This is a genomic window from Actinoplanes sp. NPDC051513 (assembly GCF_044454685.1).
Taxonomy (GTDB): Bacteria; Actinomycetota; Actinomycetes; order Mycobacteriales; family Micromonosporaceae; genus Actinoplanes.
The window spans coordinates 55364-165815 of the sequence record NZ_JBITDW010000013.1; the positions used below are offsets into that span (position 1 = coordinate 55364).

Consider the following 110452-nt stretch of genomic DNA (forward strand, 5'->3'; position numbering starts at 1 on the left):
GGCGTGGCGACCTGCACGCCGAGCCGGACCCGGGTGGTGGTCGCCGCGGCGGCGGCGAGCAGCGGCACGCAGCCGTACCAGGGCTGGTCGTGCAGCAGCGGCCAGGTGAGATGGTCGTACGTCCAGACGGTGTGCACCCCGGCCCGTTCGGCCTCGGCCACCTCGGCCAGGAACGTGCCGGTGGGATGGCGATCGGGCAGGACGAGTACGGACAGTCTCATGCGACGGACTCCACGACGGCGGCGGCGACCACGAGATCCTCCCAGCCCATCCCCACGGTTTTGATCAGCCGCGGCCGGGTGGGGACGTCGCCCCGGACCAGATCGGCGAAGGTCGTCAAGTGGCCGGCGATAGCCGGGTCGGCCGCGATGGCCTGCACGATGTCGCCCGCCTCGCGCAGGGCGGCCGAGCGTGACTCCACGAGCGCGCCGCAGCGGCGCACGGTCTCGGCGTCCACCTCGCGGGCGTCCGGCTCGTGCGAACCGACCGCGACCACCACCGCGTCCGGCCCGAGCAGGTGGCCGGGGAACAGCGGCTCGCGGGCCGTAGTGCAACAGGCCACCAGGTCGGCCTCGGCCACGGCGCCGGCGTCGGCCGGGCTCGCCCGCAGCCCGTCGCGGCCGAGCCGGTCCACGAAGTTTGCCGTGCGGGCCGGGTCGCGCCCGACCACCCGCACGGTCTCGATCGGCCGGACCGCGCACAGCGCCCGGACGTGGCCGAGGGCCTGCGGGCCGGTGCCGAAGACGACCAGACGGCTGGCGCCGGGCGGGGCGACCAGGTCGACCCCGAGGGCCGAGACCGCCGGCGTCCGCAGCGCGGTGAGCGCCGCGCCGTCCAGGATCGCGCGGGGCGCCAGCGACGGCGCGTCGAACAACACGTACATCCCGTGGATGCGGGGCAGGCCGCGAGCCGGGTTGCCGGGCGCGACGCCGACCAGCTTGACCCCGGCCAGGTCGCCGGCGCCGGACGGCATGACGAGGATCTCGCCGCCGCCGAGCCGGAACGACACGCGGGCCGGCTCGGCCTCGGGATCCAGGCCGGCGACCAGGGCGGCGCGGAGCGCGGCGATCGCCCGCGGGAAGCCGAGCGAGGCCACCTGTTCCGCATCCAGCACGGGTAGTACCATGTCACATACCACTAGGGGAGGCAATCCGGAATGACGATCGGTCCCGTACGCGCTGCCGGCAGTTTCCGCCAGATCGTGGAGGACGCGGTGTCGGCCGCCATCGTCTCCGGCGAGTTCTCCCCGGGCACCATGCTGACGGCGCCGACGCTCGCCGTCCGCTTCGACGTCTCGCCCACGCCGGTGCGCGAGGCCCTGCTCAACCTCGAGAAGCGCGGCCTCGTCGAGATCGCCCGCAACAAGGGCTTCCGGGTCACCGAGGTGAGCGAACAGGACCTGGCCGAGATCGTGCAGATCCGCCAGTGGCTCGAGGCGCCGGCCGTGCGCACGCTGGCCGGCGCGATCGGCAAGACCGCGCTGGCCGAGCTGCGCGCCGAGGCCGAGGCGATCGGGTCCGGGGCCGCCGCCGCCGACCTGCGGGCGTACCTGTCGGCCGACACCACCTTCCACCTGCACCTGCTCAGTCTGACCGGCAACGACCGGCTGGTCACGCTGGTGGGCGACCTGCGCCAGCAGACCCGCCTGGTCGGCCTGGCCGGCATGCTCGGCACCGCCGAGCTGGCCGCGTCCTCCGCGGAGCACCTCACCCTGCTCGACCTGCTCGCGGCCGGCGACGGCGTCGCCGCCGAGGAGCTGATGCGCCGCCACATCGGCCACGTCACCGGCTGGTGGAGCGGCCGGGCCGAGCGGTGAGAGTCGCCGTGGTCGGCGCCGGCGTCATCGGCGCCGCCGTCGCCCGCGAGCTGGCCCGGGCGGGCGCGTCGGTGACGGTGCTCGACCGGGCGGCCTCGGCCGGCGGCACGTCGGCCTCCGGCGAGGGCAACCTGCTGGTCTCCGACAAGGGCCCGGGTCCCGAGCTGGAGCTCGCGCAGCGCTCGCTGGCCCTCTGGGCCGAGCTGCGCGAGTCGCTTCCGCAGCAGCTCGGGCCGCGCTTTCCCGCCATTGAGTACGAACCCAAGGGCGGCCTGGTCGTGGCGACCACCGAGGCCGGCGCCGCGGGCCTGCACGCGTTCGCCGAGCGCCAGCGGTCGGCGGGGGTCGTGGCGACCCCGGTGGACGGCCGGCGCCTGGAGCCCGATCTCACCCCCGCCCACACCGCGGCCATGTTCTATCCGCAGGACGCCCAGGTGCAGCCCGCGATCGCCACCGAGGCGCTTCTCGCCTCCGCCCGGCTCGCCGGCGCGGAGGTCCGCCAGGGTGTCGAGGTGCTCGGCCCGCTGCGCCGCGGCGACCGGCTGACCGGGGTGCGCACCAGCGACGGCGACATCGGGGCCGACCACGTCGTGGTCGCCGCCGGCCCCTGGTCGGCCGCGGTCGCCGAGCGGCTCGGGGTCGCGCTGCCGGTGCGGCCACGCCGCGGCACCCTGCTGGTCACGACCCGGATGCGCCAGCGGATCCGGCACAAGGTGTACGACGCGGACTACGTCGGCGCGGTCGGCTCGGACGACGCCGCGCTGCAGACCTCGAGCGTGGTGGAGTCGACCGCGGCGGGCACCGTGCTGATCGGGTCGTCGCGCGAGCGGCGCGGCTTCGACGAGCGGATCGAGGCCCGGGTGCTCGCCGCGATCGCGGCCAAGGCGCTGCTGCTGTTCCCGTTCCTCGCCGACGTCGCGGTGATGCGGGCGTACGGCGGGTTCCGCCCGTTCGTCCCCGACCACCTGCCGGTGATCGGGCCGGATCCGCGCCTGCCCGGCCTGTGGCACGCCACCGGCCACGAGGGCGCCGGCATCGTGCTGTCCACCGCCACCGGTGAGCTGATCGCCGACCTGCTCACCGGGCGGTCGCCCCGCGTGCCGGCCGGCGCCTTTGCTGTCGACCGCTTTAGTAATGTGTGACATACTACTGATGTGAACCCCGCTGACGACCCGGTACGGCCCGGCCCGGCCACCGCCATCGAGCTCGTCGTCGACGGGCGGGCGATCCCCGGCCTGGCCGGGCAGACGATCGCCGGCGTGCTGCTCGGCGCCGGCCGCCGCACCTGGCGCTCCTCCCGCGGTGGCCGGCCGCGCGGGGTGTTCTGCGGCATCGGCGTCTGCCACGACTGCCTGGTCACCGTCAACGACGTCGCCGACGTGCGGGCCTGCCAGCGGCGCGCCACCGACGGCGACGTGATCACCACGACGGACGAGCCACGATGATCGAGACCCCCGACGTCCTCGTGATCGGCGCCGGTCCGGCCGGGCTCGCCGCCGCAGCCGCCGCCCGCCGCGCGGGATCGCAGGTCGTCCTGCTCGACGCCGCCACCGACGCCGGCGGGCAGTACTGGCGGCACCTCCCGGCCGAGCGCCCCGCCGCCCGGGAGCGCATCCTGCACCACGGCTGGTCGCGCTTCAGCGAGCTGCGAGCCCAGGACCTTCTCGGCAACGCCCAGGTCTGGCTGGTCGAGCGCCACGACGACCGGCCGCCCATCGTCCACGCCCTGATCGGCCCCGCCGACGGCACCGCGCGCCGGCATCGGGTGTTCGCTCCGCGCGCCCTCGTGCTCGCCACCGGGGCGTACGACATCACGCTGCCCTTCCCCGGCTGGGACCTGCCCGGAGTCTTCACCGCCGGCGCCGCCCAGGCGCTCGCGAAGGCCGAGCGCGTCGCGGTCGGCCGGCGGGTGGTCGTGGCGGGCGCCGGCCCGTTCCTGCTGCCGGTCGCCGCGAGCCTGGTCCGCACCGGCACCCGGGTGCTCGGCGTGCTGGAGGCCGGCGGCTGGCCGCGGCTCGCCCGGGCCTGGACGGCGAGGCCGGCCGAGCTGCTCGGCACCCGCCGCAAGGCCGGCGAGCTCGCCGGGTACGCCCGCGACCTGATCCGCCACCGCATCCCCTACCGAGCCGCCACCGGTGTGATCGCGGCGCACGGCGACGGCCGGGTCGAGGCGGTGACCGTCGCCCGCCTCGACCCCGACTGGGCGCCCGTCCCCGGCACCGAGCGGCGGATCGTGGCCGATGCCGTCTGCGTCAGCCACGGCTTCGTCCCGCGCGCCGAGCTCGCCGTCGCGGCCGGCTGCCGCCTCACCCCGGACGGCGGCGTGCACACCGACGCGGACGGGCGCACCAGCGTGCCGGGCGTCTTCGCGGCCGGCGAGATCACCGGCATCGGCGGCGCCGACCTGGCCCTCGCCGAGGGTTCGGTGGCCGGCACGGTGGCGGCCGGCGGCACGCCCACCGAGGCACAGCGCCGGGCCCGTCGCGCGTTCCGGAACTTCGCCGGCCGGCTCGAGGCGGCCCACGGCATCCGTCCCGGCTGGACCGGCTGGCTCACCGACGACACACTCGTCTGCCGCTGCGAGGACGTGACCGCGGGCGACCTGCGGGCCGCCGCCGAGGCCACCGGGTCGCGCGGCCTGCGCTCGCTCAAACTCAGCACCCGCGCCGGCCTCGGCGCCTGTCAGGGCCGCGTCTGCGGCCGCACCGTCGAGGCACTGCTCAACCGCCACACCGGCGGCCTGCTCGACCCCGGCCGTACCGCGAACCGCCCCGTCGCGGCGTTCGTACGAATCGGCGAGCTGGCCTCACACCACGAGGAGAACGCGTGACCACCGATCTGCGCGGCGTCATCGTCGCCACCGCCCTGCCCTACCGTGAGGACCCGTCGGCGCCGGCCGGGCTCGCGGTCGACTACGACCGGTACGCCGAGCACTGCGACTGGCTGATCAGCAACGGCTGCCACGGGGTCGGGCCGAACGGCTCGCTCGGCGAGTACTCCTCGCTGACCGACGAGGAACGCCGCCGCGTGGTCCAGGTGGCGGTCGAAGCGGTCGGTGGCCGCGGCCTGGTCGTGGCCGGGGTGCACGGCCCCGGCTGGCACCAGGGCCGCCGCTGGGCGGAGCTGGCCGCCGAGGACGGCGCGAACGGCGTGCTGGCCCTGCCACCGACCATGTACCGGGCCAGCGACAGTCAGGTGATCGAGCACTACACCCGGATCGCCGAGGCCGGGCTGCCCATGATGATCTACAACAACCCGTACGACACCAAGGTCGACCTGGTCCCCTCGCTGGTGGCCGAGATCGCCCGGATCCCGCAGGTCGTGGCGGTCAAGGAGTTCAGCGGCGACGTACGGCGGCTGTTCGAGATCCGGGAGAAGTGCGACATCGACGTGATCGCCGGCGCCGACGACGTGCTGTTCGAGCTGATGGTGGACGGCGCGGTCGGCTGGTTCGCCGGCTTCCCCAACGTCTTCCCCGCCGAGTCGGTGCGCATCTACGACCTCATGCTCGCCGGTCAGGTCACCGAGGCCCGCGCCCTGTACGAGCGGCTGGTCGCGCTGTTCCGCTGGGACTCGCGCACCGAGTTCGTCCAGGCGATCAAGCTGAGCATGGACCTGGTCGGCCGCTACGGCGGTCCCTGCCGCCCGCCGCGCGGCGCCCTCGCCCCCGAGCACCGCGCACAGATCGAGGCCGAGACCAAACGGGCCGTCGAGGCCGTGGCGGACCTGGCGGCGTGACGTGCGCGCCTCCCGGATGTTCACCGCGGTCGACTCGCACACCGAGGGCATGCCGACCCGGGTCGTGACCGGCGGCGTCGGCACGATCCCCGGCGCCACCATGAACGAACGGCGCCTGCACTTCATCAAGCACCTCGACGGCATCCGCCAGCTGCTGATGAACGAGCCGCGCGGGCACTCGGCGATGAGCGGGGCGATCCTGCAGCCGCCCACCCGCCCGAACGCCGACTTCGGCGTGGTCTACATCGAGGTGTCGGGCTGCCTTCCGATGTGCGGCCACGGCACGATCGGGGTGGCCACCGTCCTGGTCGAGACCGGCATGGTGCCGGTCACCGAGCCGGTCACCACCATCCGGCTGGACACCCCGGCCGGTCTGGTGATCGCGACCGTCCAGGTGCGCGACGGGCACGCCGAGGCGGTCACGCTCGAGAACGTGCCGGCCTACTGCGACCGGCTGGACGCCCGGCTCGACGTGCCCGGTCTCGGCAGCGTCCCGTACAGCCTCGCCTTCGGCGGCAACTTCTACGCCATGGTCGACCTCGACGCGGTCGGGCTGCCGTTCGACCGGGCCCGGCAGCGCGACATCCTGGACGTAGGCCTCGCGATCATGCGGGCGATCAACGAGCAGGATCCGCCGAAGCATCCGGAGATCGACGGCGTCGACCATTGTCACCACGTCGAGTTCATCGCGCCGGGCTCGACAGCGCGGCATTCCCGGCACGCCATGGCGATTCATCCCGGCTGGTTCGACCGGTCGCCGTGCGGCACCGGCACCTCGGCCCGGATGGCCGAGCTCTGGGCCCGCGGGGAGCTGGCGCTGGGCGACGACTTCGTCAACGAGTCGTTCATCGGTAGCCGCTTCACCGGGCGGTTGATCCGCGAGACCACCGTCGGCGCCGCGCCCGCCGTCGTCCCCACGATCACCGGCCGAGCCTGGATCACCGGCATCGGGCAGTACCTGCTCGACCCCACCGACCCGTACCCGACCGGTTTCGCCTTCTGATTCGAGGTTTCCACTCATGACCGAGACGATTCTCGCCGCGGCGGCCTCCGATTTCGCCGCCACCCCACCGCGCGAGCGGGCTCGGGCCCTGGTGGCGATGGCCGACGCCCTCACCGCCGCGACGGAAGAGCTGGTGCCGCTGGCCGAGGCCGAGACCGGCCTCGCCGAAGGGCGGCTCCGCGGCGAGATCAAGCGGACCACGGTGCAACTCCGGCTCTTCGCCGACGTCGCGGCCGCGGGTGAGTTTCTCGACGTACGCATCGACGACGCCGACCCGGACTTCGTGCTCGGCCCGCGGCCCGACCTGCGCCGCTACCGGGTGCCGCTCGGCCCGGTGCTGAACTTCGCGGCCAGCAACTTCCCGTTCGCCTTCTCGGTGGCCGGCGGGGACACCGCGTCGGCGCTGGCGGCCGGTTGCCCGGTGGTGGTCAAGGCCCATCCCGGCCACCCCCGGCTGTCCGAGCGCACCGCCGCCATCGCGCGGGCGGCGATCGCCTCGACCGGGCTGCCCGCAGACGCGCTCGGCCTGATTCACGGCCAGGCGGAGGGTGTGGCGGCGCTGCGCGACGACCGGATCGCCGCGGCCGCGTTCACCGGCTCCCTGGCCGGCGGCCGGGCACTGGCCCGGATCGCCGCGGAGCGTCCGCGGCCCATCCCGTTCTACGGCGAGCTAGGCAGCCTCAATCCCGTCGTGGTCACGGCCGGCGCGCTGGCCGAACGGGCCGAACAGATCGCGGCCGGCTTCGCCGCCAGCGTCACCGCCTCGGCGGGCCAGCTCTGCACCAAGCCCGGTCTGCTGTTCACACCTGGCACGTTCGCCGGCCGGGCCGCCGGCGCCTTCAGCGATGCCGGAACCCATCGGCTGCTGCACCCCGGCATCGCCGACGGATACGCCCGGCGCCGCGCCGAGGTGCTCGGCACCCCCGGCGTCGAGGTCGTCGTGGCGGGTGAGGTCACCGGGCTCACCGCCTCCCCCACGCTGGTCGAGACCGACCTGGAGACCCTCGCCCGGCATCGCGGCACCCTGCTCGAGGAGGCGTTCGGACCACTGTCCATCGTGGTCCGCTACACCCCCGGCGAACCGCTCGCCGAGCACCTCGCCGACCTGATCGAGGGTTCCCTCGCCGCCGGACTGCACATCGGCGCCGGTGAGGACACCCCGTGGCTGCGCGACGTGATCACAACCCTGAACGACCGCACCGGCCGCCTGCTGTTCAACGGCTGGCCCACCGGCGTCGCGGTTACTCCCGCGATGCAGCACGGCGGCCCGTGGCCCGCGACCACGAATCCGACCACCACCTCGGTCGGCACCGCGGCGATCGACCGCTTCCTGCGGCCGGTCACCTACCAGGACTGTCCCGCGACCCTGCTCCCGGCGCCGCTGCGCGACAACAACCCATGGCAGGTGCCGCAGCGCCGCAGCCCAGCCGGCGAGTCCGCTCGCTGGGGCGACCGTGGGTAATCGGGCGACCTTGGTGGATCCCGGACCCAGCGAGGTGATTTGCCGGAGCTACGGCAGCGCCCGACCGGTTGGGGCCGTCAGGGCGAATGCCGCGTCGCCGCGGGAGTGCTGACCGGATGCACGACCTAGATCCCCGGGCCGCCGATGTCGTGCTCAGTTCGGCTGTACCCTGTCGAGCGATCGGCCGCTCGGGTCGAGGCGTGCGGGCAGACCGGAGAGCTCGAACAGGCTCGGGTCGTGGAAGGAGACGATCCGGGACACGCCGGTGGGGGTGAGAGTGAGCACCTGCAGACTGTGCGGATGATGCAGGCCGTCGGCGCCGGGTGTGTAGGTGGCCAGCGCCGGCTGGCCATTGGCCGTCGCCGGCACCATGCGGATGGCGCCGGCGCGACCGAACACGTTGGCGCCGAGGAAGCGGACCACGGCGTCGCGCCCGGCGAACCAGGTCAAATGCGGCGGCATCTCCATGGTGATGTCCTCGCGCAGCACTCGTAGCAGGGCGACGGTGTCGGCGTTCTGGAAGGCCTGCGCGTACCGGTCGAGCAGCCGCCGATCGCCCGGGTCGGACGGTTCGGTCAGCATGTCCTCACTGAGGCCGGTGCGGGCCAGCTGAGCGCGGGCCCGGGCCAGGGCGCTGTTGACCGCCTCGGTGGTGGTGTCGAGCAGGTCGGCGACCTCAGCGGCGTGCCAGGCGAGCACATCACGCAGGATCAGCACGGCCCGCTGCCGGGCCGGCAGGTACTGCAGGGCGGCCACCAGGGCCAGCCGGACACTGCCGCGAATGGCAACGATCGCGGCCGGATCCGCGTCCCACAGCGCCGCGTCCGGTAGCGGCTGGACCCAGGAAAGGTCCGGGCCGGCGACCGTCAGCGGCACATCGGGGTCGGCGGACGGCCCGAGCCCGGACGGCAGAACCCGGCGGCTGCGGTGTTCGAGCGCGGTCAGGCAGGCGCTGGTGGCGATGCGGTACAGCCAGACCCGCAGCGACGAGCGCCCCTCGAAGCCGTCGAAGGCACGCCAGGCCCGCAGGTAGGTCTCCTGGACGATGTCCTGGGCGTCGTGCACCGATCCGAGCATGCGATAGCAGTGCGCCAGCAGTTCCCGCCGGAACGGCTCGGTGAGCCGGGAGAACTCCTCGTCGCCGAGCCCTGCGCCCGCACCGCCGACCAACTCCCGTCCTGCCTGCGTCATCTCGTCACTCCGCCCGTCCGCGGTTTTGCGTCTTGATAAAGACCTGCGGCAGATCGGGAAGTAATCGGTCCGCAGCCCTGATGTGGCCAAGGCCACGCCGGCGTCGACGGCCGACCAGTCCGCTGCCGCTGCCGAGTCTTCATTCGTGCCCGGCGGGCTACTCGCCGCCTCCCACCTCGGATGAAACGGACCCGACCGGCGGACGCCCACAAGGCCGGCTCCGCTGCACACCAACTACCCGATGGGAAAGACGTGAACAAGAAACCGACGCCGGCGGCAACGACGCCGGCCCAGCGGTGGGTGCTCGGCCTCAGCGCCCTGGCTTCGTTTGTGGTGGTGCTTGACATGCTCGTGGTGGCGACCGCGCTCTCCGCGATTCAGCACGACCTCGGCGCATCCCTCGAGGACCTCGAGTGGACCGTGAACGCCTACACCCTCAGCTTCGCGGTTCTGCTGATGACCGGGTCCGCGCTGGGCGACCGCTACGGGCGGCGGCGCCTGTTCGCGATCGGGCTGGGTCTGTTCGCCGCGGCCTCCGCCGCCTGTGCGCTGTCCACCGACGTCGGCGCGCTGATCGCGGCCCGCGCCGTGCAGGGCGCGGGCGCCGCCTTGATCATGCCGGTAGCGCTCGGCCTGCTCAACGGCGCCTTCCCGCCCGAGCGCCGCGGCTGGGCCACGGGCATCTACGGCAGCGTCACCGGGCTCGCCGCCATCGTCGGCCCGATCCTGGGCGGTGTCGTGACCGAGCACCTGACGTGGCAGTGGATCTTCTGGCTGAACGTCCCGATCACGCTGATCGCGATACCGCTGGTGCTCGGGCGCATCGCCGAGGCTCACGGCCCGGGCGGCATCCTGGACCTGCCGGGCCTGGTCCTGGCGGCGGGTGCGGCACTGGGCGTCAGCTGGGCCCTGGTGCGCGGCAACACGGCCGGATGGAGCAGCGGCGAGACGCTCTGCACGCTGGCCGGCGGGCTCGTGCTCGGCGTGTTGTTCGTGGTGCGGGAGCTGCGCGCCCGGGCCCCGATGCTGCCGATGCGGCTGTTCCGATCACCGGCCTTCTCGGCCGGCAACGCGGCTGTTTTCTTCCTCAACGGCTCCCTGACCAGCGCAATCTTCTTCACCGCCCAGTTCCACCAGGTCGCGCTCGGCCATGGACCGGTGGCGGCCGGCTTACGGCTGCTGCCCTGGGGCATCGCGCCGTTCCTCATCGCGCCCCGGGCCGGTGCGCTGTCCGACCGGATCGGCGAGCGAACGCTGATCGTCATCGGCACGCTCCTGCTCGCGATCGGCATGGGATGGATCGCGCTGATCTCCGATCCGGGCTCCGGCTACGTCACGACGGCGCTGGCCATGGCCGTCGGCGGCATCGGGTTCTCACTGGCCCTTCCGGCCGTCACCAAGTCCGTCGTGAGCCGGGTGGCACCACAGGACATCGGCCGGGCGTCGGGAACCTTCAGCACCAGCCGCCAGCTCGGCGGCGCGTTCGGGATCGCCCTCACCGGCGCCGCCTTCGCCGCGGCCGGCGGCTACGCCAGCGCCCGCCAGTTCAGCGACGGCTACGTCGTGGCCATGAGCATCTCCGCGGCGCTCGCCTTCGCCGCCACCACGGCCGGCATCGTGCTGCCGCGACACCGCCCCGCACCAGCAGCCACCGGCGGACGCCTCGCGCCTGTCGCCTCCAAAACGGATTGAGATGGCGCGTACGGCTGGATATTTTGGCACCCGCCACGGGTCGCCGTTTCATAATCGGAGCACAACGTCCCGAACTTGCCGCGGCTGAGCTGTCCAATTCCCGCAGCGTGTTTCGTCGTCTCGGTGACGACCGTCTTGCGGCAGCGAGCCCCGAGGAGAAGCGATGCCGGAATACATGCTCTTGCTGTACGCCCCGGAAGCCGAGGAACAGCAGGACAGGTGGGCGGACATGCCGCTGTGGCTGGAGCTGACCGAGAGCCTCCGGACGTCCGGGCTGCTGGTCGCGAACGCCCCGCTGCATTCGGCGGCCAGCGCGACCACCGTTCGGGTCCGCGGCGGCGAGACCCAGCTCACCGATGGTCCGTTCGCGACCACCAAAGAGATCCTCGCGGGCTACTACGTGCTCAACTGCGCCGACCTCGACGAGGCCTTGCGCCACGCCGCGCGGATGCCGACGGCGCGCCTCGGCTCGGTCGAAGTCCGGCCGATCATGAGCGCGGGCGAGATGCCGATCCCCGGCCCGGATTCCACTCCCGCGGATGTGAACGGCCGGCCGGCAGGCGAGAGCCGCGGATGATCGACCTTGCCGCCGCGGCGGCCGCAAGGGTGTTCCGGGACGAGCGGGCCGCCGTCCTGGCCACGCTGATCAGGTATGTCGGCGACTTCCAGATCGCCGAGGACGCTGTCCAGGACGCGTTCGAGGCCGCGCTCGCCGCCTGGCCGCGCGACGGGATCCCGGACAATCCAGCGGCGTGGATCACGGTCACGGCCCGGCGGCGCGCGATCGATCGGCTACGCCGCGACCAGTCGATCGCCGACCGCGCCGAACGGCTGGCGGCGATGCAGCGCTTGAACGGGCCGGAGGACCTGCCGATGGACGAAGCGAGCCCGATCGGCGACGACCGGCTGCGGTTGATCTTCACCTGTTGCCATCCGGCGCTGGACCTGCCGGCCCGGGTCGCGCTGACGCTGCGTGCGCTCGGCGGCTTGACGACCGGCGAGATCGCCCACGCGTTCCTCGTTGCCGAGCCGACGATGGGCAAACGCATCGTTCGCGCCAAGCGCAAGATCGCCGATGCCCACATCCCCTATCGGGTGCCCACCGCCGAGGACTTGCCGGAGCGGGTTCGCGGCGTGCTCCAGGTCGTCTATCTGATCTTCAATGAGGGCTACTCCGCCAGTGCGGGCGACCTGCTGGTGCGGGCGGAGCTGTGCGACGAGGCCATCCGGCTCGGACGCCTCGTCTGCGAGTTGCTGCCCGACGACCCCGAAGCCTGGGGGCTACTGGCATTGATGCTCCTGCACGACGCGCGTCGCCCCGCCCGGGTCGATGCGAACGGCGGTTTCGTCGCGTTGCCGGTTCAGAACCGATCCGACTGGGACCACAGCCGGATCCGCGACGGACTCAGCACACTGCAGCGTGCGTTGCGGTACGGACGTCCCGACCAGTACCAGATCCAGGCGGCGATCGCGGCACTGCACATCCGCGCCGCCGACGGTGACGCGGCGGCCTGGACGCAGATCGCCGAGCTGTACGGGGCGCTCGGCCGGCTTGACCCTTCACCTGTCGTCGAGCTCAATCAGGCGACCGCCGTCGGTTTCGCCTACGGAGTTGATGCCGGTCTGACAATGCTCGAGCCATTGCTCACCGATCCGGCGCTCCAGCACTACCAGCCGTTGCACGCGGCGCACGCCGAACTGCTCCGGCGCGCCGGGAACGTTCCCGCCGCGGTCCGCGCCTACGAGCGAGCGATCGCGCTTTCCGCGAACGGCGTGGAGCGCGCCGAACTGGAGCGACGGCTCAATGCGCTGGCGGCATGCTGAACGCCCCGAGGACGATGCCGGAACTGGCGTTCATCAGGGTCGACGGCGTTGCGGGCGGTTGTCCCGGCCACCCGCAACGCCCTCACCGTCCGGCCGCAGCTGTCAGGCGAGGCCGATTCTCGGCCGGGCCCACTGCGCTAGCCTCCGGATCGCGTCGTCGGACTCGGGCGAATATCCGGCCGCCATCTGGAAGGTGTGCAGTTGCCCGGAGAATTCGTCAAGCCGGACATCCACGCCGGCCTTGCGGGCCTTCTGCTCGAATTCGCGGCTCTCACCGAGAAGTGTTTCGTGCCCGCCCACCTGGATGTACGTCGGCGGCAGGCCGCTGAGGTCCGCGTACAGCGGGCTGGCCAACGCCTCCGTCGGGCTGGCGCCCGCCAGGTACGCCGAAGCAAGGAACGACACCACCTCCCGGTAGAAGAACGCCTCGGTCTCCCGATTCGACTCGAAGGTCTCGTTGCTGACGGTCATGTCGACCCACGGCGAGATCAGCATCAACGCCGCGGGAAGAGGCAGGCCCAGCTCGCGGGCCCGCACCATCGTCGAGACCGCCAGCCCGGCTCCGATCGAGTCACCGACGACCGCGATGTGCCCGGCCTCGACGCCCTGATCGAGCAGCCACCGGTAGGCGGCCGTCGTGTCGTCCAGCGGCACGGGATAGGGCTCTTCGTGGTACTCCACGAGCAATGCGCGGGCGCCTACCGCCTTGGCCAGATGGGCGAACAGCTTCCGATGCGTGTAGATCGAGCCGCTGACCCCACCACCGCCATGCACGCTGAAGATCACCCGATCCGCCGCGGCCTGCTTCGGCACCGCCCACAGTGCGGGCAGACCGCCCACCTCGATCTCCAGGTAGTCGACCCCGCCCGGCTCCGCGGTCAGGCCGGGCCAGTACCGCTCGACCCGCTCGCTGATCTCCGCAGGGGTCTGATTCGGGTTCCCCATTGCCGCTTGCGTCATGCTGCGCCAGTGGTCCCGGACCATCTCCGACCGTTCACTCGCCATGATTCTCTGCCCTTCCACCTGCGATGGTCGCGTCCGATGCCGCCGCCTGATCCGACGACGACTCTCATGAACACGACGGTGGTCCGGTGCCGGTTTGGACAGGCGACCGGCAGCGACATGGAAGCGCCGGCCATCGGCTTGCGCGGCCGGAGCCGATTGGCGGACGGGCCGGCAGCTGTGCTGCCGGCCCTTCCCCATGTCGGCGTCACCGCTTCGACGCCGGTCCATCGACGATTCCGGGTCATCGGGCCGGCGATCGCCGTTTGCGGTTACGCGTTGTAGGTGTCGTGCAGGGCGAACTGGGTGACGTGTGACTGCCGGCCCATCGGCGTCAGGTCGAGATAGCTGTAGGTGTTGACCAGCGGGTCAAGGCCGCGCTCGTACGTGGAATAGGTGTGGTAGACGTCGTCTCCGTCGCGCAGGAAGACGCTCAGCCCCTGCCACTCGCCGCTGGCGTACCACGGTGTGCCCTTCGCGAGAAGGGTTTCCTTGTCCTTGTAGTTGTATTCGACCGGCGCCACCGATTCGTCGTTGGTGACATGGAAGTCGTAGTTGAAGTCGTTGCCGAAGGAGGAGTACCACGGAATGGTCCACCCCATCCGGCTCCGGAACGGCGTCAGCTTGGTGATCGGCGCCCGCGATACCAGCGCGACGGTGGTGTTGTTCGCGTGCAGGTGCTCGGGGTGGCTGATGTTGTCCACCAGCAGCGAGCAGCTGTTGTGGCCCTCGTCGTCGTCCGGGCCGAACATGAAGTGGTAGATGATGAGCTGGTCACGGCCCTCGAACAGATCGAGCAGGCTGAGTTCTCCCTCCGGGCCCTCAAACGTGTAGCCCTTGTCGATCTTGACGACCGGCAGCTCACGACGTCGCGCGCCCACCCCGTCCTGCGCGAGCAGAGCCTCCTTCTCGGCTTTGAGAAGCTCCTTGCGAGCAGTGACCCATTCCTCTCGGGACACGACCTTCGGCAAATCCATTGTCATTCCTTCTGGTCGGTTCTTCTTAGCTATAGAGACTCCGCGGGCGCACGTTTTTCATCGCACGGGCGGAGGGAGGTCTTCGACGTCACAGTCAGGCCATGGCCAGGAACATGGCGGCCATGCCGATGCTCATGACGCCATGGCTCGCGGCCTCGACCGCAGGCCGACGCTTTCCAAGCTCGTGGTGGTTCGATTTCCGGACGGCCCGCAAAGCCACGGACAACCAGGGCCACGCCGCGACGACGAAGTAAACGGTGAGCACCGCCGCGGTGAGCCCGTCAGCCGGGCTCACCGCCGGGGCGGGCCGCGCCGAAGCCGGGTGTCCGCCCATGGTGTGCGGGTCGGTCATCACGGCGATCGACCAGGTGACCGCGCCGGCCATGGCCGCATGGTGAAAGTCGTGCCACCGCGAGCCATGCGATTGCGTACGGTCGAGTGGCCCATGGACGGCCCGGACGAAGAACCAGCCGGCGGCCAGCGTGAACGCGGCCTCCTGCGGCCAGACCGGCAGCTTCGAGCCCCACGACCAGGACGCAAGGATCATGGCGGCGCAGCCCACGACGTGGATGACGCGCGACAGCCGGTCAACGACGGTCGCCGGGGAAGCTGTGCCCGCCTTCACCATCAAAAACGTCAGGCCCGCGGCCCCGAAGATGACCGTCAGCGTCCACTTGACGAATATCGAGTCGATCAAGGGGGCTCCCCGGGTCGATGAAGTGCGGTTGGCCGCCCGCGCCCACGGGACCACCGGCGGGGACGGGGCGGCGACCAAGAAAGGCGACGAGCTGGTCGCTGCCGCTGGCCGGCGGTGAGATCGGCACCTCGGGTCCGAACAACGGCTGCCGGGTCGCATCGGTGACGACCAGCTGCAAGAGGCTCAGCAGTCCGAGGGCGAGCGGTTCCGGTATCGATCTCGCCACGCCACAGGTCACGGAGATGTCCCAGCCGTGCACCGCGATCTCCGCCGCCGCGGTGATGAATACCCAGCCGCTTGCCAGGAACTGATCACCCACCGCCATCCGGCGACCGGCTCCGCCGGCCTTGACACAGCTCTGCAGCAGCAGCCGGGAATGCGATCGGAATGTCGCGGCCGGCGACGCGGCCGGCGCGTTCCCGAGGCCTGGGTTCTCGTGGTCGGGCGCAACGGTTCGGTGCAGTTCGTCGATCGATTGGTTGAGGTGCAGCAGCAGGGCCCCCAGATCCCAGGCTTCGCACGGAGTCCGCAGCGACTCGCTGCCGGGCACGACGTCGTCGACGCACGCGGAGGCATAACCGATGGCGTATCCAAGCAGCCGAACCGGGCCATTCGTCGTCGTCACGGCCTACCTCGGCGTCCCGGCACCGATCCGGTACAGCCACAATCGCGTCGACGAGCGCCCTTCGAAGTCGTCGTACGAGCGCCACGCCCGCACGTATGTCTCCTGCACCAGATCCTCGGCGTCGTGGAACGAGCCCATCATGCGGTAGCAATGGGCCAGCAACTCCTGGCGGAACGGATACGTGAGGCGGACGAACTCCTCGTCCTCCACGATATGCATGACGCACCGCCGCTTTCCGCACCACACGTGCTTCTTCTCGTCAGCAGACAACAGGCCGAAGGCCGGAAATGCTCGACCGCGCCCGGCTAGGGCGCCGGATGCAGGCCGGCGGCGTTCAGGACAGATCAATCGGTGTAGTAGTCACTCTGATAAGACTCGACCGGGGCCCGAAAATCATCGGCACTCCCGCAAGTCTTTCCGCCAGATTGTCGCTCGGGGAGCAGCATCCGCAGGTCCGGCCGCCGCTGATCCCGCACCACGTTCGTGCCGCGCGCGACCCTTGGTCAGCGCCGCAGCAAGCGAGTCGCCGCCACAAACCCGTTCGCCGCCTACGATCGCCGATCAGCTACGCAGGGAGCCGGTGCTGGCGGTCGGCTGCCGACCGCGGCACGAACCCGCGCCGCTTCGCCGGTCAGGCCGGGACGATGATTCCGCGGCCGACCGCGCCGCCGATCAGGTCGCTCACCGCGTCGTCGATCCGATCCAGCGGATAGTGCGTTCCGACGAGTTGGTCGATGGGTAGGCGCCCGGCCTGGTACAGCGACAGCAACTTCGGCACGTCCAGCTGGGGATTGGACGATCCGTAGAGACTGCCGACCACCCGGCGCTCCCGCTGCACCAGCGGATTCAACGGCAGGCTCAGCTCCTGACCGGCCGTGCCGAGCCCGATGGCCACCAGCGTGCCGCCGGGTCGCAGCGCGTCGAAGCCCTGCCGCAGGGTGGCCGGTCGCCCGATCGCCTCGACGGCGTAGTCGAATCCGTCGGCTTCGATGTCGGTCAGCGCTGCGGCCACGTCCTCGGACCCGGCGTGTACCACGTGCGTCGCGCCGAGCCGGGTGGCGGCCTCCAGCCGCTCGGTGACCATGTCGACCACGACGATCGGGTACGCCCCGGCCAGCGCCGCCCCCATCACGACGGACAGGCCGACTCCTCCCGCGCCGAAGACCACCAGGCACTGGCCGGCACAAGATCCGATCGCGTTGAGTACGGCGCCGACGCCGGTGATGACCGCACAGCCGGTGATCGCGGCGATGCCGGCGGGCACGCCCGGCGGGATGGGCACCACGGCCCGTTCCGAGACGATCGCGTATTCGGCGAAGCAGGAGACGCCCATCAAGTGGTGCACGGGCGTCCCGTCGGGCCGGCGCAGGCGGGTGGTCCCGTCCTGCAGGCCGCCGGACGCGGCGTGGATGGCGCCGGATTGGCACAACGCCGGTCGTCCGGTGAGGCAGTACCGGCAACGCCCGCAGCGAGGCCGCCACATCAGGCCGACCATGTCCCCCGGCCGTACGGCGGAGACCTCCGCCCCGACCGCCACGACCTCGCCCGCGCCTTCGTGGCCCGGCACCAACGGCATCCGGCTGGGCAGGTCGCCGGTCAGGTAGTGGTAGTCGCTGTGGCATACCCCGGCCGCGTCGATCCGCACCAGCACCTCGTCCCGGGCCGGGTCGGCCAGGTCCAGCTCCTCGATGGCGAGCCCGCCGCCCGTTCGTTCCAGCACCGCGGCCCGGATGCGCCTCGTCATTCGGCTGCGCCGTGGCACCGGAATCGTCCGGCCGCAGGGCCTCGGGAGCGCCCGAAATCGGTGCCATTGACCTGCAAGATCACCATCCGGCTCACCCGTTCAGAAAGTTTCGCGGTACTTGCGAAAGTGTCGCGGTGAGCGGCAGCATACGAGCGTCGGCAATTCGGGGTCAAGAGCGCGCCAAAGTGCGCAGACAGGCCAGTTTCCGCAACGAAAGCAGGGCCTTCCCGGCCCGAAACTTTTCTGAGTGCCATGGAGAGTGGACATGACGGCCGAGTTCGCCACGTACCCGTCGCTGCGCGGCCGGGTCGCGTTCGTCAGCGGTGGCGCGTCGGGGCTGGGCGAGGAGTTCGTGCGGCACCTCGCCGGTCAAGGCGCACGAGTGGCATTCGTGGACATCGACGAGGACCGCGGCGCTGCCCTGCAGCGGGAGCTTGGCGAGGACAGCCTGTTCCGGGCATGCGACGTCCGGGACATTCCCGCTCTGCAGTCCGCGCTGGCCGCGGCGGCCGACCGCTTCGGCCCGGTCCGGGTACTGGTGAACAACGCCGCCGACGACCGGCGGTACCGGGTCGACGAGTTCGATGTCGCGCTGTGGGACGACCGGATGGCGGTCAACCTCCGGCATCACTTTTTCGCCGCCCAGGCAGTGGCGCCCGGCATGCGCGACGCCGGCGGCGGGTCGATCATCAACCTGGGCTCGATCAGCGCGCACATCGACCTGCTCGAAATCCCGGCGTACATCACGGCGAAGGCGGGCATCGAAGGCCTGACCCACACCCTGGCCCGCGAGTTCGGCCCGTGGCAGATCCGGGTCAACTGCATCCTCCCCGGCTGGATCATGACCGAGAAGCAGCTGACCCACTGGGTGACGCCGGAGGCGGAGGCGTCGATCGTGCGCAACCAGTGTCTGCCGGGCAAGCTGTACCCGGACGACGTGGCTCGGATGATGCTGTGGCTGGCGGCCGACGACTCCCGGTCGTGCACGGCGCAGCAGTGGATCGTGGACGGTGGGTGGATGTGAGGACGGCGCGGCAGGTGACCGATGTGGTCACCCATCATGGCGAGGGCCCGTTCTGGGACGGGGCGGCCGGTCGGCTCCTGGTGGTCGACATGCTGGCCGGGGCGGTGGTCGCGGTCGTGCCGGGCGGCGACGTCCACCGGTACGAACTGGGCGGCGTGGCGGCGGCCGTCCGGGCCCGGGAAGCCGGCGGTTACGTGCTGGCCACCGAACGCGCTTTCCAGCGATACACGGCCGACTTCACGCCCGACGGCCCGCCGATTGCGGCGTTCGACGACCCAGAGATCCGGATGAACGACGGCGGCTGCGACCCGCAGGGCCGGTTCTACTGCGGCACGATGGCGTACGCGATGACGCCCGGCGCCGGTGTGCTCTACCGGCTCGACCCCGACCTGACCGTCCATCAGGTGCTGACCGGCGTCACCATCTCCAACGGCATCCAGTGGCCGGCCGACGGCCACCACGTGTGCTACAACGACACCCCGACCGGCCGGGTCGACCGGTACTCCTTCGACCCGGACACGGGTACCTTCGGTGCCCGCGAGACCCTGGCGGCCATCGACCCCGCGCAGGGCCAGCCGGACGGGATGGCCCTGGACGCCGAGGGCGGCCTCTGGGTGGCTCTGTGGGGCAGCGGCGCGATACACCGGTACGCGAGCGACGGCACGCTGACCGAGCGGATCGACGTGCCGGCCCGGCAGACCACCGCCTGCGCCTTCGACGACGGCACCACGCTCTTCATCACCACGTCACGGGACGGCCTGGGCAACGCGGCGGAATCGGGGGCCGGTGCGGTGTTCGCCATCGATGTCGGGGTCGAGGGAGCCCGCCAGTACGCCTTCGCCGGCTGAGCCCGACGGGCGCACGGGTCCAGCCATGTCGGAGGCGGTGCCGTGAGCATCGCTGTCATCGGGTCGGCATCGGCAAGGATCTGCGTACATCGGCTCGAAACGGTCGGGCTGCGTTGCCGCCTTGCCGGAGGCCGACCGGTCGTGACGCGCTTTCACGTGGTGGGGACGGTTTCGATAAGCCCGGTGGCTGTTGCCTGGAGTAGCTGTCGGAGCCGGGGGTGAAAGTCGAGAGCGACGTGACCCCATCTCGGCACCTGCTCGTAGAGCGCGGCAAGCGTCGGTGTGGGGTGCGATACCTGCCAGAAGCTGGCGGCGAACGCGAGAGCGGCGGCCACCAGGGCCTGGATCTGCTCGATTGTCATGCTGCTCGCGCTGTCCAGCGCGCTCACGATCTCGTCGTAGGCGGCGAACGAGTTGATCTTGTACTGGATCGTCGACTCGGCCGAGCTGCGGGATGCCCTCAGCGGCGAGAAGTTCGACGTCGTCGTCGACCCGGTGGGTGGCGAGGTTCGCACGCAGAGCCTGGACCTGCTGGCAGTCGGCGGGCGCCTTCTGGCGGTGGGAAACGCCGGCGGCGACTGGACTCACCAGATCGGCAGCAACCAGCTCTGGCTGGGAAGCATCACCGTGTCCGGCTTCAACGCAGGCGCCTACCTGCCCGCGCACCCGCAACTGGCTCGCCCGGCGCTCGAAGCAGCGCTGAAAGCGGTTGCCGCAGGGCTGGGCGACACCGAGGTCGACGTGCTCCCGTTCGCCGAGGCCGCCATCGCGCACGAGCGGATGGAGAACCGCACCCTCAACGGTCGCATCGTCCTCACCCCGGCCTGAGGGGCGCTGATCCGGGAGAACCCGTTCCCCCGGATCAGCGCGTCGCCTTCCTCTTGGGCGTGGGACTCACGGTGGCTTGGTTTCTGAGTCTCAGTGAGTCCCACCATCGGGTGCGCTAGGCCGTGACGTAGCCGTTGAATACGTGGACCCCGTCGAAGGCGCCGCTCGAGTTCGCCCGGTTCGTGCTGAAGTACAGCTTGCCGTCGCTGAGTCCGACGCCTTCGATTTCGAACGTCGAGTATGCCGAGGACGTGATGCGGAACGAGAGGTCAGTGGCCGCGGGCGCGGTCCCGGTCGTGGTCGGCGACACGTTCCGGTAGACAAGCACGATGCTGCGGTTGTCCTTGGTCAGCGGGTAGTAGAGGACCTTCGTGGCCTCGTCGTAGAAGAAGCCCTGGTTGGCGAAGGTGCCCAGGTCGGGCACCGTTGCGCCATTGACGAGGGCACCGTCGACCTGCAGGTCGAACGCCTTGGTCAGGTCGATGGTCCCGGAGGAGGCGCGGAGCGGGAGGCTGCCGTTGTAGACCGTCGTGCCACTCTTGAACATGAACGTGATCGCGGTGCTGGTGACCGAGACTCGATCGATCCCGGATGGCGTAGCCGCGGCCCCGTTGAGACGCACCTGGTACGACCCGGCGTTGTAGTAGGTGGTGCCGTCGTAGCGCAGCCTCACGAGCTGCGCGCCGCTCGCCTCCATCGTGACGACGAACATGTGGTGCTGCCCATCGATGTCGACGATCGTCATGTCGTTCCCGTGCCCGAGCCAGGTGTTGGTCGATGTGTTGTCGGTACCGTTCTTCATCACCACTCGCTCACCGGTGGTCTTGTTGACACGGTAGATGGCCGCGATGTCGTCGTAACCGGTGTGGTTCTTGATCGAGTAGAGGTAGGTGGTTCCGGCGGCGAAGCCCTGTACGCCGGTGCAGCAGCTTGTATCGGGCGTGCTGGCTATGTCGGTGTACGTGTTGTAGTAAGCAGCTTGAGCCGCGGCGGCCGGACCACCGATGATCATCGCGACCGCCAAGCCACATGCCACCGCGGCGCGCGACATTCTTACCTTGAGCAATGGGATCCCCTTCGTTGATCAGATGTAACCAATCACCTTGGTGGCGGGTGGCCAGGATTGATCTTGCGCTCCTTGGCGCGTTCATACCAGCATGTGAATGAATCGATGGCGTGCTCGGCCATGGTGTCGGGAGTCCGCGAGCCGCATAACGCCCGCCGCCCGTCGCGCTCGACGACCTTGCTGCGGATCCGCAAGTGATCGCGTTCCTCACATGGCCGACGGCGCGCGAGGCCTGATGTCGGTCATGGGAAACTTCGGCGAGACTGACTGGACCTCGGCAGCGGTGCGCTGGACGGCTCTGCAAACGGGCCTGAAGAGGCATTCAGCAGTCATGGAGGAGGACGTCTGATGAGCCGAGTGACGTCGAAGGACGGCACGTCAATCGCGTACGAGCGGCAGGGACAAGGACAAGCGGTCATCCTGGTGGGTGGCGGCATTACCGACCGTTCGGAGAACGCGCCACTGGCCGCCGAGTTGGCGGCGCATTTCACGGTGTACAACTACGATCGGCGGGGCCGAGGACTCAGCGGCGATGCGCCACGGTACGCCGTACAGCGCGAGATAGAGGATATTGAGGCGCTGCTCATCGCCGCCGGCGGGTCCGCGCACCTGTATGGCGTGTCGTCGGGTGGTGCGCTGCTGTTGGAGGCCGCGGCGGCCGGTCTGCCCGGGATCAACAGGCTCGCGGTGTACGAGGTGCCGTACGACATGGCTGACGATTGGCCGCACCTATGGCGGGACTACGTCCGACAACTCGAGACCGCGCTCGCCGAGAACCGGCGCGGCGATGCGTTCGAACTATTCATGCGGTTGGCGGGCTCCTCTGACGAGGACATCACGGGGGCGCGGAACTCGCCGATGTGGCCCGGCCTGGAGGCGATCGCACACACGCTTGCCTACGACGCGGCCTGCCTGGGAAACGGCCAGCCCCCCGTTGCCCGCTTTGCAAACATCACGCAGCCGACCTTGGTGGCCACGGGCGGCAACCGGATGCCGGGTTCGGCCAGATGGATTCGTGCGCTCGATCCGGCCGCGGACGCGATCGTCGCGAGCATCCCCAACGCCCGCCGCCAGATCATCGTCGGCCAGTCACATGTGGCCGAACCGAAGGTGATATCAGACGTCCTCAAAGACTTCTTCCACCGCTGACGTCGACCGCCGGCCGGCCACCGCCAACCGGCATCGCGCGCTTGGCGGGCCCGTCGACTTCTTCATCAAACCGCAGAAGCCCAGCCACTCGCAATTCCGCGGCGACCTCGACTGCAATCGCGGCTACGAGTGGTGGACCATGGAAGAGGCGAAGCGCCGCAACCCCGCCATCAAGCTGATCGCCGACGCGCAGTCCGGCCTGTGTCTGGACGCGAACGGCGCCGGAACCGCCAACGGCACCGCGGTCATCGTCTGGACCTGCAACGGCGGGAACAACCAGAAGTGGACGCGAAACTGATCGACGGGCGGCTCTGATCGCGGCGGGCGCCGGCCGGCGCCCGCCGCGATCTCGAACTATCCGCCCTGGCTAGAGCAGCTCCTCCGCCGCGTCCTTCAACGAGGTCAGGACGCGGCGGGTTTGCGGTGTGTCCGGAAGCAACGCGAGGAGCAGCGGAGTGGTCGAGAAAGTCGACTGGTGGACCATGAGGCGAAGAACCCATTCCATGCCCGCCGCCAACTCGGCGAGGGGATCGGTCGCGCCGCCGCCGCGTACCCAGTTCCCGAGCGCTGATCGGTGGATTGCGTCGATGAGGGCCGCGAGCGCCGTCGACTGGAAAGGCGGCGCGTCGGGTGGGAGGTGATCGCGCAGGAACGAACGTATCAGCGCCACGTACCGCTCGTGCTCGACGACCTCCCGCTTCCGCAGCTCGGGCACGACGCGCGTCAGTTTGTATCGCCGGAGGACGAGCTCGGGACGGCTGAGGAAGTCGCGCAGTGACTCCTCCGTGGCCGCGATGACGGCATCTACCGGATCTGTGCCGGGAGCGGCTTCGACGAGACACCGCTCGACCAGCCCGAGGCGTTCGGTGTGGTCCGGGAATACGAGCTCGTCTTTGCTCTCGAAGTGCCGGAAAACAGTGCGGCGGGAGACGCTGGATGCCTCCGCCACGGCTTCGACGGTGACGTTTGCGTACCCTTCCTTCAAGAACAAGGCCATCGCCGTTTCCGATATCCGGTACTTGGTCTCGAGTGCTTTTCGCGAAATCACCGGCAGGTGCCCTCTCCTGACGTGGTGTTGCGCGAACGTCAGTCACCGCGCATCGTGAGTTGCCGAAACTGTAACCCTGAGCCGCGCTTGCCGCGGCTCACCGCCTCGGCGGGCCGGCGCCGGCCGGCCTGCGACGTGGTGACCTGCGGCGCAGCTGCCGGGCCAGCCATTGATGGCGGACGGTGCCCCAGATGCCACGGCGGAACAGCAGCACGACGAGGACGAAGACGGAGCCGGTGACCAAGTCGATGCCGTGGAAGTCGGACGAGGCGAGGTAGTCGGCGAGCGTCACGGTGAGGAACGCGCCCAGGATTCCTCCCCACAGCGTGCCGATGCCGCCCAGCACCGTCATCAGCACGACGTCGCCCGAGGTGCTCCAGTGCACCTTCGAAGGTCATCTCGAAGGCGTTCAGGGCGGTTTCCAGCGGATCGCACACCGGCGTCGTCCGGTGCCGGTGGGGTCCAGGATCATGATCGCCAGGTAGACGCATCTGAGCGCGGCGGTCTCGTTGGGGAAGTGGCCGCGGGCGCCCCCGTGGACGAGTACAGCCGTCGTCTGCCCCGCCACGACCAGCAGGCCCCAGCGTCCCCATCGGCCACACCCGATACGCCCGGCCCAGGGGTAACCACTGGCCCCCGCTGCCGGCTCAACGCCCTTGAAGGCACGGGTCTCGCGTGCGGCCGTCCGGGACGTCCACGGTGATGAATGCGCCGCGGCGGGACGCGGGGGTTCCGGCCGAGTTCTTACCGATCGGTGACGTGCCGACCAAACACTGATCGACCTCCCACGATGCGGCCGTACCCGAACGCGACGGCCGGCGAACGACGGGCCGGTTCTTGCAATCGAGGAGACTACGAGATGAGAACGCGTTATGAAAGGCGACCGTCGCGCAGCGCGAAGACCACAAGATTGGTCCTGGTGGCGGTGGTGCTCGCGGCGACCGGCGCGCTGACAGCCACCTTCGTTTCCAGCGGCGGAAAGGGCACCGCGGACGCGGCCACCGAACTGTCGGTCTTCGTCCCGATCGAGCAGGTCGAACCGAACGTAGCGCGCCCCCGGACCGGACCGAACGCCTCGACCGGCCGGTTCACCGTCGATTGCGGAACCAACGCCAACGGCAAGTTCAGCCCGGACAACCCGGTCGCCCAACCCGGCATCAAGAACGGCGCCGAACACGTGCACGACTTCGTCGGCAACCTCGCCATCACCGCGAACTCCTCCGACGCCGACCTCGACTCCTCCGGAACCACCTGCCGCAACGGCGACAAGTCCGCCTACTTCTGGCCGGTCGTACGGATCGACCGGTCCGTGCGCGCCGGCAGCACCGACGTCCAGCAGGCGCTGGCGGCCACCTCAGGAACCGTGGTCTGCCCCTCGATGCGGGACCGCCTTCCCGCCGTACCTTCGCGGGTGAAGATCGCCGTCGACCGGCGGCTGGCCGACCTGGACCGGCTCGAGGTCACCGCTGACCGGCGCATCCTCGCCACCCGCGGCGTGAACGCCCAGCTCAACAACGACGTGCTGCAATGGCTGCGCACCCGCCGATCGGCCGTGCTGAACGACCTCAGCGACACGATCCGCGCTGCCGGCGGGCAACGCCCGGCCCGCCTGCTCTCGTTGACCGACTGCGACATCAGCTACGACGGCATCCACGCGAACCTGCACTCCGGACACACCACCGCCGCGAACTCGGCCACCCCGCAGGTGCGCTGCCCATCCGTACGGGATCAGCTGCCCGGCGTACCACAACAGGCCCTCGCCGAGGTCGACCGCAACCTCGCCGAGCTCGACCGGCAGATCTCCGAGGCGAACGAACGCCTGGTCAGCAGCCGCGGCCAACGCGGCGCGAACTTCGCCGAGAACGCCATCCTCGGCCCGCTGACGGCAAAACGCACCGCCGTGCTCGATCGGATCGCCACCGCCATCGGCCGCAACAGCACCCGCCCCCAAGGCCTCGACGCGCTCGCCGCGTGCACCCTCGACCAGGACAACGGTCAACAAGACGGAAACCAGCAGAACGGCACCGGGCAGAACACCGGCCAGCCGTCAGCGGCACCAACCAGCAGCGCAAGCCCGCTACCGGACCCGCAGGGCCCGAACCTGGAACTGCCCAACAACACCGGCAAGATCCTGCGACCGGCCTCGGTTCTCATCGAGTACCGCGGCAACCCGGTCAGCAAGGTCGTTCCCATGCCCAAGTTCCTGCGTGAGCTGACCGGTGACGCCAAACCCACCAGCCGCGGCCCGGCCAACGCCCGCGCCACCTGGACCTGCTCCGGATTCACCGACCGTCTCTCCGACAAGTACCCCATCTGCCCAGCCGGCCGGCAGGTCCAGCGCGTGCAGGACTTCCCCGGCTGCTGGGACGGCAAGAACACCGACAGCACCAACCATCGCAGCCACGTCGCCTTCGCCGACAAGAACACCGGCGTCTGCCCGCAAGGCTTCCTCGCCATCCCTCAACTGCGCATCACCATCTCCTACAACATCCCGCGAGACGTGCAGATCAAGGGCCAGTACGCCCTCGACTCCTTCCCCGAGGAAAACCACAACCCCTTCTCCGACCACAACGACTTCGTCAACGTCAACTCCGCCCAGACCATGCAACGCGTCGCCACCTGCCTCAACAAAGGCAAGAACTGCCGATAACCAACCCACCCCACTCCCACGCACGTGATCCCGTCGGGGCGGAACCCGGCAACTCGGACCGCCCCGACGGTGCGATCCTCGTCCGCCCCGACGGCCATGTCGCCTGGCGCGGCGGCCAGCTGCTGCCCCGGTGAACGGGGCGAAGGAGCACCTATATGAGAGGAACACTCTTGAAATGATGGTGACACTCTCGCAGCATGGACCACGTGAACCTTTTGGTAACTGGAGCGACGGGCCACGTCGGTGGCGCGCTGGTAGGCCAGCTGGCGGAGGCCGGGCTCACGGCTCGGGCGCTCGTACGCCGGGACGCCGCCCTACCGGCCGGCATCGAGCCGGTGCGCGGTGACCTGAACGATCCGGCATCCGTTGTGCAGGCCGTGCAAGGAGTAGATCGGGTCTTCTTGGTCTGGCCCATGGGCGACCCCGCCGCAGCCCGCGACGCGGTAGCCGCTATGGCCGGATGTCGCATCGTCTATCTGTCATCGCACGGCGCGTCAGAGGACGAGGACAGGTCTCCGATCCTGCGGATGCACGGCACTCTTGAGAGGCTGATCCGTGAACTCGCCGGCGGGTGGACCCTGCTGAGAGCCGGCGGGTTCGCCGCCAACACGCTGGGCTGGGCCGACCAGATCCGGGAGCACCGCACTGTCCGCTGGCCGTACGGCGAGGCCCGGCGGTCCCTGGTCCACGAGGCCGACTTGGCCGCGGTAGCTTTCCGGGCGCTCACCACGGACGGGCTGCTTGGGGCGACCCCACACTTGACCGGTCCGCAGGTGCTCAGTCAGATCGAGCAGGTCGAGACCATCGGCGACGTGCTGGAAGATCCGGTCACCTGGGTGGAGCTCGATCGTGACCGGGCCCGTGAACAGATGCTCGAGTGGGGCTGGCTGGACGGCGCTGTCGATGGCGCCCTGGACGCGTGGGCCCGGATGGTGACCGACCCCGAGGTCGTCTCCCCCGACGTGGAACGACTGCTGGGCAGCCCGGCCAGACCGTACGCCCAGTGGGTGCGCGACCACGTTGACGCGTTTCGCTGAGGATGTCCGCTGTCACGGTCGACGCCCGGACGGATTGGGCGCTGGTCAGCGTTTCGGTTCGAGGCGCGGAGGTTGCCAGGCTTGCACTCGGGCGGCGACGCGCGTGGTGACGGCGTCGGGCCGCTCGTAGACGACGACATCGGCGCCCAGGCGCGCGAAGGCATCTGCCGTGGCGAGGCCTGCGATTCCGGCCCCACGATGCAGACCTTCACGACTCCGCCTCGTTTCGACCGGAGTCGGGTGTGCGGATGTCCTGCTCCCGGCGGTGACGTAGCGCGATGTTGGGTACGCGAACGAATCCCGCGGCCTGCCGGACCGCGATCCCGACCAGGGCTAACGCGGCCGGGATGTGCACGACAAGCATGTCCCGGCCGGCGTGACCGGTGGCGATGACGACGATGACGAGGGCAAGGAGGAAGACCCGTGTCGCAAGCGCAGCGGGCGGGTCAGGGTGTCGCCGCCGCAGCACCAGCGCGGCCACGAGACTGGCCAGGGGCGGCAGTACGAGTGCGTTGCCGAGCGCTTCGTGCCAGGCGAGCCATTGGTGATCACCGCTCATGAAGGCGCCTGCGAAAAGTCCCTGAGCGAGAACGCCGACGGCGAGCGTGAGACCCAAGATCGCGGTGAGGCGCGAAGCAGCGATGGTGCGTGGGGCAGCAGCGATGCGCGCTGCGGATGTGGTGACCATTCGGCGTCTTCCTCCCGGGGTTGGATTGGTGGTGGCGGGTCGGCATCGTCAGGGCGGGTCGCGTGGGCTTTGCGGCGGGCGCGCTGCCGGGTTGACACGGTGAAGGCGGGGAATCCATGCCGGCACCGCGCGCACATACCGCTCATAGTTGGCTCCGAATCTGCGGGCCAGTCGCGGTTGCTCGTAGAAACGCACGGCCGTCGCTGCGACGCACCACGACACCACGGCGTAGACGACCATGCCCGCCGAACCAAACACCAGAGCCTGGCCGGTGAGGACGACGAGGAAGCCGACGTAGATGGGGTTGCGGACGTACCGGTAGAGGCCGCTCACCACGAGGCGGGGTGGCGACGCCACCGGGACGGGAGTCCCGCCGGCTCTGACGAACTCGACGAACGCGTGCACGATCGGAGCCAGGCCCAGGCAGATCAGACCGGCGCCGGCGGTCTGGGCAATCCCCCAGTACGGCAGCGGACGCTGGACCCGCCAGTAGCCGAGAAGGTACGGCAGCAGACAGCCGAAGGTGCCTCCGACTCCCACGCCCCAAGCGAATGCGATGCCCGCGGCCACTGATCTGCGCACGTCAGACTCCCGAACTCCCCTTCATAATTCTGAGAGTAACACTATCAGTTCAAGAGTGTTACTCTCAGAATTATGGTAGTTGAGCCCACGACAGACTCGCCGGAGGGCAAGGGTCGGCAGGCCCGAACCCGGCTGGCTCGCAATGCGGTTGTCGAGGCGGCCCGCACGTTATTCGTCGAGCGCGGCTACGCAGCCACCACGATGGAGGCGATCAGCGATCGATCCGATGTCCCCGCCGCCACCGTGTACCGGCTGTTCTCTTCCAAGCTCGGCATCCTGCGAGCGCTGATCGACGTCTCGGTCGCCGGCGGCGAGGGCGCGGCGCCGCTTGCGGACCAGCCCACCGCCCAAGCGCTGCTGGCCGATCCCGACCCAGTCAGACAACTGAAGGGCTTCGCCGCCGTCTGCCGCGAGGTGAACACGAGAACCGAGCCGCTGTACCGAATCCTCGTCAGCGCCGCCGGCTCAGACCCGGATGCGAACGCTTTGCTGGCCGAGCGGACCCGCCGCCGCAGTGCGGGACAAGACCTGATCGCACGAGCACTCGCCCGCGCCGGCGCCCTGAAACCGGAGTTGCGCGAGCGAGACGCGGCCGACATCATCCATGCCCTCTTGTCCCCAGAGGTGTATCAACTACTCGTCATCGACCGCCGCTGGCGGCCACAGCGGTACGAACAATGGCTGGCACAGATCCTGATCGACCAACTCCTGCCTCGATGATCAGGGTGAGTCCTCGGCGACCGCGCAAAGGCAGAACGGGTGGCCGACCGGGTCCGCATACACCCGGAAGTCCGGTCCTTCGTGCGGCGGGCGTGTAGCGCCGATCGCGCGTACGCCTTGGAATGCCGGAGGGTCTGCGCTTGATGACAGCGGCGCGGGGTCAATGATCTCGAGCGGCGCCTGCCCGGGGCGAGCTACTTCGTGTTCTTGGCTCGTCGCTCGCGTTGTTGCCAGGTCGCGCGGAGCATGGCCTTGTACATCTGCCGGGGTGCGGGCGAGTCGGGCAGCGGCTGGGCGGCCTGGGCGGCGCAGGCCTGGATCAGGTAGCCGACGAGCCGGCGCCAGGTGTCGGGGGCGGCGTCGCCGGTGGCGGTGAGCACGCCGGCGTTGGCCATGAGGAACATCGGCAGGTCCTCGGTGCTGAAGTCGGCGCGCAGCTTCCCGGCGGCTTTGGCCCGCTCGACGAGGAGCTTCAGGTCGGCGAACGCCTGGTCGCGGTCGGCCTCGAAGCGGCATCCGCCAAGGGAGCTGGGAAAGCTGAGCTCCCCGCAGGGAACCGTCGCATCGCTGTTCAGCCCAGTCCGGCCGTGACTAGGACCTTGGCTGGCGCTGCGGCCGGCCCCGGGACGACCACCGCGTCCAACGCCGCCGACGGGGCCGCGGCCGCGGTGACCGACGCGAGCCCGACCACGCCACGAGTGGTGAGCGCCGACGCGGCGAGGACGAGCAACGCTCCCGTGGTCCCGTATCGGAAACCCTCACCCAGCAGCACGATGCCGACCACCGTGGCGACCACCGGATTGGCGACACTGACCATCGCCAGCGGCGCCGCGAGTCCTCCGCCCCGGTACGAGAGCTGACTCAGCAGCAACCCGCCGACCGCCAACAGGGCGATCGCGGCCAGCGCCGGCACGGAGGCCGCACCGATCCCACCGGCGGAGATGCCGGCCGTCTCGGTCTTGATCATCACCGACACCACCCCGAACGCCGCTCCGGAGGCACCCGCGAGCAGCAAACTGCGGACCAGCGGGGACGAGGCCACCCGGGCCGCGCAGGCGAGCATGGCCACACCGGCGACCGTGATCGTCGTCAGCCACCATTCCTTGACGCCGGTGAGGACGGTGGGCCCGTCCGGCGTCGCGGTCAGTACGAGGATCCCGGCGAGCCCGGCGACGGTCAGCCCGGCATCGCGCCAGGCGCCGGCGGTGGCCCGGCTACGGGTGCGGGCGGCGGCGATCGGCAGCGCGAACAGCAGGGTGAGGGTGCCGAGCGCCTGCACCACGCCGACCGTGCCGTAGCCCAGCGCGATCACGTGCAGGCCCGCGCCGGCGCCGGTGAGCAGCAGCGTCATCAGCCAGTGTGGAGCGCTGCGGTGACCGGCGGCAGCGAGCTGTTCCTGCACGACGGCGGCGCCCGCGTAGCCGACCGCGGACAGTACGGAGAGCAGGACAGCGAACTCGATGCCGCTGGTCACGGCCGGATCCGGGTCGGTGCGTGGCTGGGTCTCATGCCTCTCAGCGTGCCGGAGAACTCCTCGATATACGTCCTACCAGCGAAGACACCGGTAGGTACTGCGTGAGTGGTACGGCCTGGCCGGACGACTACGTCGAAGCCGGGTCAGCGGGCTGGTGGCATGTCGCCGGGCCGGACCAGGCCGCTCTGGTACGCGATGACCACGAGCTGCGCCCGATCGCGTACGCCCAACTTCGTCATTGCCCGGTTGACGTGGGTCTTGGCGGTCAGGGGCGACACGTACAGCCGTTCGGCGATGTCGTCGTTCGACAGCCCGGCCGCCACCAGCGCCAAGGTCTCGCGCTCTCGATCGGTCAGCCCGCTGAGCTGGTCCGGCGACGGCAACGGCATCGGCTCGGGCAGGTCGAGGAACCGGGTGATCAGGCTCTGGGTGGCTTTCGGGGACAGCAGCGCCTCCCCGCCGGCGACGACCCGGATGGCGTCCAGCAGGTCGGCGCGGTTGACACTCTTGCTGAGGAAACCGCTTGCCCCCGCCCGCAGCGCCCGCAGCACGTTCTCATCGAGCTCGAAGGTGGTGAGGATCAGGATGCGTACGCCGGCCAGATCCTCGTCCGCGGTGATAAGCCGGGTGGCCTCGATGCCGTCCATGTCCGGCATCCGGATGTCCATCAGGACGATGTCGGCACGGGCGCTCCGGGCGAGCGCGACCGCCTCCCGGCCGTCGGCGGCCTCCCCGATGACTTCCATGTCGGGCGCGGAGTCGATGAGCACCCGGAACCCGGCCCGGATCAGGGTCTGGTCGTCGGCGAGCAGCACCCGGATCTGCTTGGTCACGTCGGTTCCCCATCGTTGATCGGTGCGGGCAGGAAGGCGTGCACCGCGAATCGGCCGCTCGCGTCGGGACCGGCGTCCAGTTTCCCGCCCACCGACGCGGCCCGCTCTCGCATTCCGGTCAAACCGTGCCCGGTGCGCGGGCCGGTCGAGGACCCGGCCCGGTTCTCGACGGTGATCAACAGCCCCTTCGCGGTGTAGGTCAACCGGACCTGGGCGTTCGGGTCGCGGCCGTGCTTGCGTGCGTTGGTCAGCGACTCCTGCACGATCCGGTAGGCGGCGAGGTCGACCGCCGAGGGCAGCCGTCTGGCCTCGCCGTCCTGCTGATGCGCGACCCGTAGACCGGCGGTCGCAACCGAGTCGAGCAGCCCGCCGAGCCGCTCCAGGCCGGGCGTCGGCTCGGTGGACGCCTCCGGGTCGTCGGCACGGCGCAGGACGGTCAGGACGGTGGAGAGCTCTTCGATCCCGGTCCGGGCGGCCTGCTGCACGTGGGACAGGGCTTCCTCGGCGAGATCCGGCTGCTGCCGCACGGCATGCACCGCCACCTCGGCCTGCACGTTGATCAGGGCGAGGTGGTGGGCAACGATGTCGTGCAGTTCGCGGGCGATGCGCAGCCGCTCCTCCGCCACCCGTCGCCGGGCCTCCTCGTCGCGGCTCCGCTCGGCGCGCGCGGCCCGGTCCTCGATCGCCGCGACGTACGCCCGCCGGCTCCGGACGGCGTCGCCGATGGCCACGGCCATGCCGATCCAGGCCAGATCCTCCAATGCCTCGGAGGAATCCCACAACTGTCCCGCGAACACCACCGCCGCGGCATAGACGATCAGCGCGGCGGCCGCACCCGCGATCCAGGCGGTCGTCCGCCTCCGGCGGGAGGCAACGGTGTACGCGCAGACTACCGACACCGTGGTCAGCACGTATATCTCCCCGCTGCTGGCCACCGCCCACGCCGCCACCGCGGTGACGACCGCCAGGACCGACACCGGCCAGCGACGACGCAACGTGATCAACAACGCCGCCAAGGCGGCGACCAGCACGTCCAGCACCGTCAGGCTACGACCCGGGATGCTCCGGGGTCCCTCCAGCACCGACAGCAGGGACAACACGCCGATGAGTACTCCCAGCAGCGCGTCTGCCATCTGTGGGTGGCGCGCCGCGGCAGCCGAGGCGCGCAGCAGCCGGGTGTTCGACAGGGCCATGCCGGTCACCGTATGCGACAGCGGCCTGCCTCGCGTCGTCCACGCGGAGTACGGCGCCGCGCGTCCCGGCTACCACCGCGGTGGTAGCCGACGGTGATCACAGCCGGAGGACGCGGACGGCACCCCGGGCAGACCATCGTGACGACATGGTCGATCAACGCGAAAGGCTGACGAAACGCCGTTACGTACGGCTATCCGGTTCCCTCGGACGCGCGGCGGATCGCTGCTACCACCCTGCTGCACGTGCCGCTGCATCGCTTCGGGCAGCCGGCAGGCTGGCTGTCGGCCCGGCGGCGAGCCGACGGTCGTGGCGATGTGCGGTGGGTGCTGCACTCCAGCGACGCTCAGTGGACTCCGAAGGAAGTGACACAGGCCATCATGCAGGCCCGTGTCCACGCCGGACTGTAGATCCAGCCGGTGTCGCGACGGTTGCCTACCACGGCCGTGGTACTCCGCATTGTCGATAGCTGTAGGACGCGGAGCGCGCCCCCGCCGGGCGATCGTTAGGCCGCCAGCCCCGATCGGGTCGAGGCGACAGTTCACCCCCGAGCCTTTCACCTTCCTTCCAGAGGATTTCTTCATGGGCACCATCGACGGGCTGCCCGCCCACGGTCTACGACGTCTACCTCATCGGCGACTCGGGCGCGCGGGCGTCCTGGACCGGCGACTACAGCCCCACGGTCATCCCGAGAGACGCCGACTGAGCTCTTTCCCACCAACTCGTTCAGGAGCGACACATGTCCACTCTTCGCACGTCCCCGTCACGCTTCCGATCCACCGCTGCCTGGTCCCTGCAGGGGCTGCTGGCCGTGGCGTTCCTGTACTTCGGCATCACGAAGTACACCGGCGGCGCGGAGGTCGTCGCGTCCTACGAGGACATCGGCGCCGGCCAGTGGCTGCGCTACTTCACCGGGACGACCGAGATCCTCGGCGGCCTCGCACTGCTCTACCTGCCGCTGGCCGGGCTCGCCGCGGCGGCCCTCGCGGCGCAGATGGTCGGCGCGACCGTCACCCAGCTCGTCTTCGTCGACGACGGCAATCCGGTCATCCCGATCGTCTTCGGGCTCCTGGCCCTAGTGATCGCGTGGCTCCGCCGCGACCGTTCGATCGAAACGCTCCGTCGGTTCCACCTTCTTCCCGTGACCCGCTGAACGACCCGTCAGGAGACTGATTTCGATGGCGCGTTATCTGTACGGCTTGGGCACCTTCGCGTTCCGGAGGCGTCGTTTCGTCCTCCTCGGTTGGCTGGTGGCCCTTGGCCTCACCCTCGGTGGTTCGATCCTGTGGTCGGGCACACCCACCAACGGGCTCGAGGTGCCAGGCACCGAAGCCCAGCGGGCCATCGACACCCTGCAGCGGGAGTTCCCCGCGTCCGACGCCGGAGGGGCGTCGGCGCAGGTCGTCGTGGCTGCCGCCGAGGGCAGGACGCTCGCCGATCCGGCTACCGCCGCGGCGGTCACCGCCCTCGTCGGCCGGCTCGGCACGGCGCCGCAAGTCACGGGCGTCACTCCGCTCGACGAACGTTCCACCAGCCCCAACGGCCGGATCGGCATCATCGACGTCGCCTACAGCGCCCGGGGCGATGACCTCACCCCGGCGGCACAGGAAGGCCTGACCGCGGCACTCGAGGCCGCGCGCGACGCCGGGCTGACCGCCGAAGCCGGCGGCAACGCGGTCGACGGCGCGCCCGCCCTGGGCAACGCCGAGATCATCGGGGTGGCCGTCGCAGCGCTGGTCCTGCTGCTGACATTCGGCTCGTTGGTGGCCGCGGGCCTTCCGTTGCTGACCGCGATTCTGGGTGTGGTCATCGGCTTCTCCGGCATCGGGCTGGCCTCGGCCGTGGTGGACATGCCCTCGGCGGTCAGCACCTTGGCCTTGATGCTCGGACTCGCCGTCGGCATCGACTACGCCCTGTTCATCACCTCCCGCTACCGTGCCGAACTCGCCCGGGGCCACGGGCAGCAGGAGGCCGCCGGCCGGGCCGTCGCCACCGCCGGCTCCGCCGTCGTCTTCGCCGGGCTCACCGTGATCATCGCCCTGGTCGGGCTGATGGTCGTCAACGTCCCGTTCCTCACCGTGATGGGCCTCGGATCGGCCGGCGTCGTCGCGATCGCCGTTCTGATCGCCCTGACCCTGCTGCCCGCGATGTTCGGGTTCGCCGGACGCGGGATCGTGGGCCGGCGCGCCCGGCGGGCGCCCTCCACCCCGGCGATCGCCAAGACCGTGGGTCAACGCTGGGTCACGCTTGTCCTGCGCCGCCCGCTGATCGCCGTGGTCGCCGGCGTCGCGCTGCTGGGAATCGCCGCCGTACCTGCCCTCGATCTACGCCTGGGGCTCCCCGACGACGGGACCGCCGCGGCGGACTCCTCGCCCCGCAAGGCCTACGACCTGGTCGCCGAAGGCTTCGGGCCGGGCTACAACGGCCAGCTCACCGTCGTCGTGGACGGCCCGGACGTCAACGCCGTCAACAAGACAGTGGCCGCCGTGCCCGGAGTTGCGTCGGTAACCCCGCCCCGCACCTCCGAGACCGGCACCGTGTCGATCTTCCAGGTGGTCCCCACGACCGGCCCCACCGACCCGGCCACCACCGACACCGTCGAGGCCATCCGGACGGCGACGTCCGGCATACCCGGCGGCGACGTGTCGGTCACCGGCCTGACCGCGGTCAACATCGACGCCTCCCAGAAGATCAGCGACTCGCTGCTGCCCTACCTCGCGCTGATCGTCGGGCTGGCGTTCCTACTGCTGCTGGTGGTCTTCCGGTCCGTGCTGGTGCCGATCAAGGCCACGCTGGGCTTCCTGCTCACCATCGGGGCGACGTTCGGTGTCATGGTCGCGGTGTTCCAATGGGGCTGGCTCAACGGCCCGCTCGGGGTGCCGGCGACCGGGCCGATCGTGAGCATGATGCCGATCTTCATCATCGGCATCGCGTTCGGCCTCGCCATGGACTACGAAGTGTTCCTCGTGACCCGCATGCGCGAGGAATACGTCGCCGGCGCCGAACCGCGCCGCGCGATCGTCGAGGGCTTCTCCAACAGCGCCCGGGTGGTGGCGGCCGCAGCCGTCATCATGATCAGCATCTTCTCCGGTTTCATGCTGTCGCCGGACCTGCAGATCAAGATGCCCGGGCTCGGCCTGGCCACCGCGGTCCTGCTCGACGCCTTCCTCGTCCGGATGACCATCGTGCCCGCGGCCCTCGCCCTGCTGGGACGCTCCGCGTGGTGGCTACCCACTTGGCTCAACCGCACCGTGCCCAACCTCGACATCGAAGGCAGCGCCCTGCACCTGCCCGCTCCCGCCGGCCACGAACCCAGCCCCGCCGTCGAACTCGCCCGATGACCGCCGTCTCCCCGACCACCCACCCTTAAATGGAAACCCATCGCAGCCCCACCCACCGAGAGCTTGACGGCCCCAGGTGGGCGGGCTCGGGGAGTTCGCGCTTGACGCACACGCGATCCGCTGCGCGCAGGGAACGCCGACGGGGTTCGGCAGGCTCTTGAGGATCAGGTGATGTCGCGCCGGATCGGCGTACCGATCGGGTTGGCCCTTGCGGCGCTCGGCGTGTGGCTCATCCGCCACGACCGGGCGGTCCGGCAGTTCCGGGTGCCGGGCCATCGCGTGACCGGTCAGATGTGCATAGACCCCGGTCCAGGCGCGCGGCTTCCCCCGTTCGGCCCAGGATGTCGGCCGATCATTCCCAACGGTGTTTGTCGGCCAGACCATCGGCGGCGGTCCCGGTTCGATGCGGCGGAACGGGCGTAGGGTGTCGATGTCGCTCTGGACCCCGGTGGCGGGATATCGCTGACGGAGAGGTTCATCGATGCGGCCCATCGGCATTGCCGTGTCCCGGCTCCAGACCGCCACGCCCGGCCTGCGCGTGCTCGATTTCGGTCTCCGTCGATCGCCCGCGGCACGCGTCCTCGCGCCGATACCGCACTCGCGTCTCCGCCAGCCGCCGGACGACGACCAGAAAACCGTCCCCCCGGGTCCGCCAGTGGCCCGGCTTAATTCTTCCCCCCGCGACGACAAGCCTAGGAGGCGACGACAAGCCTAGGAGGCACGGGGCCGCAAACCCTGACCTGGCCGATCGCCTCCGGCAACTGGGCCGTGTTCATCATGAACACCGACTCCTCGGCGGGTATCCAGGCCGACGTCACCGCCCGGCGCGCGCTGATCAGCAGGTCACCACAACCTCGTCAGGAGTACCCCCATGCGACATCCTCTGCCGAAGCGCCTTCTCTTCAGTGGACTGCTGGCCACGGCCGTCACCGTAGGGTTCGCCCCCGCCGCACCCGTCGGTGCTGCGGGGGAGGCCGCCACCGCTCCGCTACCGAAGTTCAGTGTGAACTGGGCCTCCTGCCCGAATGCCCCCACCAAGCAGTGCGGCACCATGCAGGTCCCGGTGGACTGGGCCAAGCCCGGCGGCGAGCAGACCACCGTGGCCGTGGCGCGGCGCCCGGCCGACGACCCGGCCCACCGCATCGGCACCCTGTTCTTCAACCCGGGCGGTCCGGGTGACGGCGAGGCGCACTATGTCGTGGAGAGCGACGACTGGTACTTCTCGCCGGCCCTGCGGGCGCGCTTCGACATCGTCGGGCTGGATCCCCGTACCACTGGTGGCAGCATCCACGTGAAATGCGGTGACGTGCCGGCGATCACGCCGACCGACACGGTCTTCCCACGCTCCGAGCGGGAATTCCAGGCCATGGTCCGGCACAACCGGGAGGTCGGGCTCGGCTGCCTGCGGAACACCGGAGCGCTGCTGGCGCACACCGACACGGTCAGCGTGGCCCGCGATCACGAGGCGCTGCGCGTCGCGCTCGGCGTCGATCAGGTGACCTGGCTGGGCATCTCCTACGGCACCCAGCTCGCGGCCAACTACGCCGAGCTGTTCCCGCGGCGGACCCGTGCCATGGTCCTGGACGCCGCGCTCGAGCACGGCCAGCCCGAGGTGCAACAAGTCGCCGACGAGATGATGGCCGCCGAGGACTCGTTCGACCGGTTCGCTCGGTGGTGCGACACCGCGCCGACCTGCAAGCTGCGCGGACAGGACGTCGGCGCGGTCTTCGACCGGCTGGTGGCCGGCGCGGACCGCAAGCCCATCCCCGTCGAGGGCGCGCTGCGGCCGGTGACCGGCGAGGACATCCGGATGGCCACGGTCGGCCGGCTGCGCTTCAAGGATGCGGAAGTCTTCGGACCCGGCGCGTCGTGGGCAGGCTTCTCCGAAGCCCTCGCCCGTGCCATCGACGGGGACGCCTCGGAGTTCATCGTGGCGCCCGGCGGCGTGGTCCTGGACGGCTTCTTCGACCGGTTCGCGATCGGCTGCATGGAGTACGTGCCGCAGGTCACCACGTACGCCCAGATGCGCCAGCGCATCCAGATGGGCCGCCAGCTCGCCCCGCACCTGCAGGGCGCATCGGAGACGTGGCAGGTCAACCGGTGCATCGGCTGGCCGGTCCCGGTGGCGAACCCGCCGCGGCTGCTGGACGTGCGGGGCGTACCAGCCCTGTTCGTGCACGCCGCCCACGACGCCTCGGACCCCTACCGGTGGGCGCACAGCCTCGCCGCGCAGGTCCATGGCAGCGTCCTGCTCACCCGCACCGGGGACGGGCACACGTCCTACCACACCTCCGAGTGCGCCCGAACCGCCACCGACCAGTACCTGATCCGCCCGCAGGCACCGCCGGACCGAATCTGTGAAGGCTGACAGCGACAACATCTCTTGCAAGGGCGTCCGGCGGGCGCTGGACCAGCTGCCCGCCGAACTGCGCGACCCCTATGGTCCTCAACCGGCTGCCCGGCGCACAGCGAGCGTGGAGACGGCGCGGATGGCGTCGGACACGACCGCGGCGTACTCCGGCTTGGACACGAGGGTGTAGTGGTCCGCTCCGGCGACGGTGCGGTGCGAGCTGGTGGACGACAGGGACGTGAGCTCGTCCTGGAGCCGGGTGAGGATCTCGGCGTACCGGTCCTGCTCGGTCACGCTGAGCACCACGAGGGGTCGGTCGCCCAGGCCGCTCGTGGCGTTCACCTGGGCGCGTGACGTCCGCGCCCAGGCGAGCAGTCCGTCCGCGCCGGCCGACCATCCTTGCGGCCGGGCCAGGTACGCGCGCATTTCGGCGTACTCGCGGGCAGGCAGGCCGGCGATGAACGGCCGCTCGGCGCGGAACAGGCGCAGCAGGCCGAAGCGGGCGGCCAGGGCCGCCATCCGGTTGCCCAGCGCGACGGTCCGTCCGTCCCGGGACGCGGGGATGCGAGCCCACTGGTCGGGGTGCGACGAGTCCACCAGAACCATGCCGGCGACCTCGGCCGGGTACCGGTCGGCGAACATGCGGGTCACGAGCCCGCCGTACGAGTGGCCGGCCAGCACGAACGGCGGGCCGATGCCCGTGACTTCGAGGGCGGCATGCAGGTCGGCGGCGCTCGCCGCGGCGTCGAACGTGCCGCCGGGGTCGCTCCACCCGAGGCCGGCCCGGTCGTAGGAGACCACCCGGCGATCCTCGGCGAGCTCCCGCCGCACCCAGGCCCAGTTGGCCGACATCGATGCCATGCCGGCTTCGAGGATCACCGTGGGTGCCAGGCTGGGTTCGCCCGACACGACCAGATGAAGGCGGCGACCGCCCACGTCGACCAGGTCGCCAGGCGGCGGAAACCGGCGGCGGTCGCGCCGGCCGGCGATCGCCTGCCAGGACGCCCCCGCCCCGGCCAACGTCAGCATTCCCATCAGGACGGCGCCGGTTGCCTGGTACGGCTTCATGGGTCGGCTTCTCCCTGCGTCAGCGACGGGGCGCGGCGTCGAGCAGCGCCCGGAGACGTTCGGTGTCCTGGGCGCTCCAGCCCGGCGGCGGCAGCAACGCCGCCCAGCCGTCGGCGACGCCCGAGCCGTACACGTGTCCGTGGCCGGTGGGCACGTTGTTGGCGAACGTGATGTCCACGACGGTCTGCCAGAACGTGATGCCCGGATACCAGTGCATGTCCGGCGATACGTCCGGGCCGCGCGGGTGGTCGAGCCAATCGGGTGGCTGGATCAGGAGTTCCGGGCCCCACCAGACGATCGGGTCGGAGGAGTTCTGCAGGTACAGCACCTTTGGAGGCCGGCCGACCGACGTACGCAGCTCGGCCGGGCGCTGACTGAAGCGGACCGTGTCGTCGTTCTGGTAGACGGGACTCCACACCGGGCTGCCCCGGTCGCGCCCGTCCACCAGCGGACGCCAGATCGGGTTCACGAACGGCGGCCCGACCAGCAGTGCACCGTCCGCGCCGTCGGCCATGCTCCGCAGGCTCTGGAACGACTTCTCCGTTCCGTACGAGCCGAGGCTCTCGCCGAACAGCACGAGCTTGGGGCGGGACGCGGCCGGCAGCGCCGCCCACCTGGCGTGCACGGCGGCGATGAGCAGCGACGCCGTTTCGGTGACTTTGGACTGGTCGACCATGAGCGACAGCCAGCTCGGCAGGTAGGAGTACTGCATGGACACCATTGCGGTGTCGCCGGCGTACATGTACTCCAGCGCGCTCGTGACGTTCCCGTCCACCCAGCCGGTCCCGGTCGCGGTGATCACGGCCACCACCGCGCGGTCGAACGCCCCGGCCCGGTCCATCTCGCGAACCGCGAGGCGTACTCGTTCGCCGACCGTCGCCGCCGAGTCGAGTCCGACGTACACCCGGATCGGATCGGCGGCCGCCCGGCCGGCGAACCGGCCGAGATCAGTCCGGCTGGGTGCCGTCGCGGCGAATTCACGGCCCTGCCGGCCCAGCGAGTGCCACGGCACCAACGAGGCGGGGCTGCCGGACAGCTTTCCCGAGGCCGGCGCGACGATGCCGGGGCTGGTGCTCCCGTTGGTCAGCGATGCCGCCTCGTTGGCGACGGCGACCGCGTTGCTCACCAGGAAGTCCTGGGTGAACCCGACGACCAGGTAGACGACGACCACGAGCCCGGCGGCGTAGGCGACCGGCTTGGGTACGAACCGGCCCAGGAACCGTGCCAGGCGGCGGGTGGCCAGCCGCAGCAGCCGGGCGATCAGCAGGATCAGCGCGAAGGTCAGCACGCTGACACCGACGATCCGGACGATGTCGTACGTCTCCATCCGCTCCATGCCCAGGCGTACGCGCAGCTCCTGTTGCCAGCCGGTGCCCAGGGCCAGGAACAGTAGGCCGAGCGGCGGGGTCACCACGATGAGCGCTGTCCAGGCGACCCGGGTCAGCTTCCGCGGCGGCTGCCAGAATCGCCCGGCGAGCGCGCCCAGCGTCGCGCCGGCGGCATAGCCCATGGCCGCGGTGAGCCCGCTCACGACACCCTGCATCAGCCAGGGACGCGGCAGCAGCGACGGCGTGAGCGACAGGCAGTAGAACACGACCGCCACGGCGAAGCCGGCCAGGCCCGGCGCCCGCCGGACCAGGCGGGTCCGCCGGAACGCCGCCCGCGGCCGGGCCGCGGCCGGATACAGCGGTTCGCCAGGCGCTCGGTCGATCGGCAAGCCCTGGCCGACCCGTGTCAACGACTCGAGGACGTCGGTCGCCGCGGATCCGAACCGTGTTCGCCCGTTCATGCCGACCTCGTTTCGAGCTGGGCGTCCGCCGGGACGATGCCGAGAAAGTAGATCGTCCCGTCGGGACCGGCCGCCGGCCATGGATCGCCGGCGGATCGGCCGGGTTGACGGTGATCGCCGGCTCGATCTCGTCGCCCGCGATGTGGGTGCCGTCCAGCGCGGCTCCGGGACGGCCGGCGGCGAACGGGCTGTGCCCGGACACGACGCGGGGCTGCACAGCCTTGATGCGCCGGCCCGGCGGCCAACAGACCGATTCGTCGGACCCGGAACAATGTGGAGATCATTGCTGCCTCCCATCGCCGCCGAGCAGATAGCTCGGGCGGGTCGGCAGGGTCCGGGCCGAACACTGACGCCACGCTAACCCTGCAGGCTGTCCGCATTCAAGCGGTTCCACGCGCCGCAACTGCCAGGCAAGCCGACGTGTCGTGCAGGCTAGCGAGGCGGTTTCTCGTCGGCCCAGCGATCCAAGGTCCGGGCTGCAGCGCGGCCCAGCTCGGGGTCGCCGGCCAGGCGGCGGAGCAGGTCGGCATGGCGGTCGGCGGGGCCGGCCTCCACGACCGCGGCCAGCGCGTTGTGCCGTACGTTCAGGTCGTCGTCATGCAGCAGGGTGACGGTCAGCGCCTCGAAGACCGGCGGGTCGTCCAGATAAGGCCCGAGGGACATGGCGGCGTACTGGCGGACAAGCTCGTCGTCCTCCCGCAGCGCCGCGGCGATGGCTCGCCCCGCGTCGCGCCGGGCGTCCAGCGTCGGAGGTGGCCACAACCGCAGGATCTTCATGCACTCGATGCGGGCGAGATCGTACTCGTCGGGGTCGGCGGTCACCGCGGTGAGGAACGCGATCACTTGCGGATCCGCAACATGCTCGTCGAGCGCGGCGACCGCCTCGACCTTGACGTCATCGTCGGACGTCGACCGAAACCGCTCGATGAGACGATTCTCCAGCACCCCAGACCTTCCGCTCACCGGACCCTGCGATCGACGATGATAGGCGGCGCCCGGAACAACTGCGCCTTCACCCGATTCGACAACAGCGCGCCGCCCAACTTCCGGCCTGCCGGGGATGCTGCCCGCCTCCGCCAGAGCCTGCCGGGCACGCTTCGCCCGGTGCTGCCGGGTGTAACACGCCGTCGGTGGGACGCGCTCTTCTCCTGCGGCGTTATCGGCGAAGCGGAAGGACAGCGGCATGTCGGATCACGTGTTGGGCGGGCGGTACCGGCTCCAGCGCCGGCTGGGTCACGGTGCCACCGCCACCGTGTGGCAGGCATGCGACACCCGCCTCGACCGGGGCGCGGCGGTGAAGATCCTGGACGGGACGGCCCGGGCCGACCCCGCGGCCCTGGAGCGACTGCGACGCGAGGCTCGGTCGGTGGCTCGGCTGACACACGACCACATCGTCGGGGTGTACGACGTCGACATCGCCGACGACGCCGCGTACCTGGTCATGGAGTTGGTGGACGGCCAAAGCCTGAGGGAGGTGATCGCGATGCAGCGACGCCTGCCGGTGGCGCAGGCGGTGTCCATCGGCGTTCAGATCTGTGACGCGCTGGGCGCGGCGCACGCGGCCGGCGTCGTTCATCGCGACATCAAGCCATCGAACATCCTCGTCGACGCGTCGGGCTTGGTGAAGGTCTGCGACTTCGGCGTCGCGCTGCTCGACCGGGCCGCCGGCGACGCAGCGCTGACCGGCGCCGGCTCCGTCGTGGGGACCTGCCAGTACATGGCGCCCGAGCAGGCGGCCGGTGACCCGATCGACGGCCGCGCCGACCTGTACGCGGTGGGCTGCGTGCTGTACGCGATGCTGACCGGCGCCCCGCCGTTCAATGCGGACCATCCGATCGACGTACTGGAACTGCACCTGAGCGAACCGCCGGTGCCGTTGCGTGCTCACCGCGCCGACGTACCGGCCGATCTGCAGCGGCTGATGGACGAGATGCTGGCCAAGCACGCCATCGACCGGCCCGTGACGGCCTGGTCCGTCCGGGACCGGTTGCGGGCGATCGGCGAGTCGGCGAGTCCAGTGCCCGCCGCAGCCGCGCTCACCATGACGCTCCCGACGGCGGTGGGCCGGCCAGAGGGGAATAATCCCCGGACGACGGTGCTCCCCACGCCACACGCTCGGCGGCGGCGCCGGTCGGCGCCGGACCGGGCGACCCTGCTGGCGGCCGCCGCGATCGCCACCGTCATGCTGGCGACGGCCCTGGTGGTGACCCTGTCGGCCGTTGGTGAGCGGCCCGACCGACCCGCCGGCAAGCCCGCGCCGGCGGCGTCGAAGGACACCGCGACCGCCGAAGCGGCCTCACCAGAGCCCTCGTCAGCCCTGGCTGCCAAAACGTCGCCCGCGCCGCAGGCATCCACCGCCACCTCGGCACCCGTACGCGCCAGGCCGATCGACCAGCTCGCCGGCCTTGCCACGCTGCTCCAGCGGGAGGCCGACACGGGCCGGTTACGGCCCAAGGTCGCCAAGGCGCTGCTGCGCCAGCTCGAAGGCGCCGCCCGGGCCTTGAATGCCGGTCAGACCGCCGAAGCGGCCGGGCGATTCGACGACTTCCGCGAGCGGGTGAGCGAGCTTGACGAGCAGGGCCAGCTCGCCGACGTTGCGTTGCCGGACCTCGACGGGATCGCGGCTTCTCTTCGTGCGGGGTGAAGGATCATATGATCGACCATGGACATATCGGGGCGGGCACTGGTCGGCCCGGTGGCCGGTACCGGCCCTGGGCGTTCGGGACCCGCTTCGTGTTACACCTGATCGGGGTACAGACCGGCCATTTTTGTCAATCTCTTCGGACGATCGTCGGGCAGGCCAAGCTCTATGGATCATGTGACGTCCCCTCGTCGTCACTTTCGGAGCATCAGCCATGCGGACTTTCGCATTCCTGCGCGCCGCGGCCGCCGCAGCGGCCGGCGTCGCCACGTCTTTCACCTTCGCCGCCGCGGCAAATGCCTCGGAAGGATCAATTAGCATCAATCCGGGCAACGTTCCGGCAACCGCCGCGCACTACGAGCACGATTGCGACCCGAAACTCGGCGGCGGCCCGTATCCCGGCAAGGACGTCTGGGTCTTCAACCTGCCCGGCAACAAGGACCATTCGGGCAGCTTCACGTCCATCGACGCCGTGTTCGACATCGACGGCGACGGCAAGAGCGACACCACCGTGGTGGTTGACGCGGGCGCCGCGGACGGTGACGACATCGTCGAGATAGGGCACAGCAAGGCGTACGCCATCACGGACGCCGGTTGGACCCTGCTCGGCGCCAGCGCGACCGTCACCGGTGGCGCCGAGTTCTTCGTGCTGACCCACACCTGCGCCGCCAAGCCCACCACGACCCCGACCGAGGGCACCCCGACCGAGGGCACACCCACCGAGGGCGCCCCGACCAAGGGAACGCCGGCCACCACATCAGCCGGGCCCACCGCGACCAGCGAGGGCGCCGGCGGCAACGGCAACGGCGGCGCGGCCTCCGGCGGCTTGCCCATTACCGGCGCCAACGCCGGCGGAGCGGCCGCGCTCGGCCTGGCCCTCATCGGCGGCGGCACCGCCCTCGTGCTGCGGCGCCGGCGCCGCTTCGTCGCCTGACCGTCAGCCTGGTTTCCTGACCGTCGGCCATAACGCATTAATCGCCCGCCAGAAGCTGAGGGGCAGCCGGAGACCCGGCTGCCCCTCAGTGGTTCATCATTCGCCGCGCCGCAGGCCGGCAGCGCGTCCTCGGATTCGCCGCCAAGTCAGAAAAGTATCTTCCCGTGATTCGATGCCCAGCAAGGTCCGTCGAATGACCTTGCGCGGCGGAGACCCCGCCGCGCCGGTCGACGAAAGGTGCACCGATGCGCGCAAGATCAACCATGCGGCTGGCTGTCCTGACCGCCGCCGCGGCCACGGTCGCGGCCACCACCACCGCCTCCGGGACGGTCGCCACAGTGTCGGCCGCCTCCGCCGCCGTCTCGGCGTGTGCCGGCAGTGGGGCGCGGGTGGCCGAGGGCGCCACTGCCCAGGAGCCGGCGCTCTACCCCGACAACGAGGCGAACGCCTACGGCGTGATCAAGGATTCACCCCGGCTGCCCAACGGCAGCGTCACCGTGCCGACGGTCTTCCACATGATCTCGGATCACCCGCTCAGCGCGGCGCAGACGAGCCGGTTCACCACCATGATCACGGCACAGATGACGGTTCTCAACGATTCGTACGCGGGCCGCACCGCGCCGGACGCCTCGGACACGCCGTTCCGGTTCTCGCTGGTCAACACCACCTGGACGGTGAACAGCAACTGGTACACGGTCGTGCCCGGCAAGAACGAGCGCGACATGAAGAAGGCCCTCTACACCGGCGACGCCCGCACCTTGAACGTGTACGCGGCGAACATCGGCGGCGGGCTGCTCGGCTGGGCCTACTTCCCGAAGGGCTACAACCACGGCCGCGACTACATCGACGGCGTCGTGATGCTCGACGAGTCGATGCCCGGCGGCACGGCCGGCAAGTACTCCCTGGGCGACACCCTGACCCACGAGGTCGGGCACTGGCTGATGCTCGAGCACACGTTCGCGCACGGCTGCTCGGCGGCCGGCGACTACGTCGCCGACACGCCGAAGGAGGCCATCCCCCAGTTCGACTGCCCCGTGGGTGCGGACACCTGCGCCGCGCCCGGCCTCGACCCGATCCACAACTTCATGGACTACTCCCAGGACTCCTGCATGAACATGCTCACCGCGGGCCAGGCGGATCGCATGAGCGACGCCTGGGTGGCGTTCCGCGCCGGAGGCGTCTGACCGCTGTGTACCAAAGGCGAGGGGTTGACCGGCGCCGCCGGTCAACCCCTCGAAGTAGATCGGCGGTTCTTCTCGGCGGTGCCGGCCTCCCCGACCCGGCACGCGGGCTGGTCGCCCGCGAGGACCGGCGCTGGATCTGCACCCGAATTAGATGAACCTCTCAGGGCGTGCCTCCGCGCCGCGGAACAACCGCGCCGCGGAACAACCGCGCCGCGCAGAAAAGAGCGGCGAACCCCCGCCGCGCGTTACCGGCCACCGGCCGGGTGAGGGCGGGGCCAGACCGGCATCCGTACGCGCAGCGACACGCGATCTACAGCACACCTGTCGGCCGGTGGTGAAGCCGGACCGGTCGGGGCAGCCACGAACCGGGCCACCCCGCCCGCTCCGGTTGCCCGTCGCGCGGTCGGCACCGGGCGGACTAACGTACGTGGCCATGATCCCGGCCGCTCGCTTCGCACCCGCCGTCGCACCGCCGGCGGAAGACCCGGACGTTCCCGTCACCCGGGTCGCCGTCGTCGGTACCGGCGCCTGGTGGGGGCTTCAGCACGCTCAGACGTTCGCGGCCCGGCCGGACACCCGCCTCGTCGCGGTGGTCGGTCGCGACCCCGGGCGGACCGCCGCCCGGGCCACCCCGCTCGGGGCCACGCCCTACGTCGACCTCGACGAGATGCTCGCCGCAGAGTCACCCGACCTGGTCTCGGTCTGCCTGCCCAACGAGGGGCATTTCGCTCCAACGCTACGGCTGATCCGGGCCGGCGTCCCGCTGCTGGTCGAGAAGCCACTGACCTTCTCTACGAGCGAGGGACGGCAGCTGATCGCCGAGGCGCGCAGCCGTGACCTGTTCCTGGCGATCAACTTCAATCACCGGTACGCGCGGCCGGTCCGGATGGCCGCGGCCGCGATCGCGGGTGGCGACCTGGGCGATCTGGTGTTCGCGAGTTGGCGCTTCGGCGGCGAACGGGGCACCAGCGCCCACCCGTACGCGAATCTGATCGAGACTCAGTGCCACGGCTTCGACATGCTGGAACACCTTTGCGGGCCGATCGACTCGGTCGCCGCCCAGGTGACCGACGACCGGGCCACACTCGCGGTCGCGCTGCATTTCGCCGCGGGGGCGGTCGGCACGCTCCTGGGCAGCTACGACTCGTCATACACCTATCCCGGCACGCATTTGCTGGAAGTGAACGGCACGGCCGGTCGGCTGCTGGTCGAGGACACTGTGCGCCGGTACGTGTTCAACCGGGCCGGCGACGAGACTGCTCAGGTGTGGCAGGCGGGCTACTTCAACGACACCGACCGCGACTTCCACGCCACCTTCGACCGTTATCTCGACGACCTGCTTCCGGCTCTGCGCATGGGTGCCGCTCCGCCGGTGCCGGCCACGGCGGGGCTGCGCGCGTTGCAGTTGGCCGAGGCGGTGATCCGCTCCGCCGAGACCGGGCGGCGGGAAGCCGTGGACCACGATGAACCAGTGGTCACCGAGTCATAGGAGGTCGCGCCGTCGGTTCGGGCGAGCCGACCATGGCCCGAGTTTGGCGCCACGCCGTCCTGTCGATCTTCAGCGCCGCGCGTGACGGTCGCGGTCGGGCTGGGCGCGGCCGTCCAGCACGGCGGCGACCGCTCGGGCGAGCGGGTCGTCCCCGACTCCGCTCTCGCCGCCACCGCCGCGTCGAACTCGGCATCCGCGGCGCGATCGCCGTCGACCGGCAGATGCAGACCAACCTGCCCGGACACTGCGGCGCTGAGGTCGCCAAACGCGTCGACACCTAACCTGTTCGATCAGCTACGGCGCTACCGTCGACGACATTGCCGACCTCGTCTCTCCTCCACCCCGCCCTTGCCGGAAATCACGATCATGTCAACGTCGCGGAAGAACCAGCAGCGTGATGGAGTTGGCCGGATACGTCGCGTCGATCGTGCACCGGTCCACCGCGAGGTCTCCGCCACGGACGATCGAGGTGAGATCACCCGGGCTGTAGGTGAACCGCTGGGCCGTGCCGTTGCTGTTGAAGCCTTCGATCGACAGCGGCGATGTCAGGTCACCGCCCGTCTTGTTGATGATCATGAGGGTCAGTGCCTTGTCGGAGGAGCGTTGCGTGGCGTAGATCGCCAGCTGGCCCTGATCGCTGCTGGCGGACGACACGCTCACGTCGCCGAAGCGGCTCCCTGCGCCGTCGTAATTGCGGTACATCCGGAACGAGTAGGCGCCCGGTTGCGTCGGCTGGGGTTCGCCCCAGATGGTGGCGAGATCGAGACCCTCGCGCCCGAAGATTCCGAGGACGTCGGCCTGCGCCAATGCTCCGTTGATGTCGTCCAGCGCACCCCAGTTGTATTCCGTGATCGCAACCTTGGTGCCGGGGTAGTACTGCGCGACCCACGCCTTCATCGTGCGGATGAACTGCAGCGGCGGCGCGTTCACCCCGCTCGGGCCGATCCATGACTCATCGACGTACGTGGGATCCCACAGCGAACGGGTGGATCGCAGCCGCAGCGCATTGGCCTCCGGATCCTTGCCGCCGCTGATCTGCGGGTAGTAGTGCTGGTCGAAGTAGTTGAGGAAGCGCCTGCCACTGTGGGCGTCGCTGAAGTCCTTCATGTTCTTCAGGTACCACTGCGAGAGGTTGAGCCCGCCGTGCGCGGCCGCGTCGGCACCCGGCGCACACCCGTCCAACCCGGATGCCAGCCACTCGCAGTAGCCCCAGCCCGACGGGCCGAGAACGGCCGCGCTCGGATCGGCCGCCTTGATGGCCGCGGCCGTCGCCGTACCCTTGCTGCCCAACTCGTCGTAGGTCACTGCCTCGGGATGCACGTCGCGGTGCGTGGAGCTCCACAGCACCGGCTCGTTGTCGAGCTCGTAGATCCGCACACCACCCTGCGCCGCCGTGCCGAACTGGCTCACCAGATGCGACACCATCTCACCGTCGAACGACGCGCCGGCCTGGACCGAGGTGTCGGTCGGATCGGCCCCGGTGAGGTTCGCGCCGTCGAGCTTGCCGTTGCCGCAGTTGGCGTCCCACGGGTCGAACCCGTCCTGCGCCGGGAAGCGGGTCGCCGGGAAACCGCAGTTGAACGGGTGCGACGAGGGCGAGTCCTTGGCCACCCATCCGATCATCGGCACGGCGACGATCTGCTTGGTGCCGCGGTCCCGGTTGGTCTTGACGAACGACTCCACCGTGTTGTCCGGCCCGGCGACGATGTTCTCGAAGTACCAGTCGCTGCCGGTGTTGTAGGTGTGGTTCGTGAAGTTGTAGCGGCTGCTCGCGTTGCCACCCCAGCGCGCCACCGGCATGCCGATCTCCGCGGCGAGCGCCGGGTCGGCTCCGTTCAGGCCGTAGATGTCCGGACTGATCGAATGCCGGGCGGCGGAGGCGTTCACCGACAGCGTGAGCCCGGCGGCCGCTGCGGCCGGGCCCGACACGGCCTCGGCGGCCGAGGTGGCCGCCACGAGTGACACCACTGCACCGATGACCGTGACCGATCGAGGCTTGCGCCGCCGTTGAGGACCCATCACGTCTCCCGCAGTCGATCAATAAATAGATGCTGGTCTATTGGAAGGGTGACTGCTCGCCGCCCGGTAGTCAAGCGGCGGGGCCCGCCTGGGCAGAACCGGTTCATCTGCGCTGCGTCCGGGGCGCCCAAAGTCGGGAGGACAAGGACCGTGCCTTGTTTGACGGGTGTCCCGGCGGCCGTTTGCCCGCCAGACGGTTGACGCAATCGGAGATCGCCTGAACCGGTTCAGAACCTGAGCATCGGGTCAATACCCTGTAGCCGATCATCTGATTTACCTCTCGCCGTCACGGTCGTCGCCAGGTTCGCCTCGGCACCTAGATGACGGGAGACCGCAGTGGTGGGCGAGTTCAGCCTCGAGTTTGATGACCGGTTCCGCGTCGCCGTGCGGCACCAGCGTGGGGCAGTCGATGCGCTCGACGTCCGCGAGGGCGGTCCGGTATGCAGACGGTGACCAGCGAGGCGCCGGTCAGGCGCCGACGTGGATGCCGGGGCGGCGATCCGGATCGGGTTCGTGTTTGCGGATGATCTCCCGGACCACCGGGGCGGTGTCGCCGCGCCCGAGCAGGAAGTAGCGGACCATGTGCACGAGCGGGCTGCCTTCCGCCCAGGCGAAGTAGCAGTGTGGCCGCACTCCGGTGGCGTCGCGCAGGGTCAACAGGATAGCGGCGATGGCGTTGGGCGCGGCCGGAGCGTCGGCGCGCAGCATCCGGTGACCGTCGATCTCGACGCCGTGCACGGTGAGCGTGTCGCTGAACTCGGACGGGTCGATGACGTCGATCTCCAGGAACAAGATGTCCGCGGCGCCGGGAACGGGATTGTCGCCGCGCTGTTCGCGTTCTTTGAGCCGGTACTCGGTGGCGTCCCCAGCCTGCCGCCGATTCGCGATGATGTTGATCTGCCCGTCGTGGGCAAGGGTTTCGGTGATGAACCGGCGGGTGTTGTCGTCGAAGACGATCCGGTCGGTGCGCAGCTCGGTGGTCCGGGTGACCCGCGAGATCAGCGAGACGGTGATGATGCCCGCGATGAACAACGCCGAGATCGTGAGCCCATCCGGCTTGTCGATGACGTTTTCCACCAAGGCGTAACCCAGGACCAAGGTCAGCAGCGCGAAGCCGATGCCGGCCGGCCGATGGCGGGCGCGTACGGCGGACACCGTCACCGCGAACGCGCCGGAGACCATCATGGCCAGGATGCCGGTCGCGTACGCGCCGGCTTGGGCATCGACGTCAGCGCCGAACGCGATGGTGATGGCGATGCTGATCGCGGTGTAGACGAGCACCACCGGCCGCACCGCGCGGCCCCACTCGGGCGCCATGCCGTACCCGGGCAGATAACGGGGCACGATGTTGACCAGCCCGGCCATCGCGGAGGCGCCGGCGAACCACAGGATCAGCACGGTGCTGATGTCGTAGACACTGCCGAACACCTCCCCGAGCTGCTCGTGGGCAAGCCACGCCAGCGCCCGGCCGTTGGCCTCACCGCCCTCGCCGAACTGATCCGCCGGAATCAGCAACGTCGTGACCACGCTGCTGGCCAGCAGGTAGACGCTCATGATCACCGCGGCGGCGGTGAGCAGCTTGCGCGTGTTGCGGATCCGCGACCGCAGCCGCTGCTCGGCGTCCGCCCCGTCGGACGCGACCAGGGGCATCATGCTCACCCCCGTCTCGAACCCGGACAGACCGAGCACCAGCAACGGGAACGCCAGCACCGCGGGGACGACGAGGTCACCGAACCCTCCGCCGCCGGCCGTCAACGCGGAGGTCCAGTCCGACCACGCCGACGGCGAGCCGGCGATCTCGGCCAAGCCGGCGACGATGATGACGGCGTTGAGCCCCAGGAACACCGCCACCAGCGGGATCGCGACGACGACCGCCTCGCTGAACCCCAGCAGGAACACCCCGCCGAGTATCAGCAGCAGCACCACGGTGATCGCTACCTCGTGGCCGTCCAGGAAGCCGGGAGCGTGCGGGTTCTCCACCACATGCAAGGTCGCGTCGGCCGCCGACAAGGTGATCGTGATGATCCACGACGTGGCGACGAAGCCCAGCAGCACCAGCACGAAGATCTTGCCGCGCCAGAAGGGCAGCAGCCGCTCCAGCATCGCCACCGAACCGGCGCCGTGCGGGCTCTCCCGCGCCACCCGCCGGTACATGGGCAGCATGCCGAACAACGTCAACGCCACGATTAGCAACGTGGCCAACGGCGACACGGCACCGGCAGCCGCCGCCGCGATCGCTGGCACGTAAGCCAGGCTCGAGAAGTAGTCCACCCCGGTCAGGCACATCACTTGCCACCACGGGTGCTGCTCGGCATGCGCCTCCCCGGCGGCCGGCCCGACCGGCTGAACCCGATGCCTGAGCAACCACCGCGCCAGGCCGTTGGCCGCCGGCGACGGCCCGGCCGACTTCTCGACCACCGCCGGCACCGCCGACTCGTCACCCGCCTGCGGGGTCGTGCTCCGGCTACCCGCATCCTCTGTCACAGCCGAGAACGCTACGACATCCCAGGATCCACACCGCCACGGCGGCCCCGGTTCGGCGAGGCGGAACATGCATGACCGCCGCCATGTCACGGTTGATACAGCATTGAGCTGGCCCGGGTCATATGCGTCTGGCCGGCGGAAAGCCCGTTCGCGGCTGCCGCAGCGGGAGGAATCGACTGCACCGCGGGCTTGACCCTGACGCTGCGTCAACCCTCCATGCTTGCCGTCATGACCAACCCACCAGCAACAGATCAGGCGCCAGGCCCGGCGATCCACGTGCGGGGCCTGGAGAAGTCGTACAAGGAGCTGCACGTGCTGCGCGGCGTAGACCTCGACATAGCGCGGGGCAGCATCTTCGCCCTGCTCGGCTCGAACGGCGCGGGCAAGACCACCGTGGTGCGGATCCTGTCCACACTGCTCAAGGCCGACGCCGGGACGGCCCAGGTCAACGGCTTCGACGTCGCGACCCAGGCCGCCGACGTGCGCGAGTCGATCAGCCTCACCGGGCAGTTCGCGGCGGTCGACGAGATCCTCAGCGGGCGGGAGAACCTCGTCCTGGTCGCCCGGCTGAGGCACCTCAAGCGCCCGGGCACGATCGCGGACGATCTGTTGAAACGCTTCTCGCTGACCGAGGCGGGCGCCCGCCGGGCCGCGACGTACTCCGGCGGCATGCGCCGCCGCCTGGACATCGCGATGAGCCTGATCGGGAACCCGCCGGTCATCTTCCTCGACGAGCCGACGACCGGGCTGGACCCGGAGGCCCGCATCGAGGTCTGGCAGGCCGTCAAGGAACTCGCCCAGGGCGGCACGACTGTGCTGCTCACCACGCAGTACCTGGACGAGGCCGAACATCTGGCCGACCGGATCGCAATCCTGAACCAGGGCCGGATCATCGTCGACGGCACCCTCGCCGAGCTCAAGCAGCTGCTGCCACCGGCCAAGGTCGAGTACGTCGAGAAGCAGCCCTCCCTGGAAGACGTCTTCTTCGCGGTCGTCGGCGACACCGCCCCGGACAAGAACTGAGGAACGACGATGACCACCTACTTCTTCGCCGACACCGCCGTCCTCACCGGCCGGACCGTGCGCCACGTAACCCGCAGCCTGGACACCATCATCACGACCGCGATCACGCCGATCGCCATGTTGCTGCTGTTCGTATACGTGTTCGGCGGCGCGATCGACACCGGCTCGGTCAAGTACGTCAACTACCTGCTTCCCGGCATCTTGCTCATCACCATCGCCTCCGGCATCTCCTACACCGCGTTCCGGCTGTTCACTGACATCAAGGGCGGGATCTTCGAGCGGTTCCAGTCCATGCCGATCGCCCGGTCGGGTGTGCTGTGGGCGCATGTCCTTACGTCGCTGGTCGCCAACCTGATCTCGCTCGTGCTGGTCTTCCTGGTCGCGCTGCTCATCGGCTTCCGCACCGGGGCGGGCCTGCTGGCGTGGCTCGCGGTCGCCGGCATTCTGATCCTGTTCACGCTCGCGCTGACCTGGCTCGCCGTGATCCCCGGCCTCACTGCGTCGTCCGTGGAGGGCGCGAGCGCGTTCGCCTACCCGCTCATCTTCCTGCCGTTCATCAGCTCGGCTTTCGTGCCCACCGAAACCATGCCCGGCCCGGTGCGCGCTTTCGCCGAATACCAACCGGTGACCTCGATCGTCAACACGATCCGGGACCTGTTCGCCGGGCAGCCGGTGGGCACCGACGTCTGGATCGCCCTCGCCTGGTGCGTCGGCATTCTCGTGGTCGCCTACATTTTCGCCAACCTGGCCTACCGTCGCCGGATCTCCTGAGCAACTGGAGGAGGATCGGAGCATGCTGACGATCGGTCAACTGGCGGCCTATGCCGGTGTCACCGTACGGACGGTGCGGCATTATCACCAGATCGGCCTGCTGCCCGAGCCGCAACGGGACGCGTCGGGCTACCGGCGGTACGGCGCGAGCGCCGTCGTGTCGCTCATCAAGGTCCGCACCCTGGCCAACGCCGGCGTCCCGCTGTCCGAGATCGGCCCGATGCTCGAGGCCGACGTATCGGCCTTCACCCAGGCGATCGATCGGATCGACACCCACCTGCGCGACGAGATCGCCCGGCTGGAGACCAGCCGCAAGCAGATCGCGCAGCTCAACGCCGGCGACAGCCTGGTGCTCCCGCCGGAGGTGGCCGAGTACCTCGACCGCCTCCGGGAGATCGGGGCGTCGGAACGGATGGTGCAGGGCGAGCGGGACGGGTGGATCATCATCGCGGCCCGCTGGCCCGACCGCATCCACGAGTTCATGCCCGCGAAGTTCGCGCAGCTCGACAATCCGCTGCTCGTCCGGCTCTACCGGCTTCTGTCGGAGCTTCTCGACAGCGACACGGTCGACGAATCACGCCTGGAGGAGGCCGCCGACATCATGGTCGGCCTGGCCGAGCAGGCCTACGCCGCCGGCGAGACCGGCATGGGCGATCTGGAGCAGGACGACCTGCCGTTCGACCTGCTCGACGGGCTGGCCGACGAGGCCGACCCCCGGGCGGAGCAGCTGCGGGAACTGATGCGCAAGCGTGGCTGGTCCGGATGGAATCGGATGGAACGGCTGACGGAGCCGCCCGGCTGACATTCCCGGGCGCCTTCGGCTACGGCATCGCCCGCGCCTACGCCGGGCACACCGACAAACCGGCCTGTGATGGCAGCGCTGGGCTCAGCACCGCGACGATGGCTCAGGAGTGGTGCTCGTGGTTGTGACGCAGGGCTTCCTCGAGTTGGTCTTCGAGGATGATGATGCGGCAGGCCGACGCCATATCGGTGCCCTGGTCACACATCTCGCGCGCCCGGGCGGCGAGTCGGATCTGGTAGCGGGAGTAGCGGCGGTGCCCGCCCCCGGAACGGAACGGGTCGATCAGCTTCGCTTCACCGAGCCGGCGCAGGAAATCCGGCGAGCAGCCGATGATCTCTGCGGCCCGGCCCATCGTGTAGGCGGGGTAGTCGTCGTCGTCGAGCATGTCGTCGGGTTGGGCCATGCACTCCTCCAGAACGAGGGCCCCGGCACTGTGTAAGCGCCGGGGCCCAAGGGATACGGACTGATACACCATCTACCGACAGGAACGTCGGATTGTCGTTTCCACACCAGCCCTGAGAACGGGATTCGGGTGTGAGGACCGCATAAGCGTGACCGGAGACCACCTCTCGTTCGATGGAAACTGCGGTGTCCGCGCCAACCCATGAACCGGGGCCGGCAGCGGGCGATCCAACGGTGTAAGACCCTCCCTTTCCTCTGACTTCCTCTTCCATCGTGCTGTCCACCGGTGCCGGAACCCCACGCGACTTCATGGCCCCGAACACGTACGGCGAACCCCTTCCTACCTGTGGCGAAGCCCTGGAACCGAACTTCGGCCCCGCCACCTGAAACACCCGGGACCCATACGACCAAACCCGGGAACTGCTGAACTTCACTGTCACCTGCACTTGCCAGGCACATCCAACGGCGATGTGCCTGAGCCGGGTCGTTGTCGGTCCGGCTCCTTCACCTCAGTAGGCGGTGCTCGTCTGCGTCTTTAGTGTTTCTTTGCTCTCGACCGGAAGAACGTTAGCCGCCTGCGGCGAGAATGTCTAGCAACTCAGACATAGATTTTCTGGGCGACGATCCCTGATAACGAAGGACGCCCGGATCTACGCTCGGCCAGCCGTATCCCCCGAGCCGGTCACTTTCGCCGCGCCCGGCAACGCCGAACAGGGCTGAAATCAACCGCCCTGTGGTTGACCCGGGCGTACGCCATCACCACGCCGGCATGCGTGTCGCGTGGGTGAGCCGAATCAACAGCACATCACGGTGCGGCTGCCTTCGCCGTCCGGGACTGCCCGAGGCCGTCCCGGAGGGCGAGGGCAGCCTGGACGAGGGCAGCGTGGGTCAGCGTCTGCGGATAGTTGCCGAGGTGAGCGCCGGTCGCCGGGTCCATTTCCTCGGCGTACAGGCCGAGCGGACCGGCGTGGTCGAGCAGCGTCTGGAACAGCCGCAGCGCCTCCGGCCGGCGTCCGGTGCGGGCGAGGGCTTGGACGAGCCAGAAGGAGCAGGGCAGGAAGGCGCCTTCGGTGCCGGGCAGGCCGTCGCGTCCCGGTGGGTAGCGGTACAGCAGCGGCCCGCCGGCGGACAGCTCGTCGCGGATGGCGTCGATCGTGCCGCGCACCCGGGGCGAGTCGAGGTCGTCGATGCCCAGCAGCGGCAGGACGAGCAGCGCCGCATCGAGCTCGGTGGAGTCGTAGCTGCGAACGTAGGCCGCCCTGGCCGGATCGACGCCGCGGGCCCGGACCTCGGCGGCGATGGCCTCCCGTGCGTGCTGCCACCGCCGGCGCTGCCGCGCGGACAGCCGGTGGGTGTCGGCGATGCGCAGCGCCCGGTCCAGGGCGAGCCAGCCCATCAGCTTGGAATGCACGTGGTGCACGGCGTCGCCGCGGATCTCCCAGATGCCGGCGTCGGGTTCCGGCCAGCGGCGGGCAACCAGGTCGGCGAACCCGCGTACCGCCCGCCAGGTCTCGGAGTACAGGCGATGTCCCGCCCGTTCGAGCACCCAGGCGGCGTCGATCACCCAGCCGTAGCCGTCGAGTTGGTGCTGGTCGGCCGCTCCGTTACCGGTGCGCACGGGCACGCTGCCGGCGTAGCCGGCCCATCCGGGCAGCTCCCGCTCGCCCGGTGCGTGCCGGCCGTGCAGGGTGAGCAGCGCCGGCAGGCGGGGCCGCTGCAGTCGGCTGGCATGCAGCAGCCAGGCGAGGAAACCGCGGGCCTCGTCGAGTTTTCCGGCGCCGAGGAACGCGGCGACACCGATGCTGGCGTCGCGTGGCCAGACATAGCGGTAGTCCCAGTTCCGTACGCCGCCGGGATCCTCGGGCAGCGACGTGGTCGGTGCGGCGACGGGCGCCCCGGACGGCGAATAGGTGAGCAACCGCAGGGTCAGCAGGCTGCGCACGACGGGCTCGCGGAAGGGCAGCGCCGGGTCGATCTCGGCGGTCCAGGCGCGCCAGCGGGCCTCGTCGCCGGCGAGGAGATCCCAGGCCGCCGCCGGGTCCACGTGGACGAGGGGTTCGCGGTGGGCCACGGACATCACGAGGGTGAGCGGGCGACCCGGCTCGACGGTAACGGTGGTGTTCCGGCCCGGTTCGATGGCGAGGCCGGGTGCACAGGTCAAGGACACCGCGAGTGACCCCCAGGCGCAGACGAGGGCCGTTCGGTCGTGCCGGACCCGGGGCGGGCGGTGCCGTATGCCGAGGCGCGGGTCGAACTTCACGATGGCCTCGACCGGCACGTTCTCGGCGGACAGGCGCCGCACCAGCAGCGTGGCGGGTAGCAGTTGCCCGGCGACCTCGGCCACCATCGCCTCGGTGAGGGTGAGGCGGCCGCCGCCGACCGCCCAGGTCGTCTCCAGCGTGGCGGTGTGCCTCCGGTAGTCCCGCGCGACGAGCGGGGCGGAGCCGGCCGGACCGATCCGGAACGTTCCGGCCGGCGGGCCGCCGACCAGCCGGCCGAACAACGGCTCACCGTCGAAGTGGGGCACGCACAGCCAGTCGATCCCGCCGTCCGCGGCGACCAGCGCGGCGGTGCGGGTGTCGCCCAGCAACCCATAGCTGCCGATCGGACGGTGGGAGCGGGAGGTCATCAGCGCGCCTGCAGGAGGAGGCCGAGGACGACGCCATAGATCACGTGGGCGACGACCGCGACGGCGGGAGTTTGGACGCCGTAGTTGAGGGCGAACAGGCCGGGCGGCTCCAGCACAGCCGTGCTGGCCGGTCCGGCCCGGTGCGAGGCCATCCGCGGATGAACGCCCGGCAACAGCGGCAAGAGCACGCCGAGGGCAACGACGACGTGGAGGGCGCCCAGCAAGCCCCCGAGCCACCACGCGGGGTGCAGCAGGGCGAACGTCGCGGCATAGCCGAGGGCGAAGACCTGACCGGCGGCGAGATGGAGAAAGAACCCGGCGATCCGCGCACGGTCCGGGTCGGCGGTGACGAGCGTGCCCAGCACCAGGGGAAGGTCGAGACGGGTCAGCCCGGCCATCTGGGCAGCGATCAACACCGCGGTCAGTGCAGCCGTGGCGAGCAGCCCGAACAGCGCCCATCCGGCCCAGTCCATCTCAGCGGCGGTCGAGGTGGTCGGCCTTGGCCGCCAGCGCGGCGCGCACCTGCTGGTGCGAGGCGTGGAAGCCGGCGACACCCTGGTCCTCCAGGGTCTGTCCGACGTCGTCCATGTCGACGCCGGCCTTGGCGAGCCGGCGCATCAGCTCGGCGGCCTCGTCCACGGCGGTGTCGATGGTGCGGGTCGGCGTGCCGTGGTCGTTGAACGCGGCGATGGTGGCTTCGGGCAGGGTGTTGACCGTGTCCGGGCCGATCAGCTCGTCGACGTAGCGGGTGTCGGGGTAGGCCGGGTTCTTGGTGGAGGTGGAGGCCCACAGCGGCCGTTGCGGGTGTGCCCCGAGCGCGGCCAGGCGCTGCCACCGCTCGCCGGCGAAGCGTTCCCGGAACAGCCGGTAGGCGAGCTTGGCCTGGGCGATCGCCGCCCGGCCGAGCAGCTCCGGCTCCGCGAGCCGCCGGTCGACCTCGGTGTCGACCCGGCTGACGAAGAACGAGGCGACGCTGTGCACGCGCGACGGGTCGCCGCCGCGCTCGGCGAAGGCTTCGAGGCCGGACAGGTACGCCTCGACGATCTGCTCGTAGCGGGTCAGGGAGAAGATCAGCGTGATGTTGATGCTGCGGCCCTCGGCGATCATCGCCTGGATCGCGGGGACGCCCTCGGCGGTGGCCGGGATCTTCACGAACAGGTTGGGCGCCGCGATCCGTTCGTGCAGCGCGCGGGCGGCCACCAGCGTGGCCGCGGTGTCGTGGGCCAGCTCGGCGGCCACCTCCACGGAGACGAACCCGTCGGTCCCGCCGCTGGCGTCGAACACCGGCCGCAGCACGGCCAGCGCGCCGGTGGTGTCGTCGACGACCAGCTGCCAGTACGCGTCCTCGAGCGGCACCCCGGCCGCGATCAGGGCGGCGAACTGCTCGTCGTAGTCGGCCGATCCCAGGATGGCCCTGGCGAAGATGGTCGGGTTGGCCGTCACCCCGCGGATCCCGTCGGCGACCATCCGTTCCAGGGTGCCGTCGCGCAGGTAGCCGCGGGTGAGGTTGTCGAGCCACGGGCTCTGGCCGTACTCGGTGTAGAGGCGTTCCAGGGCGGTCATGGGCTTACCTTCCGACTCGGACAAACGCGTGCCCCCAAATTCTAAAAACATGATTTCCGTACGTTAGAAAGCTAGGCTCGCATTCCCTCTAAAGTCAAGATGTTTGTGTTTTACACTTGGTCAGGCCCTTCTCCTGCTACTCGACCGTGGCGCCGTTCCGGCCCTCGATGATCCGGCCTGGCGTGCCGTGTCCGACATGATCGCCCGTGCCGGGCAACCGATAGCGTGGGCGGATGGGTGTTGATCCAGTGGCGCACAACCGCGTGGCCTGGGACCGGCAGGTCGACCTGGGCAACGAGTGGTCGCGGCCGATCTCCGCGGAAACGGTCGCCAGCGCGCGGGCCGGTGACTGGTCGGTCGTGCTCATCGGCTACCAACCCGTGGACCGCTCCTGGTTCCCCGCCGACCTGGCCGGCGCGGACGTGCTGTGCCTGGCCTCCGGCGGCGGCCAGCAGGGGCCGACGCTCGCCGCGGCCGGGGCCCGGGTCACCGTGCTGGACAACTCACCGCGCCAGCTCGAGCAGGACGAGCTGGTCGCCCACCGGGACAACCTGCCGCTACGGACGATGCTCGGCGACATGCGCGACCTGTCCGCGTTCGCCGACTCCTCGTTCGACCTCGTCTTCAACCCGGTCTCGAACCTGTTCATCCCCGACCTCGCCCCGGTCTGGCGGGAGTCCTTCCGAGTGCTGCGCCCGGGCGGGGCACTGCTGTGCGGCTTCCTCAACCCGGACGTCTACCTGTTCGACCACGAGGCGCTGGACCAGCGCGGCGAGCTGGTGGTCCGGCACAAACTGCCGTACAGCGACGTCACACACGTACCGGCCGAGGAACGCGAGCGGCTCTTCGGCGCGGACGCGCCGCTGGAGTACAGCCACAGCATGGCCGAGCAACTCGGCGGCCAGCTCGCCGCCGGCTTCGTCATCACCGGGTTCGAACAGGCACCCCACCACTCGGACGCCACCGCGGCCTGGCTGCCCGGCTACTTCGCGACCCGCGCCGTCAAACCATGATGGAACTCGACGGCAGGAACGTGACGCCCGACGAGCCGGCACCTCTCGTACCAGGTTCGCCAGGATGAACTCCTTCGCATATTGAGAGATGGGCCGTCGCGTTGTGTCCTACGGCGGCCCGCGGCAGTCGGCGCCGCCGTGGGGTGCAGGTCGGTATCGGCGGGCGCGCCGGGCCAGGCCTGTTCCACGGCGTCGGCGGGACCGGCGCCGGTGGGTATCTCCTCGGCCGATTCGCCTCGTCGTTAGTCAGCTGAGTCAGCTGTTCCGCCAGGTCGGCGCCGGTCCGCAACAACACCGCGGTGGCTGCGCATGCGCCGCTCAATGCGGCCGGAACGTGCCGGGGTTGTTTCGCACCCCTGGGCCCCCCGGGCAAAGGGGATCTCGTCGTTCTTTGTAAGCAGGAGTTCGCCGAGGGGGTGGCGCATGCCGGTCACCGATGGGTTCGAGCCGCTCGAGGATCTTGACCAGGTCGCGGGCGAGTACACGCAGGCCTACGCGGACGCCGATGATCCGACGCGAGCGCGGCTGCGTGACGACTTCTTCACCGTGGCGCTGCCGCTCGCCCGGCGGCTGGCGCGCCGCTACCGAGGCTGCGGTGAGATAGCCGTCGATCACCTCGTGGACGGCGGGCCTGGTCCTGCGACCGCCATCGCCTTCGGCATTTGCTGGTTGTTATGTGGCGGCGTCGCGGTCGTCGGGGTGCGGGTGCGGGCTGCCGAGGTCGAGCGTGGCGGTGATGGTGGTTCCGGCGGGTCCGTTGATGACGTGCAGGTCGTCGGCGAGTTGCCGGCAGATCCACATGCCGCGTCCACCGGCGGCCATCGGGCCGGGGGGTTTGGAGCCGACCGTGGGGTCGGCGAGCCCGGGGCCGTGGTCGCTGACTTCAAGGTGCAGCCGGGTGTGGTGACGCCACAGCCGCAGCCGCCCGCTGCCGCCGCCGTGGCGGATCGCGTTGGTGGCCAGTTCGCTGGCGACGATGAGCAGGCGTTCGGCCTGCACCGGCGGCGCGCCGAGGCTGCTGGCGTGGGCGACCACGGCCGCGCGTAACGAATAGAGATCACCCGCGGTGAAGGGCTGATCCACGACGACGACCTCCGGCCCGGTCGCCCGCCCGCGGGCGTTGACGGGTGGGTCAGGACTGGTCATGAGACTCGCTGTACCCGAAGCTGCGGGGTGTTACCCGACCCGACAAGATCGAGAACGGTCGCCACGAGCCGTTGACAGGTCACGGTCATCCGCCGCGACGCGGGCAGCTTCAGCGCTGTCTGCACGATCGCCCCGGCGCACGTGCCGTCGATGTAGCTCAGCCCGGTGAGGTTGACGTGCATGCGGCGGTCCAGGCGCATTGATTCGGCCAGGGCCTGTTCCAGTACGTCCAGATGGCGGTAGTCCAATTCTCCGGCGATCTTGACGCCGGGTGGGCTGTACTGCCGGCAGATACGCAGCAGCGGATGTTCGTAGTAGACCTGCGCCGCCACCGCCTTGGGGTGCGCCTTCGCGGCGAACGCCAGGGTGACCGCATCGAAACGATCCCGGTCGTACTGGCAGATCAGGCACAGCCGGCCGCCGGCGAACAGATCAGCCACCTCGGTTTCGAAAGCGACCAGCCCCTCGGCGTCGGCCAGCGGCCGGGTCGCCCAGCACATGTCCGCGGTCACCCGCAGCCCCGGATAGCCCTGCCTGGCAGCCCGGTCCACCTCCGCGGCCAGCACGTCGATCATCCCAGCGCCGCCAAGGCCCAGGCCGGTCAGCGCCTCCCCGGCCGCCGAAACGCTCAACTGCCCCCTGCGCAGCGCCGCGCCCGGGCGCACCGACCGGCCGGCCAGTTCCGCAACGAGCCGGTCCGGAGCGACCGCGTCGGTCCAGCACAGCACCTTCTCCCTGCGGCGCAACCCGTCCCGCACGAACGCAGCCACCAGATCAAGCCGCTCCTCAGCATCGGAGAAGGTCAGACAGGCGTGGTCACCCACACCCAGCCCATCCACGGTCGCCGTGTCCGCCATCCCGGCCCACCTTGTTCCCTCGTCCGAAAGTGACCTCACGGCAGTGCAATTCGCGCCGCCGCTGCGGGCGCCCATGCCCACCATCGCTGGACCGTCGACAACCCGTCCCGGGCCGAGACCGGCCAACTCGTCGGCCAATCCAACCACCACCACCGGCGCACGCTCGGTTGGGTGTTCGCCGGCTCGCGTCACACGGCTTTCGCCGTAGTGTGCCGGATCGTCGCGGCCAGGGGCACCTTCGACCGCCCGTCCATGGCATGTGTGGGCCAGGGACGCATTTGGCCGCCGTGGTCGACCTCCACCTCGAGTCCGGAGAGACGGTCACGCGCTCAGGGTCTTCGCAGCGCCGAATCTGTACTTTGGTGACTCCCGCGGTCTTCGGCGGCCCGCACCGCGGGTCTGTGGAAACGCTCGCGGGCAAGTCCGCTGCGGCGTTGACCGTGAGTCTGCGTCAGGTGCGCGAGGCGGCGGAGCGACTGAACCCAGCTCACACGTTAAACGCGAAGCTGAGAGAACGTCCTACCCGCGCTGCGCCTCCGCGAAGGCCCGGACCGGATTCGACCAGGCGTCCGGGTCCCGCCAGCAGAAGGTGTGCGGTCCGGGGACCTCGACGCGGCCGCCCTCGGTGGCGAGCGCCGCCAGGCGCCCGGCCCATCCGGGTGTGCTGAGGGCGTCGTCGTGGGCGCGGATGACGAGGACGGGCACGCGCAGCGCGGTGACCGCGTCGGACAGGCGGTAGCGCCGGTGGACACGAAGGACGTGCACGAGCCGCCGCAGGCCGGCCCGCTTGCGTTCGCGACGATTGACCCGTTCCAGGCCGGCCGGCTCGCGGGTCAGGTCGAGCAGCCACCGGTGCAGCACCCGGGCGAGTCCGGGATAGGCGGGATCGAACACCGGCGAGGCCAGCACCACCCCGGCGAGGTCGTCGTCGGGCCGTTTCAGCGCCGTGGCGGCGGCGACCTGGGTGCCGCTGGAATGGCCGGCGAGGATCGCCCGGTGCAACCGCCGGTGTTCGAGCCAGTCGGTGACCGCATCGGCGAACTCCTCCACGGTCAGCTCGTGTGGGGGGTCGCCGCTGCCGCCACAGCCGGGCAGGTCGATCAGGTGGACCCGGGTCCAGGTGGCCATCGCAGTGAGGCTGGGCAGCAGGTAGTCGCAGGCGGTCATCCCGTGCACCAGCACGACTTCCGGCACGCCCGCCCGCACGGCGCCGAGGCTACGGCTGCGGATCCGGCCCAGCAGCCCGTCGTGGTAGCTCGTGACGACACCGCTCGCGTCGATGCTCATGCACGCGCGCATACCCGAATTCCCCGGCCCTCATACCGGGCGAAACGCCTTCGCCGGGCCGGTCAGGCTGGTTCGGTGTGGTCGTCGGTCGCCATCGCCTCGGGGCCGCGGCCCGGGGCCTCGCGGTTGGCGCGCAGTGCGTTGATGCCGGCGTTGCTGCTGCCGTTGGCAGGGGTGGTCGATGTCGGCGGTTCGTCGGTGATGAAGCTGCCGCTCTCCCCGGTTCCGGTGACGTGCTGATCGGTACCGGCGCCGGCGGTGGTGGCCGTGACGTCCTCGTCTCTGCTGCTCATGGGGCGTCTCCTTCCATCGTTCGAGCACGGCTATACCCCGTCGGAGCCCGAGTCACTCGGACCGGGCCGCCCGGCGGCGCCGACCTCGTCCGCAGCGGCGAGGACTTCCTGCTCGCGGATGGCGAGCACGGCGGGATGCACGTCGGGGCCGGGCTGGTCGCCGGGCTCGCTGCGGGTGCCGTGCCAGATCGGGCGATGGTACGGGCGGTCCGGCGGTCCCCAGCGGACCGGCGACATCGGGCCGAACAGGATCACCGACGGTGTAACGGACGCTGCCGTGACCCCGCCCGCCTCCCGCGTCACCGGTTGACCGGCTCCGCCCGTACGCCCGGGTATCGACCGTCGTGCTCGCCAAGGAAGGTGTCAAGGTCTGCGAGCAGCATCGGTGCGGGGACCGGGTGGCGCGGCGTGAACCGGCGAAGCGCGGCCGGGAAGTCGAAGAAGGTGCGGAAGTCGCGCGGGTACCGCCCCGGCGACACGCCCGCGAAGCTCCCGTCGACCCGGGCCCGGTCGAGCAGCGCCCGCCACTGCCCGGCGCCGGCCATGCCGACCGACTCCACGCCATGGCAGAACAGGGCGAGCCGGATGTGGTCGTACGGCTCGGCGGTGTCCAGGTACCGGTGCAGCGCCGACAGGGCCGGCTCCACCGGGAACACCGTCCAGTAGGGCACGGCCGAAGCGCGCAGCGTCCACCACGGGTCGAGCAGCATGAAGGAGTCGACGAACAGCCTGTCCGTGGGCCGGCCGAGCCGCTGGAACCACCACCGGTGCAAGTCGGCGACGAGCGGGCTGATGTCCTCCGGGCCGTCGAAGACGATTCGGCGTACGCGGAAGCCGTGCCGCTCGGCGAACCGGCTGATGTCGTCCCGCAGCGCCGGTTCGAAGCCCCACTCCGCCTCGGGGGCTTCGCCGTCGGGCGGCGGCGCACTCCACCCGGTCCGGCCCGTCCGGTATCGGCGCAGGTAGTCGGCGACCCGGTCGCTGCCGGTGCGGTACTCATCGGGCGGCATGCCGCCGATCGCGCCGAACTGGAACAGGTGCCGGTCGCCCAGGTGGGTGACCGGCCAGCGCTGGCGGCACTCGGCCACGACGATCTCGCCGCCGGGCGCGAGGTGGTCGGTCAGGAATCTCTCGTACGACGGTCCGAGGGTGCGCCGTTTCACCCGGAAGTACGCCATGCGGCGCAGGGTCAGCCGGTCCTGGTTGGGATCGTGCATGTGGTGCAGGACGAGGTCGGGGTTGCGGTCGAGCAGGGCCCGGGCGGTGCCGGCGAAGGCGTGTGCCGCCCGTTGCGGCTCGTCGGGCGACATCCCCCGCTGCCGTACGGGTAGCAGCAGTGTCTGTGGCAACCAGGGCACGCCGAGCGCCGCGCACAGGTGTACCAGCGCGCCACCGGAGGAGCCGATCACGACTGCTGGGTAGCGGCGCTTCGGGTAGGCCGCCACGATGCCCGCAGCGATCGCGTCCAGGTCCAGCCGGCCGATGTCGGACTCCGTGCGGCCCTCGGCGCCGCTGAAGAGGCTGTAGAGATGCTCCTGGAGTGGCGCGGGCAGTCGCGCGGCGGCGCGGCGACCGGCCGCAGCGCCCGGAACGCCGGCTTGCCCAGCGGCGGCGTGTCCCTGCCCTGCAGAAACCGGGCGAGGGCGACGACCATCGCCGACGCGGAGTCGAAGCCCGCAACCTCAGAAGGCAGTCTCATACCACCGTGATGCCCAGCGCCGGACCGGCCGAACCCGGCTGCGTCGACCCCGGTGGCCTGGATGTGCCCGCGCGGATCGGGTGATAGCCGCACGGTTCACTCCAGTCCTCACTAGTCCGTCGGATTGCCCACCGGCCGGCAGCGAAACCATAAGAGGAGTAGGTCGTCGCCCTCGCGGGATGCCAGCTGCCGTTCGCCACCTGCCGTTCGCCGCGACTCGTGGAGGAGCCATGGCCGACAAGGGAACCACCCTTGTGCACCGGCAGGTGCAGCCCGGTCAGGGCGAGTTCCGCGGTCTGCCGGGCGCGGCCAGCCGCGCCAATGTCTCCACGGATCACCGACCACCCACCGAGAGCGTCGCCCAGACCACCTTGCCCTCGATCGAGGGCAGCCACCCCCAATGGCTGGCGATCGCGTCGACCAGCATCAGGCCCCGGCCTCGGGGCGCGGTCGGCGCCGGGGGCGGCCGGAGCCGCGGCGGCTCCGGGGAGCCGTCGCCCACCGCGAGGTGCAGTTGGTGCGCCCGGTGGCTGATCCGCAGCGTCATCAGGGTGCCGGCGTGCTCGACGCCGTTGGTGACCAGCTCGTCGGCGACCAGGCTGGCCGGGCCGACCAGGTCGGGCAGGTCCCACATGGCGCAGGCCTCGGTGACCAAGTCCCGGGCGTGCCGGGCGGCGCCGGATGCCGGGAGCAGCTGATCCGTGAGCGACGGTGACACCCGGTTCCCCTCTCGCTCAGCAAGCCCGCAGCATGCCCGCGCGGTGCGCAACCAAACGGCCGATCACGTGCGGGGTGGTCCCGGTCGGCGGTGCACCCCGGCGACTCGGTCGGCGGCGACCTCGCGGAGTTGCGCGAGGTCGCGACCGACCTGGCGCACCGAGCCCAGCGCCCGCGCCGAGAGGTTTACCGGGCGATCACCGGGGCAGTCGGCCCGGCATGGCGGAGGAACGGGCGGCCGTGCACGGACCGGAGCGCCGAAGCGCCCGAGGACCTGATCCGGGAGACCGCGATGACGGAGAACCTATCCCCGCACGACGGAAGCCCACCCGCCGGCATCTCGCCGATCCGTCCGGACGACGGGTTTATCGATCGCCGACCCCGGTATGCCCTGGGAATGAGACGTTCCACATTGCTGATACTCGCCGCCGGCGGTGTCGCCGGCCTTGCCGCGTCCCGGGCCCTCACCCACCGTTCCCGGCCGGCGGCACACCCCGGTCACGCCGTGACGGTGGCGCGGCCGGTCGACTACGTGACGGCCCACCTGCCGGCCGAGTTGACCGATCTCGCCGACGCGATCGACCTCGAGCTGCGCGCGGCTCCCGGCGACCGGGGCACCGAGATCCACGTACGCCGCCGCAGCGACGCCGTCTCCGACGGCGACATCCGGCGTGCCCTGCGGACCGGGCGTTCGCTGCTGGAGGCCGGCGACGTGCTGCGGCCCGCCGTGGCCACGACGACACCGACGATGCTGAACAAGGGCCTGCGCGCGGTCACCGGGCACGGCCGGGAGAGGGGGCTGCTGTGAGGGCATTGCGCTGGGAGGGCATCAACAAGCTCGCCGTCGGCGACGTGCCGGACCCGGAGATCCGCAACGGCGGCGACGTCGTCGTCCGGGTCACCCGGACCGTCACCTGCGGTTCCGACCTGCACCTGATCGGCGGCTATATCCCGTTCATGCAGAAGGGCGACGTGCTCGGGCACGAGTTCGTCGGCGAGGTCGTCGAGGTGGGGCCGGACGTCCAACGGCACCGGGTCGGCGACCGGGTCGTCGTCTCCTCGTTCATCGCGTGCGGCAAGTGCCGGTTCTGCGCCGAGCAGCTGTACTCGCTGTGCGACAACGGCAACACCAACCCGGCGATCACCGAGACGCTGTGGGGCCAGTCCCCGGGTGGCTGTTTCGGCTACTCGCACGCCATGGGCGGCAACGCGGGCAGCCACGCCGAGTACATCCGGGTGCCGTTCGCCGACGTGGGCGCGTTCACCATCCCGGACGAGGTCCCCGAAGAGCGAGCCCTGTTCGCCTCCGACTCCGCCTCCACCGGGTGGATGGGCGCGGATCTCGGCGGGGTGCGGCCGGGCGACGTGGTCGCGGTCTGGGGCGCGGGCGCGGTCGGGCAGATGGCGGCGCGCGCCGCGGTGCTGCTCGGCGCCGACCGGGTCATCGTGATCGACCGGTACGACTACCGCCTGGACCAGGCGCAGAAGCACGCCGGCGCGGAGACGCTGAACTACGAGCGCGACGATGTGGCCGGCGAGTTGCGGGAGCGCAGCGGCGGGCGCGGCCCGGACGTCTGCATCGAGGCGGTCGGCATGGAGGCGCACACGCCGGGGCCGCAGTTCGCGTACGACCAGCTCAAGCAGCAGCTGCGGCTGCAGACCGACCGCCCGGCCGCGGTCCGCGACGCGATCCACGCCTGCCGCAAGGGCGGCTCGGTCTTCGTGCTCGGCGTCTATGCGGGCTTCGTGGACAAGTTTCCGCTGGGTGCGTTGATGAACAAGGGCCTCACCGTGCGTGGGGCGCAGATGCACGGCCAGCGCTACATCCCGATGTTGCTGGAGCGGATGGCCCGCGGCGAGCTCGAGACCGAGCACCTGGCGACGCACGTGATGCCGCTGGAGCGGGCGCCGGAGGGTTACCGCATCTTCAAGGAGAAGGCGGACAACTGCATGCGAGCGGTGTTCCTGCCGAACTGATCCCCGTGGGGCCCGGCCTGACGCCGGGCCCCACGCCGGTCAGTCGAGGACATCCTTGATCTTGTTGACCACGTTGGCGACGCCCTGGCCGTGCGCGCCGGCCCCGGTGCCGGGCTTGCCCTTGCCCATCGCGCCGTTGTAGGTCACGAAGAGGTTGGGGTCCGGCGCCGGGCCCAGCGGCTTGTCGTCGGTCAGCGGCTGCGCGTCCGGCACGTACTCGATCTTCTCGCCCAGCAGCGACGTGCCCGTGGCCCACCGGCCTTCGCCCGCCGTGCTCTCCGGGTCGAAGCCGTAGAACGTGCGCCGGGCGAAGTCCTTCTCCACGTCGCCGTTCGAGTTCTCGATCGGGCTGTCGGTGAAGCCGTCCTCGATCAGCGACTCGATGCCCAGCAGCCACTGCTGCTGGTGGTAGGTGTCCCGGGCCAGGTTGAACTGGAGCATGTCCTTGACGCCGTGGTCGTCGGTCATGTTGTAGATGCGGCTGGTCTGCAACCGGCTCTGCGCCTCGGCGGCCACGTTCGACCGGAAGTCCGCGAGCAGATTGCCGCTGGCCACGATGTACCCCGCGTTCCACGGCACGCCCTGGCTGTTGGTCGGCATCGGACCGCCACCGGTGACGATGGAGTGCTGCGGGTTCTGGCCGCCCAGCACCGCCGCGAGCAGCGGGTTCGCCGCCGCGGCCTTCTCGGTGGCCTCGGCGGGGCCGCCCTCGAGCAGCCGGGCCAGCATGGTTGTGAGCATCTCGACGTGACCGATCTCCTCGGTCGCGATGTCCATGATCATGTCCTTGTATTTGCCCGGCACCCGGCACGACCAGCCCTGCCACAGGTACTGCATCATCACGGTCATCTCGCCGAACTGGCCGCCGATGAGCTCCTGCAGCTTCGCCGCGAAGAACGCGTCCGGCTTCTCCGGCTTGGCCTGGAACTGCAGATAGTCGGTGTGCTTGAACATCGAGTCTCTCTCCCGTCTCGTTGTTTACGGCACCGACCGGCTACCCGGCGGGGATGACCCGCACGGGACCCGTCATGGCCTCGCAGGGCCAAGCCCGCGGGCATCCGTCCGGCATGGTCGTCCTGGATGTCGCCATTCCCCTTCGCCGTCACGTGGCACGCGTGGCACCGTGGTTCGGGCCGGCCTTCGTCGCCGCCATCGCCTACGTGGACCCGGGGAACTTCGCCACCAACTTCACCGGCGGCGCGACGCTCGGCTACACGCTGGTCTGGGTTGTCGTCGCGGCCAACGTGATGGCGATGCTGATCCAGTCGCTCTCGGCGAAACTGGGCCTGGTCACCGGCCGCGACCTGGCCGAGCTGTGCCGGGACAACCTGCCCCGACCGGTGTCCCGGCTGCTGTGGGCGCAGGCCGAACTGGTGGCGATGGCCACCGACCTCGCCGAGATCATCGGCGGCGCGCTCGCCCTGAACCTGCTCGTCGGCGTGCCGCTGCCGGCGGGCGGACTGATCACCTGCGTGGTGGCGTTCGCCCTGCTGCGGCTGCACCAGCGCGGCGTGCGCCGGTTCGAAGCGGCGATCGCCGGCCTGCTCGGCGTGATCCTGCTCGGCTTCGTGTACGACACCCTGCGCGCCGGGACGGACGCCGCCGCGGTGGCGGGCGGGCTGGCGCCGTCGTTCGGCGGCCCGGACGGCGTGGTGCTCGCCACCGGCATCCTCGGCGCGACGGTCATGCCGCACGTGATCTACTTGCATTCGGCGCTGGCCACCTCGCGCGCCCCGGCCGCCGCGGATCCGGCCGTACGACGGAGGGCGGTGCGCTGGCAGCGCGCCGACACCCTGCTCGCGCTCGGCGTCGCGGGCCTGATCAACTTGGTGATGCTGACGATCGCGGCCCGGCTGTTCTTCGGCACGGACACGGCGGACACGGAGAGCCTCGCCGGCATCCACGCCGGCATGGCCGCCGTCCTCGATCACCCGGCCGCGCTGGCCTTCGCCGTCGCGCTGCTCGCCTCCGGGTTCGCCTCGTCCAGCGTCGGCACGTTCGCCGGGCAGGTGGTCATGCAGGGCTTCATCGGCCGGTCCATCCCGCTCACGCTGCGCCGCCTGCTCACCATGGCGCCCGCGATGGCGGTGCTGGTCGCGGGTGCCGACCCCACGGCGGCCCTGGTCTGGTCGCAGGTCCTGCTCTCCTTCGGGGTGCCCTTCGCGCTCGCGCCGCTCGTCTGGCTGACCGCTCGGCGGCAGATCATGGGCGAGCACCGCAACCACCCGGCCACCACCGGCGTCGCGGCCGCGGTCGCCGTGCTGATCATCGCGCTCAACGCACTCCTGGTCGCGCGATCCGTTTGACCCCCGCGCGACGCGCCACTTGACCCAGTGCGCGCCGGGCGACGTCGGCTGTTTGACCCGGCGCGCGCGGGGCACGCGGGCTGCCGTGCTGTCTCAGAGCAGACCCGCCCGCCCGGCCAGCGCCGCCGCCTCCGTCCGGCTGGAGACACGCAGCCGGCGCAGCAGCACGGCCGTCTGCCGTTTCACCGTGCGTTCCGAGACGTGCAGCCGGGAGGCGATCTCCATCGTGGAGCCGCCTCCAGCGATCAGCCGCAGCAGGTTGCGCTCCCCATCGTCCAGGCGCACCACGGGCCGCGGGCCCGCTCCGTCGGCCAGAGTGGCGAGGGCGGCGAGCACCGCGTCCGGCAGCACGACCCACCCGTCCACGGCGGCCAGCAGCGGCTGGAGCAGGTCGGCCGGCTCACTGCTCTTGGGCAGGAAACCGGTGGCGCCCGCGCGCAGGGCGTCCAGCGCCCCGGCCGGGTCGGGGTCGCCCGACATGGCCAGCACCCGAACCCGCCGGTCCGCCTGCCGGGCCGCGGCCACCGCCCGCAGGCCACCCGGCGGCGGCATGTGCAGGTCCACCAGGGCCATGTCCGGAACAGACCGGCGGACCAGGCCGGCCGCCGAGGCGGCGTCGCCGGTGCTCGCCACCACGGTGATCCGGCCGCCGCTGATCTCCGGCAGCAACAGCTCCAGACCGCGGACGAACAAGGGATGATCATCAATGACAGCGATCCGGATATTCGTACGCATCACGCTCGCATGCCCCGCGGGAGCCCGGTCATGCGACTGATCCGGCGGGCGCACGAGCCCGCGCCGGCGCTGCTCCTGCTCCGCAGCGTCTGCCACGAGCTGCGCCCGCCGATCGCCACCCTGTCCTCGCTCGTACGGGCCATGGAAACGCAGCCCTGCCCGGAGCGCCGGGCGGAGATGGCGCGGCTCGCCACCGACTACGCCGCTCACGCCCTCGGGGTGCTCGAGGAGGCCTCGGCGGCTGCGGCCGGCCGCGCGGGCGGGTCGGCCGGCGATGTGCCGCTGCGGCACGTGCTGACCGCCGTGGCGGCGACCGTGCCGGCCGACCGGCTGTCGGTGGCCGCTACCCCGGCCGCGGCCCGCTGGCCGGTGCACCGCCGGCACACCCAGCAGATCCTGATCAACCTGGTCGGCAACGCGGCCCGGCATTCCTCCGGCGCCATTTGCGTCAGCGCCCGGATCCGCGCGGGCCGGCTGCTGATCACGGTGGCCGACGAGGGCAGCCCGAATCCCCGGCTGAGGCGCGCGCTGCGCCGGCCGACCGCCCCGGAGAGCGACGACGGGCTCGGCCTGTGGCTCGTCCGCAGCCTCGCCGCCGGCCAGGGCGGTCGGGTCCGCGCCCGCCGCGGCCGACCCAGCGGCGTGGTATTGGAGGTCGCCCTCCCCCGCTACCGGCCCTGACCCCTGGGGTCCTCCGCGTGGCCCCGCGGGGCCATGCGGAGGGGAACTCTCCGGACCATGACCATTGTTCTGGTGGGCCGGACGCTCATAATCGCCGGCTGGCTGCTGGGCGTGTGGTGGCACGGCATCGGCGAACCGGCCGGCGTCGCAGTCGCGATCGCCCTGCCGCTGGTCTGGATGGCCTCGCTCGCGCGTGACCGGCACGCCGCGGGAGCGGCTCACCGGAAGGTTAACAGCGGATGAACGGGGTATCCGCCCGGCGATCTACCAGCCGAAGCCCACCAGGACCGAGATGGCCCTGCTCGCTTAGGCCCGGTCCTCCCGATAGCTGGCGCCGGTGTCGGACTCGCTGGTGAGGGGCTTGGCGCCGCCCTCGGGCGGGCCCGCCTCGCTCTGCGCGCCGGCGGCGAGCTCGGGGAACTTGGCGTCGAAGGCAGGCCGCTCGGAGCGGATGCGCGGCATGCGGTCGAAGTTGCGCAACGGCGGCGGGCAGCTGGTGGCCCACTCGAGCGAGTTGCCGTGCCCCCACGGGTCGGCGACGGTGACGACCGGCCCGATCCGGTAGGACTTCCAGACGTTGTAGAGGAACGGCAGGGTGGACGCGCCGAGCACGAACGAGCCGATCGTCGAGATCGTGTTGAGCGTGGTGAAGCCGTCGGTGGGCAGGTAGTCGGCGTAGCGGCGGGCCATGCCCGCGGCGCCGAGCCAGTGCTGCACCAGGAACGTCGTGTGGAAGCCGAGGAACGTCAGCCAGAAGTGGACCTTGCCGAGGCGGTCGTCGAGCATCCGTCCGGTCATCTTGGGGAACCAGAAGTAGATGCCGGCGAACACGGCGAACACGATCGTGCCGAACAGGACGTAGTGGAAGTGCGCGACCACGAAGTAGCTGTCGTGCACGTGGAAGTCGATCGGCGGGCTGGCCAGCAGCACCCCGGTCAGGCCGCCGAGCAGGAACGTCACCAGGAAGCCGATCGAGAACATCATCGGCGACTCCAAAGTGATCTTCCCGCGCCACATGGTGCCGATCCAGTTGAAGAACTTCATGCCGGTCGGGACGGCGATCAGGTAGCTGAGGAAGCTGAAGAACGGCAGCAGCACCTGGCCCGTGGCGAACATGTGGTGCGCCCACACGCTGAACGACAGCATCGCGATCAGCAGCGTCGCGGCGACCAGGCCCTTGTAGCCGAAGATGGGCTTGCGGCTGAAGACCGGGATGACCTCGGTGATGATGCCGAAGAACGGCAGCGCCACGACGTACACCTCGGGGTGCCCGAAGAACCAGAACAGGTGCTGCCACAGCAACGGGCCGCCGGTCTGCGGGTCGAAGACGTGCGCGCCGAGGATCCGGTCGGCCGCCAGTGCCATCAGCGCGGCCGCCAGGAACGGGAAGATCGCCAGCACCAGGATCATCGTGACCAGGATGTTCCAGGTGAAGATCGGCATCCGGAACATGGTCATGCCCGGCGCGCGCAGCGTGACGATCGTGGTGACCATGTTGACCGCGCCGAGGATGGTGCCCAGGCCCGAGATGGCCAGCCCGACGACCCACATGTTGCCGCCGACGCCGGGCGAGTGCTCCCCGTCGCTGAGCGGCGTGTAGGCGGTCCAGCCGAAGTCGGCAGCCCCGCCGGGGACCAGGAACCCACCCACGGCGATCGTCCCGCCGAACAGGTACAGCCAGTACGCGAACGCGTTGAGCCGGGGGAACGCCACGTCCGGGGCGCCGATCTGCAGCGGGATGATGTAGTTGGCGAACGCGAACAGGATCGGCGTGGCGAACAGCAGCAACATGATCGTGCCGTGCATGGTGAACAGCTGGTTGTACTGCTCCGGCGACAGGAACTGCATCCCGGGCCGGGCCAGCTCGCCGCGCATGAGCAGCGCCATCAGCCCGCCCACCATGAAGAACGCGAACGAGGTGGTCAGGTACATCAGGCCGATCTGCTTCGCGTCCGTGGTGCGCAGCAGCCGGGCGAGCGCCGAGCCCCGCACCTGGCGGCGCAGCGGCCACTTCCGGGCCTGGACCGGGCGCGGGGTCACGGTCGTCATGGTGCGTGCTTTCCACGCTTCCGGACCCTCAAACGTGATAGCCATGGATGTTTCCCGCCCACGGAAACGGGGACGCGCCCAGGAACCGTTCGGAGATGCCGTGGCGTGCCGCGCGGTCTCCCGGCCGAAGGCCGGAAACAACGGCGGCGGGGAGTACACGCGGTGCAGCCGGCCGGCGCTCGCGTCGCCGACGATGCCGAGCGCAGCGCCGGCCGAGGCGGGCCGCACCACCTGGCCGGGCTCGGTCGGCGCCGGGGTGAAGACGGAGGTGTACTCGATCGACGAGCGGAATGTGCCGCACGCGCCATCGGGCAACGTCGCGCGGCCGCCCAGCAGCCGGACCTCGCCGAGCAGCCCGGCGCCCTCCACCCGCGCCCGCAGCTCGATCCGATCGTCGAAGCAGCGCAGCAGCATCGAGCGGGCGGTCCAGGCGGCGGACCGTCCACGTGCCCGGGCCCTCGCTGATCCTCACGCGCTCCGCCACGACCGCGCGTACGTGTCGACGACCTCGGCCAGGCGTTCCAGACGCAGTTCGCCACGTCGCCCGGCTCGCGCACCCCGCCGGCATAGGCGCCGACCGGATGATGTGTCCGGCGATCACCACCGGCGTTCCGGCGCGGAGCCCGAAGGCCGGGTCGCGCACCCGGCCGGCGATCTCACCGGGGGCCACGACGGCCGGGAGCTGTTCGGGACGCGCCGACCTGGAACGGCTGATCCGCAGCCCCGGCATTTGCCTTCGACGGCGAGCTCGAGATCACCGGGCCGGGCACGCACCCGGACACCGTGCCGATACCGTTGGACCGCGGCATGGACCGGGACGGGCCACCCTGACGCGGTCGCCGGGCTGGTCGCGGACGCCCGGTCAGCCCGGCGGCTCCGGGAGGCTGCCGGTCTCCAGCAGGTACTGCGCCGCGTCGGCCACCTTGCGACGCTGGCTGCGGGCCGCGGCTCGCAGCTCGTTGAAGGCCTGCTCGGCGTCCACGCCGCGCCGGGCCATCAGGTAGCCGACCGCGCGTTCGATGACGATGCGGTAGTCGAGGGCGTACTGGAGCTGTCCGGCGAGCTCGCCGGCCCGGTGCGCGGCCACGGCGGCGGCCAGTGTCGACCCGACCAGGTCGGCGTAGCGCTCGAGGGCCGCCACCTCGGCGTCGTCCCAGTCGTGCGGCCGGTCGACGAAGGTGTCCAGGCTGCCCACCGGCACCCCGCCGAGGCGCACCGGCACGCCCAGCACGGCGACGACGCCGTGCTGGAGGAACGGGTCGCGGATGAGTGGCCAGCGCTCGTCGGTGTGCAGGTCGTGGGCGCGGATCACCCGGTTGTGCACGAAGGCCGTCACGCACGGCCCCTGGCCGGTCCGGCTCTGCACCTGTTCCATGATCTTGCTGGACGTGTTGCTGGCGGTGACGTAGCGCAGGTTCTGCAGCTCGTCGACGATCATCAGGCCGCAGCCGGTCACCTGGAACAGGTCGACGGCCGCGCGGACCACCTCGCCGACCGCACCCGCGATGTCCCCGACGCCAATCTTCTCCAGCCGGCGCAGGCTGCCCGCGAGGACCTCCGGATCGATGTTCGCCATCGCCATTTCACCCCTGTTCGTCCCTCAGCCGCGAGACGGGCGTCCCCGGGCGGCGGCCCTGAGGCGGAGCAACACCGCGATCCCGCCCCGGTCCGCCTCGGTCGCGCGGATGCTGTCCGCCGTCCAGGTCCGCGGCCGGGTGCCGAGAGTGTTCAGGGTACCGGCCACCGACTCGCCGACCCACCCGGGAACGGACCGCACGGCCCGTGGTGATCGAGTGGCATCCGGCCCGACTGGGCAGGTTCGGCGCCGCGAAACGAAATTGGCGCCGGGGTGTTTGGCGGGCCCCGTTCCGGTAATCAAGGGTCCCGGCCGAAGCCCTCCGCCCTGTGTCCGCGGATCTGGATTGGAGGACCGATCATGCCCGCGAACACGACGCCCACCGCTGCGCCCCGGGACGACCTGGACGAGATCGCCGAGCGCTACGCCGCCGAGCGCGCCGGGTGTGACCGTACCCGCGCCCGCCGCCTGCGGGACGAGACAATCGAGGCGATGCTGCCGATGGCCGACCGCCTGGCTCGCCGATACCGCTTCAGCCGCGAGCCGGTCGACGACGTGCGCCAGGTGGCCCGCCTCGGCCTGGTCAAGGCGGTCGAGCGCTACCAGCCGGAGCGGGGCTCGTTCACCGCGTACGCGGTCAGCATCATCCTTGGCGAGATGAAGCGACACTTCCGCGACCACGGCTGGAGCGTGCACGTGCCGCGGCGACTCCAGGAGCTGGCGCTGGTGGTGAACCGCGCCCGGCAGGACCTGGTGAACGAGCTGCACCGATGGCCGACGGACGACGAGCTGGCGGAGCGGTGCGACCTCGATCCCGCGGACGTTCGCGCCGCCCGCGCCTGCGGCGCCGGACACCGCGCGCTCTCGCTCAACCAGCCGGTCGGGGACGGCACCGACGAGTTGGGCAACCTGTTCGGGGCCGCGGACCGGGAGATGGACCTCGTCAGCGACCGGCTGACCCTGGCCGGGCTGCTCGACCGCCTGCCGGCCCGGGAGCTCCGGATCCTCACGCTGCGGTTCTACGGCGAACGCACGCAGGCGGAGATCGCCGAGGAGCTGGGCATCTCGCAGATGCACGTGTCGCGCCTGCTGAGCCGTACGCTCGTCTGGCTACGCGAGGCGATGCTGAGCGACACCCTCCCGCCCTGGCGCGGCGCGACCGAAGAGGAGTCCGAGTCGCTGACCGTCGTCGCCCGGCCCGATCCCGACGGCCGGCTGCATGTGCGCGTGTTCGGCGAGGTCGACCGGGACAACGCGGACCGGCTGCGGACGGCTCTGCTCGCCACGGTGGCTCGCGCGCGGCCGGGTGCGCCGGTCGTCCTCGACCTCACCCGGATGCCGATGCTCGACGCCGCCGGCGTCGCGGCCCTGCTGGCGGTGCGCGAGGCCGCCCGGGCCCGCGGCATCCGGGTGACGGCAGCCGGGCTGCAGCCGTTCGTCCGGCGGGTCGCCGAGATCGCCGGCCTGCGGGAGTTGCTGACACCCTAGGGCGGGGTACCCCCAACCATGTCGGTCACGGTGAAAGAGCGCGGAAAGACGTTCCTCGGGCAGCCGCGGGCGCTCGCCAACCTGTTCGGGGTCGAGCTGTGGGAGCGGTTCTCGTTCTACGGCATGCAGGGCATCCTGCTCATCAACCTGTACTACGAGGCCTCCCGCGGCGGCCTCGGCATCGACCAGGACACCGCGACCAGCATCGTCGGCGCCTACGGCGGCTCCGTCTACCTCGCCACGGTCATCGGCGCCTGGTTCGCCGACCGCCGCGGCCAGTGGCACGACGCAATCAGCGGGGCGCTTCCGCTCCAGCCGCGAAGACGCGGTTTCACGGCCGGCGAATTCCCGGACACCGGTTCGAATGACGGTTAGGTGTCGCGTACGTGGGCATGCGAGCCGGCATGACTACACCGATGAACGAGTTCGCCGTCGTCACGGGCGCCTCCAGCGGAATCGGTTTCGAGCTGGCCCGGCAGTTCGCCGAGCACGGATACGACCTGCTCATCGCCGCCGAGGACGACGCCATCGAGCAGGCCGCCGCTGACCTGCGGCGCGACGGGAGAACTGCAGTGGTCCCGGTACAGGCGGACCTCGCCACCTATGAGGGGGTCGAGCGGGTGTACGCGGCGATCCTGGAGACCGGACGCGACGTCGACGCGATCGCGCTGAACGCCGGCCGTGGCATCGGCGGGGACTTCACCCGCGACACGGATCTCGGCGAGGAGCTGAACGTGATCGCCGTGAACGTCAACTCGACCGTTCACCTGGCCAAGCGGGTGCTGCCGGACATGGTCGCCCGCGGCGGCGGCCACGTGCTGTTCACCTCGTCGATCGCCTCCACCATGCCCGGCACCTACCAGGCCGTCTACAACGCCTCGAAGTCGTTCGTCCAGTCGTTCGCCGAGGCCGTACGGGCCGAGTTGAACGACACCGGCGTCTCCGTCACCTCATTGATGCCGGGGCCGACCGACACCAACTTCTTCCATCGCGCCGAGATGGACGACACCCGGGTCGGCGCGAGCGACAAGGACGACCCGGCCCAAGTCGCCCGGCAGGGCTTCGAGGCGCTGATGAAGGAGAAGGAAAAGGTCATCGCCGGCTCATCGAAGACGAAGGTGCAGGGCGTGGCAGCGAAAATGCTGCCTGACAAGGCCAAGGCCGAGATGCACCGCCGCATGGCCGAACCGGGCTCGGCGAATTAGCGAGTTCCGACCGGTCCCGGACGGACTCGACACCGGGTGTCAAGGTCCTGCCCGTACGTCTCGCAGTAATCGGGAGCCAGTGTCGAAAACGCCGTCGGTGTAAGCCGCACTCGAGGTTCTCGGGGTCGCCGCCGCGTCCGACGCCGCGGCTTTCTGAGCGTCACCACACGCCCTCTCCCGCGCACGACGCACGGCGATCTCGTCGAGATCCTCCCAGCCCGGTACGGACAGTGCGGGCATCCGCGTGAGCCCGGGTTGATCCGTTCCGAAAGTCACGCGTCCCCCCGCCTGCGCCGCGAACGTCCGTTTGTCTGCCCGCACCGGGGGCATGCACACGGTCCCCTGGTCGAAAGGACAGTCTCATGGTTACAAGATCGACCGCCAGCGATGCCGCGACCGTCAGGTCCCCCGTACGCACCGCGGCGCTCGTCGTCTCGATCGTCTTTCTGCTCGTCGGCGTGCTGGGCTTCATCCCAGGCGTCACCACCAACTACGACAGCATGACCTTTGCCGGCCACCACTCCGACGCTCAGTTGCTCGGCGTCTTCCAGGTGTCGGTGCTGCACAACATCGTGCATCTGCTCTTCGGCCTGGCCGGGTTGGCCATAGCCCGCACCGTTTCCGGTGCCCGCACCTATCTGATCGGCGGCGGCGCGGTCTATCTCATCCTCTGGCTGTACGGCCTGGTCGTGGGCCAGGCCAGTGCCGCGAACTTCGTTCCCCTCAACAGCGCGGACGACTGGCTGCACCTCGGGCTCGGCATCGGCATGATCGCCATCGGCCTGATCACCGGCCGTTTCGGGAAAGGAGCAAAATCATGACTAATCCGCAGCAGCCGGAGCTTCGTGCTCGATGCGCCAGCGCAGTTTCGCGAGTCGTACGAGGCTGCGGTAGGGGGTGTCCTCCCCCTCGACCAGCATCCTGACGGTGACGGCCGGCGCTCCGGCGCCGGTCGCCGCCCACTACCCCGATCCCGGCAACTCATACCTACCGGTCAGTCCGGCGCGCCGAGCACGGCGGCGACGCCGTCCACGAACCACCGCTCGAACCGCTCGACCGGCCACCCGCGCTCGCGGACCAGCCAGTCGTAGTTGCGGATGTCCTGCGCGAGCCACAGCACGTCGGCGGCCCGCTCCTGACTCACCAGGACCTCGCCGGTGGCCGCGAGATCGGCGGCGAACATCCCCATGCCGCGGCGCCGGTCCTCGAGGTTCTTGCGCCAGATCGCCGCGGCGTCGGCGTCGGCGGTCGCCGCACCGGCCAGCGCCAGCATCACGTGCACCTGCCGGGCATGGGTCTCGGCGAGATGCCGGGCATAGCGCGTGAGCTTCGCCCGCAGGCCGGTCAGCGCACGGATGTCGGCAACGAACGACCGCTGCGCCATCGCCACCCGCTCGTCGTCGCCGACCAGGGTGACATCGACGAGATCGGAGAGGAGCTGGCGCTTGTTGCCGAACACCGCGTACACGGTCTGCACGGCAACGCCGGCCTCGGCGGCGACGGCGGTCAGCGGCGTCGCGGCGTAGCCCGGGTCCACGAACAGTTTGGCGGCCGCGTCGAGGATCGCTCGCCGGGTCTGCCGAGCCTGTTCCTGACGGCGGGGCGAGACGTAACGCCGGTTGACAGTCACGCGTGCAGAGTAGTCCACTATTCGATAGAGCTTAACTCTATCGACGAGACATCAGGGGACAGCTATGCCGTACGGCGTCGTGCAAGACATGCCCGGAATCAGCGAGCAGGAATACCGGCAGGTGGAGAAGCACCTCGGCCCGGACCGGCCGCCGGGCCTGCTGGCCCACGTGGCCGGCCCGTCCGACGAGGGCTGGCGGATCATCAACATCTGGGCCGACGAAGCCGCGTTCCGCAGGTTCCAGTCAGAGCGCCTGGTCCGGGCCGCCGGGCTGGCCGCCCAGGAGGAGGGCTTCGATCCGGCGAAGGCCGCCGCCTTCCGGTCGGCGAGCGTCGACGGCGCCGAGATGCCGTTCTGATGGCCGACACCGCCACGCTGCGCGCCCGCAACGCCGACTTCTGGGCCCGGACAGCGCCGGGGTGGGTCAAGCACGCCGACTGGCACGACGAGATCGGCCGGCCGCTGGGCGCCGTGGCACTCGATTGGCTGGGACCCCAGCCCGGTGAACGGGTGCTGGATGTCGGCTGCGGGTGTGGCGGCACGACCGCCGAGATCGCGCGGGCCGTCGCTCCGCTGGGCAGCGCGGTCGGTCTCGACCTCGCCGAGGCGATGGTGGCGACGGCGCGGGACCGGTTCACCGCGCCGGGTGGCGCGGGACCGCGGTTCGTCGCCGGTGACGTCGAGACGCTCGATGCCGTGCCCGGGGCGCCGTTCGACGCCGTCTTCTCCCGGATGACGTTGATGCTGCTCGCCGATCCGGTTGCCGGCCTGACCACGGTGCGGCGGTCCATGCGTACCGGCGCCCGGCTGGCCGCGACGGTGTTCCGCGACGGGCGGGTGAACCCGTGGCTGCCGGCGGCGATGCTGGGTGCGGCGGCACACCTGGGACCGTTGCCACCGCTGCCGATCGGCGACGAGCCGGGGCCCTTCGCATTCGCCGACGCGACCCGGGTGACCCGCTTTCTCACCGCCGCCGGCTTCACCGACATCGACATCCACCCGTATGACGTCACGCTCGACGCCCCGGACGACCCGGAAGCGGTCACCGAATGGCTCATCGAGATCGGCCCCGCCGGCGCGGCCTACCGGGACGCCGAACCCACCACCCAGGGGTGTGCCCGGGCCGGGGCGGCACGCCTACTCGAACGGTTCCGCACGGCCGGCACCGGCTACCGGCTGCCGACCGGCCTTTGGTTGATCACCGCTCGCTCAGACAGGACCAGTAGACAATGACCTCTCACCGGCGCCTCGCAGCGTTCCTCACACTGATCATCAGCACCGCCGTGCTGTCCGGCTGTACTGCAGCCGACACCGACCCGCCGTCCACCGATGCGCCCACGCCGGGCGCATCGGTGGACGGAGCAACCCGGGCGAGCGGCAAGCCGCCCGCGGCGATGAGCGGCTCCTATTCGGCGAAGGACGTCTGCACCTACCTGAAAGGTGAGATCCCGGCGCTGAAGGCGATCGGCAGCCCGGTCGGGCGCCACGCCAACCTGGCCGGCAAGCTGGCCACCTTCTTCGAGTCCCATGGCAAGCCGGAGAACGGCGCCGTACTGGACACGGCGACCAAGGCGGAATGCCCGGCCGTGCGTACCGAGGTGCTCACCTTGATCGGCGTGGACAGCTTCAGCTCGTTCTAGCTGTGATGTCCGGGGACGTTGGTCGAGGGTTGTGATCACTCGATCTTGAGGATGCCCTGCACATCGATTCCGATGAGGCGTGGCCGGTGACATCGGCGCGACCACGGTCGATCAGTATCGAGTGCCCCGCCCGTCCACGTCGCAGACGGTCCGGCGGCACATTCTGCCGCGCTCGTGCCGTCCGGTCGGAGAGCGGATGATGTTGTGCAGTTCCACCGAATCACCCACGAGACGGTGGCGGCCGGCCCGGGGCCACCTGGACCCGTGTGGCGGGGGCGTTGACGGGAGTTACCGCGATTCCCGGTGGACGGCGATGTCGTCGAGACGCCGGAGCGCCTCGGCGTTGCGGGGTCGCAGGAGCAGTGACTGGACCGCGTCCGGCAGTAGCCGGCCGATGCCGGAGGTCAAGGTTTCGGCCATGTGGATCCTGGTCGATGTGGCGGACACCGGTTCCAGCCAGATCCGGATCATGGCGGCGCCCAGAGGCCACATCTGCGCGTCCAGTTCGAGGGTCTTGCCGGTCTCGACCGCCCGCACCACGGTCTGGTCGTTGATGTGCAGCGGCCACAGCCCCACTCGGTGATGGACGCGGGTGCCGACCGCTGGCCAGCCGGCGTCGACGTCACGGATGTGTGCCGCCCCCACGACCCAGCTCGCGTAGCTCCACCCGTCGGCCAGGACGGCGAAGACACGTTCCGGCGTGGTGCTGACCGTACGACAGGTTTCGATCACCCCGTGCCCCCCTTGCGTTCCAGCCCATGTTCCCCGCGGCCACCGGCGCAAACCTGGCCGGTGGATGGCGTATTCAACGAGCCGATCTGGGTACGCCTCCAGTCGGCGGTGAATACTGTCGACGGCGGAGGGCGGTACGCGGTGCGGACGGTTGACGCGGTGATCATCGGTGCGGGGCACAACGGTTTGGTGGCCGCCAACCTCCTGGCCGACGCGGGGTGGACGGTATTGGTCCTGGAGGCCACGGAGACGGCCGGCGGCGCTGTGCAGACCGCCGACCTGACCACTCCGGGCTTTCGCTACGACATGTGTAGTGCCTTCTATCCGCTCGGTGCCGCTTCGCCGGTGCTCCGGGCACTCGACCTTGAATCGTTCGGGCTGGTCTGGCGCCACGCGCCCGCCGTCCTCGCCCACGTGCTCCCCGACGATCGATGTGCGCTGCTTTGCCGGGACGCGGCTGAGACCGCCGAGTCGCTGGCCACGTTCGATGCGCGCGACGGGCAGGCCTGGATGGATGAGGCGACCCGGTGGCGGCGGGTCGGCGATCCGTTGCTCGACTCCATGCTGCTTCCGTTCCCGCCGGTGCGTGCGGGCGCCAGGCTGCTGCGCGCTTTTGGCGCGGCCGAGGCGCTGCGGTTCGCGCGGTTGTCTGTGCAGCCGGTAGGTGACTACGGGCGGGAGCGGTTCCGCGGCGCTGGTGCGCAACTACTGTTCGCCGGCAGCGCCCTGCACACCAATCTCGGAACCGAACAGGCCGGCAGTGCGATCTTCGGGTGGCTGCTGGCCATGCTCGGGCAGAGCGTCGGATTTCCGGTACCGGTCGGGGGCGCCGGTCAGATCATCGAGGCGCTGTTGCGCCGGCTCCAGTCCCGCGGCGGGACCGTCGAATACGGTCGAACGGTCACCCGGGTGCTGCACGCTCGAGCCACCGCGGTGGGTGTGCAGGATGTCCACGGCGAACGGGTTCGCGCCCGCCGCGCGGTCCTCGCCGACGTGCCCGCGCCCACCCTCTACGAGGACCTCGTCGGGCTGTCGTCCCTGCCCGCGACGATGGTCACGGATGTACGCCGGTTCCAGTGGGACCACGCTACCATCAAGATCGATTGGGCACTGTCGGGCCCGATTCCCTGGACCGCAGCGGATGCCCGCCGGGCCGGTACGGTCCATCTCGGTGCCGATATGGACGGGCTCAGCGAGTACAGCAACGACCTGGTCCGAGGCCGGATACCCGACCACCCGTTCATGTTGCTCGGTCAGATGACCACGAGCGACCCAAGTCGCTCCCCGGCCGGAACGGAGTCCGTCTGGGCGTACACCCACGTTCCGCAACGACTCGCCGCGGATACCGGCCGGATGCGGGAGCAGGCCGAACGGATGGAAGAAGCCATCGAGCGCCGCGCGCCGGGATTCCGCTCCTCGATCCTGGAACGCCATGTCCAACTGCCCGGTGACCTGCACCGCCACAATCCCAGCCTGTTCGGGGGGGCCGTCAACGGTGGTACCGCCGCGCTGCACCAGCAGTTGTTCTTCCGGCCGGTCCCGGGACTGGCGCGGGCGGACACGCCGATCGACCGGCTATATCTGGCCAGTTCGTCCGCCCATCCGGGTGGGGGTGTGCATGGCGCTCCGGGAGCCAACGCGGCCCGCGCCGCCCTGGCCCGTAACGGTGTCGCCGGACCGGCGTACGCCGCGGTCATCGGAGCCCTCCATCGCCGGCTCTACCAGTGAAGACTGTCCGGACCGAGGTCAACGTCCCACATGCCCGCCGAGTGGGCGCAGGCGGGGACTGGCGGTACCGAGACCGCGGGCAAGGGCGCGTCGCGTCGCGACAACCCTCAGTCGCGCGTCGTGCCGAGGATGCCAGCCCAGCTCGGTACGGGCCCGGGTGCAATCAAGCAGCGGAGTGTCGACAAGCAGGTCCACCCACGAGGGGTCCAGTGGCTGGAGCCGCATCCGCCATGTCGCGCCGACCAGCACCCGGAGGGCCTCGCGGGACACCGGCAGATGACGCCCGCCGAGGAGCCTCGCCAGGATGGCTGGGGTCAGAATCGGCTCGTCGGCCACATTGAACGCGCCCGCGGCGCGAGCGAGCACGGCCCGGCCCACCAGATCCGCGACGTCCTCGGCAGCGACCACCTGTGTCACCGCTTGCGGCGGCAACGGCAACACCGGTGCCCGGCCTCGCAAGATCCGGGCGAGCGGTGCGGACCTGCCCAGGGCCAGGCGGGCCAGTTCCCCGGCCGCGGCGGGCTGCAGGACGGCGGGTGGCCTGATTCGCACCACGCGAAGGCCTGGGTGTTCCGCCTCGGCACGGTCGAGCAGGTCTTCCACCGCGACCTTGTCCTGGCTGTACGCGGAGCCCGGGATGCCGCGACGTTGCCACGTCTCGGGCGCTGCTGTGTCGGTGACCCGCGGCGAGTACACGGCCGCGGAGGACAGCTGCACCAATTGCGGCACTTCGGTCCGTAGGGCGGCGGCCACCACCTGCTCGGAGCCGACCCGGTTGGTGCGCGCCTGCGTCCCGCGGTCATGGTCGGCGACGATGTGCCAGGCGAGATGGACGACCGCGTCAGCACCGCCGAACACCTCGGCCAGTTCACCGCCCGCTTCCGGAGAGGCCACATCGAGCTCACGCCACGTAGCCCGGTCATAGGGCTCGCCCACACCGACTGGCGGCATCCGGCGCGCAATGCCGATGGTCTCACGGACCTCGGCCCGCGCCGCGAGCCACCGCAACAGCGCGGTCCCGATATTGCCACTGGCGCCCGTCACCACCACCCGCACCTACCTGACATGCCCCGGGTTGCCCGCGCCTACACCGTTGCGACCCGGCAGCTTGTGTTCGAGCCCAGGACTGCCGTCGGGACGACACGAGGGCGGACAACGAACGGGCGCGGCACGGCACGGCACCGCAGGCGGCGCGGCACCGGCGCCGGTCGTTGTGAGCGAGGCGTCGCCGCAGACGGTGTCAGCGCACGACCGGCGGCATTGACGCCACGACGCCACGACATCAGTTCACCCAGCCCGACCGCGCCGCCGTGCGGACCCCGATGCAGCGCCGCACGGCGTACTCGCGCATCAGTTGTGTCGCGCGGCCGACCGAATCGTCGGGGGCAACGCAGATCGGCGGGCCGCTGGCGATCTCGGTCACCGTGGTGCGGGCCGGGTCTTGCCGTCGCCGGCGCAACGGGACCGGGTCTTTCGCGGTACGGGTGATCTTCTGCAGCCGTTGGCCTTCGGCCATCGACAAAGCACGCACGAATACTTCTGGGCGTCGGCCCACCCGGCACCACCTCCCACACAACAGCGGAAGGGACAGCCTGCCCGAAACACACTCAGAACCGACGGATTACACGGCCAACGTTCAAAGACGAGGCACTAGACTCGGTGCCGGTCAGCGTCGCCAACTGGGAAGTCCTGAGTTTGGTCCATTGGAGCACACGATGAGCGAACAGCTCGAGGATATTTATCGCGACTATATCGCAGCGTTGAATGGCCGACGTTTCGACGACCTCGATCGCTTTGTACATGATCGACTTACTTACAACGGCGCGGAGTGGACGCGCGATCAGTACCAGGCGCTACTCGCTGACGATCTGCAGAAGATCCCTGACCTACACTATGAAATTCGGCTACTCGTCGTTCGCTCAGACCATGTCGCCTGCCGCCTGTGGTTCGATTGCACACCACAGCAGGAGTTCCTCGGCATAGATGCGGGCGGTCGCAGGGTTTCGTTCGCCGAGCACGTGTTTTACCACTTTCGCGCGAACCGGATCGAAAACGTGTGGTCTTTGATAGACACCGACGGCATAAGGCAGCAGTTATCGACGCCGGAGAAACAATGAAGGCGGGAATCCTCCTCAAATCCGGGTCGACGTGCTGATTTGCCTCGAGGTGCGCGCTACACGGCGTGAGGCCAACGATCCTGCGCCGTGCTAGCGCGTTCTACGTAACGCTGCGTGCGCCGGCATTTCGGTGCAGCCACAGCTGCCGCACGCGTTGCCGCTAAGCTGCCCGAATGACATCGCCGGTCAACCGGGGAGAGCTGACGGTTCTTCAGTCCTTGTTTCCCCGCTCGATCTGGCCAGATCTTCCCCGGTCGGCTCGATCGTCGCCCCGCTGAGCTGGCGTCTACGGCGCCGTTCATCGCCCAGATCGACGACGAACTCGTCCAGGTTCCCTACCGCATCTACCACCCAGAACCCGCCGCCAGCGCGGTCGCGAACATGTCGCCGACGCAACGGGCGATCCTGGCCTGCCTCTACACCCGGCACCACGACGGCCACGCCCGGCGGCTACCAATTCAGGTCGAGTTTGCCTGATCGGTAGCTTCGTAGGGCATGTTTTGCTGTTACCGCCTCCAGCCCACTCCGCCGTTCCAGCCCTTCGAGAACGGCAATTGCTTCCGTTTCCTGCCATGCGAGGCTGTGGGTGCCGCGCGAGGCGGGTGACCACGACCCGACGACCGCCTACTCGGCGGTGGCGCCGTCGATGGCTTCGCGCCGTAGATCCGCATGGCCCACGGCGCGGGCGTACTCCTCGATCACATGCTTGAGGACGGAAACCGCACATCAGTATCGCCGAACTCCGGGTTCGGCACGACGCGCGCGAGGTCCTCGGTGACCTTCGTGAACGCCTCTCTCGACTCTGCGCACGCCGCCAGGCAATCCGCCGTCCGCGAGCGTCCGCTGAAGCCAGTAACGCTCGCCCCCGCAGATGGCGCATGAGTCATATGACGGGCTTGCCGGGACCGCGCCCGCGCCGGGGTTCGGCGCACCGGTGCTGCCGGTGCTGGGTAACGCGGTCGAGGCTGAGGCTCGAAATCTCCGTATGGCTCCACGATGAGGCCGCAGGGCGATCCGGGCCAGCATGGACGCACAGCACCGACATTCGGAGAGGCAGGCATGAACGGCGCACAGGCCATCAATGAGCACCGCTGGAGATCACGGCCGACTGTGGTCCCTGTTCATCGGCGTCCGCAGACGACGCAGCACGGACACTGACGGGTGAGCGTTTGTGCTGTGTTCGGCATCCTCGCCGGGACGATCTCCTGCGTGGACGCCTTGCCCTACGTCCGCGGCATCCTGCGGGGCAGCACCCGTCCGCACCGCGGCACCTGGTGCATTTGGAGCATCCTCGGCGTGACCGCGTTCGCGTCCCAAGCGGCCGACGGTGCCGGCTGGAGCCTGCTGATGCTCGGCATCCAGGCCGTCAGTATCACGGTCATACTCGCGCTGTCGATAACACGCGGGGTGGGCGGTCTGGATCTGGGAAACTTCGCCCTGCTGGTCGTCGCGGCGCTCGGCCTCGCCGGCTGGCTCGCGTTGTCGACGCCGGTGCTCGCCACCGTGTGTGTGGTCGTGGCAGACCTGGCCGGTGCCCTGCTGATGCTGCCCAAGATGTGGCGTGACCCGGATTCGGAGACCGCGTCGAGCTTCCTGCTTGCCGGGATCGCGGGCGGGCTGGGCGCGGCCTCGGTCGGATCCCTGCAACCCGACCTGTTGCTGTATCCGGTGTACTTCGGCGTGGTCAACGCCGCCATCGCCGTGATCATCGTACAGCGGCGCAAACACGCCGATCGGCGACGTCCGCGCCGGCATAGCTCCGAGCGCTACGAGGGCGTCGACCACGCAGACGCGTGCTCAGGTCATGTGTACAAGGGGCTCGCGCAGCTACCGGGCCGCTGAAAGGGTTTTGGCCCTGGTTCTTGTCGCGGCGATTCGAGGAGGGTCCGCGCCCCCGGTGCAGGAGCGCATCCGCCACGACGACCCGCAGGCCTTCCCGCTCGACGGCGGACAGGTGTCAGAGGAGCCCACCCCCGAGACCATCATTCCGAGGGGGCGCCGAGGTGCACCTCAAGCCGGAAAGCCGGTTGTTGTGACCGTCGTTGGGTCTGGCGCGCGCACTCTTGGGCAGGAGTTCGCCCGAACGCTAGCCTCACAGGGTGCGGCTCGTGGCGCCCAACTCCGCCTGGACCTCGTCCTTCATGCAGCAACGCAACCAGCTCGCTGCCCTGCTGCCCGACGGCCGCATTGAACACATCGGCAGCACTGCGAAGCGGGCATCGTTGCCAAGCCCGTAGTCGATCTCATTGTCGGGCGGGAGTTGCCCCTGATCTTGGACACTTGAACCTTGGACCTTGAAGGTCCTGTGAGATCAGGAGTCCTGGAACACCATGGGCCGCGGCCCGCTCGGCAGCGCCAACCACGGCAAGGAGCACGAGCCCGAGTGCTAGGTCCGGCATGATGACTCCACCGGTTAGATCGAGCGCACGCCATTTTCGTTCAGGCAAACACGTGTCGGCAGGACTGGACGCAGCCAGCGCATGGCGATCCAGGCGATCCAGGCGATGCGGCCGCCATGGACCCGCACCGCGGCGCTTGATCAGGTACCGACGCCCAGCAGCGTACGAACCGGATCACTGGTTAGTCATCCACCGACGTGACCGCACTCCCCCAGACGCCCTACGAGAACGGCGGACATCCCACGCTCAGCGTCGGCGGTCAACACCCCGTCCGGGCGCGGAACGGAACACGGTGGCCGCCGGACGCCGCAGTGCTTCCTGATCGACAACAACCGGCGCCCCGAGCTCGGCCAGCCCTGGTTCGTGCACGCGCCGGTGTATCCCATCAGCCTTCTCCCACAGCTGCTGCAGCGTGATCTGGCTGCGTTCACCGGTCAGCTCCACCTCGATGCGGCAAAACCGGTCACACGGGTACTCGACCACGAACGTCGCCTGCGGTCCGCCGGTCACCTTGCATCCCCCACGCCGCCCAGAGGGCACACAGCGCCACGGTCAAGAAGATTCCGCATACCGCGATCGTAGTAGCCGCCCGGATCCCCCGCGCCGTACCAGCGGCACCCGCCCCTCCGTGATTCCACGCCCCACTGCCCACGCACGCGGGCACGAGCGCCTCGGCGCCGCCCCGGACCGCGGTGTCAAAGCTGTGACGACTAACCAATCAGCAGGTCAGCCCCGATCGACAACCGACCAGCCGGGGAGCGGTTTTGGGTTGCATCCTGCGGTCGAGATTACCCTGCACCTTGCACACGTTTGTGCAGCTTACGGTCGAGTCCGGCTGCCCTTGGGTCGTCACCAACCTGGCAGTGCCGTTCGACAACAACGCCGCCGAGCCGACCAGCCGTACCTACCGATTCCTTCCACGGCTCACCACACGACGTCAGCCGAGGACGGTCGCGGCGAGGGCACGTGCGGCGAGGGCTGGATGCCTGCCGTCCTGGGTGGCACCCATCACCAGCGCTCCCTCGATGAGCAGGTGCAGCTGCTCGGCCGCGCGCTCCGGGTCTCGGTGGCCCATCGCCTCGAGCTCTCGCACGAGAAGCGCACGGAGGCTGAGACGGAACGCCTCGGTCTCTGCATGTGCCGGGTGGGCGGGATCGGCAAAGGCGAGGTCGGTCGCGAAGTACCGGCAGCCACGGAACTCTGCGTTCGCGACGAGCTCGTCCAGCCGATCGAAGAGCCCGAGGAGCCTGGCTCGGGGCTCGGTGCCACCGGCCAGCGCCTCCTCGTACCACGCGAGGTCCTCCTCGGCGGCTCGACGAAGCACCGCCGTGACCAGGCCGTCCTTGCCGCCGAAGTGCTCGTAGAGCGACCTGCGGGCGACATTCGCCTCCTTCAACAACGCGTCGACTCCGACAGAAGCGCCCTGGGAGTAGAAGAGATGTTGCCCGCTCTCGAGCAGCCGTTCCCGCGGACCGGGAGCTTTCCTCGGTGTGGTCATGGGTCCTCGAATCTCGTCGCTTGACAATAGACCGACCATTCTATACTGTCATCTGTAGACCGATTGGTCTATCTACCTGGGAGAGTGTGACATGACCACAGCTACGCCGAACCTCAGGAGCACTGCGGAGACCATCGCAGCGTTCAACGACGCCTTCCGCCGCCGCGACAAGGCCGCGCTCGCTGACCTGGTTCACGACGACTGCCTGATGGTGTCGGCGCAGCCGGCACCTGACGGCACGGACTATGTCGGGAAGGACGCCAGCCTGGCCTTCTGGGCGGAGCTGCTGGCCGACACCTCCGCCACCTTCGAGGTCGATCACGTCTTCGTCGACGGCGACTGGGCTGCAGTCCGATGGCGCTACCGCTTCGGCCCTACCGACGCCGAGTCCGTGCTCGGCGTCAACATCACTCGGGTCAGCGAGGGCCGCGTGATCGAGCAACTCGGCTACACCAAGACCCCGGGCGTGCTTCCGCTTCCGGAGTAGCCCGGCCCGCCGGCACCCGAGGGAGCGACATGACCATCACCGGCCACGACCTCGTTCTGGCCGTCACCGCCCGCACCCTCCCGAACGTCGCCCTGATGCCCCGCAACGCACCATCAGAACCCCCGCGGTGAGCAACAGGCCGAGCGTGGCCATCCTCGCCGCCGGGCTGAACATCACCGCCAACCGATAAACCGACCCGTCTTTCTACACGTGAGGAGTCTCGCCATGACGCCAACAACACCCCGAACCGCTCGTGAGGTCCTGGACCGATACGACGAGGCGTTCCGTTTGCATGATCCGGCGCTCCTGGAGGATCTGGTGGCAGACGAATGCGTCATCGAGGACACGAGCCCGGCTCCGGACGGCGCGCGTCATGAGGGAGGTCGAGCGTGCTTGGCGCGCTGGTCCGAACTCGCCGGCAACCGTGCCCTCAGCTTTTCGACGGAGCCCGCGGAGATCCACGGTGACCTCGCCGTCGCACCGTGGGTCCTGCAATGGGGCAACAGCGAGCACGACCGGGTCCGCGGCGTGAACCTCATCCGCATCCGCGACGGCAAGATCGTCGAGGCACGCGGCTACGTGAAGGCCTGAGTCCGATCAACCGGCTCACCCTGTGCGTGCTACGCCTTGCAATCGAGCAGGGGCGCCTGGCTCGACAACGGCTATCCCACCACGATCGCGGTCAACCTGTCGGCCCGCTGCCTGCTCGACCCCCTGCTGGTCGAACAGGTCACGGACCTGCTGCACGAATTGCGGCTACCCGCCACGCTGCTGCGGCTTGAGGTCACCGAGACCGCCGTGATGGCGAATCCGACCCTCGCGCTCACCACGCTGACGCGGCTGCACGAGCTCGGCATCGCTGGATGAGGGCGGCCATGGTGCGGTAGTCGCTCCCGTTCTTGACGGTGCGTTGCCGCACGGCGATCTGCCCGGGCACCGCGGCCGCGACGAACACGGCCAGCGCCAGCGCAGACCCCGGCCACCGGCGGCTTTTCCTGGCCGGCCAGGTCAGGCCCGCCGCGGCAACGGTGACGGCTGTCAGCAGCACGAACAGCAGGTAGCGGATGACCCAGAACGATGTCCCGGCGGCCGAGACGGTCAGCACCAGGGTTATCGGCGCCAGTGCCATGCCATCACTGCCGTGTCGAGGACCCATCGCGCCGGCGGCGGCCATTCGGCCGCCCGGTGCAGCAGCAAAGGACTTAGAACCGAGAAGAGACACGCCATCGCGTACGGGCGAGCCTGCGCCGCATAGCGCGACGTGTTCGGCACCCGGCACAGCAGCAGGCCCGCGAGGAGGCCGGCCGGGACCCCGAACAGTCGGCGCCCCAGCTCCCCGGTCAGCGCCGCGGCCCCGGCCATCGCCAGGATCGACGGCTGCCATCGGCGGATCCCCGCACTCCGACGGCCCGGCGCGGCTGGCGCCGCCTGATCGGGCCGCCTCGACGCGAGCACGATCAGACCGCTTCGACGGGCTCGGGGACGTCCTTGCGCCGTAGGGCCAGGCAGGCGACCAATACGACGATGACGGCTGCCCAGGCAAGGGTCACCAGCCCGGTGCCCCACCCGAGACCGCGGCGCGCGACCGGCACGCCCATCCAGTCGGCGAACGACGCCCCGAGCGGCCGGGTGATCACGTATGCGGTCCAGAACGCCGCCACGGCGTTCAGCCACCGTGCCCTGAACGCCAGCGCCGGCACCACGATCGCCGCCGCAAACACGAACCCGGACACCAGATAGCCCCCACCCGAAGGTGGTGGCGGTCAGGTCGCCGGCCGCCGTGCCCAGCGCGAAGGTGACCAGCACGGTCGCCCAGTAGAAGTACTCCGGCCGGCCCCAGGTGACGGTGTGGATGGAAAGCGTGCGCTCGCTGATGTGCCAGGCGCCGAGGACCACGACCAGCGCCAGCGCAAAGAATGCCGTCGAGATCATGTACGAAATACCGAGCCACACGTGCAGCACGTCCGCCGCCATCGTCCCGAAGACGCTGACCATCACCACCGCGAACCAGTAGATGCCGCCGACCGGCCGAGGGGACGCCGGGTCCGTTCGTAGACAGTCACGGCGGGACAGAATTTCGGTTCGATCCTGAAAATGCGCTGAAACGGTCCGAGGCCCAAGGCCAGGCCAGGGTTACGCTGGGCGTTTTCACCCGTTTCTCAGGATACGGCCGGTAGGGTCCGCCGCCATGACGTCATTGCTATCGCCGCGACAGACTTCCTCCGGTTTGCGCGTTCGCCGGCCGGCTCGGGCCGCCGCCGTGTTGGTTGCGGCGGTTGTTGCCGCGGCATGCCAGCACAGTCCACCGCAAGCGAGGGCGTCTGTCGGCATCTCCCCGACGGCGCCGGACCCCGGCCGCAAGGTCATGGTGATCGCCGAGGAGAACCACGGATACCGCCAGATCATCGGCGACTCGCATGCCCCGTACCTCAATGAACTCGCCACCGACTACGGCACCGCGACCGATTACGACGCCGGCTACCCGGCGCATTGCCCGTCGCTGGCGGCGTACATCCTGCTCACCAGCGGCACCACGGCCGGTATCTGCGACGACAAGGACCCGAAGTCGCACCGGCTGACCGGTGACAACATCTTCCACCAGGTCAGCGCGTCGGGCCGCCAGTGGCGGGACTATGCCGAGGCGTCGCCCGGCAGTTGCGTACTGACGAGCGAAGACCGTTATCTTGTACGCCACGTGCCGCCTACCTACTTCCGCGACGCGCGCGCCGACTGCCGTCAATGGGTGATCCCGCTCGGCACCCCCACCGGCGGCGCCCTGCACCACGACATCGCGGCCGGCACGCTGCCTTCGTATGCGTTCGTCAGCCCCGACGCCTGCCACGACATGCACGGCACCCCGAAATGCTCCACCGACCTCATCACCGCCGGCGACCGATGGCTGCGGACCTGGCTCCGGCAGATCATCACTGGCCCCGACTACCGCGCCGGCCGCCTCACCATCGTCATCACCTGGGACGAAGGCACCTCCAGCAGCAACCACATCCCAACTATCGTGGTCGCACCTTCCCTGCATCACGTCACAGCGAGCCGGCGGCTCAGCCATTGCTCCACGCTGCGGTTCGCCGAGGAACAATTGCGGCTGCCTCTGCTCGGCTGCGCCGCCACCGCCACCTCCCTTGGCGGCGCCTTCGGAATGTGAAGCCGCTGGCCGGCAGTCCCTCCATGTAATGCAGCCGACAAATCCATCGGTGCGCCTTTTCAGCGTTCCTTAGCCGGCGTTTATGACCTTGATGCGGTCCGATGCGCTCGAGGCGACGGTCGATCGGAGAAAAGCTGCAAACGGTGCTGCGCCTGATGCGGGTCACCGGCCGCTTTCTCCCGCGGCCGCCGTTGCTGGCGGCTCCGGACGCGTACACCCCCCCAGTCGCAGACGACGCATGCCATCGACGTCAGCCGCTACTGGAAGCAGAAGCGCGCCGGCCTACGCGCACACGAGAGCCAGGCGCAGGGCGGCGCCGAACTGCGGGCCGTCGGGCTGCTGTCCCGCAGTCCATCGAGACGGCGACGTTCTCGCCGGGGCGCGCTGAGGCGCCCCGCACGATCACGAAGACGCAGGCCTATTCGGCTGGGCACGGTCTTTGCATTGCTGGACGTTGCGGGCACCGCGGTCGGTGGCATAGATCGAGAAGGCGGCCAGGCCGGCGATCGCGGCGCTGGCGGCGATATCGCCGGGATAATGGACTCCGACCCACACCCGGGCGACGCCGATCAACAAAGCGGCCGCTGTCAGTACGAGGCCCACCCGCCGGTTGAGGAACAGCAGAATGCCGAAGGCCAGGGCGAACGCCGCGGTAGCGTGATCGCTGGGCATCGAGACGCCCGGCTCGTGCGGGATCAGTTGGTGCACGACGTGGTTCTGGAAGGGCCGCATCTCGCGGCTGAGATGGGCGAGCCCCTGCGCCAGCCCGAACGCGAAGCCAAGCGACACCGCCAGACAGAGCACGGGACGGATCTGGCGCTTCGCCAAGGCTCGAACGCCGATCCAGCCCGCCCCCGCGAAGACGACGAAGATGAGCTGGACGGCGGCGAACCGCATGGCCGAGTCGATCGGCGCCCACCGTCCGGCCAGCATGTTGATCGCGTGAAACATCGGGTAATTCACGGTGTCACTGTGGCAATGAGAAGGTAAGAGTTGCCTGAACGGGCTCCAGCGCTCCGTCAACTTCCCCGGTGGGCCCTCGTACGCTATGCGAGTTGGTGCTCGGCTAGTGGGCCGACAGCCAGGCCGCGGGCCCGGCACGTGGTCAGGATCGCGGGCAGCGCGCCGAGCATGGACAGCCAGCATTTGGGGGCGGCGGCGTGGTCGCTGTCGTGCAGCAGGATCGTGCCGCCGCCGTCGAGCTTGCGCATAATGGCGCGGTACACCGAGTCCGGGGTGCAGGTCGCCGTCCAGTCCCGGCCCCAGCAGGTCCACAGCACCGGCCGCAAGTCGAGCCGGCGGGCCTCGATGAGTGCGGCGGCGTTCGCCACCCCATACGGCGGGCGCCACCATCGGGGTCGTACTCCGGTCACGGCGGTGATGGCGGCGGTGGCGCGGCTCAGGTCCTCACGGGTGGCGGCCGGAGTCTGTTTGAGCAGCAGCCGATGCTCGTACCCGTGCACGCCGATCTCGTGCCCGGCGTCGGCGATCGCCCGCGCGACGTCCGGCAGTTCCTCGGTCATCCGGCCGAGCAGGAAGAACGTGGCGCGCACGCCGGAGCCGTCGAGCAGCTTCAGCAGCTCGGGGGTGGCGTCGGGGTGCGGGCCGTCGTCGAAGGTCAGCGCGACGTGCTTGGGGTTGCCCACGCCGGCCAGGCCGGGCAGCAGCCGCCGGCGGAGCGGGCCGATCGCGGCCACGGCGGGCAGCGGATGCGCGAGCGAGGCGAGAGCCGTCCGAGCGAGGGTCATCGCGCCACCACCGATCGCAGGATCAGGGTAGTCGCCTCCGGGGCAGCCGCCCGGGGCAATGTCGCGGTCCGCAGCGCGCTCCGCAGCGCCAGGCCGAGCTCGGCGACGGTCCGCGGCCAGGTGGCCAGGGCCAGCCGCTCGAGCGCCGCCGCATTGGCCACCCCGTGGCCGGGCAGACAGCGGTAGCTGATCAGCGGCACGTTGCTGGCCAGTGCCTCCATGCTGGTCAGGCCGCCCGCGTTCTGCACCACCACGTCGGCGGCGTGCAGCAGCGAAGGCATGTCGTCCACCCAGCCCAGCGCGATCACCTTGCCGGTGGTCGCCAGACGCTCGCGCAGCGCGTCGTTACGCCCGCAGACCACCACCGGGATCGCCTCCGACGCGGCGATGAGGTCGTTCACCGTGGCGTCGATGTCGCCGACGCCCCAGGACCCGGCCACCACCAGCGCCAGCCGGGCGTCCAGCGGCAGGCCGAGCCGCTGGCGGGCGGCCACCACGTCCTCGGGGCCCCGGCACTGCCGGAAGGCCGGGTGGACCAGCGGGGCGTGGGTGAACGCGGACAGGCCGTACCGGTCAATGATCGTGCCGGTCGCCTCATCGTTGGGGGCCAGATGAAGGTCGACGCCGGGCGCCACGCACAGCGGGTGCACGGCCGGGTCGGTCAGCACCGCGATGGCCGGAGCGCTCAGCCGCCGTTCCTGCCGGAGCCGGCCCAATGCTTGGCTGGCCAGAGGGTACGTGGACACGACCGCCGCCGGGTACGGCCCCGCCTGGATGGCCCCCAGCAGACGGCGCTGTGCCGCCCGGGCCGCGAGCCAGGCCGCCGATCGGGTCGCTCCCGGCCGGCCCATCGCGTCCAGCAGCCAGCCCCAGCTGGCCGGCGCGTAGGCAAGCTGCCGCGCGTACGTCTGCTTGATGGTTCTCCCCCAGCCGGTGGGGAGCAGGTCGAGATAGTCGACGCGGTCGGCGGAAACGCCGGCGCTCTGCAGGCGCCGGGCGATCTCGGCCGCGCACCCGTCGTGACCGGCGCCGATGCTCGCCGAAATGATCAATACGCGCTTCATGGACGGAGAGCGTGCTGACGGCGACCTGAGGAAACACTGAACGAGTCACGCTCAGGGCACGAGCCGATACCCCGCCCCGCGCACGGTCTCGATCGACGCCTTGCCGAACGGGTGGTCGATCTTCTTGCGCAGGTAGCCGATGTAGACCTCGACGATGTTCGGATCGCCGTTGAAGTTCGCGTCCCAGACGCTCTCGAGAATCGCCCGCTTGGTGGCCGCCTGGCCCTGCTGGCGCATCAGGAACTCCAGCATCGCGAACTCGCGCGGGGTCACCGCGATCGGCTCCTCGCCGCGCCACACCCGCCGCTCCCCCGGATCGAGCGACAGGTCCCCGGCGGTCAGCACAGCCGGCCGCTCCGGGGCGCCGCGGCGGATCAGCGCGCGCAACCGGGCGATCAGCACCACGAACGAGAACGGCTTGGTCAGGTAGTCGTCGGCACCCAGATCGAAGGCGTCCGCCTGGTCGTACTCCCCGTCCTTCGCCGTCAGCATCAGGATCGGCGTCCACACCTCGCGAGCGCGCAGTTGCCGGCACACCTCGTACCCGCTGAGCCCGGGCAACATGATGTCCAGCACGATCACGTCGTACACCCCATAGGGCGTCTCGGTGGCCTGCCACAGGCCGTCCACCCCGTCGTGCACCACGTCGACCACGAACCCGGCCTCAGTCAGCCCGTCGCGGACCGTCTCGGCCAGGCTGACCTCATCCTCCACCACCAACACACGCATCCCCCCAGCCTGACCCCTCGACCCCTGAAAATCCGCTGAAGATGGCCGCCGAGCGCCGGGCGCCGCGGCTACCGTGGCGGCCATGCTGGTCTCGCTGCGCCGACGTCTGGGCGTACGCCTGCGGTCCGCGCTCGCCGCCGCGGCCGTGGTGGCGGTCGCCTCCCTGCTGGCCGGTGGGGTGTTGCTGGTGACAGCGCGCAGTGTCCTGCTCGACAACCTCAACTCCGCGGCCAACGACCGCGCCGCCCAGGTCGCCGCGGCGCTCAAGACCGGGTCTGACCTGACTACCCTGCTGCGTCCGTCGGCCCGCGATCGGACCGTCGTGCAGGTGCTCGATGCGTCCGGGCGGGTGGAGGCCGCGTCGGATGCCCTGTCCGGGCAGGCCGCGATCTCCGCGCTGCGTCCTTCTCCCGGCGAACGCTTCAAGCAACAGCGGCACCTGCCCGGCGCCCACGACGAGCCGTTCTGGATCGTCGCCCAGGGGGCGACCTCCCCGTCCGGCGACCGGGTCGTGCTCGTGGCCCAGTCGCTGGACCTCGTCGACGACGGCACCGACGCGGTGCTCGCGGCCCTGCTGCTCGGCCTGCCGCTGCTCGCGCTGATCGTCGGCTGCGCCACGTTCCTGTTCGTCGGGCGCACGCTGCGCCCGGTCGAGGCCATGCGCCGGCAGGCCGCCACGATCACCGCCCGGAACCTGCACGAGCGGCTGCCGGTCCCGGCCACCGACGACGAGATCGCCGCCCTGGCCTCGACCATGAACACCATGCTCGACCGGATCGAGGCGTCCTCGGCCGCCCAGCGCCGCTTCGTCGGTGACGCCAGCCACGAACTGCGCAGCCCTCTGGCCACCGTCCAGGCCAACGCCGACCTGCTCGACACCACCGACCTGCCCGGGAACGCCGCCCGATCGGTCGGCCGGATCCAGATCGAATCCGCCCGGATGGCCCGCCTCGTCGAGGACCTGCTCCTGCTCGCGAGACTCGACAACCTTCCCGTACGCCGGCAGGACGTCGACCTCGACGACCTCGTCTACACCGAACGGGAACGCCTCGCCGTCCTCCACCCGCAGCTCAACGTGCGAGCGAGCTTCGAACCGGTCCGCGTCTCCGGCGACCCGGACGCGCTGCTGCGCGTGGTCCGCAACCTGGTCGACAACTCCGCCCGGCACGCGAAGGCCAACGTCACGATCAGCGTCGGCAGCCGCGACGCGTACGCGGAAATTGTCATCGGCAACGACGGGCCACCCATCCCCGCCGAGGAACGGGAACGTATCTTCGACCGCTTCGTCCGCCTCGACGACAGCCGATCACGCGCGGACGGCGGCACCGGCCTCGGCCTGTCCATCGCCCGCGACATCGTCAGCGCCCACGGCGGCACGCTCACCGTCGACGACCTCGACAAGGGCACTGCCATGCGGATCCGGCTGTCGCTACCCACCGCGTCCAACGAATCTTCAGGGACTCGGGCCTACCTCTCCGGCCATGAGCCTTCTTGATCCGCACCTGATCTCGGCGTTCGGCCTGGTCGGCATCCTGGCGATCGTCACCACGCTCGGCTACTTCCTCGGCCAGGTCGCCTTGGTCGCCGTCCCGCGCCGGGCCCCGGCGGACGATACTCTGGTCGCGGAGGTCAGCGACGGTGACGAAGGAAAGCCGGCGACCGCCCGGGACCCTGGAGGCCGCGGTCATGGGCGTGCTGTGGGCGACGGATGCCCCGATGACGGCGGCGGAGGTGCATCAAGCGCTAGGCGGCGACCTGGCGTACAACACCGTGCAGACGGTTCTCTTCCGCCTGCACGACAAGAAGGCCGTGGAGCGGCATCGCGCCGGCCGTGGCCATGCCTATTGGCCGGTCAGGGACGCCACCGCGGCCGCGGCTTTGCGGATGCGCGAGGCTCTGACGGACCGAGCTGACCGCCACGCTGTACTCCAGTTGTTCGCCTCCTCCCTCGACGAGACCGATGCCACGGTGCTGCGGCATTTTCTGGCCGAAACCCCGCCGCAGCGTCAGCCATGACAGTCAGCGTCTACCTTCCCCTGCTGCTGGCGCTGCCGCTCGCCTTCGCCGCGCCGCGGATCGCTGCCCGCGGCACGCCCGGACCGGCCGCATGGACGCTCGCGGTGACCGCGGTTCTCGCGGCTCTCGCCTCCACCTGGTCGCTGGTCTTGCTGGCATTGACCATGCTCGACGATGTCCCGCCGCTGTCCGCGCTCGACGATCATCCGACGCTGGAGTTGCCCGAGCCGGTGCCAGGACCGGTCGCGCTGATCGCCGGACTGCTCTTGATCGGCGGCGGCGTGCGATTGTTCATCGACGTGCGGCGCCGTGTCGTGACGAACAAGCGGTTGCGCGCCATCGGCGATCCGCGGCAGGACATGGTCGTCGCCGACTGGGCCAACCCCATGGCGGTGGCCGTTCCGGGCCGGATCCGCGGGTACGGACATCTGCTTGTCACGACCGGCATCCTCCGGTTGCTGAACCCGGCCGAACGTCAAGTCGTCTTCGCGCACGAGCGTGCGCATCTGGCCCATCGCCATCACCGCCTCACCGCAGCTGCCGCCGCGGCGGCCGCGGTGAATCCGCTGCTGATCCCGGTACGCCGGGCAGTCGAGTTCCTGGTCGAGCGCTGGGCCGACGAGGTCGCCGCGGCCGAGGTCGGCAATCGAGATCTGGCCGCCCGGACGGTCGCCCGCGCCGCGCTCGCGGCGTCCGACGCCGGCTCGAACAGGGTGCTCGGCATCGACGGCGGCGTCGTCGTCCGGCGGGTGCGGGCGCTGAGTCAGCCCAGGCCCGCCCCGCTGCGCCGGCGCCTCGCCGGCCCGGTCCTGGTCGCCGCGGCGATTCTGGGTGTTGCCGCGATGGCCACGGAAGCCTTCCTCGATCTCGCCCAGGTGTGGCTCTGACTATCGCCAGATGTCGGGCAGTCCGCTGCGGCGCTGCGCGGCGCCGGTGAGCGGCAGTCGGTACATCGTCTGCGGGCATGGGCCAGCTGGCGGTCTACCGATGAGCCCCGCCCGAGCTCCTGACCGGAATCAACGTGCTGCGCCCTCGGACCGGAGCCCGATGCCGTCGCCCGGGGCCGAACGGGCTGCCAGCCGGTCGGTCAGCAGGTCGGCCATGGCGCGCACGCCGTGACCGATCGCTCGCTCGTCGGCGGCGAAGTCGGGGGCGTGCGGAGCGCCGTTCATCCCTGTCGCGGTGTCCGCGACGCCGAGGTAGAACAGCGCGCCCTTGGTCAGGTACTGGCCGGCCGCCGTGCTGAGTTCCGCCGAGTTCACCATGGCGGGAAACGGGTCGACGGGGAACTCCACGTGCCCGCCGGCGGCCGCCGCGAGCTGCTTGATCCGCGCGCGCAGCTCCGGAAGCCGCTCCTGTGGCCAGACCCGCAGCAGAACGTTGACGGCCGGATGCGCACCGGGCGTGTGCTCGGTCCAGTGCGGCTTCCTCAACCCGGACGTCTACCTGTTCGACCACGAAGCGCTGGACCAGCGCGGCGAGCTGGTGGTCCGGCACAAACTGCCGTACAGCGACGTCACACACGTACCGGCCGAGGAACGCGAGCGGCTCTTCGGCGCGGACGCGCCGCTGGAGTACAGCCACAGCATGGCCGAGCAGCTCGGCGGCCAACTCGCCGCCGGCTTCGTCATCACCGGGTTCGAACAGGCACCCCACCACTCGGACGCCACCGCGGGCTGGCTGCCCGGCTACTTCGCGACCCGCGCCGTCAAACCATGATGGAACTCGACGGCAGGTGGTAGCGCCACTCTGCTTCTCATTTTCCGTCGTTCCCGGCGATCTCCTGGTAGGCGGGCTTGAGCGCCAGCCATCGGTCACGCCACACGCGGGGCTCGCGCCCACTGAGATACGCCGCCAGATCCTCGACGTGGGCCTGCCATCCAGCGCCACAGCCAGGAACGTCCGCGAGCTGGAGACCGCGTTCCTCGATGATCAGCCGCGTGCGATCGCCGACGGGTGCGAGGTTCGCCTCCATGACGGTCTCATCGCTGGTGCCCGGGTCGAAGGTGACCTGCAGACGCCGGGGAGCGTCGCAGACATCTATGCGTCCCGTCCCTTCGAAGGTGCTGGTGAAGCGCGCGTGGATCCGACCGCCGATGCGCAGGTCCCCCTCGACCGTGGCGAGCCAGCGCGCGAGCCGGACGGGATCGGTCAGCGCCGACCACAGATCGTCGATGCCGGTGTCGTAGAAATCCTCCATCGTGACCGCGCCGGTGCCGTCTTCGAGACGGCGGAGGCTGCCGAGGATGCGGGTTTCACGTCCGGTGTTACTGGTCATTGTCCGGCCTCTCGATCTTGTTTGCCACGTGCGATTTCCGCGTGCAGGTCCTCCATGCGCCGCTCCCACAAGGCGCGATAGCGCCCGAGCCAGGCATCGAGCTCGGCGAGCGGCTCGGGGCGCAGGCTGTAGACCCGCCGCTGCGCGTCCTGGCGCACCCCCACCAGGCCCGCCTCCCGCAGCACCCGCAGGTGCCGGGAGACCCCGGGCCGGGCGATCGGCAACGCCGCGGCGAGCTCGTTCACGGTGGCCGGATGATCCCGCAACACTTCCAGCACCGTCCGTCGACTCCCGTCGGACAGCGCCTGCAGCACAGAGTCCATGACGGCTAACGTACCCAACTGGTTACGTACCCGTCAAGGTACATTAGCGTGAGCGACGACGTGGCACCGGCTTGCTGCTCTCTCGCGGCAAGATCGTGTACGGGATGGTGACCCGTCGCGGCCGCCGCCGGGGCTCCGCGATCCGCTCGATCAACAGATCGATCGCCGCCTCTGCCAGCCTTGCCTTGTCGATGCCGACGGTAGTCAGCGGCGGCACCGCATATCGCCCGTCGGTGATGTCGTCGTAGCCGGCGATGGAGACGTCATCGGGGACCCGGATCCCGCGGCGCCACAGGGCATTGAGAACACCGAGGGCCTGCGAGTCGGTCAGGCAGAAGATCGCGTCCGGCAGCTGCCGGTGGTCGAGGTACTGATCGAGCGCCGCGGCGGCAGCCGCGGTCGTCCAGGTGGGGTTGGGGATCTCGAGGTCGGCCGACTGGGCGAGGCCTGCGGCTGCCAGCGCCTGCCGGTACCCCTTCCGGCGAAGGCGTGCGCTCTCCGACTCGAAGAGCCCCAGCATCGCGATCCGGCGATGCCCGAGGCCGATGAGGTGCTCGACCATGTCCCTGCTGGCCGCCACGTTGTCGATCCACACGTGGTCGGTGATGTCCTGTTGCACCTCACCGAGGAACACCATGGGCGGGGTGACCGGGGTCGGCTGGAGTGCGGCGCTGGTGAGGAGCACCGGGCTCATGATCAATCCATCGATCAGGTGCCGCCGGGCCTGTGACAACAGGTGGCGCTCCCGCTGGTAGTTGTCGAAGCCGGTCTCCTCGATCTGCACCCCGAGATCGCGCCGGGCGGCGGCGCGAGCGAATTCGCGAATCAACTCCGCCGAGTACGGCGTGCTCAGATTCGGCAATGCCAAGCAGATCAGGCCGCTGCGACCGTTGCGCAGGCCGCGTGCGGAGAAGTTCGGAACGTAGTTCAGGGCGGCCACCGCCGACTCGACGCGGGCGCGCACCTCGGGGCTGAAGCGCCCGGTGCCGTTGACCACGTTCGAGACGGTCTTCGCGGAAACCCCGGCACGGACCGCCACGTCCTTCAGCGTCACGCGCATCCCCCGCGCTCACCTGCCTACAAGTTCCGGCCCCCGGTCAAGAGGAAACATGCCGCGAGATCGCGGCCCTTGGCCAGAGCTTTCTCATCATATGGATGTCTCTTGCCAACGAAGCCGGCGGAACATAATCATGTCGCTAACTGCCGATTCAACGTTGAACCATCCCCGAGTTCATTGCGGGACTGACCATGACATATGGTACGTCCGCCTGGTTGGTCCCGGGTTTGCCCCGACACTCCCCGGCCATACTGATCTGCCTGCTCGGTCAGTTCCAGGTGTTCAAACAGGGCCAGCGGCTACCGCTGCGCCACGGCGGCAAGATGAAGGCCTTGCTGTCCGCGTTGGCGCTGCACGAGCACCAGCAGGCCACGCGGGACGCGCTGCTCGAGACGCTGTGGCCGGGGATGGACCAGGAGCACGCGAGTCAGTCACTGAACACCCTGGTGCACGCGCTGCGCCGCTCGCTCGCCGATGCGCTGGCCGGCCTTCCACCACTGGTCCGTACCGATGACGGATACCAGCTGAACCTGTCGGCCGGCATCGACGTGGACATCCTGCGCTTCGACCGTTGTACGGAACAGGGCTCCCGTCAGCTGCGGATGGGTGACCGCGCCGGCGCCGCCGCCACGTTCGAAGAGGGACTGCGCATCTACCAAGGGGATCTCTGCCCCTGCGGCACCAGCCTGAACGTGGTGATCGAGCGCGAGCGGCTGCGAGCGCTCTACCTGGGGGCGCTGGCGCACCTGACGGACTACTACTACGACACGGGCGACAACGGCACCGCGCTGCAGTACGCCCACCGCCTTCTGCAGGCCGACCCCTGCCGGGAAGACGCACACCGCGCCGTCATGCGCTGCTATGCCCGGCTCGGCCAGCGTGCGCAGGCGATGAAGCAGTACCTGCTGTGCCGCGAGATCCTGCTCCGGGAGTTCCAGGCCGAGCCTGAACCGGCGACCGACGACCTGTTCGCGCGTTTGCGGCGGGGCCGCCCCGCAGCGTGACCTCAGTCAAACCTCAGTCACTTCTCACGGCCTGGGCGTAGACCCGGAACAGGGACTCCGGCATCGAGGTGGCCGTGAACGATCACCGACGTGAAGATTCGCTCGCCGACCGGCAGGTGGTCGCGCTGGTGCTCAGGATCGTGCTCGACCGCCGGGGCGTCGTGCTGCAGGGCGAGGTCGTCGATGCCGCCACCCGGGACGGTCAGCGCTTCGCCGGATGGGAGGAACTCGTGGCGACGATACGGCGATGTCTCGGGCAAGCCGCGGATCGATGAGAGGACGGAGCTCATGAGTGGACCAGTGTCACGCCGTACGTTGTTGAAAGGTGCTTTCGCCGGCCTCGGCGCCGCTTCCCTCGCCGCCTGCTCCTCCCCCGTGGGCGCCGGGATCGCCGGGACCCAGCTCGATCCGGGCACCGTCGACTACTGGAATCTCTTCGGCGGCGGCGACGGCGTCCGCATGCAGCAGATGGAGGACGCCTACCGTCAGGCCAACCCCGGCACGCCCCTGCAGGCCGTCACGCTGGCCTGGGGCAACCCCTACTACACCAAGCTCACCCTCGCCACGGTGGGCAAGAAGCCGCCGAACGTGGCGGTCGCGCATCTGACCCGGATGAAGACGCTGCAATCTGCCGGCCTGCTGGAGGAGCTCAGGCCGGAGGATCTCGCCCGGCACGGTATGTCGGCCGAGATGTTCAACCAGCGCGCCTGGAACGCCGGCCTGGTGGGCGGCAAGATCTACGCAATCCCGATCGACACGCATCCGTTCGTGCTGTTCTACAACACCAAGATCTGCGGGCAGGCCGGCCTGCTGGACGCGGCCGGCAACCTGGCGCCCATCCAGGGGCCCGACGCCTTCACGGACGCGCTGGCCAAGGTGCAGAAGGTAACCGGTCAGTACGGCGCGACGCACGGGATCAACGCCGACACGGCGAGCCCGTGGCGGTTCTTCCAGACGCTCTATTCACAGCTCGGCGGCCAGGTGCTCGCGGACGAGGGCACCAAGGTGGTGCTCGACGACGCGAAGGCCACGCAGGTGCTCACCTTCATGCGCGCGCTCACCGTCGAGAAGAAGCTGATGCCCGGCAGCATCGACTACCAAGGTGCGATCGCGCTGTTCGCGAACGGCGCGGCCGGCTTCCACATCAACGGCGAGTGGGAGATCAGCACCTTCCAGACCGCGAAGATGCCGTTCAGCATGACGCTGATTCCCAACGTCTTCGGCGGCACGTACGCGGTCCAGGCCGACTCGCACACGCTGGTCGTCCCGCGCGGCGGTGTCACCGCCGAGGGGCAGCTGGATCTGTCGCTGGGCTTCATCAAGTCGATGCTCGACCAGAGCATGACGTGGGCGCAGGGCGGCCACATCCCGACCTGGCAGCCGGTCGCACAGAGCGACGCGTTCAAGAAGCTCACCCCGCAGTCGAACTACGCGGCGGCCGCCGACGCCGCGGTGTACGACCCGCCCGGCTGGTACTCCGGCTCCGGTTCGGATTTCGAAACCATCATGGGCTCGGCCATCGGCGCCGTCGAAGCCGGCCAGATGTCGCCGGACGCCGCGATCACGCAGATCCGGTCCAAGCTCTCCGCGCTCGCGAGCGCCGCGTCGCCGGTCTGAGGAGGTACGCACCGTGACCATCACCGCCGACTACGAGACCGTCGAGGACCGCCCGGTCCGTCCCGTCGACCCCGACACCACCCGCGTCACCGAGCACGGCCACGCGCGGCCCGCCTGGCTTCTCATGGCGCCGTTCCTCGTGCTGTACCTGCTGTTCATCATCGGACCGTCGATCTACATGGTGGTGATGAGCTTCTTCGACACCAGCCTGACCAAGCCGGGGCTCGGCGGCTTCGCCGGGTTCGGCAACTTCGGCGAGGCGCTGGGCAGCCCGGACTTCTGGGCGTCGATGTGGCACACCATCTGGTTCACCATCCTCACCGTGCCGCCGCTGGTCATCCTCGCCTTCGTCTTCGCGCTGCTCGCCGACCGGGCCAGCCGCGGACGCTGGTTCTTCCGGCTCGCGTTCTTCCTGCCGTACATCCTGCCGTCGGCCGTGATGGCGCTGATCTGGATCTGGCTGTACACCCCGGAGCTCGGCCTGCTCGGCAAGGTCGTGACCAGCCTCGGCTTCGCCGAGCCGAACTGGCTGGGCAGCCCGAGCCTGGCGATGTGGTCACTGGCCTTCGCGACGGTCTGGTGGACGCTCGGCTTCAACTTCGTGCTCTACCTGGCCGGCCTGCAGGACATCCCGCGAGACCTGTACGAGGCCGCTTCGATGGACGGGGCGAGCCCGTGGCAGCAGATGCGCCGGATCACCATCCCGATGCTCAGCCGCACCACCTCGCTGGTGATCGTGTTGCAGATCATCGCGTCGCTGAAGATCTTCGACCAGCCCTACATCATGACCAGCGGCGGCCCCAACTACGCCACCCGTCCCGCCCTCGAATACGTGTACGACATGGGCTTCACGGACTTCCGCACCGGCTACGCCGCCGCGGTGTCGACGTTGTTCTTCATCCTCGTGCTCGCCGTGTCCGCCGTGTGGGTGTTCCTCACCCGGCGCCAGGAACAGGGGTTGTGACATGACCACGCTCGCCAGCGACACCCGGGAGCGAAAGGGCACGCGTCCGGAGGTGACCCAAGCCGCCATCGACCGCCGGATGAGGTTGTTCAACGGAGTCTGCGCGGGCGTGCTCATCGCATTCGCGCTGATCTGGCTGGTCCCCATCGCGTGGGCGGTCGACACCGCGCTCAAGCCCAACGCCGAGACCACCAACACCACCTGGTTGATCGACAACCCCACGCTGGAGTCGTTCCGCACGATCTTCGCCCAGGGCGACATCTGGAACTGGTACGCCTCCAGCTTCATCACCTCGCTGGCCACCGCGGCCGGCACCGTGTTCGTCGGCAGCATGGCCGCGTACGCGCTGTCCCGGATGCGCTTCAAGTACCGGTGGGTGGTGTTCTGGTTCATCCTGATCGGCATCATGATCCCGCACCAGGCGCTGATCGTGCCGCAGTTCAGGGAGTTCGGCGCGCTGCACCTGCTGAACACGTACTGGGCGGTGATCCTGCCGCAGATCCCGGCCGCCATCGCGGTGTTCATCTTCAAGCAGTTCTTCGACGGCCTGCCGCGCGACCTCGACGAGGCGGCGCGCGTGGACGGCGCCGGGTTCTTCCGCACGTACTGGCGCATCGTCCTGCCGCTGAGCCGGCCGGTGGTCGCGGCGGTGGCGATCTTCACGTTCGTGTGGAGCTGGAACAACCTGCTCTGGCCGCTGCTGGTGTTGTCGAACCCCAAGCTGATGACCATCCCGGTCGGCCTGGCCACCGTCCAGGGCAGCTACGGCATCCGCTATGCGGACACCATGGCGTCCGCGATCCTCGGCGCGCTGCCGCTCGTGGTGATCTTCCTGCTCTTCCAGCGCCGCATCGTCGAGGGCATCGCCGGCACCGGCCTCAAGGGGTGATCTCGTGAATCGTGCCTCGCTCACCATCGACCCGGCCCTGCGGGTGTCCGAGGTGGATCCGCGGCTCTACGGATCGTTCGTGGAGCACATGGGCCGGTCCGTCTACACCGGAATCTACGAGCCCGGCCACCCCCAGGCCGACGAGGCCGGATTCCGGCAGGACGTGGCCGGCCTGGTTCGCGAGCTGGGCGTGCCGCTGGTGCGTTACCCCGGTGGAAACTTCGTCTCCGCGTACAACTGGGAGGACGGCATCGGCCCGCGCCGGCAACGGCCGCGCCGGCTCGACCTGGCGTGGCGGTCGATCGAGACCAACCAGGTCGGCGTGGACGACTTCCTGCAGTGGTGCCGGGACGTGGGCAGCGCGCCGATGTTGGCGGTCAACCTCGGCACCAGGGGCCTGGACGCCGCACGCGACCTGGTCGAGTACTGCAACCACCCGTCCGGCACCTACTGGTCCGACCTGCGGCGGACCAACGGGTCACCGCAGCCGCACGACGTGCGGCTGTGGTGCCTGGGCAACGAGATGGACGGCCCGTGGCAGATCGGCCACAAGACGGCGCACGAGTACGCGCGGCTGGCCGCCGAGACCGCCAAGGCGATGCGCCGCGTCGACCCGAGCATCGAGTTGTCGGCGTGCGGAAGCTCGAACCAGCGGATGCCCACGTTCGGCGCGTGGGAGGCGACGGTCCTCGAGGAGACCTACGATCTCGTCGACTACGTCTCCCTGCACACCTACTACGAGCAGATCGGCGACGACCGGGACAGCTTCCTCGCCCGCGCCGTGGACTTCGACCACTACATCGACGCGGTGGTGGCAACCTGCGACCACGTACGCGCGAAAAACGGCCACCGCAAGCACATCAACCTGTCGGTCGACGAGTGGAACGTCTGGTACCAGAGCCGCTTCGCCGGCGAGGAGAACCTGGACTGGGCGCAGGCGCCGCGCCTGATCGAGGACACCTACTCGGTGGCCGACGCGGTCGTGGTGGGCGACCTGCTCATCACGCTGTTGCGGCACGCCGACCGGGTGAAGATCGGCTGTCTCGCCCAGCTGGTCAACGTCATCGCGCCGATCCGCTCGGAGCCGGGCGGCCCGGCGTGGCGGCAGGCCATCTTCCACCCGTTCGCGCTGACCTCGCGGCACGGCCGGGGCACGGTGCTGCGGACCGACGCCGTGGCGCCCACGCACGAGACCGCGGCACAGGGAGAAGTCCCCGTCCTCGCCGCAGTGGCCGTCCACGACGACGAGTCCGGCGAGGTCACGCTGTTCGCCGTCAACCGGGACCAGCGGCAGGCACTGACCCTGGACCTGGATCTGCGAGCCTGCCCCGGCCTGGTGGTGGGGAAGCACACGGCCGTCCACGACAGCGACGCGGAAGCGGTGAACACCGCCGATCAGCCCGACCGGGTTGCACCGCGCCTGCTCGAGGACGTCAAGGTGGCCGACGGGCGCGCGACCGTTGTGCTGCCGGCCCTGTCGTGGAGCGTCATCCGGTTCTTGGGCGACCGCTGAGGATCAGTCCGGCGGATCAGCGACTGGCAATGCCGGCCCAACCGTCACCCGTCCCTCCAACACCAGGGCGGTCGCTGCAGCATGGTCCAGTGGTTTGGCGAAGAGGTAGCCCTGGCCGAGGCGACAGCCGCAGTCCAGCAACGCCCTCCGCTGGGTTTCCGACTCGACACCCTCGGCGATCACGTCCCGCCGCACCGCCCGGCCCAACTGGACGATGGCCCGGGTGAGATCCGAGCGATCGCCGTTCCCGTCCAGATCGTCGACGAATGACTTGTCAACCTTGATCGTGTCGATCGGAAACTGGCGCAGGGCAAGCAGCGACGAGTACCCGGTTCCGAAATCGTCGATGGCGAGCCCGACGCCCAGGTCCTTGAACCTGTGCAACTGATGGCAGACCAGCGGGAGATCGAGCGCCGGGTGCGATTCGGTTATCTCCAGGACCAGCCTCGATGCCGCCAGCCCGGTCTCTCGCAGCACGTCGGCCACCATTTCCACCGTGTCGTCTCGTAGCTGCCGGGTCGAGACATTGACGTGAACGGTCAACTCCGGGAGTCCCGCGAGTGCCCGCCGCCGGTTCCATGCCGATGCGGAGCGGCAGGCTTCGCGCAACACCCGGTGACCGATCGCGATGATCAGCTCCGTCTCCTCGGCCGCCGGGATGAATTCCATCGGAGCGACCAACCCGCGCTTCGGGTGCAGCCAGCGAACCAACGCCTCGAGCCCGGTCAGTTCGCCGTCGGCAAGCCTGCATATCGGCTGGTAATAGACGACGAACTCGTCGCGTTCCAGTGCCCGGCGAAGATCCGTCGCGAGGTTCACGGTCTTCTCGAAGGCTTCCTGCATCTCCGGACGGAAGATCCCATACCGACCCTTGCCGGTGCGTTTGGCGTGGTACATCGCAAGGTCGGCGTCACGTACGAGCGCGTCGGCGTCCGGCGAGGCGGGCGTACTGAAGGTGACGCCCACGCTCGCACCGATGAAGACATCCTGCCCGGTCAGGTCGAACGGCCGGCTGACCTGGTCGAGGATCCGATCGGCGACGGCGATCACCTCGTCGTCGGTCTTGAAGCCGGCCAGGAGGACCCCGAACTCGTCACCGCCGAGCCTGGCCACGGTGTCCGTGCTGCGAACACACGCCCGCAACCGGGCACCGACCTCGGCCAGCACCGCATCGCCGGCGGCATGGCCGAGCGAATCGTTGACGAGCTTGAATCCGTCCAGGTCGACGAACAACAGGCCGAGCCGATCGCCCGCACGGCTGGCGACGGACAGACCACGTTGCAGCTGTTCCATGAACGGGCTACGGCTCACGAGCCCGGTGACCTGGTCGTGGCTCGCCTTGTTGAGCGCTTGGAATGTCTTCGCGTCCGTGACTGCGAGGCTGGCGTGCTCGGCGAAGGCGTGCAGGATGTCCTGATCTCGCTTCTCGTAC

The 110452-nt window shown here is 70.0% G+C and carries 116 protein-coding genes and 4 pseudogenes (2 of these 120 cut by a window edge); 59 read left to right on the forward strand and 61 right to left on the reverse strand.

What is annotated here, in order from left to right:
* A protein-coding gene (locus ACIA5D_RS32890) for an LLM class flavin-dependent oxidoreductase (RefSeq protein WP_396034256.1) crosses the window boundary here: on the reverse strand, nucleotides 1-221 show its start. It extends 631 nt beyond the left edge of the window; only the first 221 of its 852 coding nucleotides appear in the window; it begins with the start codon at nucleotides 219-221; its stop codon lies off the left edge, out of view.
* Nucleotides 218-1114, reverse strand: coding sequence for an ornithine cyclodeaminase family protein (locus tag ACIA5D_RS32895; RefSeq protein WP_396034257.1), 897 nt, complete (start codon nucleotides 1112-1114; stop codon nucleotides 218-220). The genes ACIA5D_RS32890 and ACIA5D_RS32895 overlap by 4 nt, the downstream gene beginning before the upstream one ends.
* Before the next feature lie 42 nt (nucleotides 1115-1156).
* Between ACIA5D_RS32895 and ACIA5D_RS32900 the strand changes: the two genes are divergently transcribed.
* Genes ACIA5D_RS32900 through ACIA5D_RS32930 form a run of 7 tightly spaced genes read left to right on the forward strand, consistent with a single transcriptional unit; the run spans nucleotide 1157 to nucleotide 8019 of the window.
* Nucleotides 1157-1816: a GntR family transcriptional regulator gene (locus tag ACIA5D_RS32900; protein ID WP_396034258.1), complete on the forward strand. Its 660-nt coding sequence runs from the start codon at nucleotides 1157-1159 to the stop codon at nucleotides 1814-1816.
* Nucleotides 1813-2958: an NAD(P)/FAD-dependent oxidoreductase gene (locus tag ACIA5D_RS32905; protein ID WP_396034260.1), complete on the forward strand. Its 1146-nt coding sequence runs from the start codon at nucleotides 1813-1815 to the stop codon at nucleotides 2956-2958. The genes ACIA5D_RS32900 and ACIA5D_RS32905 overlap by 4 nt, the downstream gene beginning before the upstream one ends.
* Before the next feature lie 12 nt (nucleotides 2959-2970).
* On the forward strand, nucleotides 2971-3261 hold the full coding sequence (locus ACIA5D_RS32910; protein ID WP_396034261.1) for a (2Fe-2S)-binding protein: 291 nt from the start codon (nucleotides 2971-2973) through the stop codon (nucleotides 3259-3261).
* Entirely contained in the window at nucleotides 3258-4646 is a 1389-nt protein-coding gene (locus tag ACIA5D_RS32915; protein ID WP_396034262.1) for an NAD(P)/FAD-dependent oxidoreductase, read from the forward strand. The genes ACIA5D_RS32910 and ACIA5D_RS32915 overlap by 4 nt, the downstream gene beginning before the upstream one ends.
* The gene (locus tag ACIA5D_RS32920; protein WP_396034263.1) at nucleotides 4643-5554 is read left to right on the forward strand and encodes a dihydrodipicolinate synthase family protein; all 912 of its coding nucleotides are present in this window, start codon (nucleotides 4643-4645) and stop codon (nucleotides 5552-5554) included. The genes ACIA5D_RS32915 and ACIA5D_RS32920 overlap by 4 nt, the downstream gene beginning before the upstream one ends.
* A gap of 1 nt (nucleotide 5555) precedes the next feature.
* On the forward strand, nucleotides 5556-6557 hold the full coding sequence (locus ACIA5D_RS32925; protein WP_396034264.1) for a proline racemase family protein: 1002 nt from the start codon (nucleotides 5556-5558) through the stop codon (nucleotides 6555-6557).
* Between the two features lie 16 nt (nucleotides 6558-6573).
* Nucleotides 6574-8019 (forward strand): aldehyde dehydrogenase (NADP(+)), encoded by a 1446-nt coding sequence (locus ACIA5D_RS32930; protein ID WP_396034266.1) that lies wholly within the window; start codon nucleotides 6574-6576, stop codon nucleotides 8017-8019.
* Nucleotides 8020-8172: 153 nt separating this feature from the next.
* Here the strand turns inward: ACIA5D_RS32930 and ACIA5D_RS32935 are convergent, their stop codons facing one another.
* The gene (locus ACIA5D_RS32935) at nucleotides 8173-9210 is read right to left on the reverse strand and encodes a sigma-70 family RNA polymerase sigma factor (protein WP_396034267.1); all 1038 of its coding nucleotides are present in this window, start codon (nucleotides 9208-9210) and stop codon (nucleotides 8173-8175) included.
* Between the two features lie 252 nt (nucleotides 9211-9462).
* On the opposite strand from ACIA5D_RS32935, the gene ACIA5D_RS32940 reads away from it, so the two are divergent.
* The 3 genes from ACIA5D_RS32940 (at nucleotide 9463) to ACIA5D_RS32950 (ending at nucleotide 12726) form a co-directional block, all read left to right on the forward strand.
* Nucleotides 9463-10902: an MFS transporter gene (locus ACIA5D_RS32940; RefSeq protein WP_396034268.1), complete on the forward strand. Its 1440-nt coding sequence runs from the start codon at nucleotides 9463-9465 to the stop codon at nucleotides 10900-10902.
* A 163-nt stretch (nucleotides 10903-11065) separates the two neighbouring features.
* Nucleotides 11066-11479 carry a YciI family protein gene (locus ACIA5D_RS32945; protein ID WP_396034269.1) on the forward strand — a complete coding sequence of 138 codons (414 nt, stop codon included), beginning with the start codon at nucleotides 11066-11068 and terminating at the stop codon, nucleotides 11477-11479.
* Entirely contained in the window at nucleotides 11476-12726 is a 1251-nt protein-coding gene (locus ACIA5D_RS32950) for an RNA polymerase sigma factor (RefSeq protein ID WP_396034270.1), read from the forward strand. The genes ACIA5D_RS32945 and ACIA5D_RS32950 overlap by 4 nt, the downstream gene beginning before the upstream one ends.
* Before the next feature lie 102 nt (nucleotides 12727-12828).
* Here ACIA5D_RS32950 and ACIA5D_RS32955 read toward each other — a convergent pair whose 3' ends face one another.
* The 6 genes and pseudogenes from ACIA5D_RS32955 to ACIA5D_RS32980 form a co-directional block, all read right to left on the reverse strand.
* Nucleotides 12829-13731: an alpha/beta hydrolase gene (locus ACIA5D_RS32955; RefSeq protein ID WP_396034271.1), complete on the reverse strand. Its 903-nt coding sequence runs from the start codon at nucleotides 13729-13731 to the stop codon at nucleotides 12829-12831.
* A 269-nt stretch (nucleotides 13732-14000) separates the two neighbouring features.
* Nucleotides 14001-14705 (reverse strand): DUF899 domain-containing protein, encoded by a 705-nt coding sequence (locus tag ACIA5D_RS32960; RefSeq protein ID WP_396034272.1) that lies wholly within the window; start codon nucleotides 14703-14705, stop codon nucleotides 14001-14003.
* A gap of 94 nt (nucleotides 14706-14799) precedes the next feature.
* Nucleotides 14800-15333, reverse strand: a complete 534-nt coding sequence (locus ACIA5D_RS32965; RefSeq protein ID WP_396034273.1) for a DUF5134 domain-containing protein — start codon at nucleotides 15331-15333, stop codon at nucleotides 14800-14802.
* Nucleotides 15293-16027: a hypothetical protein gene (locus ACIA5D_RS32970; protein ID WP_396034274.1), complete on the reverse strand. Its 735-nt coding sequence runs from the start codon at nucleotides 16025-16027 to the stop codon at nucleotides 15293-15295. Before ACIA5D_RS32970 ends, ACIA5D_RS32965 begins: the two co-directional genes overlap by 41 nt.
* 24 nt (nucleotides 16028-16051) lie before the next feature.
* Nucleotides 16052-16246, reverse strand: a pseudogene (locus ACIA5D_RS32975) (sigma factor); the annotation flags it as partial.
* A 412-nt stretch (nucleotides 16247-16658) separates the two neighbouring features.
* Complete coding sequence (locus tag ACIA5D_RS32980) at nucleotides 16659-17771, reverse strand: zinc-binding dehydrogenase (RefSeq protein WP_396034275.1); 1113 nt, start codon at nucleotides 17769-17771, stop codon at nucleotides 16659-16661.
* A gap of 265 nt (nucleotides 17772-18036) precedes the next feature.
* On the opposite strand from ACIA5D_RS32980, the gene ACIA5D_RS32985 reads away from it, so the two are divergent.
* On the forward strand, nucleotides 18037-18795 hold the full coding sequence (locus ACIA5D_RS32985; RefSeq protein WP_396034276.1) for an SDR family NAD(P)-dependent oxidoreductase: 759 nt from the start codon (nucleotides 18037-18039) through the stop codon (nucleotides 18793-18795).
* The gene (locus ACIA5D_RS32990; protein ID WP_396034277.1) at nucleotides 18792-19643 is read left to right on the forward strand and encodes an SMP-30/gluconolactonase/LRE family protein; all 852 of its coding nucleotides are present in this window, start codon (nucleotides 18792-18794) and stop codon (nucleotides 19641-19643) included. Before ACIA5D_RS32985 ends, ACIA5D_RS32990 begins: the two co-directional genes overlap by 4 nt.
* Nucleotides 19644-19795: 152 nt before the next feature.
* On the opposite strand, the gene ACIA5D_RS32995 is transcribed toward ACIA5D_RS32990, so the two are convergent.
* Nucleotides 19796-20032 (reverse strand): hypothetical protein, encoded by a 237-nt coding sequence (locus tag ACIA5D_RS32995; protein ID WP_396034278.1) that lies wholly within the window; start codon nucleotides 20030-20032, stop codon nucleotides 19796-19798.
* Between the two features lie 31 nt (nucleotides 20033-20063).
* Between ACIA5D_RS32995 and ACIA5D_RS33000 the strand changes: the two genes are divergently transcribed.
* Nucleotides 20064-20471, forward strand: coding sequence for a zinc-binding dehydrogenase (locus ACIA5D_RS33000; protein ID WP_396034279.1), 408 nt, complete (start codon nucleotides 20064-20066; stop codon nucleotides 20469-20471).
* A 115-nt stretch (nucleotides 20472-20586) separates the two neighbouring features.
* Here the strand turns inward: ACIA5D_RS33000 and ACIA5D_RS33005 are convergent, their stop codons facing one another.
* Nucleotides 20587-21483: a hypothetical protein gene (locus tag ACIA5D_RS33005; RefSeq protein WP_396034280.1), complete on the reverse strand. Its 897-nt coding sequence runs from the start codon at nucleotides 21481-21483 to the stop codon at nucleotides 20587-20589.
* A gap of 402 nt (nucleotides 21484-21885) precedes the next feature.
* On the opposite strand from ACIA5D_RS33005, the gene ACIA5D_RS33010 reads away from it, so the two are divergent.
* Both ACIA5D_RS33010 and ACIA5D_RS33015 read left to right on the forward strand, forming a co-directional pair.
* Nucleotides 21886-22686 (forward strand): alpha/beta fold hydrolase, encoded by an 801-nt coding sequence (locus ACIA5D_RS33010; protein ID WP_396034281.1) that lies wholly within the window; start codon nucleotides 21886-21888, stop codon nucleotides 22684-22686.
* Between the two features lie 64 nt (nucleotides 22687-22750).
* Nucleotides 22751-22984: an RICIN domain-containing protein gene (locus tag ACIA5D_RS33015; RefSeq protein ID WP_396034410.1), complete on the forward strand. Its 234-nt coding sequence runs from the start codon at nucleotides 22751-22753 to the stop codon at nucleotides 22982-22984.
* 69 nt (nucleotides 22985-23053) lie between these two features.
* Here ACIA5D_RS33015 and ACIA5D_RS33020 read toward each other — a convergent pair whose 3' ends face one another.
* The 3 genes and pseudogenes from ACIA5D_RS33020 to ACIA5D_RS33030 all read right to left on the reverse strand — a co-directional run.
* On the reverse strand, nucleotides 23054-23683 hold the full coding sequence (locus ACIA5D_RS33020) for a TetR/AcrR family transcriptional regulator (RefSeq protein ID WP_396034282.1): 630 nt from the start codon (nucleotides 23681-23683) through the stop codon (nucleotides 23054-23056).
* Nucleotides 23684-23831: 148 nt separating this feature from the next.
* A pseudogene (locus ACIA5D_RS33025) lies at nucleotides 23832-24119 on the reverse strand (hypothetical protein); the annotation flags it as partial.
* Nucleotides 24120-24123: 4 nt separating this feature from the next.
* A pseudogene (locus ACIA5D_RS33030) lies at nucleotides 24124-24263 on the reverse strand (IS256 family transposase); the annotation flags it as partial.
* Between the two features lie 330 nt (nucleotides 24264-24593).
* On the opposite strand from ACIA5D_RS33030, the gene ACIA5D_RS33035 reads away from it, so the two are divergent.
* A complete protein-coding gene (locus ACIA5D_RS33035; protein ID WP_396034283.1) occupies nucleotides 24594-26384 on the forward strand; it encodes a DUF1996 domain-containing protein in 1791 nt (596 codons plus the stop codon).
* Between the two features lie 206 nt (nucleotides 26385-26590).
* Nucleotides 26591-27421, forward strand: a complete 831-nt coding sequence (locus tag ACIA5D_RS33040; protein WP_396034284.1) for an NAD(P)H-binding protein — start codon at nucleotides 26591-26593, stop codon at nucleotides 27419-27421.
* A gap of 45 nt (nucleotides 27422-27466) precedes the next feature.
* On the opposite strand, the gene ACIA5D_RS33045 is transcribed toward ACIA5D_RS33040, so the two are convergent.
* From ACIA5D_RS33045 to ACIA5D_RS33055, 3 genes are read right to left on the reverse strand one after another with little or no spacing between them, the layout of a single operon-like run.
* The gene (locus ACIA5D_RS33045; RefSeq protein WP_396034411.1) at nucleotides 27467-27625 is read right to left on the reverse strand and encodes an NAD(P)-binding protein; all 159 of its coding nucleotides are present in this window, start codon (nucleotides 27623-27625) and stop codon (nucleotides 27467-27469) included.
* Nucleotides 27626-27629: 4 nt separating this feature from the next.
* Nucleotides 27630-28109 (reverse strand): hypothetical protein, encoded by a 480-nt coding sequence (locus ACIA5D_RS33050; protein ID WP_396034285.1) that lies wholly within the window; start codon nucleotides 28107-28109, stop codon nucleotides 27630-27632.
* Between the two features lie 48 nt (nucleotides 28110-28157).
* On the reverse strand, nucleotides 28158-28649 hold the full coding sequence (locus ACIA5D_RS33055) for a methyltransferase family protein (protein WP_396034286.1): 492 nt from the start codon (nucleotides 28647-28649) through the stop codon (nucleotides 28158-28160).
* A gap of 114 nt (nucleotides 28650-28763) precedes the next feature.
* On the opposite strand from ACIA5D_RS33055, the gene ACIA5D_RS33060 reads away from it, so the two are divergent.
* Entirely contained in the window at nucleotides 28764-29411 is a 648-nt protein-coding gene (locus tag ACIA5D_RS33060; protein WP_396034287.1) for a TetR/AcrR family transcriptional regulator, read from the forward strand.
* 194 nt (nucleotides 29412-29605) lie between these two features.
* Here ACIA5D_RS33060 and ACIA5D_RS33065 read toward each other — a convergent pair whose 3' ends face one another.
* The 4 genes from ACIA5D_RS33065 to ACIA5D_RS33080 all read right to left on the reverse strand — a co-directional run bounded on the left by ACIA5D_RS33065 (nucleotide 29606) and on the right by ACIA5D_RS33080 (nucleotide 32911).
* Nucleotides 29606-29815, reverse strand: a complete 210-nt coding sequence (locus tag ACIA5D_RS33065) for a hypothetical protein (RefSeq protein ID WP_396034288.1) — start codon at nucleotides 29813-29815, stop codon at nucleotides 29606-29608.
* A gap of 167 nt (nucleotides 29816-29982) precedes the next feature.
* Nucleotides 29983-30885, reverse strand: coding sequence for a DMT family transporter (locus ACIA5D_RS33070; protein ID WP_396034289.1), 903 nt, complete (start codon nucleotides 30883-30885; stop codon nucleotides 29983-29985).
* A gap of 143 nt (nucleotides 30886-31028) precedes the next feature.
* Nucleotides 31029-31718 (reverse strand): response regulator, encoded by a 690-nt coding sequence (locus ACIA5D_RS33075; protein ID WP_396034290.1) that lies wholly within the window; start codon nucleotides 31716-31718, stop codon nucleotides 31029-31031.
* Nucleotides 31715-32911, reverse strand: coding sequence for a sensor histidine kinase (locus tag ACIA5D_RS33080; RefSeq protein WP_396034291.1), 1197 nt, complete (start codon nucleotides 32909-32911; stop codon nucleotides 31715-31717). Before ACIA5D_RS33080 ends, ACIA5D_RS33075 begins: the two co-directional genes overlap by 4 nt.
* A 737-nt stretch (nucleotides 32912-33648) precedes the next feature.
* Here ACIA5D_RS33080 and ACIA5D_RS33085 point away from each other — a divergent pair.
* The 3 genes from ACIA5D_RS33085 to ACIA5D_RS33095 all read left to right on the forward strand — a co-directional run bounded on the left by ACIA5D_RS33085 (nucleotide 33649) and on the right by ACIA5D_RS33095 (nucleotide 38618).
* The gene (locus tag ACIA5D_RS33085; RefSeq protein WP_396034292.1) at nucleotides 33649-34062 is read left to right on the forward strand and encodes a DoxX family protein; all 414 of its coding nucleotides are present in this window, start codon (nucleotides 33649-33651) and stop codon (nucleotides 34060-34062) included.
* A gap of 25 nt (nucleotides 34063-34087) precedes the next feature.
* Nucleotides 34088-36250, forward strand: coding sequence for an MMPL family transporter (locus tag ACIA5D_RS33090; protein WP_396034293.1), 2163 nt, complete (start codon nucleotides 34088-34090; stop codon nucleotides 36248-36250).
* Nucleotides 36251-37121: 871 nt separating this feature from the next.
* Nucleotides 37122-38618, forward strand: coding sequence for an alpha/beta hydrolase (locus ACIA5D_RS33095; RefSeq protein WP_396034294.1), 1497 nt, complete (start codon nucleotides 37122-37124; stop codon nucleotides 38616-38618).
* Between the two features lie 78 nt (nucleotides 38619-38696).
* Here the strand turns inward: ACIA5D_RS33095 and ACIA5D_RS33100 are convergent, their stop codons facing one another.
* The 3 genes from ACIA5D_RS33100 to ACIA5D_RS33110 form a co-directional block, all read right to left on the reverse strand.
* On the reverse strand, nucleotides 38697-39668 hold the full coding sequence (locus ACIA5D_RS33100; RefSeq protein ID WP_396034296.1) for an alpha/beta fold hydrolase: 972 nt from the start codon (nucleotides 39666-39668) through the stop codon (nucleotides 38697-38699).
* Between the two features lie 19 nt (nucleotides 39669-39687).
* Nucleotides 39688-41457, reverse strand: coding sequence for an alpha/beta hydrolase (locus ACIA5D_RS33105; RefSeq protein WP_396034297.1), 1770 nt, complete (start codon nucleotides 41455-41457; stop codon nucleotides 39688-39690).
* Nucleotides 41458-41889: 432 nt separating this feature from the next.
* Nucleotides 41890-42402, reverse strand: a complete 513-nt coding sequence (locus ACIA5D_RS33110) for a HEAT repeat domain-containing protein (RefSeq protein WP_396034298.1) — start codon at nucleotides 42400-42402, stop codon at nucleotides 41890-41892.
* Nucleotides 42403-42640: 238 nt separating this feature from the next.
* Here ACIA5D_RS33110 and ACIA5D_RS33115 point away from each other — a divergent pair, with 238 nt between their 5' ends.
* The 4 genes from ACIA5D_RS33115 to ACIA5D_RS33130 all read left to right on the forward strand — a co-directional run bounded on the left by ACIA5D_RS33115 (nucleotide 42641) and on the right by ACIA5D_RS33130 (nucleotide 47705).
* Nucleotides 42641-44101, forward strand: a complete 1461-nt coding sequence (locus tag ACIA5D_RS33115) for a protein kinase (RefSeq protein WP_396034299.1) — start codon at nucleotides 42641-42643, stop codon at nucleotides 44099-44101.
* A gap of 211 nt (nucleotides 44102-44312) precedes the next feature.
* Nucleotides 44313-45032: an LPXTG cell wall anchor domain-containing protein gene (locus ACIA5D_RS33120; protein ID WP_396034300.1), complete on the forward strand. Its 720-nt coding sequence runs from the start codon at nucleotides 44313-44315 to the stop codon at nucleotides 45030-45032.
* A 245-nt stretch (nucleotides 45033-45277) separates the two neighbouring features.
* Nucleotides 45278-46216 carry a zinc metalloprotease gene (locus tag ACIA5D_RS33125; RefSeq protein ID WP_396034302.1) on the forward strand — a complete coding sequence of 313 codons (939 nt, stop codon included), beginning with the start codon at nucleotides 45278-45280 and terminating at the stop codon, nucleotides 46214-46216.
* Nucleotides 46217-46649: 433 nt separating this feature from the next.
* Nucleotides 46650-47705: a Gfo/Idh/MocA family protein gene (locus ACIA5D_RS33130; protein WP_396034303.1), complete on the forward strand. Its 1056-nt coding sequence runs from the start codon at nucleotides 46650-46652 to the stop codon at nucleotides 47703-47705.
* Nucleotides 47706-48074: 369 nt separating this feature from the next.
* Here the strand turns inward: ACIA5D_RS33130 and ACIA5D_RS33135 are convergent, their stop codons facing one another.
* The gene (locus ACIA5D_RS33135; RefSeq protein ID WP_396034304.1) at nucleotides 48075-49670 is read right to left on the reverse strand and encodes a glycoside hydrolase family 44 protein; all 1596 of its coding nucleotides are present in this window, start codon (nucleotides 49668-49670) and stop codon (nucleotides 48075-48077) included.
* 522 nt (nucleotides 49671-50192) lie between these two features.
* Nucleotides 50193-52208 (reverse strand): amino acid transporter, encoded by a 2016-nt coding sequence (locus ACIA5D_RS33140; protein WP_396034305.1) that lies wholly within the window; start codon nucleotides 52206-52208, stop codon nucleotides 50193-50195.
* A 228-nt stretch (nucleotides 52209-52436) separates the two neighbouring features.
* On the opposite strand from ACIA5D_RS33140, the gene ACIA5D_RS33145 reads away from it, so the two are divergent.
* The 3 genes from ACIA5D_RS33145 to ACIA5D_RS33155 are packed head-to-tail and all read left to right on the forward strand — an operon-like array spanning nucleotide 52437 to nucleotide 54804.
* Nucleotides 52437-53231, forward strand: a complete 795-nt coding sequence (locus ACIA5D_RS33145) for an ABC transporter ATP-binding protein (RefSeq protein WP_396034306.1) — start codon at nucleotides 52437-52439, stop codon at nucleotides 53229-53231.
* Nucleotides 53232-53240: 9 nt separating this feature from the next.
* Nucleotides 53241-54002 (forward strand): ABC transporter permease, encoded by a 762-nt coding sequence (locus ACIA5D_RS33150; protein ID WP_396034307.1) that lies wholly within the window; start codon nucleotides 53241-53243, stop codon nucleotides 54000-54002.
* A gap of 22 nt (nucleotides 54003-54024) precedes the next feature.
* Nucleotides 54025-54804, forward strand: coding sequence for a MerR family transcriptional regulator (locus ACIA5D_RS33155; protein ID WP_396034308.1), 780 nt, complete (start codon nucleotides 54025-54027; stop codon nucleotides 54802-54804).
* Between the two features lie 103 nt (nucleotides 54805-54907).
* Here the strand turns inward: ACIA5D_RS33155 and ACIA5D_RS33160 are convergent, their stop codons facing one another.
* From ACIA5D_RS33160 to tal, 4 genes are all read right to left on the reverse strand, one after another.
* A complete protein-coding gene (locus tag ACIA5D_RS33160) occupies nucleotides 54908-55207 on the reverse strand; it encodes a MerR family transcriptional regulator (protein WP_396034309.1) in 300 nt (99 codons plus the stop codon).
* A gap of 804 nt (nucleotides 55208-56011) precedes the next feature.
* Nucleotides 56012-57835 carry a glycoside hydrolase family 15 protein gene (locus ACIA5D_RS33165; protein ID WP_396034310.1) on the reverse strand — a complete coding sequence of 608 codons (1824 nt, stop codon included), beginning with the start codon at nucleotides 57833-57835 and terminating at the stop codon, nucleotides 56012-56014.
* A complete protein-coding gene (locus ACIA5D_RS33170; RefSeq protein WP_396034311.1) occupies nucleotides 57835-58308 on the reverse strand; it encodes a hypothetical protein in 474 nt (157 codons plus the stop codon). Before ACIA5D_RS33170 ends, ACIA5D_RS33165 begins: the two co-directional genes overlap by 1 nt.
* A gap of 1 nt (nucleotide 58309) precedes the next feature.
* On the reverse strand, nucleotides 58310-59398 hold the full coding sequence (gene tal / locus ACIA5D_RS33175) for a transaldolase (RefSeq protein WP_396034312.1): 1089 nt from the start codon (nucleotides 59396-59398) through the stop codon (nucleotides 58310-58312).
* A gap of 233 nt (nucleotides 59399-59631) precedes the next feature.
* Here tal and ACIA5D_RS33180 point away from each other — a divergent pair, with 233 nt between their 5' ends.
* On the forward strand, nucleotides 59632-60411 hold the full coding sequence (locus tag ACIA5D_RS33180) for a class I SAM-dependent methyltransferase (protein WP_396034313.1): 780 nt from the start codon (nucleotides 59632-59634) through the stop codon (nucleotides 60409-60411).
* Nucleotides 60412-61083: 672 nt separating this feature from the next.
* Here the strand turns inward: ACIA5D_RS33180 and ACIA5D_RS33185 are convergent.
* From ACIA5D_RS33185 to ACIA5D_RS33215, 7 genes are all read right to left on the reverse strand, one after another.
* The gene (locus ACIA5D_RS33185) at nucleotides 61084-61557 is read right to left on the reverse strand and encodes an ATP-binding protein (protein ID WP_396034314.1); all 474 of its coding nucleotides are present in this window, start codon (nucleotides 61555-61557) and stop codon (nucleotides 61084-61086) included.
* Entirely contained in the window at nucleotides 61554-62414 is an 861-nt protein-coding gene (locus ACIA5D_RS33190; protein ID WP_396034315.1) for an MEDS domain-containing protein, read from the reverse strand. The genes ACIA5D_RS33185 and ACIA5D_RS33190 overlap by 4 nt, the downstream gene beginning before the upstream one ends.
* A 519-nt stretch (nucleotides 62415-62933) precedes the next feature.
* Nucleotides 62934-63701 (reverse strand): alpha/beta fold hydrolase, encoded by a 768-nt coding sequence (locus tag ACIA5D_RS33195; protein ID WP_396034316.1) that lies wholly within the window; start codon nucleotides 63699-63701, stop codon nucleotides 62934-62936.
* A 62-nt stretch (nucleotides 63702-63763) separates the two neighbouring features.
* Nucleotides 63764-63994, reverse strand: coding sequence for a hypothetical protein (locus ACIA5D_RS33200; RefSeq protein WP_396034317.1), 231 nt, complete (start codon nucleotides 63992-63994; stop codon nucleotides 63764-63766).
* 30 nt (nucleotides 63995-64024) lie between these two features.
* A complete protein-coding gene (locus ACIA5D_RS33205; protein ID WP_396034318.1) occupies nucleotides 64025-64297 on the reverse strand; it encodes a hypothetical protein in 273 nt (90 codons plus the stop codon).
* Nucleotides 64294-65403: a hypothetical protein gene (locus tag ACIA5D_RS33210; protein WP_396034319.1), complete on the reverse strand. Its 1110-nt coding sequence runs from the start codon at nucleotides 65401-65403 to the stop codon at nucleotides 64294-64296. Before ACIA5D_RS33210 ends, ACIA5D_RS33205 begins: the two co-directional genes overlap by 4 nt.
* A 624-nt stretch (nucleotides 65404-66027) precedes the next feature.
* On the reverse strand, nucleotides 66028-66411 hold the full coding sequence (locus tag ACIA5D_RS33215; protein WP_396034320.1) for an ATP-binding protein: 384 nt from the start codon (nucleotides 66409-66411) through the stop codon (nucleotides 66028-66030).
* Between the two features lie 396 nt (nucleotides 66412-66807).
* On the opposite strand from ACIA5D_RS33215, the gene ACIA5D_RS33220 reads away from it, so the two are divergent.
* Both ACIA5D_RS33220 and ACIA5D_RS33225 read left to right on the forward strand, forming a co-directional pair.
* Entirely contained in the window at nucleotides 66808-67218 is a 411-nt protein-coding gene (locus tag ACIA5D_RS33220; protein WP_396034321.1) for a hypothetical protein, read from the forward strand.
* Nucleotides 67215-68387, forward strand: a complete 1173-nt coding sequence (locus ACIA5D_RS33225) for a zinc-dependent alcohol dehydrogenase (RefSeq protein WP_396034323.1) — start codon at nucleotides 67215-67217, stop codon at nucleotides 68385-68387. The genes ACIA5D_RS33220 and ACIA5D_RS33225 overlap by 4 nt, the downstream gene beginning before the upstream one ends.
* 39 nt (nucleotides 68388-68426) lie before the next feature.
* Here the strand turns inward: ACIA5D_RS33225 and ACIA5D_RS33230 are convergent, their stop codons facing one another.
* Nucleotides 68427-69341 (reverse strand): manganese catalase family protein, encoded by a 915-nt coding sequence (locus ACIA5D_RS33230; RefSeq protein ID WP_396034324.1) that lies wholly within the window; start codon nucleotides 69339-69341, stop codon nucleotides 68427-68429.
* A 53-nt stretch (nucleotides 69342-69394) separates the two neighbouring features.
* Here ACIA5D_RS33230 and ACIA5D_RS33235 point away from each other — a divergent pair, with 53 nt between their 5' ends.
* Nucleotides 69395-70693, forward strand: a complete 1299-nt coding sequence (locus ACIA5D_RS33235) for an Nramp family divalent metal transporter (protein ID WP_396034325.1) — start codon at nucleotides 69395-69397, stop codon at nucleotides 70691-70693.
* A 93-nt stretch (nucleotides 70694-70786) separates the two neighbouring features.
* Here ACIA5D_RS33235 and ACIA5D_RS33240 read toward each other — a convergent pair whose 3' ends face one another.
* Nucleotides 70787-71386 (reverse strand): response regulator, encoded by a 600-nt coding sequence (locus ACIA5D_RS33240; RefSeq protein ID WP_396034326.1) that lies wholly within the window; start codon nucleotides 71384-71386, stop codon nucleotides 70787-70789.
* A gap of 72 nt (nucleotides 71387-71458) precedes the next feature.
* Here ACIA5D_RS33240 and ACIA5D_RS33245 point away from each other — a divergent pair, with 72 nt between their 5' ends.
* Both ACIA5D_RS33245 and ACIA5D_RS33250 read left to right on the forward strand, forming a co-directional pair.
* Nucleotides 71459-72109: a sensor histidine kinase gene (locus ACIA5D_RS33245; protein ID WP_396034328.1), complete on the forward strand. Its 651-nt coding sequence runs from the start codon at nucleotides 71459-71461 to the stop codon at nucleotides 72107-72109.
* A 57-nt stretch (nucleotides 72110-72166) separates the two neighbouring features.
* Nucleotides 72167-72352, forward strand: coding sequence for a hypothetical protein (locus ACIA5D_RS33250; RefSeq protein WP_396034329.1), 186 nt, complete (start codon nucleotides 72167-72169; stop codon nucleotides 72350-72352).
* 63 nt (nucleotides 72353-72415) lie between these two features.
* On the opposite strand, the gene ctaD is transcribed toward ACIA5D_RS33250, so the two are convergent.
* Together ctaD and ACIA5D_RS33260 are read right to left on the reverse strand one after the other, a co-directional pair.
* On the reverse strand, nucleotides 72416-74158 hold the full coding sequence (gene ctaD / locus ACIA5D_RS33255; RefSeq protein WP_396034412.1) for a cytochrome c oxidase subunit I: 1743 nt from the start codon (nucleotides 74156-74158) through the stop codon (nucleotides 72416-72418).
* Nucleotides 74159-75020: 862 nt separating this feature from the next.
* A complete protein-coding gene (locus ACIA5D_RS33260; RefSeq protein WP_396034330.1) occupies nucleotides 75021-75734 on the reverse strand; it encodes a GAF and ANTAR domain-containing protein in 714 nt (237 codons plus the stop codon).
* 360 nt (nucleotides 75735-76094) lie between these two features.
* Between ACIA5D_RS33260 and ACIA5D_RS33265 the strand changes: the two genes are divergently transcribed.
* The 4 genes from ACIA5D_RS33265 to ACIA5D_RS33280 all read left to right on the forward strand — a co-directional run bounded on the left by ACIA5D_RS33265 (nucleotide 76095) and on the right by ACIA5D_RS33280 (nucleotide 79248).
* The gene (locus tag ACIA5D_RS33265) at nucleotides 76095-77222 is read left to right on the forward strand and encodes a sigma-70 family RNA polymerase sigma factor (protein WP_396034331.1); all 1128 of its coding nucleotides are present in this window, start codon (nucleotides 76095-76097) and stop codon (nucleotides 77220-77222) included.
* 30 nt (nucleotides 77223-77252) lie between these two features.
* On the forward strand, nucleotides 77253-77597 hold the full coding sequence (locus tag ACIA5D_RS33270) for a hypothetical protein (RefSeq protein WP_396034333.1): 345 nt from the start codon (nucleotides 77253-77255) through the stop codon (nucleotides 77595-77597).
* Nucleotides 77598-77626: 29 nt separating this feature from the next.
* Nucleotides 77627-78427, forward strand: a complete 801-nt coding sequence (locus ACIA5D_RS33275) for an SDR family NAD(P)-dependent oxidoreductase (RefSeq protein ID WP_396034334.1) — start codon at nucleotides 77627-77629, stop codon at nucleotides 78425-78427.
* Nucleotides 78428-78789: 362 nt separating this feature from the next.
* On the forward strand, nucleotides 78790-79248 hold the full coding sequence (locus tag ACIA5D_RS33280) for a DUF4383 domain-containing protein (protein WP_396034335.1): 459 nt from the start codon (nucleotides 78790-78792) through the stop codon (nucleotides 79246-79248).
* 173 nt (nucleotides 79249-79421) lie between these two features.
* On the opposite strand, the gene ACIA5D_RS33285 is transcribed toward ACIA5D_RS33280, so the two are convergent.
* On the reverse strand, nucleotides 79422-80057 hold the full coding sequence (locus tag ACIA5D_RS33285) for a TetR family transcriptional regulator (RefSeq protein WP_396034336.1): 636 nt from the start codon (nucleotides 80055-80057) through the stop codon (nucleotides 79422-79424).
* Between the two features lie 64 nt (nucleotides 80058-80121).
* On the opposite strand from ACIA5D_RS33285, the gene ACIA5D_RS33290 reads away from it, so the two are divergent.
* From ACIA5D_RS33290 to ACIA5D_RS33300, 3 genes are read left to right on the forward strand one after another with little or no spacing between them, the layout of a single operon-like run.
* Nucleotides 80122-80415, forward strand: coding sequence for a hypothetical protein (locus tag ACIA5D_RS33290; RefSeq protein ID WP_396034337.1), 294 nt, complete (start codon nucleotides 80122-80124; stop codon nucleotides 80413-80415).
* A complete protein-coding gene (locus ACIA5D_RS33295; RefSeq protein WP_396034338.1) occupies nucleotides 80415-81290 on the forward strand; it encodes a class I SAM-dependent methyltransferase in 876 nt (291 codons plus the stop codon). The genes ACIA5D_RS33290 and ACIA5D_RS33295 overlap by 1 nt, the downstream gene beginning before the upstream one ends.
* Entirely contained in the window at nucleotides 81287-81697 is a 411-nt protein-coding gene (locus tag ACIA5D_RS33300) for a hypothetical protein (protein ID WP_396034339.1), read from the forward strand. The genes ACIA5D_RS33295 and ACIA5D_RS33300 overlap by 4 nt, the downstream gene beginning before the upstream one ends.
* Before the next feature lie 288 nt (nucleotides 81698-81985).
* On the opposite strand, the gene ACIA5D_RS33305 is transcribed toward ACIA5D_RS33300, so the two are convergent.
* Nucleotides 81986-82429 carry an SRPBCC family protein gene (locus ACIA5D_RS33305; protein ID WP_396034340.1) on the reverse strand — a complete coding sequence of 148 codons (444 nt, stop codon included), beginning with the start codon at nucleotides 82427-82429 and terminating at the stop codon, nucleotides 81986-81988.
* Between the two features lie 141 nt (nucleotides 82430-82570).
* Between ACIA5D_RS33305 and ACIA5D_RS33310 the strand changes: the two genes are divergently transcribed.
* Nucleotides 82571-84157, forward strand: coding sequence for a phytoene desaturase family protein (locus tag ACIA5D_RS33310; protein ID WP_396034341.1), 1587 nt, complete (start codon nucleotides 82571-82573; stop codon nucleotides 84155-84157).
* A gap of 18 nt (nucleotides 84158-84175) precedes the next feature.
* Here ACIA5D_RS33310 and ACIA5D_RS33315 read toward each other — a convergent pair whose 3' ends face one another.
* Together ACIA5D_RS33315 and ACIA5D_RS33320 are read right to left on the reverse strand one after the other, a co-directional pair.
* On the reverse strand, nucleotides 84176-85213 hold the full coding sequence (locus ACIA5D_RS33315) for an NAD-dependent epimerase/dehydratase family protein (protein WP_396034342.1): 1038 nt from the start codon (nucleotides 85211-85213) through the stop codon (nucleotides 84176-84178).
* Between the two features lie 226 nt (nucleotides 85214-85439).
* Complete coding sequence (locus tag ACIA5D_RS33320) at nucleotides 85440-85688, reverse strand: hypothetical protein (protein ID WP_396034343.1); 249 nt, start codon at nucleotides 85686-85688, stop codon at nucleotides 85440-85442.
* Between the two features lie 184 nt (nucleotides 85689-85872).
* On the opposite strand from ACIA5D_RS33320, the gene ACIA5D_RS33325 reads away from it, so the two are divergent.
* On the forward strand, nucleotides 85873-86274 hold the full coding sequence (locus tag ACIA5D_RS33325) for an ester cyclase (RefSeq protein ID WP_396034344.1): 402 nt from the start codon (nucleotides 85873-85875) through the stop codon (nucleotides 86272-86274).
* A gap of 624 nt (nucleotides 86275-86898) precedes the next feature.
* Here the strand turns inward: ACIA5D_RS33325 and ACIA5D_RS33330 are convergent.
* Entirely contained in the window at nucleotides 86899-86976 is a 78-nt protein-coding gene (locus tag ACIA5D_RS33330; protein WP_396034413.1) for a hypothetical protein, read from the reverse strand.
* A gap of 474 nt (nucleotides 86977-87450) precedes the next feature.
* Here ACIA5D_RS33330 and ACIA5D_RS33335 point away from each other — a divergent pair, with 474 nt between their 5' ends.
* Nucleotides 87451-88116: a hypothetical protein gene (locus ACIA5D_RS33335; protein WP_396034345.1), complete on the forward strand. Its 666-nt coding sequence runs from the start codon at nucleotides 87451-87453 to the stop codon at nucleotides 88114-88116.
* Between the two features lie 257 nt (nucleotides 88117-88373).
* On the forward strand, nucleotides 88374-88511 hold the full coding sequence (locus ACIA5D_RS33340; RefSeq protein WP_396034346.1) for a GrpB family protein: 138 nt from the start codon (nucleotides 88374-88376) through the stop codon (nucleotides 88509-88511).
* A gap of 408 nt (nucleotides 88512-88919) precedes the next feature.
* On the opposite strand, the gene ACIA5D_RS33345 is transcribed toward ACIA5D_RS33340, so the two are convergent.
* Both ACIA5D_RS33345 and ACIA5D_RS33350 read right to left on the reverse strand, forming a co-directional pair.
* Entirely contained in the window at nucleotides 88920-89183 is a 264-nt protein-coding gene (locus ACIA5D_RS33345; protein ID WP_396034347.1) for a hypothetical protein, read from the reverse strand.
* 427 nt (nucleotides 89184-89610) lie between these two features.
* Nucleotides 89611-90171, reverse strand: a complete 561-nt coding sequence (locus ACIA5D_RS33350; RefSeq protein WP_396034348.1) for a TetR/AcrR family transcriptional regulator — start codon at nucleotides 90169-90171, stop codon at nucleotides 89611-89613.
* Between the two features lie 91 nt (nucleotides 90172-90262).
* Here ACIA5D_RS33350 and ACIA5D_RS33355 point away from each other — a divergent pair, with 91 nt between their 5' ends.
* The 3 genes from ACIA5D_RS33355 to ACIA5D_RS33365 all read left to right on the forward strand — a co-directional run bounded on the left by ACIA5D_RS33355 (nucleotide 90263) and on the right by ACIA5D_RS33365 (nucleotide 91525).
* A complete protein-coding gene (locus ACIA5D_RS33355; RefSeq protein ID WP_396034349.1) occupies nucleotides 90263-90658 on the forward strand; it encodes a nuclear transport factor 2 family protein in 396 nt (131 codons plus the stop codon).
* Nucleotides 90659-90883: 225 nt separating this feature from the next.
* Nucleotides 90884-91249 carry a nuclear transport factor 2 family protein gene (locus tag ACIA5D_RS33360; RefSeq protein ID WP_396034350.1) on the forward strand — a complete coding sequence of 122 codons (366 nt, stop codon included), beginning with the start codon at nucleotides 90884-90886 and terminating at the stop codon, nucleotides 91247-91249.
* A gap of 36 nt (nucleotides 91250-91285) precedes the next feature.
* Nucleotides 91286-91525, forward strand: coding sequence for an EAL domain-containing protein (locus ACIA5D_RS33365; protein WP_396034351.1), 240 nt, complete (start codon nucleotides 91286-91288; stop codon nucleotides 91523-91525).
* On the opposite strand, the gene ACIA5D_RS33370 is transcribed toward ACIA5D_RS33365, so the two are convergent.
* The 4 genes and pseudogenes from ACIA5D_RS33370 to ACIA5D_RS33385 all read right to left on the reverse strand — a co-directional run.
* On the reverse strand, nucleotides 91482-91787 hold the full coding sequence (locus ACIA5D_RS33370) for a hypothetical protein (protein ID WP_396034352.1): 306 nt from the start codon (nucleotides 91785-91787) through the stop codon (nucleotides 91482-91484). The genes ACIA5D_RS33365 and ACIA5D_RS33370 overlap by 44 nt on opposite strands.
* Nucleotides 91769-92020, reverse strand: a complete 252-nt coding sequence (locus tag ACIA5D_RS33375; protein WP_396034415.1) for a hypothetical protein — start codon at nucleotides 92018-92020, stop codon at nucleotides 91769-91771. The genes ACIA5D_RS33370 and ACIA5D_RS33375 overlap by 19 nt, the downstream gene beginning before the upstream one ends.
* 95 nt (nucleotides 92021-92115) lie before the next feature.
* On the reverse strand, nucleotides 92116-92391 hold the full coding sequence (locus tag ACIA5D_RS33380; RefSeq protein ID WP_396034353.1) for a hypothetical protein: 276 nt from the start codon (nucleotides 92389-92391) through the stop codon (nucleotides 92116-92118).
* Nucleotides 92392-92578: 187 nt separating this feature from the next.
* A pseudogene (locus ACIA5D_RS33385) lies at nucleotides 92579-92653 on the reverse strand (hypothetical protein); the annotation flags it as partial.
* 370 nt (nucleotides 92654-93023) lie between these two features.
* Between ACIA5D_RS33385 and ACIA5D_RS33390 the strand changes: the two are divergent.
* Nucleotides 93024-93818 (forward strand): alkaline phosphatase family protein, encoded by a 795-nt coding sequence (locus tag ACIA5D_RS33390; protein WP_396034354.1) that lies wholly within the window; start codon nucleotides 93024-93026, stop codon nucleotides 93816-93818.
* A 402-nt stretch (nucleotides 93819-94220) separates the two neighbouring features.
* Here ACIA5D_RS33390 and ACIA5D_RS33395 read toward each other — a convergent pair whose 3' ends face one another.
* From ACIA5D_RS33395 to ACIA5D_RS33410, 4 genes are all read right to left on the reverse strand, one after another.
* A complete protein-coding gene (locus ACIA5D_RS33395; RefSeq protein ID WP_396034355.1) occupies nucleotides 94221-94781 on the reverse strand; it encodes a phosphatase PAP2 family protein in 561 nt (186 codons plus the stop codon).
* Between the two features lie 83 nt (nucleotides 94782-94864).
* The gene (locus ACIA5D_RS33400; RefSeq protein WP_396034356.1) at nucleotides 94865-95566 is read right to left on the reverse strand and encodes a polysaccharide deacetylase family protein; all 702 of its coding nucleotides are present in this window, start codon (nucleotides 95564-95566) and stop codon (nucleotides 94865-94867) included.
* A complete protein-coding gene (locus tag ACIA5D_RS33405) occupies nucleotides 95563-96630 on the reverse strand; it encodes a glycosyltransferase (RefSeq protein ID WP_396034357.1) in 1068 nt (355 codons plus the stop codon). Before ACIA5D_RS33405 ends, ACIA5D_RS33400 begins: the two co-directional genes overlap by 4 nt.
* Before the next feature lie 51 nt (nucleotides 96631-96681).
* Nucleotides 96682-97359: a response regulator transcription factor gene (locus tag ACIA5D_RS33410; RefSeq protein ID WP_396034358.1), complete on the reverse strand. Its 678-nt coding sequence runs from the start codon at nucleotides 97357-97359 to the stop codon at nucleotides 96682-96684.
* An 82-nt stretch (nucleotides 97360-97441) separates the two neighbouring features.
* Here ACIA5D_RS33410 and ACIA5D_RS33415 point away from each other — a divergent pair, with 82 nt between their 5' ends.
* The 3 genes from ACIA5D_RS33415 to ACIA5D_RS33425 all read left to right on the forward strand — a co-directional run bounded on the left by ACIA5D_RS33415 (nucleotide 97442) and on the right by ACIA5D_RS33425 (nucleotide 100262).
* Complete coding sequence (locus ACIA5D_RS33415; protein ID WP_396034359.1) at nucleotides 97442-98854, forward strand: sensor histidine kinase; 1413 nt, start codon at nucleotides 97442-97444, stop codon at nucleotides 98852-98854.
* 143 nt (nucleotides 98855-98997) lie between these two features.
* On the forward strand, nucleotides 98998-99375 hold the full coding sequence (locus ACIA5D_RS33420) for a BlaI/MecI/CopY family transcriptional regulator (protein ID WP_396034360.1): 378 nt from the start codon (nucleotides 98998-99000) through the stop codon (nucleotides 99373-99375).
* On the forward strand, nucleotides 99372-100262 hold the full coding sequence (locus tag ACIA5D_RS33425; protein ID WP_396034361.1) for a M56 family metallopeptidase: 891 nt from the start codon (nucleotides 99372-99374) through the stop codon (nucleotides 100260-100262). The genes ACIA5D_RS33420 and ACIA5D_RS33425 overlap by 4 nt, the downstream gene beginning before the upstream one ends.
* Before the next feature lie 129 nt (nucleotides 100263-100391).
* Here the strand turns inward: ACIA5D_RS33425 and ACIA5D_RS33430 are convergent, their stop codons facing one another.
* Entirely contained in the window at nucleotides 100392-100808 is a 417-nt protein-coding gene (locus ACIA5D_RS33430; protein ID WP_396034363.1) for a hypothetical protein, read from the reverse strand.
* Here ACIA5D_RS33430 and ACIA5D_RS33435 point away from each other — a divergent pair.
* On the forward strand, nucleotides 100780-101094 hold the full coding sequence (locus ACIA5D_RS33435; protein WP_396034364.1) for a hypothetical protein: 315 nt from the start codon (nucleotides 100780-100782) through the stop codon (nucleotides 101092-101094). The two genes, ACIA5D_RS33430 and ACIA5D_RS33435, sit on opposite strands and share 29 nt — an antisense overlap.
* 37 nt (nucleotides 101095-101131) lie before the next feature.
* Here the strand turns inward: ACIA5D_RS33435 and ACIA5D_RS33440 are convergent, their stop codons facing one another.
* The 3 genes from ACIA5D_RS33440 to ACIA5D_RS33450 are packed head-to-tail and all read right to left on the reverse strand — an operon-like array spanning nucleotide 101132 to nucleotide 103036.
* Entirely contained in the window at nucleotides 101132-101653 is a 522-nt protein-coding gene (locus tag ACIA5D_RS33440; RefSeq protein ID WP_396034365.1) for an SRPBCC family protein, read from the reverse strand.
* Nucleotides 101650-101976, reverse strand: a complete 327-nt coding sequence (locus tag ACIA5D_RS33445) for an ArsR/SmtB family transcription factor (RefSeq protein WP_396034366.1) — start codon at nucleotides 101974-101976, stop codon at nucleotides 101650-101652. Before ACIA5D_RS33445 ends, ACIA5D_RS33440 begins: the two co-directional genes overlap by 4 nt.
* A 43-nt stretch (nucleotides 101977-102019) precedes the next feature.
* Nucleotides 102020-103036: a LacI family DNA-binding transcriptional regulator gene (locus ACIA5D_RS33450; protein WP_396034367.1), complete on the reverse strand. Its 1017-nt coding sequence runs from the start codon at nucleotides 103034-103036 to the stop codon at nucleotides 102020-102022.
* Nucleotides 103037-103260: 224 nt separating this feature from the next.
* Between ACIA5D_RS33450 and ACIA5D_RS33455 the strand changes: the two genes are divergently transcribed.
* The 6 genes from ACIA5D_RS33455 (at nucleotide 103261) to ACIA5D_RS33480 (ending at nucleotide 109020) form a co-directional block, all read left to right on the forward strand.
* Complete coding sequence (locus ACIA5D_RS33455; protein ID WP_396034369.1) at nucleotides 103261-104037, forward strand: BTAD domain-containing putative transcriptional regulator; 777 nt, start codon at nucleotides 103261-103263, stop codon at nucleotides 104035-104037.
* Between the two features lie 68 nt (nucleotides 104038-104105).
* On the forward strand, nucleotides 104106-104312 hold the full coding sequence (locus ACIA5D_RS33460; protein WP_396034370.1) for a hypothetical protein: 207 nt from the start codon (nucleotides 104106-104108) through the stop codon (nucleotides 104310-104312).
* Between the two features lie 13 nt (nucleotides 104313-104325).
* Entirely contained in the window at nucleotides 104326-105654 is a 1329-nt protein-coding gene (locus tag ACIA5D_RS33465; protein WP_396034372.1) for an extracellular solute-binding protein, read from the forward strand.
* 13 nt (nucleotides 105655-105667) lie between these two features.
* The gene (locus tag ACIA5D_RS33470) at nucleotides 105668-106618 is read left to right on the forward strand and encodes a carbohydrate ABC transporter permease (RefSeq protein ID WP_396034374.1); all 951 of its coding nucleotides are present in this window, start codon (nucleotides 105668-105670) and stop codon (nucleotides 106616-106618) included.
* A 1-nt stretch (nucleotide 106619) separates the two neighbouring features.
* Nucleotides 106620-107507, forward strand: coding sequence for a carbohydrate ABC transporter permease (locus ACIA5D_RS33475; RefSeq protein ID WP_396034375.1), 888 nt, complete (start codon nucleotides 106620-106622; stop codon nucleotides 107505-107507).
* A 4-nt stretch (nucleotides 107508-107511) separates the two neighbouring features.
* A complete protein-coding gene (locus ACIA5D_RS33480) occupies nucleotides 107512-109020 on the forward strand; it encodes an alpha-N-arabinofuranosidase (RefSeq protein ID WP_396034376.1) in 1509 nt (502 codons plus the stop codon).
* A gap of 3 nt (nucleotides 109021-109023) precedes the next feature.
* Here the strand turns inward: ACIA5D_RS33480 and ACIA5D_RS33485 are convergent, their stop codons facing one another.
* A protein-coding gene (locus ACIA5D_RS33485; RefSeq protein WP_396034377.1) for a putative bifunctional diguanylate cyclase/phosphodiesterase crosses the window boundary here: on the reverse strand, nucleotides 109024-110452 show its 3' portion. It continues 848 nt past the right edge of the window; the window shows 1429 of its 2277 coding nt (coding positions 849-2277); its start codon lies off the right edge, out of view; it ends in the stop codon at nucleotides 109024-109026.

Coding starts and splice junctions, on each gene's coding strand:
- ACIA5D_RS32900 (WP_396034258.1), top strand. CDS start 1,157: ATGACGATCGGTCCCGTACGCGCTGCCGGCAGTTTCCGCCAGATCGTG.
- ACIA5D_RS32915 (WP_396034262.1), top strand. CDS start 3,258: ATGATCGAGACCCCCGACGTCCTCGTGATCGGCGCCGGTCCGGCCGGG.
- ACIA5D_RS32930 (WP_396034266.1), top strand. CDS start 6,574: ATGACCGAGACGATTCTCGCCGCGGCGGCCTCCGATTTCGCCGCCACC.
- ACIA5D_RS32935 (WP_396034267.1), bottom strand. CDS start 9,210: ATGACGCAGGCAGGACGGGAGTTGGTCGGCGGTGCGGGCGCAGGGCTC.
- ACIA5D_RS32945 (WP_396034269.1), top strand. CDS start 11,066: ATGCCGGAATACATGCTCTTGCTGTACGCCCCGGAAGCCGAGGAACAG.
- ACIA5D_RS32950 (WP_396034270.1), top strand. CDS start 11,476: ATGATCGACCTTGCCGCCGCGGCGGCCGCAAGGGTGTTCCGGGACGAG.
- ACIA5D_RS32955 (WP_396034271.1), bottom strand. CDS start 13,731: ATGGCGAGTGAACGGTCGGAGATGGTCCGGGACCACTGGCGCAGCATG.
- ACIA5D_RS32960 (WP_396034272.1), bottom strand. CDS start 14,705: ATGGATTTGCCGAAGGTCGTGTCCCGAGAGGAATGGGTCACTGCTCGC.
- ACIA5D_RS32965 (WP_396034273.1), bottom strand. CDS start 15,333: ATGGTGAAGGCGGGCACAGCTTCCCCGGCGACCGTCGTTGACCGGCTG.
- ACIA5D_RS32980 (WP_396034275.1), bottom strand. CDS start 17,771: ATGACGAGGCGCATCCGGGCCGCGGTGCTGGAACGAACGGGCGGCGGG.
- ACIA5D_RS32985 (WP_396034276.1), top strand. CDS start 18,037: ATGACGGCCGAGTTCGCCACGTACCCGTCGCTGCGCGGCCGGGTCGCG.
- ACIA5D_RS33005 (WP_396034280.1), bottom strand. CDS start 21,483: ATGATCATCGGTGGTCCGGCCGCCGCGGCTCAAGCTGCTTACTACAAC.
- ACIA5D_RS33010 (WP_396034281.1), top strand. CDS start 21,886: ATGAGCCGAGTGACGTCGAAGGACGGCACGTCAATCGCGTACGAGCGG.
- ACIA5D_RS33020 (WP_396034282.1), bottom strand. CDS start 23,683: ATGGCCTTGTTCTTGAAGGAAGGGTACGCAAACGTCACCGTCGAAGCC.
- ACIA5D_RS33035 (WP_396034283.1), top strand. CDS start 24,594: ATGAGAACGCGTTATGAAAGGCGACCGTCGCGCAGCGCGAAGACCACA.
- ACIA5D_RS33050 (WP_396034285.1), bottom strand. CDS start 28,109: ATGGTCACCACATCCGCAGCGCGCATCGCTGCTGCCCCACGCACCATC.
- ACIA5D_RS33060 (WP_396034287.1), top strand. CDS start 28,764: ATGGTAGTTGAGCCCACGACAGACTCGCCGGAGGGCAAGGGTCGGCAG.
- ACIA5D_RS33065 (WP_396034288.1), bottom strand. CDS start 29,815: ATGTTCCTCATGGCCAACGCCGGCGTGCTCACCGCCACCGGCGACGCC.
- ACIA5D_RS33080 (WP_396034291.1), bottom strand. CDS start 32,911: ATGGCCCTGTCGAACACCCGGCTGCTGCGCGCCTCGGCTGCCGCGGCG.
- ACIA5D_RS33085 (WP_396034292.1), top strand. CDS start 33,649: ATGTCCACTCTTCGCACGTCCCCGTCACGCTTCCGATCCACCGCTGCC.
- ACIA5D_RS33090 (WP_396034293.1), top strand. CDS start 34,088: ATGGCGCGTTATCTGTACGGCTTGGGCACCTTCGCGTTCCGGAGGCGT.
- ACIA5D_RS33095 (WP_396034294.1), top strand. CDS start 37,122: ATGCGACATCCTCTGCCGAAGCGCCTTCTCTTCAGTGGACTGCTGGCC.
- ACIA5D_RS33100 (WP_396034296.1), bottom strand. CDS start 39,668: ATGAAGCCGTACCAGGCAACCGGCGCCGTCCTGATGGGAATGCTGACG.
- ACIA5D_RS33105 (WP_396034297.1), bottom strand. CDS start 41,457: ATGAACGGGCGAACACGGTTCGGATCCGCGGCGACCGACGTCCTCGAG.
- ACIA5D_RS33115 (WP_396034299.1), top strand. CDS start 42,641: ATGTCGGATCACGTGTTGGGCGGGCGGTACCGGCTCCAGCGCCGGCTG.
- ACIA5D_RS33120 (WP_396034300.1), top strand. CDS start 44,313: ATGCGGACTTTCGCATTCCTGCGCGCCGCGGCCGCCGCAGCGGCCGGC.
- ACIA5D_RS33125 (WP_396034302.1), top strand. CDS start 45,278: ATGCGCGCAAGATCAACCATGCGGCTGGCTGTCCTGACCGCCGCCGCG.
- ACIA5D_RS33130 (WP_396034303.1), top strand. CDS start 46,650: ATGATCCCGGCCGCTCGCTTCGCACCCGCCGTCGCACCGCCGGCGGAA.
- ACIA5D_RS33145 (WP_396034306.1), top strand. CDS start 52,437: ATGACCAACCCACCAGCAACAGATCAGGCGCCAGGCCCGGCGATCCAC.
- ACIA5D_RS33150 (WP_396034307.1), top strand. CDS start 53,241: ATGACCACCTACTTCTTCGCCGACACCGCCGTCCTCACCGGCCGGACC.
- ACIA5D_RS33155 (WP_396034308.1), top strand. CDS start 54,025: ATGCTGACGATCGGTCAACTGGCGGCCTATGCCGGTGTCACCGTACGG.
- ACIA5D_RS33160 (WP_396034309.1), bottom strand. CDS start 55,207: ATGGCCCAACCCGACGACATGCTCGACGACGACGACTACCCCGCCTAC.
- ACIA5D_RS33165 (WP_396034310.1), bottom strand. CDS start 57,835: ATGACCTCCCGCTCCCACCGTCCGATCGGCAGCTATGGGTTGCTGGGC.
- ACIA5D_RS33170 (WP_396034311.1), bottom strand. CDS start 58,308: ATGGACTGGGCCGGATGGGCGCTGTTCGGGCTGCTCGCCACGGCTGCA.
- tal (WP_396034312.1), bottom strand. CDS start 59,398: ATGACCGCCCTGGAACGCCTCTACACCGAGTACGGCCAGAGCCCGTGG.
- ACIA5D_RS33180 (WP_396034313.1), top strand. CDS start 59,632: ATGGGTGTTGATCCAGTGGCGCACAACCGCGTGGCCTGGGACCGGCAG.
- ACIA5D_RS33185 (WP_396034314.1), bottom strand. CDS start 61,557: ATGACCAGTCCTGACCCACCCGTCAACGCCCGCGGGCGGGCGACCGGG.
- ACIA5D_RS33190 (WP_396034315.1), bottom strand. CDS start 62,414: ATGGCGGACACGGCGACCGTGGATGGGCTGGGTGTGGGTGACCACGCC.
- ACIA5D_RS33195 (WP_396034316.1), bottom strand. CDS start 63,701: ATGAGCATCGACGCGAGCGGTGTCGTCACGAGCTACCACGACGGGCTG.
- ACIA5D_RS33200 (WP_396034317.1), bottom strand. CDS start 63,994: ATGAGCAGCAGAGACGAGGACGTCACGGCCACCACCGCCGGCGCCGGT.
- ACIA5D_RS33220 (WP_396034321.1), top strand. CDS start 66,808: ATGAGACGTTCCACATTGCTGATACTCGCCGCCGGCGGTGTCGCCGGC.
- ACIA5D_RS33230 (WP_396034324.1), bottom strand. CDS start 69,341: ATGTTCAAGCACACCGACTATCTGCAGTTCCAGGCCAAGCCGGAGAAG.
- ACIA5D_RS33235 (WP_396034325.1), top strand. CDS start 69,395: ATGACCCGCACGGGACCCGTCATGGCCTCGCAGGGCCAAGCCCGCGGG.
- ACIA5D_RS33245 (WP_396034328.1), top strand. CDS start 71,459: ATGCGACTGATCCGGCGGGCGCACGAGCCCGCGCCGGCGCTGCTCCTG.
- ACIA5D_RS33250 (WP_396034329.1), top strand. CDS start 72,167: ATGACCATTGTTCTGGTGGGCCGGACGCTCATAATCGCCGGCTGGCTG.
- ctaD (WP_396034412.1), bottom strand. CDS start 74,158: ATGACGACCGTGACCCCGCGCCCGGTCCAGGCCCGGAAGTGGCCGCTG.
- ACIA5D_RS33260 (WP_396034330.1), bottom strand. CDS start 75,734: ATGGCGAACATCGATCCGGAGGTCCTCGCGGGCAGCCTGCGCCGGCTG.
- ACIA5D_RS33265 (WP_396034331.1), top strand. CDS start 76,095: ATGCCCGCGAACACGACGCCCACCGCTGCGCCCCGGGACGACCTGGAC.
- ACIA5D_RS33275 (WP_396034334.1), top strand. CDS start 77,627: ATGACTACACCGATGAACGAGTTCGCCGTCGTCACGGGCGCCTCCAGC.
- ACIA5D_RS33280 (WP_396034335.1), top strand. CDS start 78,790: ATGGTTACAAGATCGACCGCCAGCGATGCCGCGACCGTCAGGTCCCCC.
- ACIA5D_RS33290 (WP_396034337.1), top strand. CDS start 80,122: ATGCCGTACGGCGTCGTGCAAGACATGCCCGGAATCAGCGAGCAGGAA.
- ACIA5D_RS33295 (WP_396034338.1), top strand. CDS start 80,415: ATGGCCGACACCGCCACGCTGCGCGCCCGCAACGCCGACTTCTGGGCC.
- ACIA5D_RS33300 (WP_396034339.1), top strand. CDS start 81,287: ATGACCTCTCACCGGCGCCTCGCAGCGTTCCTCACACTGATCATCAGC.
- ACIA5D_RS33325 (WP_396034344.1), top strand. CDS start 85,873: ATGAGCGAACAGCTCGAGGATATTTATCGCGACTATATCGCAGCGTTG.
- ACIA5D_RS33350 (WP_396034348.1), bottom strand. CDS start 90,171: ATGACCACACCGAGGAAAGCTCCCGGTCCGCGGGAACGGCTGCTCGAG.
- ACIA5D_RS33355 (WP_396034349.1), top strand. CDS start 90,263: ATGACCACAGCTACGCCGAACCTCAGGAGCACTGCGGAGACCATCGCA.
- ACIA5D_RS33360 (WP_396034350.1), top strand. CDS start 90,884: ATGACGCCAACAACACCCCGAACCGCTCGTGAGGTCCTGGACCGATAC.
- ACIA5D_RS33370 (WP_396034352.1), bottom strand. CDS start 91,787: ATGGCACTGGCGCCGATAACCCTGGTGCTGACCGTCTCGGCCGCCGGG.
- ACIA5D_RS33375 (WP_396034415.1), bottom strand. CDS start 92,020: ATGGCCGGGGCCGCGGCGCTGACCGGGGAGCTGGGGCGCCGACTGTTC.
- ACIA5D_RS33390 (WP_396034354.1), top strand. CDS start 93,024: ATGGTGATCGCCGAGGAGAACCACGGATACCGCCAGATCATCGGCGAC.
- ACIA5D_RS33400 (WP_396034356.1), bottom strand. CDS start 95,566: ATGACCCTCGCTCGGACGGCTCTCGCCTCGCTCGCGCATCCGCTGCCC.
- ACIA5D_RS33405 (WP_396034357.1), bottom strand. CDS start 96,630: ATGAAGCGCGTATTGATCATTTCGGCGAGCATCGGCGCCGGTCACGAC.
- ACIA5D_RS33410 (WP_396034358.1), bottom strand. CDS start 97,359: ATGCGTGTGTTGGTGGTGGAGGATGAGGTCAGCCTGGCCGAGACGGTC.
- ACIA5D_RS33415 (WP_396034359.1), top strand. CDS start 97,442: ATGCTGGTCTCGCTGCGCCGACGTCTGGGCGTACGCCTGCGGTCCGCG.
- ACIA5D_RS33425 (WP_396034361.1), top strand. CDS start 99,372: ATGACAGTCAGCGTCTACCTTCCCCTGCTGCTGGCGCTGCCGCTCGCC.
- ACIA5D_RS33440 (WP_396034365.1), bottom strand. CDS start 101,653: ATGACCAGTAACACCGGACGTGAAACCCGCATCCTCGGCAGCCTCCGC.
- ACIA5D_RS33445 (WP_396034366.1), bottom strand. CDS start 101,976: ATGGACTCTGTGCTGCAGGCGCTGTCCGACGGGAGTCGACGGACGGTG.
- ACIA5D_RS33450 (WP_396034367.1), bottom strand. CDS start 103,036: ATGCGCGTGACGCTGAAGGACGTGGCGGTCCGTGCCGGGGTTTCCGCG.
- ACIA5D_RS33465 (WP_396034372.1), top strand. CDS start 104,326: ATGAGTGGACCAGTGTCACGCCGTACGTTGTTGAAAGGTGCTTTCGCC.
- ACIA5D_RS33475 (WP_396034375.1), top strand. CDS start 106,620: ATGACCACGCTCGCCAGCGACACCCGGGAGCGAAAGGGCACGCGTCCG.